General features: G+C 51.2%; 100 protein-coding genes, 1 tRNA gene and 5 pseudogenes. 76 read left to right on the top strand and 30 right to left on the bottom strand.

Annotated elements, in window-relative coordinates; translation table 11 throughout:
- Window positions 1–61: 61 nt before the first annotated feature.
- The 4 genes from EZ315_RS16435 to EZ315_RS15240 form a co-directional block, all read right to left on the bottom strand.
- On the bottom strand, window positions 62–238 hold the full coding sequence (locus tag EZ315_RS16435; RefSeq protein WP_170957573.1) for a hypothetical protein: 177 nt from the start codon (window positions 236–238) through the stop codon (window positions 62–64).
- A 12-nt stretch (window positions 239–250) separates the two neighbouring features.
- Window positions 251–739: a hypothetical protein gene (locus EZ315_RS15250; protein ID WP_135472807.1), complete on the bottom strand. Its 489-nt coding sequence runs from the start codon at window positions 737–739 to the stop codon at window positions 251–253.
- 223 nt (window positions 740–962) lie between these two features.
- Window positions 963–1,379, bottom strand: a complete 417-nt coding sequence (locus EZ315_RS15245; protein WP_135472806.1) for a hypothetical protein — start codon at window positions 1,377–1,379, stop codon at window positions 963–965.
- A 10-nt stretch (window positions 1,380–1,389) separates the two neighbouring features.
- Complete coding sequence (locus EZ315_RS15240; protein ID WP_135472805.1) at window positions 1,390–2,034, bottom strand: hypothetical protein; 645 nt, start codon at window positions 2,032–2,034, stop codon at window positions 1,390–1,392.
- A gap of 139 nt (window positions 2,035–2,173) precedes the next feature.
- On the opposite strand from EZ315_RS15240, the gene EZ315_RS15235 reads away from it, so the two are divergent.
- Window positions 2,174–2,467 (top strand): hypothetical protein, encoded by a 294-nt coding sequence (locus EZ315_RS15235; protein ID WP_135472804.1) that lies wholly within the window; start codon window positions 2,174–2,176, stop codon window positions 2,465–2,467.
- A 294-nt stretch (window positions 2,468–2,761) separates the two neighbouring features.
- Here EZ315_RS15235 and EZ315_RS15230 read toward each other — a convergent pair whose 3' ends face one another.
- The 7 genes from EZ315_RS15230 to EZ315_RS15200 are packed head-to-tail and all read right to left on the bottom strand — an operon-like array spanning window position 2,762 to window position 7,041.
- On the bottom strand, window positions 2,762–3,019 hold the full coding sequence (locus tag EZ315_RS15230; protein ID WP_135472803.1) for a hypothetical protein: 258 nt from the start codon (window positions 3,017–3,019) through the stop codon (window positions 2,762–2,764).
- The gene (locus EZ315_RS15225) at window positions 2,989–3,363 is read right to left on the bottom strand and encodes a hypothetical protein (RefSeq protein WP_135472802.1); all 375 of its coding nucleotides are present in this window, start codon (window positions 3,361–3,363) and stop codon (window positions 2,989–2,991) included. The genes EZ315_RS15230 and EZ315_RS15225 overlap by 31 nt, the downstream gene beginning before the upstream one ends.
- Before the next feature lie 10 nt (window positions 3,364–3,373).
- Window positions 3,374–4,330 carry a hypothetical protein gene (locus tag EZ315_RS15220; RefSeq protein WP_135469459.1) on the bottom strand — a complete coding sequence of 319 codons (957 nt, stop codon included), beginning with the start codon at window positions 4,328–4,330 and terminating at the stop codon, window positions 3,374–3,376.
- Between the two features lie 25 nt (window positions 4,331–4,355).
- The gene (locus EZ315_RS15215) at window positions 4,356–4,772 is read right to left on the bottom strand and encodes a phage protein Gp36 family protein (protein ID WP_135469456.1); all 417 of its coding nucleotides are present in this window, start codon (window positions 4,770–4,772) and stop codon (window positions 4,356–4,358) included.
- Window positions 4,763–5,020 carry a hypothetical protein gene (locus tag EZ315_RS15210; protein WP_135469453.1) on the bottom strand — a complete coding sequence of 86 codons (258 nt, stop codon included), beginning with the start codon at window positions 5,018–5,020 and terminating at the stop codon, window positions 4,763–4,765. The genes EZ315_RS15215 and EZ315_RS15210 overlap by 10 nt, the downstream gene beginning before the upstream one ends.
- Window positions 5,014–6,561 (bottom strand): hypothetical protein, encoded by a 1,548-nt coding sequence (locus EZ315_RS15205; RefSeq protein ID WP_135469450.1) that lies wholly within the window; start codon window positions 6,559–6,561, stop codon window positions 5,014–5,016. Before EZ315_RS15205 ends, EZ315_RS15210 begins: the two co-directional genes overlap by 7 nt.
- A gap of 3 nt (window positions 6,562–6,564) precedes the next feature.
- Entirely contained in the window at window positions 6,565–7,041 is a 477-nt protein-coding gene (locus tag EZ315_RS15200; protein WP_135469447.1) for a terminase gpP N-terminus-related DNA-binding protein, read from the bottom strand.
- A 275-nt stretch (window positions 7,042–7,316) separates the two neighbouring features.
- Here EZ315_RS15200 and EZ315_RS15195 point away from each other — a divergent pair.
- The 26 genes and pseudogenes from EZ315_RS15195 to EZ315_RS15075 all read left to right on the top strand — a co-directional run bounded on the left by EZ315_RS15195 (window position 7,317) and on the right by EZ315_RS15075 (window position 24,968).
- Window positions 7,317–7,392 (top strand) — tRNA-Met (locus tag EZ315_RS15195).
- Window positions 7,393–7,547: 155 nt separating this feature from the next.
- Window positions 7,548–8,099 carry a hypothetical protein gene (locus EZ315_RS16775; protein WP_242452625.1) on the top strand — a complete coding sequence of 184 codons (552 nt, stop codon included), beginning with the start codon at window positions 7,548–7,550 and terminating at the stop codon, window positions 8,097–8,099.
- Window positions 8,100–8,110: 11 nt separating this feature from the next.
- Window positions 8,111–8,557 carry a phage protease gene (locus EZ315_RS16770; protein ID WP_242452624.1) on the top strand — a complete coding sequence of 149 codons (447 nt, stop codon included), beginning with the start codon at window positions 8,111–8,113 and terminating at the stop codon, window positions 8,555–8,557.
- Between the two features lie 31 nt (window positions 8,558–8,588).
- Window positions 8,589–9,671 carry a hypothetical protein gene (locus tag EZ315_RS15180; protein ID WP_135469442.1) on the top strand — a complete coding sequence of 361 codons (1,083 nt, stop codon included), beginning with the start codon at window positions 8,589–8,591 and terminating at the stop codon, window positions 9,669–9,671.
- Window positions 9,672–9,678: 7 nt separating this feature from the next.
- Entirely contained in the window at window positions 9,679–10,308 is a 630-nt protein-coding gene (locus EZ315_RS15175) for a peptidoglycan recognition protein family protein (RefSeq protein WP_135471546.1), read from the top strand.
- Window positions 10,309–10,393: 85 nt separating this feature from the next.
- Complete coding sequence (locus tag EZ315_RS15170; RefSeq protein ID WP_175577975.1) at window positions 10,394–10,879, top strand: hypothetical protein; 486 nt, start codon at window positions 10,394–10,396, stop codon at window positions 10,877–10,879.
- Window positions 10,806–11,192 (top strand): hypothetical protein, encoded by a 387-nt coding sequence (locus EZ315_RS15165; protein ID WP_135469439.1) that lies wholly within the window; start codon window positions 10,806–10,808, stop codon window positions 11,190–11,192. The genes EZ315_RS15170 and EZ315_RS15165 overlap by 74 nt, the downstream gene beginning before the upstream one ends.
- A complete protein-coding gene (locus tag EZ315_RS15160; protein WP_135469437.1) occupies window positions 11,189–11,566 on the top strand; it encodes a hypothetical protein in 378 nt (125 codons plus the stop codon). Before EZ315_RS15165 ends, EZ315_RS15160 begins: the two co-directional genes overlap by 4 nt.
- Window positions 11,566–12,744, top strand: a complete 1,179-nt coding sequence (locus EZ315_RS15155) for a DUF2586 family protein (RefSeq protein WP_135469434.1) — start codon at window positions 11,566–11,568, stop codon at window positions 12,742–12,744. The genes EZ315_RS15160 and EZ315_RS15155 overlap by 1 nt, the downstream gene beginning before the upstream one ends.
- A 23-nt stretch (window positions 12,745–12,767) precedes the next feature.
- Window positions 12,768–13,214 (top strand): hypothetical protein, encoded by a 447-nt coding sequence (locus EZ315_RS15150; RefSeq protein ID WP_135469431.1) that lies wholly within the window; start codon window positions 12,768–12,770, stop codon window positions 13,212–13,214.
- Between the two features lie 141 nt (window positions 13,215–13,355).
- Window positions 13,356–13,694, top strand: a complete 339-nt coding sequence (locus EZ315_RS15145; RefSeq protein ID WP_135469428.1) for a hypothetical protein — start codon at window positions 13,356–13,358, stop codon at window positions 13,692–13,694.
- A gap of 398 nt (window positions 13,695–14,092) precedes the next feature.
- Window positions 14,093–16,261: a phage tail tape measure protein gene (locus EZ315_RS15140; RefSeq protein ID WP_135469425.1), complete on the top strand. Its 2,169-nt coding sequence runs from the start codon at window positions 14,093–14,095 to the stop codon at window positions 16,259–16,261.
- Window positions 16,258–16,893: a DUF6046 domain-containing protein gene (locus EZ315_RS15135; RefSeq protein ID WP_135469422.1), complete on the top strand. Its 636-nt coding sequence runs from the start codon at window positions 16,258–16,260 to the stop codon at window positions 16,891–16,893. The genes EZ315_RS15140 and EZ315_RS15135 overlap by 4 nt, the downstream gene beginning before the upstream one ends.
- An 8-nt stretch (window positions 16,894–16,901) precedes the next feature.
- Entirely contained in the window at window positions 16,902–17,183 is a 282-nt protein-coding gene (locus EZ315_RS15130; RefSeq protein ID WP_135469420.1) for a hypothetical protein, read from the top strand.
- Window positions 17,180–17,479, top strand: a complete 300-nt coding sequence (locus EZ315_RS15125; RefSeq protein ID WP_135469417.1) for a LysM peptidoglycan-binding domain-containing protein — start codon at window positions 17,180–17,182, stop codon at window positions 17,477–17,479. The genes EZ315_RS15130 and EZ315_RS15125 overlap by 4 nt, the downstream gene beginning before the upstream one ends.
- Before the next feature lie 66 nt (window positions 17,480–17,545).
- A complete protein-coding gene (locus EZ315_RS15120; RefSeq protein ID WP_135471863.1) occupies window positions 17,546–18,394 on the top strand; it encodes a hypothetical protein in 849 nt (282 codons plus the stop codon).
- Window positions 18,378–18,887 (top strand): hypothetical protein, encoded by a 510-nt coding sequence (locus tag EZ315_RS15115; protein WP_135469414.1) that lies wholly within the window; start codon window positions 18,378–18,380, stop codon window positions 18,885–18,887. Before EZ315_RS15120 ends, EZ315_RS15115 begins: the two co-directional genes overlap by 17 nt.
- 2 nt (window positions 18,888–18,889) lie before the next feature.
- Window positions 18,890–19,609 carry a tail fiber protein gene (locus tag EZ315_RS15110; protein WP_242452623.1) on the top strand — a complete coding sequence of 240 codons (720 nt, stop codon included), beginning with the start codon at window positions 18,890–18,892 and terminating at the stop codon, window positions 19,607–19,609.
- A gap of 5 nt (window positions 19,610–19,614) precedes the next feature.
- A complete protein-coding gene (locus EZ315_RS16765; RefSeq protein WP_242452622.1) occupies window positions 19,615–19,839 on the top strand; it encodes a hypothetical protein in 225 nt (74 codons plus the stop codon).
- A gap of 22 nt (window positions 19,840–19,861) precedes the next feature.
- Window positions 19,862–21,592 carry a gp53-like domain-containing protein gene (locus EZ315_RS15105; RefSeq protein ID WP_135472801.1) on the top strand — a complete coding sequence of 577 codons (1,731 nt, stop codon included), beginning with the start codon at window positions 19,862–19,864 and terminating at the stop codon, window positions 21,590–21,592.
- A 36-nt stretch (window positions 21,593–21,628) separates the two neighbouring features.
- A complete protein-coding gene (locus EZ315_RS15100) occupies window positions 21,629–22,171 on the top strand; it encodes a DUF4376 domain-containing protein (protein WP_242452621.1) in 543 nt (180 codons plus the stop codon).
- A 30-nt stretch (window positions 22,172–22,201) separates the two neighbouring features.
- Window positions 22,202–23,029: a DNA adenine methylase gene (locus EZ315_RS15095; protein ID WP_135472800.1), complete on the top strand. Its 828-nt coding sequence runs from the start codon at window positions 22,202–22,204 to the stop codon at window positions 23,027–23,029.
- A 174-nt stretch (window positions 23,030–23,203) separates the two neighbouring features.
- Window positions 23,204–23,497 (top strand): hypothetical protein, encoded by a 294-nt coding sequence (locus EZ315_RS15090; protein WP_175577978.1) that lies wholly within the window; start codon window positions 23,204–23,206, stop codon window positions 23,495–23,497.
- A pseudogene (locus EZ315_RS15085) lies at window positions 23,498–24,142 on the top strand (thymidylate synthase). It begins immediately after the preceding gene.
- Between the two features lie 506 nt (window positions 24,143–24,648).
- Window positions 24,649–24,729, top strand: a pseudogene (locus EZ315_RS15080).
- Between the two features lie 17 nt (window positions 24,730–24,746).
- Window positions 24,747–24,968, top strand: a complete 222-nt coding sequence (locus EZ315_RS15075; RefSeq protein WP_135472799.1) for a hypothetical protein — start codon at window positions 24,747–24,749, stop codon at window positions 24,966–24,968.
- A 56-nt stretch (window positions 24,969–25,024) separates the two neighbouring features.
- On the opposite strand, the gene EZ315_RS15070 is transcribed toward EZ315_RS15075, so the two are convergent.
- On the bottom strand, window positions 25,025–25,447 hold the full coding sequence (locus EZ315_RS15070; RefSeq protein WP_135472798.1) for a hypothetical protein: 423 nt from the start codon (window positions 25,445–25,447) through the stop codon (window positions 25,025–25,027).
- A 112-nt stretch (window positions 25,448–25,559) separates the two neighbouring features.
- On the opposite strand from EZ315_RS15070, the gene EZ315_RS15065 reads away from it, so the two are divergent.
- The 12 genes from EZ315_RS15065 (at window position 25,560) to EZ315_RS15015 (ending at window position 33,292) form a co-directional block, all read left to right on the top strand.
- Window positions 25,560–25,925, top strand: a complete 366-nt coding sequence (locus EZ315_RS15065; protein ID WP_135472797.1) for a hypothetical protein — start codon at window positions 25,560–25,562, stop codon at window positions 25,923–25,925.
- Window positions 25,926–25,929: 4 nt separating this feature from the next.
- Window positions 25,930–27,933 (top strand): hypothetical protein, encoded by a 2,004-nt coding sequence (locus EZ315_RS15060; RefSeq protein WP_175577982.1) that lies wholly within the window; start codon window positions 25,930–25,932, stop codon window positions 27,931–27,933.
- Window positions 27,934–27,958: 25 nt separating this feature from the next.
- Window positions 27,959–28,831, top strand: a complete 873-nt coding sequence (locus EZ315_RS15055; protein WP_135472796.1) for an ATP-binding protein — start codon at window positions 27,959–27,961, stop codon at window positions 28,829–28,831.
- Window position 28,832: 1 nt separating this feature from the next.
- On the top strand, window positions 28,833–28,994 hold the full coding sequence (locus EZ315_RS16430) for a hypothetical protein (protein ID WP_170957571.1): 162 nt from the start codon (window positions 28,833–28,835) through the stop codon (window positions 28,992–28,994).
- 43 nt (window positions 28,995–29,037) lie between these two features.
- Window positions 29,038–29,811, top strand: a complete 774-nt coding sequence (locus EZ315_RS15050) for an IS5 family transposase (protein ID WP_107035088.1) — start codon at window positions 29,038–29,040, stop codon at window positions 29,809–29,811.
- A gap of 162 nt (window positions 29,812–29,973) precedes the next feature.
- Entirely contained in the window at window positions 29,974–30,600 is a 627-nt protein-coding gene (locus tag EZ315_RS15045) for a P-loop NTPase family protein (protein WP_135472795.1), read from the top strand.
- 109 nt (window positions 30,601–30,709) lie between these two features.
- Window positions 30,710–31,321, top strand: coding sequence for a hypothetical protein (locus EZ315_RS15040; RefSeq protein WP_135472794.1), 612 nt, complete (start codon window positions 30,710–30,712; stop codon window positions 31,319–31,321).
- On the top strand, window positions 31,311–31,532 hold the full coding sequence (locus tag EZ315_RS15035; protein ID WP_135472793.1) for a hypothetical protein: 222 nt from the start codon (window positions 31,311–31,313) through the stop codon (window positions 31,530–31,532). The genes EZ315_RS15040 and EZ315_RS15035 overlap by 11 nt, the downstream gene beginning before the upstream one ends.
- 11 nt (window positions 31,533–31,543) lie before the next feature.
- A complete protein-coding gene (locus EZ315_RS15030; protein WP_135472792.1) occupies window positions 31,544–31,756 on the top strand; it encodes an Acb2/Tad1 domain-containing protein in 213 nt (70 codons plus the stop codon).
- 136 nt (window positions 31,757–31,892) lie between these two features.
- Window positions 31,893–32,237: a hypothetical protein gene (locus EZ315_RS16530; protein WP_175577981.1), complete on the top strand. Its 345-nt coding sequence runs from the start codon at window positions 31,893–31,895 to the stop codon at window positions 32,235–32,237.
- 1 nt (window position 32,238) lies between these two features.
- Window positions 32,239–32,895 (top strand): DUF3164 family protein, encoded by a 657-nt coding sequence (locus EZ315_RS15020; protein WP_135472791.1) that lies wholly within the window; start codon window positions 32,239–32,241, stop codon window positions 32,893–32,895.
- Window positions 32,896–33,022: 127 nt separating this feature from the next.
- Entirely contained in the window at window positions 33,023–33,292 is a 270-nt protein-coding gene (locus tag EZ315_RS15015; protein WP_135472790.1) for a transposase, read from the top strand.
- Between the two features lie 68 nt (window positions 33,293–33,360).
- Here EZ315_RS15015 and EZ315_RS15010 read toward each other — a convergent pair whose 3' ends face one another.
- A complete protein-coding gene (locus tag EZ315_RS15010; protein WP_135472789.1) occupies window positions 33,361–33,798 on the bottom strand; it encodes a hypothetical protein in 438 nt (145 codons plus the stop codon).
- 4 nt (window positions 33,799–33,802) lie between these two features.
- Window positions 33,803–34,417, bottom strand: coding sequence for a hypothetical protein (locus tag EZ315_RS15005; RefSeq protein ID WP_135472788.1), 615 nt, complete (start codon window positions 34,415–34,417; stop codon window positions 33,803–33,805).
- A gap of 55 nt (window positions 34,418–34,472) precedes the next feature.
- Here EZ315_RS15005 and EZ315_RS15000 point away from each other — a divergent pair, with 55 nt between their 5' ends.
- A complete protein-coding gene (locus EZ315_RS15000) occupies window positions 34,473–34,712 on the top strand; it encodes a hypothetical protein (RefSeq protein WP_135472787.1) in 240 nt (79 codons plus the stop codon).
- Here the strand turns inward: EZ315_RS15000 and EZ315_RS14995 are convergent.
- The 5 genes from EZ315_RS14995 to EZ315_RS14975 form a co-directional block, all read right to left on the bottom strand.
- A complete protein-coding gene (locus EZ315_RS14995; protein ID WP_135472786.1) occupies window positions 34,683–36,233 on the bottom strand; it encodes a toxin glutamine deamidase domain-containing protein in 1,551 nt (516 codons plus the stop codon). The genes EZ315_RS15000 and EZ315_RS14995 overlap by 30 nt on opposite strands.
- Window positions 36,227–37,651 (bottom strand): phage portal protein family protein, encoded by a 1,425-nt coding sequence (locus EZ315_RS14990; RefSeq protein ID WP_135472785.1) that lies wholly within the window; start codon window positions 37,649–37,651, stop codon window positions 36,227–36,229. The genes EZ315_RS14995 and EZ315_RS14990 overlap by 7 nt, the downstream gene beginning before the upstream one ends.
- A gap of 11 nt (window positions 37,652–37,662) precedes the next feature.
- Window positions 37,663–38,088, bottom strand: coding sequence for a phage protein Gp36 family protein (locus EZ315_RS14985; RefSeq protein ID WP_135472784.1), 426 nt, complete (start codon window positions 38,086–38,088; stop codon window positions 37,663–37,665).
- 92 nt (window positions 38,089–38,180) lie between these two features.
- Entirely contained in the window at window positions 38,181–39,713 is a 1,533-nt protein-coding gene (locus EZ315_RS14980; protein ID WP_135472783.1) for a hypothetical protein, read from the bottom strand.
- Window positions 39,710–40,153 carry a helix-turn-helix domain-containing protein gene (locus EZ315_RS14975; RefSeq protein WP_135472782.1) on the bottom strand — a complete coding sequence of 148 codons (444 nt, stop codon included), beginning with the start codon at window positions 40,151–40,153 and terminating at the stop codon, window positions 39,710–39,712. The genes EZ315_RS14980 and EZ315_RS14975 overlap by 4 nt, the downstream gene beginning before the upstream one ends.
- Before the next feature lie 190 nt (window positions 40,154–40,343).
- Between EZ315_RS14975 and EZ315_RS14970 the strand changes: the two are divergent.
- The 8 genes and pseudogenes from EZ315_RS14970 to EZ315_RS14935 all read left to right on the top strand — a co-directional run bounded on the left by EZ315_RS14970 (window position 40,344) and on the right by EZ315_RS14935 (window position 44,880).
- Window positions 40,344–41,377, top strand: a pseudogene (locus tag EZ315_RS14970) (head maturation protease, ClpP-related).
- Between the two features lie 23 nt (window positions 41,378–41,400).
- Window positions 41,401–42,447: a hypothetical protein gene (locus EZ315_RS14965; RefSeq protein WP_135472781.1), complete on the top strand. Its 1,047-nt coding sequence runs from the start codon at window positions 41,401–41,403 to the stop codon at window positions 42,445–42,447.
- Complete coding sequence (locus EZ315_RS14960; RefSeq protein ID WP_135472780.1) at window positions 42,431–42,895, top strand: N-acetylmuramoyl-L-alanine amidase; 465 nt, start codon at window positions 42,431–42,433, stop codon at window positions 42,893–42,895. Before EZ315_RS14965 ends, EZ315_RS14960 begins: the two co-directional genes overlap by 17 nt.
- Window positions 42,896–42,920: 25 nt before the next feature.
- On the top strand, window positions 42,921–43,421 hold the full coding sequence (locus tag EZ315_RS14955; RefSeq protein WP_135472779.1) for a hypothetical protein: 501 nt from the start codon (window positions 42,921–42,923) through the stop codon (window positions 43,419–43,421).
- A complete protein-coding gene (locus EZ315_RS14950; protein ID WP_135472778.1) occupies window positions 43,405–43,713 on the top strand; it encodes a hypothetical protein in 309 nt (102 codons plus the stop codon). The genes EZ315_RS14955 and EZ315_RS14950 overlap by 17 nt, the downstream gene beginning before the upstream one ends.
- Before the next feature lie 8 nt (window positions 43,714–43,721).
- Window positions 43,722–44,210: a phage tail tube protein gene (locus EZ315_RS14945; RefSeq protein WP_135472777.1), complete on the top strand. Its 489-nt coding sequence runs from the start codon at window positions 43,722–43,724 to the stop codon at window positions 44,208–44,210.
- 11 nt (window positions 44,211–44,221) lie between these two features.
- Window positions 44,222–44,557: a hypothetical protein gene (locus EZ315_RS14940; protein WP_135472776.1), complete on the top strand. Its 336-nt coding sequence runs from the start codon at window positions 44,222–44,224 to the stop codon at window positions 44,555–44,557.
- 20 nt (window positions 44,558–44,577) lie between these two features.
- Window positions 44,578–44,880 (top strand): hypothetical protein, encoded by a 303-nt coding sequence (locus EZ315_RS14935; RefSeq protein WP_135472775.1) that lies wholly within the window; start codon window positions 44,578–44,580, stop codon window positions 44,878–44,880.
- Here EZ315_RS14935 and EZ315_RS16425 read toward each other — a convergent pair whose 3' ends face one another.
- Window positions 44,881–45,045, bottom strand: a complete 165-nt coding sequence (locus EZ315_RS16425; protein ID WP_170957569.1) for a hypothetical protein — start codon at window positions 45,043–45,045, stop codon at window positions 44,881–44,883.
- Between the two features lie 39 nt (window positions 45,046–45,084).
- On the opposite strand from EZ315_RS16425, the gene EZ315_RS14930 reads away from it, so the two are divergent.
- The 9 genes from EZ315_RS14930 to EZ315_RS14890 all read left to right on the top strand — a co-directional run bounded on the left by EZ315_RS14930 (window position 45,085) and on the right by EZ315_RS14890 (window position 57,746).
- On the top strand, window positions 45,085–48,360 hold the full coding sequence (locus EZ315_RS14930) for a phage tail tape measure protein (RefSeq protein WP_135472774.1): 3,276 nt from the start codon (window positions 45,085–45,087) through the stop codon (window positions 48,358–48,360).
- Between the two features lie 11 nt (window positions 48,361–48,371).
- Window positions 48,372–50,663: a hypothetical protein gene (locus EZ315_RS14925; protein ID WP_135472773.1), complete on the top strand. Its 2,292-nt coding sequence runs from the start codon at window positions 48,372–48,374 to the stop codon at window positions 50,661–50,663.
- 7 nt (window positions 50,664–50,670) lie between these two features.
- Window positions 50,671–53,235 (top strand): shufflon system plasmid conjugative transfer pilus tip adhesin PilV, encoded by a 2,565-nt coding sequence (pilV, locus tag EZ315_RS16565; protein WP_197731921.1) that lies wholly within the window; start codon window positions 50,671–50,673, stop codon window positions 53,233–53,235.
- 11 nt (window positions 53,236–53,246) lie between these two features.
- On the top strand, window positions 53,247–54,824 hold the full coding sequence (locus EZ315_RS14915) for a hypothetical protein (RefSeq protein WP_135472772.1): 1,578 nt from the start codon (window positions 53,247–53,249) through the stop codon (window positions 54,822–54,824).
- A 35-nt stretch (window positions 54,825–54,859) separates the two neighbouring features.
- Window positions 54,860–55,201, top strand: coding sequence for a hypothetical protein (locus tag EZ315_RS14910; protein WP_135472771.1), 342 nt, complete (start codon window positions 54,860–54,862; stop codon window positions 55,199–55,201).
- 34 nt (window positions 55,202–55,235) lie between these two features.
- Window positions 55,236–55,664 carry a hypothetical protein gene (locus EZ315_RS14905; protein ID WP_135472770.1) on the top strand — a complete coding sequence of 143 codons (429 nt, stop codon included), beginning with the start codon at window positions 55,236–55,238 and terminating at the stop codon, window positions 55,662–55,664.
- A 200-nt stretch (window positions 55,665–55,864) separates the two neighbouring features.
- Entirely contained in the window at window positions 55,865–56,107 is a 243-nt protein-coding gene (locus EZ315_RS14900) for a hypothetical protein (protein ID WP_135472769.1), read from the top strand.
- A gap of 63 nt (window positions 56,108–56,170) precedes the next feature.
- The gene (locus EZ315_RS14895; RefSeq protein WP_135472768.1) at window positions 56,171–56,809 is read left to right on the top strand and encodes a thymidylate synthase; all 639 of its coding nucleotides are present in this window, start codon (window positions 56,171–56,173) and stop codon (window positions 56,807–56,809) included.
- A 109-nt stretch (window positions 56,810–56,918) separates the two neighbouring features.
- Window positions 56,919–57,746 carry a DNA adenine methylase gene (locus tag EZ315_RS14890; RefSeq protein WP_135472767.1) on the top strand — a complete coding sequence of 276 codons (828 nt, stop codon included), beginning with the start codon at window positions 56,919–56,921 and terminating at the stop codon, window positions 57,744–57,746.
- Between the two features lie 254 nt (window positions 57,747–58,000).
- Here the strand turns inward: EZ315_RS14890 and EZ315_RS14885 are convergent, their stop codons facing one another.
- The gene (locus EZ315_RS14885) at window positions 58,001–59,512 is read right to left on the bottom strand and encodes an RNA-binding domain-containing protein (protein ID WP_128703012.1); all 1,512 of its coding nucleotides are present in this window, start codon (window positions 59,510–59,512) and stop codon (window positions 58,001–58,003) included.
- Window positions 59,513–59,865: 353 nt separating this feature from the next.
- On the opposite strand from EZ315_RS14885, the gene EZ315_RS14880 reads away from it, so the two are divergent.
- The 7 genes from EZ315_RS14880 (at window position 59,866) to EZ315_RS14850 (ending at window position 66,059) form a co-directional block, all read left to right on the top strand.
- Window positions 59,866–60,588, top strand: coding sequence for a hypothetical protein (locus EZ315_RS14880; RefSeq protein ID WP_128703014.1), 723 nt, complete (start codon window positions 59,866–59,868; stop codon window positions 60,586–60,588).
- Window positions 60,585–61,031 (top strand): hypothetical protein, encoded by a 447-nt coding sequence (locus tag EZ315_RS14875; protein WP_135472766.1) that lies wholly within the window; start codon window positions 60,585–60,587, stop codon window positions 61,029–61,031. Before EZ315_RS14880 ends, EZ315_RS14875 begins: the two co-directional genes overlap by 4 nt.
- A 63-nt stretch (window positions 61,032–61,094) precedes the next feature.
- The gene (locus tag EZ315_RS14870; RefSeq protein ID WP_164913236.1) at window positions 61,095–61,700 is read left to right on the top strand and encodes a carboxypeptidase regulatory-like domain-containing protein; all 606 of its coding nucleotides are present in this window, start codon (window positions 61,095–61,097) and stop codon (window positions 61,698–61,700) included.
- Between the two features lie 112 nt (window positions 61,701–61,812).
- The gene (locus tag EZ315_RS14865) at window positions 61,813–63,624 is read left to right on the top strand and encodes a hypothetical protein (protein ID WP_135472765.1); all 1,812 of its coding nucleotides are present in this window, start codon (window positions 61,813–61,815) and stop codon (window positions 63,622–63,624) included.
- Entirely contained in the window at window positions 63,621–64,478 is an 858-nt protein-coding gene (locus tag EZ315_RS14860) for a GLPGLI family protein (RefSeq protein WP_135472764.1), read from the top strand. The genes EZ315_RS14865 and EZ315_RS14860 overlap by 4 nt, the downstream gene beginning before the upstream one ends.
- Complete coding sequence (locus EZ315_RS14855; RefSeq protein WP_135472763.1) at window positions 64,475–65,302, top strand: GLPGLI family protein; 828 nt, start codon at window positions 64,475–64,477, stop codon at window positions 65,300–65,302. Before EZ315_RS14860 ends, EZ315_RS14855 begins: the two co-directional genes overlap by 4 nt.
- 31 nt (window positions 65,303–65,333) lie before the next feature.
- Window positions 65,334–66,059 carry a formylglycine-generating enzyme family protein gene (locus tag EZ315_RS14850; protein ID WP_242452620.1) on the top strand — a complete coding sequence of 242 codons (726 nt, stop codon included), beginning with the start codon at window positions 65,334–65,336 and terminating at the stop codon, window positions 66,057–66,059.
- Window positions 66,060–66,125: 66 nt separating this feature from the next.
- On the opposite strand, the gene EZ315_RS14845 is transcribed toward EZ315_RS14850, so the two are convergent.
- The 7 genes and pseudogenes from EZ315_RS14845 to EZ315_RS14815 all read right to left on the bottom strand — a co-directional run bounded on the left by EZ315_RS14845 (window position 66,126) and on the right by EZ315_RS14815 (window position 72,190).
- Window positions 66,126–67,277 (bottom strand): site-specific integrase, encoded by a 1,152-nt coding sequence (locus EZ315_RS14845; RefSeq protein ID WP_128703026.1) that lies wholly within the window; start codon window positions 67,275–67,277, stop codon window positions 66,126–66,128.
- A 12-nt stretch (window positions 67,278–67,289) separates the two neighbouring features.
- Window positions 67,290–68,414, bottom strand: a complete 1,125-nt coding sequence (locus tag EZ315_RS14840; protein ID WP_128703028.1) for a site-specific integrase — start codon at window positions 68,412–68,414, stop codon at window positions 67,290–67,292.
- Window positions 68,415–68,621: 207 nt separating this feature from the next.
- Window positions 68,622–68,873, bottom strand: a pseudogene (locus EZ315_RS14835) (conjugative transposon protein TraK); the annotation flags it as partial.
- Between the two features lie 19 nt (window positions 68,874–68,892).
- Window positions 68,893–70,038, bottom strand: a complete 1,146-nt coding sequence (locus tag EZ315_RS14830) for a hypothetical protein (RefSeq protein ID WP_123397257.1) — start codon at window positions 70,036–70,038, stop codon at window positions 68,893–68,895.
- A gap of 26 nt (window positions 70,039–70,064) precedes the next feature.
- A complete protein-coding gene (locus EZ315_RS14825; RefSeq protein WP_123397258.1) occupies window positions 70,065–70,754 on the bottom strand; it encodes a DUF5045 domain-containing protein in 690 nt (229 codons plus the stop codon).
- A gap of 13 nt (window positions 70,755–70,767) precedes the next feature.
- Window positions 70,768–71,442, bottom strand: a complete 675-nt coding sequence (locus EZ315_RS14820) for a hypothetical protein (RefSeq protein ID WP_135472850.1) — start codon at window positions 71,440–71,442, stop codon at window positions 70,768–70,770.
- A gap of 10 nt (window positions 71,443–71,452) precedes the next feature.
- Window positions 71,453–72,190: a hypothetical protein gene (locus tag EZ315_RS14815; protein WP_135472761.1), complete on the bottom strand. Its 738-nt coding sequence runs from the start codon at window positions 72,188–72,190 to the stop codon at window positions 71,453–71,455.
- A gap of 54 nt (window positions 72,191–72,244) precedes the next feature.
- Between EZ315_RS14815 and EZ315_RS14810 the strand changes: the two genes are divergently transcribed.
- Together EZ315_RS14810 and EZ315_RS14805 are read left to right on the top strand one after the other, a co-directional pair.
- Complete coding sequence (locus EZ315_RS14810; RefSeq protein WP_135472760.1) at window positions 72,245–72,427, top strand: hypothetical protein; 183 nt, start codon at window positions 72,245–72,247, stop codon at window positions 72,425–72,427.
- A complete protein-coding gene (locus EZ315_RS14805; RefSeq protein ID WP_242452619.1) occupies window positions 72,409–73,023 on the top strand; it encodes a GNAT family N-acetyltransferase in 615 nt (204 codons plus the stop codon). Before EZ315_RS14810 ends, EZ315_RS14805 begins: the two co-directional genes overlap by 19 nt.
- 5 nt (window positions 73,024–73,028) lie before the next feature.
- Here EZ315_RS14805 and EZ315_RS14800 read toward each other — a convergent pair.
- A pseudogene (locus EZ315_RS14800) lies at window positions 73,029–74,582 on the bottom strand (TraG family conjugative transposon ATPase); the annotation flags it as partial.
- Between the two features lie 591 nt (window positions 74,583–75,173).
- Between EZ315_RS14800 and EZ315_RS14790 the strand changes: the two are divergent.
- The 4 genes from EZ315_RS14790 to EZ315_RS14775 all read left to right on the top strand — a co-directional run bounded on the left by EZ315_RS14790 (window position 75,174) and on the right by EZ315_RS14775 (window position 77,900).
- Window positions 75,174–75,911: an IS5 family transposase gene (locus tag EZ315_RS14790; RefSeq protein WP_135472759.1), complete on the top strand. Its 738-nt coding sequence runs from the start codon at window positions 75,174–75,176 to the stop codon at window positions 75,909–75,911.
- 86 nt (window positions 75,912–75,997) lie between these two features.
- The gene (locus tag EZ315_RS14785; RefSeq protein ID WP_068960208.1) at window positions 75,998–76,555 is read left to right on the top strand and encodes a DUF4840 domain-containing protein; all 558 of its coding nucleotides are present in this window, start codon (window positions 75,998–76,000) and stop codon (window positions 76,553–76,555) included.
- The gene (locus tag EZ315_RS14780) at window positions 76,548–77,453 is read left to right on the top strand and encodes a DUF4377 domain-containing protein (protein WP_242452618.1); all 906 of its coding nucleotides are present in this window, start codon (window positions 76,548–76,550) and stop codon (window positions 77,451–77,453) included. Before EZ315_RS14785 ends, EZ315_RS14780 begins: the two co-directional genes overlap by 8 nt.
- A gap of 21 nt (window positions 77,454–77,474) precedes the next feature.
- Window positions 77,475–77,900 carry a DUF2867 domain-containing protein gene (locus EZ315_RS14775; RefSeq protein ID WP_135472758.1) on the top strand — a complete coding sequence of 142 codons (426 nt, stop codon included), beginning with the start codon at window positions 77,475–77,477 and terminating at the stop codon, window positions 77,898–77,900.
- Here the strand turns inward: EZ315_RS14775 and EZ315_RS14770 are convergent.
- Window positions 77,895–79,442, bottom strand: coding sequence for a mobilization protein (locus tag EZ315_RS14770; RefSeq protein ID WP_135472757.1), 1,548 nt, complete (start codon window positions 79,440–79,442; stop codon window positions 77,895–77,897). The genes EZ315_RS14775 and EZ315_RS14770 overlap by 6 nt on opposite strands.
- 624 nt (window positions 79,443–80,066) lie before the next feature.
- On the opposite strand from EZ315_RS14770, the gene EZ315_RS14765 reads away from it, so the two are divergent.
- Genes EZ315_RS14765 through EZ315_RS14745 form a run of 6 tightly spaced genes read left to right on the top strand, consistent with a single transcriptional unit; the run spans window position 80,067 to window position 83,987 of the window.
- Window positions 80,067–80,687, top strand: a complete 621-nt coding sequence (locus tag EZ315_RS14765) for a radical SAM protein (protein WP_135472756.1) — start codon at window positions 80,067–80,069, stop codon at window positions 80,685–80,687.
- A 2-nt stretch (window positions 80,688–80,689) separates the two neighbouring features.
- Window positions 80,690–81,472 (top strand): energy transducer TonB, encoded by a 783-nt coding sequence (locus EZ315_RS14760; protein WP_135472755.1) that lies wholly within the window; start codon window positions 80,690–80,692, stop codon window positions 81,470–81,472.
- 2 nt (window positions 81,473–81,474) lie between these two features.
- Complete coding sequence (locus EZ315_RS16760; RefSeq protein WP_238337159.1) at window positions 81,475–82,422, top strand: hypothetical protein; 948 nt, start codon at window positions 81,475–81,477, stop codon at window positions 82,420–82,422.
- 41 nt (window positions 82,423–82,463) lie between these two features.
- Complete coding sequence (locus EZ315_RS14750; RefSeq protein WP_135472754.1) at window positions 82,464–83,285, top strand: hypothetical protein; 822 nt, start codon at window positions 82,464–82,466, stop codon at window positions 83,283–83,285.
- Window positions 83,285–83,461 carry a hypothetical protein gene (locus EZ315_RS16420; protein ID WP_168184342.1) on the top strand — a complete coding sequence of 59 codons (177 nt, stop codon included), beginning with the start codon at window positions 83,285–83,287 and terminating at the stop codon, window positions 83,459–83,461. Before EZ315_RS14750 ends, EZ315_RS16420 begins: the two co-directional genes overlap by 1 nt.
- A 49-nt stretch (window positions 83,462–83,510) precedes the next feature.
- On the top strand, window positions 83,511–83,987 hold the full coding sequence (locus EZ315_RS14745; RefSeq protein WP_135472753.1) for a hypothetical protein: 477 nt from the start codon (window positions 83,511–83,513) through the stop codon (window positions 83,985–83,987).
- Window positions 83,988–84,098: the final 111 nt, after the last annotated feature.

Raw genomic sequence — 84,098 nt, 5'->3', positions numbered from 1 at the left:
ATCGGCGTAAATATCATAAAGGCGGCAACGGTTTGGGTTTTCGTAGTCGATAGCCATTTGGTTAGCGGCTCGCCAGTCGGCAATGTCCTTTTGTCAGGGTCGCGAGTCGGACTGCTGCTGGAGCATTGCCGAAATCTGCACCCCCTTTTTGGAGGCGACGGCGGCGCGCCAGCGTCTGAAGCTGGGAGCGTGTGGGGCGGCTGAAATAGTCGCGGATGTTATCTAAAAAATTAGCCATTGCGGTGAAATGTCAAGTTAAACGAATATTGCCGGCAGAGTCGAGGCGGAGCGCGCCCGGGGGCCGACGCAGACGCAGGGAGGGAGCGACAACGCGCAGCTCAACAGTCTGGTAAAAGCGAGTGCCGAGCGTGGGGATAACATGCACCTGGGCGACACCCGGGCGGAATGGCAGCACACGCCCGTCGGGCTCCACTCCGGCAGCTCCGCCGAAAGCCTGAAAAATTACATTTTGAAGCGCACCGGCGGGAAGCACCCGGGCGCGGATATATTGGGGCACGTCGTTGCCAAGAGTGACAACGCCCGGGCTGATGACGCGCAGCCCGTCGGGAATTGGCGCGGCTACCTGTTCGGCACGGTCGGGCACGGCTTCGAGGCGTTGGCGGCTCTGTTCTGTAAGCTCACGCTCGGCATTGGTTGCCGTGGCAGCGTTGCGGGCGTTCTCTGTGGCTGTTTCTGCGGCCCTGTGGCGGCTTTTGAGGCTTGGGTGGCAGCATTGCAAGTCTTGACCGCTTCGGACGATGTGTCGGCAAGTTTTTGCGCCTGTTCGCGCACCTCATTTGCGGCGGTGTCTGCTTTTTTGGCTGCTGTGTTGGCGAGGTCGGCGGCTTCGGTCGCCGGCTTTTTCAGGATCTCAATCTGTGTGGGGGTAAAGTCGGCCCATGTGAACGGGTCGCCCTTGTCGCCTTTGAGGGCGGCCAACTGCTCCGGCGTGCGTGAAATCCTCATAAGTGAACGGCAGGCCGCGCGGGTGTATGCCGCCAACAGGTCGCACTCCACGACGCCGGGGAGTCGGTGGCGAACTGCCAGAGCTCTACGCCGGGGTCGGCGGGGTAATATACATTTTGCAGGCCGTCGGGCATAAGGTCGTTAATTAGCTGCAAATGCAGTTCACGGCGCAGCGTGCCCTCACATAAGCCGTGATCCTTGAAAATGACAAGCAGGGCGTCACCGTCGGGCAGGCAATTTTTATAAGCGTCACCGGAGCGCGAGGCCGTGAAAGTATGGCCGTGCTTAACTGTATATGTCAGCACAAAGTCCACCCCGTCGGGGAGTGGCACGATTTTGCCGGCAGCGTCGCGGAAGCGCTCACGGAGGACAAAGTCGCTTTTGTAGTTTATATGTCGTGTTTCGGTTGCCATTATGTGAGTCTTAAATTACCTTTGCCGTCGAGACGTAGCGCGCCGGAGGCCGTGAGACGGCAACGCGGTGGCACAACATCGATGCAAAGTGTTTTGTAAACCGATGTGTCGGAGGTAGCCACGGCATTGACATAAGAGCGGCCGAGACGCAGCGGGGTGATGAAGCCGTCGGGCGAAACGTCGAGGGCTTGGTGGTCGCCCATGCAGAGGACAGAGCCGAGGCCGAAGCTGGGAACAGGCGGGCGCGTATCTGCTGGCGCACGGGATTGGCGAGCGTTACAGTACGGGGCGCGCTGATGATGTCAACACGGAGCGGAGCCGCGAGGCTCTGGCCGGATAGCTGGGAGATGAGCGAGTCGATACGGGCGCGGGCGGCTTCGGACTTTTGGAGCTCCGCGCGTGTGTCGGCTGCGGCAGTGTCAGCCCCGGCGAGCCGTTTGTCGATGTCGGCCAAAATCTCCGGGAGGTTGACCGATAAAAAGAGGCTGACGGCAGCGTTGATGTCGTCGCAGGCTTCAATGAGGCCGCAGAACAGCTCGCCAACCTGACGGGCCGACACGGTTTTAGCGGCCACCGCGTCGCGTATGGCCTGAGCTTGAAGCAGCAGCGCGGCCGTGTCAAGCTGCTTGAGGTCGTTTTGGGTGAGTGGTTCCATTTTGAGGGATTAAAAGAGTTAAGAGAACACCTCGTCGAAAGGGTCCTGAAAAATTCGTGTAAGTTCGTTTTTGCTCTGAATGTTGAGCGGTCGGCCGGCGTTAAGGTCGGCGATCACTTCGTCGATTTTGTCAACCACAATGCCGACGTTATCGGGGTCGAACTTCTGGGCGACAGGCGGGCGCGCGTGTTCCGGTCTGGTAGAGCAACTCCAGATAATCGGCGCGGGGTATGTCGGTGGCAGGGCTGATGTGTTGCACGGCATAGGCCGAGCGGACAGCCGGGGCCACAACGTCCTCGAGCTCAAAGATGAGCGGGAGGCCGTCGGCGAGTGTGGCCGTTATACTGATGTCGTTGCGCTGAGCGAGGGCGAACACACCGGCGACCGAGCCAAGCGCGATAACTGCGGCGTCGAGGAGTGTTTGACGGTCTGAAACAATAAACTGCATAGGCTAAGAGATTATAACCACCCCGTCGGGGGATAGTGTGAGGTTAGAGACAGGGAGGCCGCAGGCTTGCAGCATTTTTTTAGTGTTGCCCGGCCAGAACGGGTCGGGAGTGCCGGCGAGCATTAGGGGCGCTTCTGCACCGAGGAGGGGGTGTTCCTTGATGTCGCCGCGGAGGGAGCGGGATGACAAATTCAGCAATGAAAGAGTCAGCCGGGGCGATGAGCGCGCCGGAGGGTGCGACAAGGAGGTCGCCGGTTGTTGTGTCTATTTGCAGTCCGTTCATTGCTTAATTTTTTCGTTTTCGTAATCACTGCGCTTTGTCAGCAAAAGGGTGTCGGCGCTCCAGTCGGCAGCGGCAGTTTTAAGAGCTGCGCCGCCGTCCTGAGCAACAGGGACCCAACCGGCCATAATACCCTTTAACTTGTTAATCTCGTTTTCGATTGTGTTAAGCCGCTTTGTGAGGTCGTCGATTTTAACAAGGCCGTTGAGTTTGCCACCGTTAAAAATTATATTGTCGGCGTTGATGTTGGCGGACATATTGGCGGTTTAATACGGCAGCCGTCAGCGTCCATGACGGCGGAGGTGTCACCGATGACGACTTCGGCCTGTTTTATTTTCTCAGTGCTCAGAACCACCCCGGCGGCACCGTCTGCGACGAAGCCGACAATAACAAAACTGCCAACTTCCGGATAAAGCCAAAAGCCGTAATTCGCGCCCTGATTTGCTTGTAGATTGACACCGAGCAACGGGGCGCCCTCATTAAGCGGGGTGCAGTCGATTGTGCGGGCTTTTTCGTCCACGGCGTCCACGGTGCAGACCAGCGCGACAGTCTCGCCGTCGGTCTTTGCCAGTTCTCTGATGATATTTCGTAAATCTGCCATAACTGTTTATTTAGTCGCCGACACGCAGCCCGAGCGTTATTTCCTGACGGTAGCCGGACGTGCCGTATTTAATTACATTCTTTTTGACCTGATAGACTCCGGCTTTTTTGCCGTCGATAATTAGCCCGATAGCGTCGAGGCAGTCAACAAGCGAAGCCCCGAAAGTCGTAAAAGAGCCGGTGAGGCCGTCGCGTTTAAGGCGTTTAATTTCCTGTTCGGCCCACGCCTTTAACTCGCTTTCGGTTTTGTTGTAGGTGTGGAGCGTGCGGTGTTCGCCGTCGGCGTCGCCGACCTCAACTTTGATTTTTTTATTATCCGGCATAAGGCTGACCGCCTTAACGCGCAGGCGCATATTTTCAGCCTTTTGCTGCTGGAGGCTCTGGTCTGAAATGATGTTAAGCCCGGAGCGGAACACTTGCGAGGGAGTACTGTCGCGGTCAAAGAGCACGCCACAGTAAAGAACCGGCTCGCCGTTCTCATATCGGAAAAATGAGCGGATGCCCTGTTCTGATAATCTTCCGAGCAAAGCGGCCACAGTGTCAGCGGTGACACGATAAGCACCGAGCGACTGTTCGCCCATAACATTGAGCCGGTAAGTTATGCCCTGATCCTTAAGAAGCGTTTCAATAGTAACAGAGCGGTAGGCTTTTTTCTGTGCCGGCATTTGTTTGAGTTTGAACATATCATCCTCGCAGGTAATGACAACCGGAGTTTTGAAGCCTACGTCACGGACATAACCCACAAAAGCAAGCTGTAAATTACCGTTATATCCCAGATAAATACGCACGGAGTCGCCACGATGCACAGGAATTTCAGCCGAGCCGTTCCACTTCATTTTTTTAGGGAGTGTTATTTTGGCTTCGGCTGTGAGCTTCTCAGTGTCGCGTACAATCTCCACCGCCGAGACAAAGCCGATGTCCCAGCAGCGCTCGCCGGTTATCTCAATTTTAGCACACAGCTTAAACATGGGTTAAACGGTATTTAACGGGTGTTTAATAGTCGTATCTGTTTGGTTTCATAGAGCCGTAGCGCACCGGGTTGCGTGCGTCGTCCCCGTCCTCACTCTCATAGAGAGGTAAGTCGGGGGAGGCTTTGCCGGCTTGAATATCGCGAAGCCATTTGATAGCGTCGTTATAGAGACATTCCCGGCGTTCGTGTCCCATATTCTGAGGGAGACGGTGAACCATTAGCCAAAGGGAAATATTTACGGCGCACTGTACGAGCATAGCGTTACGCTCTGAGCCCTCAGAAGCAAATACCCGGGTCATATCGTAGCGATAACGCAGATAAGAACCGATTTGCTCCAGGGCGGCGGCTTCGGCGGTCAGGCGTGTTTCTTCGTTCTGTGTTATCTGCTTGAGCTCGTATTCGTCGCACACGCCCCGGTAGTCGTCAAGAGTCAGGAACATAGGCCGGAAGTTTTGGGCATAGCTTCATAAATTGCAATTTCGCGGGCTTTTTCGGCAGTCAGGCCGGGGAGGCGCTTTTGCCGGATCATTTTTTTAACGCCCTGCATAGATACGCAGACCGGGCGCCCATGAAGCACAAGCACCAGGAATTTTTTACGGTGGAGGTCAGCGGAGCGCTGAGCTTCACGGATCGCGCGTTTTTTGCGCCAGTCGAACAGGAGGGCGCGGAAGTATTCAAATATTACCATGATACATTTTTTGCGTTAGGTCGCAACCCTATTGAAGTGGATGAAACAATTTTCTTTTGTCGGGTATCTCTCTGTAAAATCCATATAGCGCCCTCGTCGGCGTCCGGTGCGTCGTCGTGTCCGCGCATACCCTTTTCAAATGCGAGGGTCTGGTCGATGCCGGCGAGCATATCGGGGTCGTCTCGCTGGCTCTCGTCGTAATAGACGAACCCACGCTCCCACAGTGGCGAAACAGCTTCAACGCGCTGGAACTTGTCAGGCTTTTTGCGCTTGTCGCCGGTCATTGGGAGCTGGTAGCCGCGAAGTTCACCCTCTCGCATAAATTCATCGAGGATGGTGTCCTGCATAAAATTCGCCTCCATGTACCAGCGCACGGCGATACCCTGAGCGCGCGCCCATTCGTAAAGGTCGTAACACCAGCGTACCATTTCGGCAACGGAGCACTGACGGACAAAAGCACGGAGGTGCCAGAGCTGAGTCCCGGCTTTCCCCCAGAGTTTCGCCGCCTTAAAGTCATTTTTGTTTGAGCCTTTGAAACTGGGGTCGATATAAAGCACAATTTCCGAGAACTTAGACCAGGCAGGGCGCTTACCCCAGCGGATCCACTCGTTGCGGAACACTGCACCCTCAATTATCGGGTTATTCATGTATTCTTTTTGAAATGCACGATAACCGGCGACGTCGGCAATTGCCTGCACTTCCTCCGGGGTCCATTTGGCAGCCCAGGAAATATCGCCGTTTTTGTCGTAGATGTTTACACGGGTAACGTGTACGCTCTTAATATCGCACCACTTCGCCAGCACTGAATTTTTGGCAATCATATTACCGACCATAAAGAAGCGGCCGCGCCCACCGTCGAGAGTACCGAACAGAGCCGAGCGCACCCAGTCGAACAGCTTAGAGACACGCGCCGGACTTTCCACCAGTTCGTCGTCGTCGAGGTCGTCAATAACGATGTAATCCGGACGGTGTGAGCGGTAGCGCAGACCACGCGGAGACTGACCGCGACCACGGGCAAAAAATGCGACTTCCGTCTGCGTTACAAATTCTCCCTCCTCCCAGGATCCGGCGTTGTACTGTTCCCCGAAATCGGCAATATAACGCTGGTTGTACTGTAACTCCGCCTGAATGTCACCCAACAGAGTTTTAGCGTTATCCTCAGACTTGCCGACGATGACCATAACGTTAATTTCGCGGCGTTCCTGACACATTAGCCACATAGGGACAAATACGTCCATATTGGTAGACTTAGCCGCACCACGATGCCAGACAAAACCGGCTTTGAGGTTTCGGTTGGCTTTTATCTTATTGGCCGCGTCAATGTGGAATTTAGCGCAAGGGGTAGCTTTCCCGGTTTCGGGGTTAATAGTCCAGTGTGGGAAATAGTAATCAACGAAAGCGGTATAATCAGAGCGCAGCCGGGCAATGCGCGCGAGACGCTGTGCCGGCGATTCTATGATGTTAATGGAAGTGGCAGCCTGCACCGTTTCGCAGTGCTGTTTCCATTCCTCAATCGCTTTTTTTAATTCCGCTTTTGTCATACTTTAGAAAGACTCTTTTAATTTTTCAGAGATGAAAAGGTCGTGATAATGGTTAATGGTTTTGAGCAGTTCCGGGGTGACATTCGGGTCGAAGCTCATACGATATTGCAGCCATTTGCTGAAAGCCATAAATACCTCTATAATGTCAACCACGGAAGTTTTTTTGTCGAGGCGTTCAACAGTGGCGGCAAACTTCACAAGTTTGTCAGCGCTGGCGGCTGTTTTCTCCGGGCTGGGGTCATTTGCCAAATCCTCCAGTAACACATTTATGGAGTTAAAAATTTTATTAACCAGTTCCTGTCTCGTAATGTTGGCGGCGGCTCGTGCCTGTTCCCAGCCACCCTCCGCAACCCATTTTGTGACAGTCTGAGCAGATACGCCGACTTTTTCAGCAATAGACTTCTGAGGCTCCCCCTGCATATATAGGAGGCGCGCGTGTTCGCGTTGCTGTTCGCGTTCCTTTTTGGTTTTAGTTGCCATTCATAATAAACCGAGAATTTAAGTTAACACCCACACTGCGGGGGCGTTTTCGATATTTCGCATTATCGGCGGCACCTCAGCATAGCAGGAGTAAACTCCGCTCTGCGTTCGGTTTGCACGATAATTCACACTGCAAAGTTGGGGTAAAAAAGTGCTATGGTAAAAAAGAGTGTAAAACTTTTACACTCTTTTTGTTAGGGTTGTGAACAATGCTCAACTTTGCACCGCTGAACGACTTAAATACATTCTTTGCATAGCAAAGCGGCAAGCCGATTAGCGGAGTAGAGCAGCCGGTAGCTCATTGGGCTCATTCCCCAAAGGTCGCAGGTTCGAGTCCTGCCTCCGCCACCAAGGTAAAAAAGATTAGGACAACCGCCCCGGGCACAGGGGACACACCCACCACCTCCGGACCAAGCCCCTAAGTGCCCCGGGCATTTTCTTTGCGAGAGTTAATATTTTAAAATACAAAGCGTGGCAAGCACGATAAGTGAAACGAGACAACTACAATGAAAGAAGTAATAATCTCAACTGAGGCAGTAAACAGCTACGGCACGCGTGTGCTGACTTCGGGCATAGACCTGGAGCAGTTCAAGCGCAACCCGGTTTTGCTATGGATGCACCGCCGTGCTTTCGACGGTCAGTCAATGCCTATCGGCAAAATTGACAACCTCAGAGTTGAGGAGGGGAAGCTGATAGGCACCCCGATATTTGACCAAAACGATGAATTTGCCCGGAAGATAGAGAGCAAATGGGAAAGCGGATTTTTGCGCATGGCTTCGGCAGCCCTGGAGCCTACCGAAGTGAACCCAGACCCGGCTTTAGCATTGGAAGGGCAGACACGTGCAACGGTGACACGGTGCAAACTTATCGAGGTTAGCATTGTGGATATTGGCGGCAATGATGAAGCCCTGCAACTCTGTGGAGCAGACGGCAAGCAGTTGAAGCTCGCCGCCGGTGAGGATGCCCCGACACTTCCGCTCTTGAAACTGAACGAACCCAAGCCCGCGCCGGAGAATGAACCCGGCGAGGGGAGGAAATCAATAACAATAATAAAATAATAAAAACAGCGATGAACAAAGACCAGTTAATCCTCTTAGGACTTCCCGAGGATGCGTCCGACGAGCAGGTAACAGCCGCGCTCCAGCTGATGAAAACCAAGGCGGACAGCGCCGAAACTTTGCAGCTTGCGTCCGTAACTCAGTACGTGGATCAGGCTATTGCCGACAGAAAGATTTTAGCGGCGCAGCGTGAACATTACATTAAGCTCGGTAAAGCCGCCGGCGCAGAAATGCTCGCAGACACATTCAAGGCTATGCCCGGACAGCAGAAGCCCACCGACACACTGAACCTGAACAAACAGAGTGCCCCCGGTGCAGGTGAACAGCCTAAGAAATACACCAAGTTAAGCGAAGTGCCGCAGAGCGAACTCATTGCACTCCGCAAAGACCAGCCCGCGGAATATATGCGCCTGTATAAAGAAGAGTACGGCGTAGACTGCCCGCCCCTAAGCGAATAAATAAACCCTATAAACACAATCAACAACAGCAATGAAATCGAAAAGCAATTTTTTTAAGAAGCTGCTCGGCATAGTCAGCTGCATGATTATGGCCGTTGCGTTCAATGCCGCCGCCGGCGCTACCTGTGCTGTGGCAATCGGCTGCGCCCCTGAAACCGGAGCAATCGCCGGCAATGTTCTGGCACTTGCATTAGGTCAGGCAGCCCCCGCGGGTTCATTCCGTGCCGGTGTCCTCAAAGAGATATGGACCGGTGAGCAGATCAAACAGTTCCGCACCGCCCTGGAGTCGTGGGGCTGGCTTGCAAGAATCCGCAGTTATAACCAGTATGTAAATAACGACGTTATCCACTTCGTTGAAATCGGCGGTGACCCCACGGTGCTTGTAAATAATACCACCTACCCAATTCCTGTTACTGCTCTGGAGGATGCGGACAAGCCTGTGAGTCTTGACAAGTTCACAACCGAGGCAACCCCTGTGACCAATGATGAGCTGCACGCTATCAGTTACGACAAAATGGCAAGCGTTCAGGAACGCCACCGCGATGTATTGGTCGAGGCGTTCGGTCAGCGTGCAATACACGCCATTGCCCCGGATGAGAATAAAACCGGCGTGCCTGTGCTTTTCACTACCGGCGAAGCTGTAGAGGGTCGCAAGCTCATGACTTCGGCTGACCTTTTGGCAGTCAAAAGGAGCTTTGACAAAATGGGTATACCCAAGCAGGATCGCGTGCTGGTGCTCTGTTCCGACCATGTGAACGACCTGCTCCAGACAGAGCAGCGTTTCAAAGACCATTACAACATTAACCAGACCGAGGGCAAAATCGGCCGCCTGTATGGTTTTGACATTTACGAATATGACGGCACACCCTATTACAACTCGGCAGGTAAAAAACTTGCATGGGGTGCTGTTCCCGGTGCGACCGACTCGCAGAGCTCCGTTGCGTTCTATGCCGGCAGAATGATGAAAGCCGCAGGCTCAACAACATTCTACTGGAGTAAAGCCGAGAACGACCCTCAGAACCACCGCAACCTCGTTAACTTTGACCAGTACGGCATTTGTCTGCCTTTGTCTGAGACCAATTGTCGTATGGCAATAGTCAGCGCAAAAGCGTAAAAAACCTATGGCTACACTGAAACAAGGAAGCAGAGGCGCGGAGGTAAAAGCCCTGCAACAGCGGTTAAACCTCATACCTGACGGTATTTTCGGACCGTTGACCGAGGAAGCCGTCAAAGAGTTTCAGAAGCGTAAGGGGTTAACGGCTGACGGAATAGCCGGAGCGCAGACACTTGCAGCTATGGGCGCGACACCCGGAAAGCGCAAGGTCGATGAAATCATTCTGCACTATACGGCAACGCCGGAGGGTGAGGAGTTTTCAAATACCCGGATAAAAGCAAGCCATTTGGCGCGTGGCTTTTCTGATATAGGCTACCACTATGTTATCGGACTAAACGGGGAAATCCGCCCCGGGCGGTCCGAGGCAGTGGCCGGAGCGCATTGCACCGGACATAATACGCGGTCAATCGGTGTGTGTTACGTTGGCGGATGTCCGCCACGTAAGACCCCGAATTGGCAAAATATCGGGAAGGACACACGAACCCCGGCACAAGAGGCTACGCTTGTAAAGTTGGTTAAAGAACTTCTCAAGAAATACCCCGGCGCTACTGTTCACGGTCATAACGAATTTGCTAATAAACCGTGCCCCGGCTTCGATGTAAAAAAATGGCTCACAAAAGTGGGTATTAAACAGTAACAATATGAATTGTCGTGCCAGTGAGAGCAGAGCGGAGCTTGCTCCGGCTATGCCGAGCGCAGCCGACAAAGCATTGGAACAATGAATGAGCGGCGAAATAATAACAATCATAGTATCGGCGCTTGTTGCGGCGGTATCTGGTCCCGTAGGGGCATGGGTTGGCCGCAAACTGGAGCGCACTAAATACCGCATTGAACTTAAGACGCTGAGGGCTGAAATGAATAATAAGCTCGCAGAGGTCAAAAGCAATGAGCTTGAAAACGTGCGAAAGGCTGCGGACATACTGATGGAAAGTATTGTGCCGCCGCTCAAAGCCGAAATAACTAACTTACGCAAAGATGTGCAAAGACTCAACAACGCACTGGAGCGCATTTGGGGCTGTCGTCATATTGATAGCTGCCCTGTCAAATTCGAGCTGCTGCTCACACCGAAAGGTCGCGGAGCACACCAGGACGGAAACAACGGAGCATGTGACGACGAGCGCCAAAGGTTGCGAGGTGCACACCCAACACCAAGAGGCGACCCTGACGAGGGAGACCCAAACCCGGGGGCTGACGGTTACGGAGATTGAGGTCTACGACACTGAAAAGCAACCCGACCCGGACACCGGACAAAGACCGTTAAAAGCCAAGATCCGGCAGACCCACGGCGAGGAGCAGCAGAGTAATGAGGCGGCAGATATTACCGCCGAGGAGAAAGCCGAGACCGAAACCGAAGCGGTGCAGACCATTGACGGCGGCACGCTTGACGAAGTGACGGTAACAGCTACCAAAGCCCCGAGCCTGTGGGAACGGTTGAAAGTCGCCACCCTGATATTGGCTGCAGTTCTGATCCTGTCAGTAGCAGGGTGGAAAATATATAATCTAAAACGTAAAAAGATATGAGCAACGAAACAAAAGAAAAGACCACAGCCGAAATCGCAGCGGAAAATCTGGCAACGATTAATGAAGCCGGCGCCGTCACTGCGGAGGAGATGGCACACGTCGCGGCAACCTTAGAGACAGCTTCGGCGAAAAAGTCAGGCAAAGGCAAGAACCAGCCCGAGCCGGAACTGGTCGCAAAACTGAAAGCAGCCCGCGCCAAAGCAAAGGCGGAAACTGACGCCCTTACTGCTGTGGGTAAAGCAGCGTGCCGGCGTCACAGTCTCCCGGCAGTATGGGTGACAGCCGACGGCCAGTGTTTCAAACAGGAAACTGACGCCCGAAACCACGGCAAAAGTCTGGGATTTTCGGCAGTACCCTTAAAAGTGGAAGCGTAATGGCAACAAGTCTGAATATACAGAGACAGAACGGCAATGTCCCCAAGTCTCTGCCCGGTGAGGACCATATAACCGGTTTTGTGGTCTATCTTCCGGCGGCAGATATTCCGGCCGCGTTCAAAACCGACCACGTGCAGCCACTCAGCACCATTGACGCGGCGGAGGCTGCGGGTATTAAGGAGGATGCAGCAAGCTGGGGCGTGCGTGTGCTTCACTATCAGCTCAGCGAACTTTACCGAATTAACCCGGCTGTAAGCCTGTATGTGGCGATCTTCGAGAAGCCGCAGGGTGAGTCCCAGACATTCGCCGAGCTTAAGACAGTGCAGAACTTTGCGGCCGGCCGTATCCGTCAGATCGGCGTATGGTGTGGCGACCGCACCCTTAGCGGTGACGACCTCACGGCCCTGCAGGGTGTCGCGGACGCACTTGCCGGGGAGGAGGCGGAACTGTCTGTCGTGTACGCCCCGAAAGTGGGCACGCTCAACACAATGCCGGTTAACCTTGCGGGTGAGAATAAAAGCCGCGTCAGCGTGGTGATAGGTCAGGCAGGAAGCGGCAAAGGAGCAGACCTGTTTAACGACAAGACCAACACCGGGAAAGCAAGCGTCAGCGGTCTGGGTGTCGTTATGGGCTTGCTTAGCAGCGCAAAGGTTCACCAGTGTATTGCATGGATCAAAGAGTTCCCCACCGGTGTAAGTCTCCCGGCTTTCGGTGACGGTACACTGTTGCGCGATGTGGATAAAGCATTGCTCGAGACACTTGACACGGCGCGTTATCTGTTCTTTATCACTCATACCGGGCAAGCCGGAAGCTATATGAATGACAGCCACACAATGGACTCCGCAATCAGCGACTACGCAGCCATTGAGAGCGTGCGAACTATGGATAAGGCTGTGCGCGGCATACGCACATACGTAAAGCCGGAACTCGGCGGCAACGTATATGTTGACGCTTCCACCGGACAGTTGGCAAGCTATACCGTGGCGCATTTGGAAACTGTGGCAAACCAAGCCCTCGAGGCTATGGAACGAGCCGGGGAACTTAGCGGCTACAAAGTTGAGATAGACCCGGAGCAGGATGTCGCAAGCACCAGCCTGGTAGAGTTCGTAATCAAGAATGTTGCAGTCCCGGTTATGCGACATGTGAGAATTAAAATCGGGTTCGCTAAATCCGTATAACCTAAACACAAAAGGCAAAAGCAATGAACGTAAGCATTAAAAACGGCGTGCCTATGGTTAACGGCATGTTAGTTGCGTGGGCTGATATTGTCGTACTTGTCGGCGGTGTGCCTGTTACCGGCATTACAGGTGTGGAGTATGGCGATGAGCAGGAAATCGTTAACAAGTGGGGCGCAGGGCGTCACCCGGTGGGACGTGCAAAAGGACGTATAACCCCCTCCGCTAAAATTACCCTCTACCACGAGGAAGTTGTGGCGCTTCAATCCCAGAGCGTGAACGGACGACTGCAAGACCTCCCACCCATTGAAATACAGGTGAGTTATTTGCCTGAAAATGGGGTCGTGGTAACTGACAAGATCCGCAACTGCCATATTTCAAGCAATACTCGCAAGTGGAAAGAGGGAGACACCGGGCAGGAGGTAGAACTTCCGCTCGTTCCCTCACATATCGAATGGGGCAAAGCTGCATAATCCCCATTTCGCACCCTTTTAAGGCCGTTAAGGGCTGACCCCCTTAACGGTCACTAATAATCAAACTTAAACAGTTATTCTCTGCTTAGGCAGAGCGATTTAAAATCGATTAAAAAACCATTTAACCCCCGATTAAAAAGCATGGAAAAGGTTAACAACACCCCTAAAGTATTTAACGGCGATTTGACCGAAGCACAGGTTGACGCTTTCAAGGCTCAGCACCGCAAAAGTTTCGCAGTTGAAATTCAGGACGGCGACGAGGTGCATATCGGCTATTTCAAGCGTCCCACTCTGGAGACTCTCAAGGCTGTAACCAAGGTTGCAAAAAGCGACGAAGTGGAAGCCGGTAAAGTGATGTTCGACAACTGCTGGCTGGGCGGTAGTAAGGAACTGCGCACCGATGCGCTGCTCTTCATGGCTGTTCAAAAGAAGTTGGGTGAAGTGCTCAACGGCTTCCAGGGTCTAATAAAAAACTTGTAGAGGCGCACACACTGGCGGAGTCTGACGAGGAGGACGGCTTCGCCAAGGGGTGCGCCCTGATCCGGGCTAACCTGCACATTGATATTGAAAAGATTGAGACGGAGGAGGAATGGGCGCGGCTCTACTGCGAGGCACTATGGCTGGAGCGATGGAGGAACCGGAACCGGGCAGAACTTATCGCGTCATTGTTCGGAGAGAAGCCCTAAAGCCAGGGCAGCGAGCCAGGGCCGTCGCCCTTAACCATGCTCCGAAACCCGCGCCACAGCCAGATGAACAAGCCGATAAAGCCAAGGACTACGAAGAGTTTCCACAGCAGGGCCAAAACTGATATGATTATTTTGGTAAACATGGTCTTGTTACTTTGGTAAGGTGCTACAAATATAGCGAATAAAAACGACATGGCAAGCGTATTTGACTACATTTTTAGGATAGGCGGCAATTTTGTGGCGCAGATAAGCGGCATGAGCGCAGCGGCCGGCGAATTTTCCGCAAGGGCGGAGGTCGCCGAAAGTCGCGGGCGCAGTTTTGCTGCGTCGCTTGCCACGTTCTCATACGCTACGGACATGGCGCGGAACCTAAGCGAGGCAATAGGCGGTCTGAGCAGTGCGGGCATAAAGCTGGACAGCCAGATGCACGATTTAAGCGCTGTTGCTGGCGTTACGGGCGAGGGTCTGAAACAGATCGAGACATTCGCGCGGCAGAGCGCAAAGGCGTTCGGCACTGACGCCGCCGTGGCGGTTGAGGGTTACAAACTGCTGCTCTCGCAGCTGACGCCGGAGCTGGGCAAATACCCGGACGCGCTCAGGGAGATGGGCGACTGCATACAGACGACCAGCAAGCTGATGGGCGGGGACGGCGTGGCGGCGGCTCAGGTGCTTACCACGGCGATGAACCAGTACGGGGTGAGCATGGAGGACCCGACGGCGGCAGCCGGGGAAATGGCGCGCATGATGAACGTAATGGCGGCAGCCGGACAGGCAGGATCGGCGGAACTTCCGGCGATAAGCGCGGCGCTCCAGCAGTGCGGTATGGCTGCCAAGGCTGCAAATGTGAGCTTCGAGGAAACAAACGCCGCAATCCAGGTACTTGACAAGGCGGGCAAAAAAGCCAGCGAGGGAGGTGTCGCATTGCGAAACGTTCTGGGCCAGCTCAGCAAAGGCCGCTTCGTCGAGAAGCAGGCACGGGAGGAGCTTGAAAAGGCCGGCATTGATGTTGTGGCTCTGGGCGACAACTCCAAGAGCCTTAAAGAGCGCCTCGAGATGCTGAAACCGATGCTTAACGACTCCGCGCTGTTGTCAAAATTCTTTGGTGTGGAAAATGCCAACGCCGCCCGTGCCCTTATACAAGGCACCGAAAGCCTGCAAGACTTCACGACCGCCGTAACTGGAACCAACAGCGCGACCGAGCAGGCCGCTATTGTCATGGACAGCTATGCCGAGCGACAGGCACGAGTAAACCAACAATTTGAGGACTTCAAAATTACCATATTCCAAGCCACCGGCGATTTTTCGTTATGGTGCGGTGTCCTGACTTCTGCACTTGTGCCGATTGCTCAACTTGCCCCATTACTTACAGCAGGCTGGAGACTAATGCTGTTAATTAAAAATCTCAAATGGGCAAGTATGTGGAGCAGTGTTGTGGGTTGGGTTCGTGCAGCCGGCGTTAACTTCGCGCTGATGAACGGCACACTCTCAACTACCAACATGGTATCACTGGGCTTTATCGGTAATATGGGACGCGCAACAATAGGGTTAATTCGATTTGCCACCGTAGGAGTTTTTAACGCTCTGAAAGGTCTGGGCGCACTCATATTGTCACTTGTGACGAGTGGCACAGCGTCCGCCACATTCTCCGGCATTGCTTCAACAGCTTTCGGAACTTTTGCCACTACTGCCTCGGCAGCTTGTCGCGCCGTTTCGGTCGCAATTATGAGCATTCCGATTGTTGGCTGGATAGCTGCGGCCATTGCTGCATTGATAGCGATAGGTGCTTACTTCTGGAACACGTCGGCTAAATTCCGGGCAGTGCTCAAAGGGACATGGGCGGCGTTCAAGGCTTGTTTTACCGGTATCGGCGAACTTGCTAAAAACACTTTTGGAGCAATCGGCGACCTGATAAAAGCAGCGTTCAATTTATCCCCCTCCGGAATAGATGCAGCCCTGAAAAAGTTAAAAGCCGGTTTCAGTGACTACGGCAAACAGGTGGGTCAGGCGTTTAATGAGGCTTACAATGCCGAAATGGCAGAGTCCGCCCAAAAAGAGGGCAAAAAGAGTCCCAAAGGAAACAAGCCAACAACCAACGGAAGCGGTGCGACGGTTCCGGGGGTGACTGTTCCGGAAGTCAACCCCACCGGCAACACTCTGAGCGGTGCGAGTGGAACAGGCGGCAAAGGATCCGGCAGTGACGGAGGCGGAAAAATAAGAAACATAACTGTAAATATTGACAAACTTGTCGAGCGCTTCGAGATACACACCGCGACCGTCGGCGAAAGTACCGAAAAGGTCAAGGCTGTTATTTTGGAGACCCTTATGGGAGCGCTAAACGACACACAATTAGCAATGTCATGAGCCTAATTCCACAACCGAGCTTAGGAGGTAAAAAATTACCTGTCAGCATAGATCTTGCAGCTATGAGCTGGGGGCAGCACATGGCTAAAAAACTTATACGCTTCAAGGAACTGGGCGGAAGTCCTGAGCGTGACGGCATAACCGTGCACGAGATTGGGCAGCCTATCACCGACCCGGAATATTGGGAGGGGCGCTGGGTACTCTGCCCCCTCAGACTGGAGCGAGAAAACGGCGTGGGGCTGACATTTGCCGATGCAGTGGCAGCAGCCAGCCGAGAACATAGGATTATAAGCACGGCTCTGACCGGTAGAGACGGCACGGTGAAAGAGTATATAAACGCCGGCGATTGGGCGGTTAATATCGTGCTGGGCTTGCAATGTGTCGAGGGTGGAGAGATAGCCGATAAATGGCCGACCAATGAGGTGCGGGAAGTTCGCAAGCTGTTGGAAGCAAATGAGGCTCTGAGAGTTCACAGCGAATTTTTAGACGCTTTGAATATCGGGCGGCTTGTGATTAGAAGTTATTCCCTCAGCCAAATGACAGAAGCCAATTATCAGGTAGTTGAAATCAGCGCGGTCAGCGATGAAGATTACGAGATATTCAGCACCGATTATGAGCAACCGAAAAAATAACAACAGCGATGAAAGGCATGTTAATTGACAGTATCACCGGCGACCTGCTGACCGAACACGGCCGCATAGCGATTGGAGACACCGAGGGGCAAACCGCCGAGGCGGTTGTCACCACCATGCGCGGAGACATTAAGGAGCACCCCCTTTTAGGCGGTGAAGCCGGCAGACTTCGCGCCGGTCAGCCCGATGTAATGTGGCCCGGTGAGGTTCGCCAGATGTTACGCGGTTGCGGGGTCGATTGTGAGCGTGTAGTAATGGAGACTGACGGAACTATCAGCATAGAACGATGAGAACGACAGCGAAAGAGAGGCAAACACTGCTTGATATTGCCCTGCAAACGGGCGGACACATTGAAACGGTGCTCGCACTGGCAGAGGCTAACGGTATGAGCATAACCGACCGGCTGGAGGATGGGAGTGTGCTGATAGTTCCGGTACCGGTGGAGGGTGGAGACACCCGAACCGTTGAACTTTACAAGGCGCACAAGGTGGAGCCGGCAACCGAAATAAGCCCGGAAGATATGGCGGCTTGCCCTTACGGCGGTATTGGCTTTATGGGCATTGAAATAGATTTTATCGTGAGTTAAACAGCATTTCTCTGCTTAGGCAGAGCGATTAAAAATCGATTAAACAGCTATTAAATGAGTAGTAAAATGGCACGCAATATTAACGAAATTAAAACAGAGATCGCACGCGAGTTTATGCGCAATGAGTCTGCGGCGGAACTGTACGGGTTTACCCCGGGCTCAGAGTTCGGCGACATATTCGGTGCGGCAAGTGTTGAAAATATTTTGCTTTATGTCTGGGCGGTCTGTGCCTGGAGCGTCGAGCAGCTTGTAAGCAGGCACAAAGCGGAGGTAACGGCGGAACTGGAGGAACTTATAGCCCACCGCCCGAAATGGTACCGCGATAAGGTGCTCCGCTTCATGGCAGGCCACGAGCTTGAACAGGACAGCGACACATACGACACTACCGGAATGACTGAGGGGGATATAGCGGCGGCGTGTGTCGTAAAACATGCGGTCGCTATGGAGAGCAAGGATGCCAGTCTGCTGACAATAAAAGTAGCCGGAGAGAGTGGCGGAGTGCGCAAACCGATAACAGCGGAACAGGAAAAGCAGCTGAAAGCCTATATAAACGAGATTAAGGATGCCGGCGTGCGCACCGCACTTGTGAATATGGAGGCGGATACATTCGACTGTACTGTGGATATCTACTACAATGCTATGCTGGATCCTGCCGTTGTTCAAACCGCATGCCGTGATGTGATCTGCGATTATATTGAGAATTTGCCTTTTAACGGCGAATATACGAATATGGCCCTCGTTGACCGCCTGCAAGAGGTAGAGGGGGTGAAAATAGTGGAGTTGCGGGGTAGCACCGCGCAGGCCGTAAACGAGAGTACAACGACACAGATTAACGCGCGTCTGACCCCCGCAGCGGGCTATTTCAGACCAGGGGCGATAACTGTAAACATGAAAGCGTATGACGAACAAGGCTGACAGAACCTATAACGTAAATATCAAGCGGCTGGCGCTGCTGACATTGCCGACGTGGCTACGGCGCCCGCTTTCCGGGGCTCTGATATATGCCGGGGTCAGCCCGCTGGGGCGTTTGCTCCAGGAGCTGCGCGCATACAGGAGCGCAACAAGCTACCGGCTGAGACATAACGGGCAGGTGTGCAAGCTGTGCGGGGCACTTAATGATGAGTTTGACCCGGGACTGCGCCGCATAGAGATAGAGGACAGCGACAGTGTCGGAAACCGGGAAGCTGCGGCGGTATGGCTTCGCGATATGGACCGGTGGGTGATGGTGCCGCGGCGAGGCGCGGGCGCGGTGAGCATACACCGGGAGGGATTCAACGGCACGAGCGGTTATGACTTCTGGGTGACGGTGCCGGAGGAACTGTGGACGGCCGAGACGGAAACGAGACTACGGGCAATATTGAACATGTATAAACTGGCGGGCAAACGCTACGCTATAAACCATAAATGACAATGGACAAAATATTAGGTAATTTTCTGACACAGGCAAACAAAGATTTTCCTCTGGACTGCGAGACGCTGGACTATCTGCAAAAACTGGTGGCACTTGCAGCCATTGCCGGCAACATAGGAGGCGACCGTGTGGTTCTCTGGGGTTGCGAGCCCAACAGCGAGGGGACCCGCAGGGGGGCTGGCTATGTATTCGTAAGGACCAAGAACGCGCCGGAGGGTGAGGTTCTGCCCTGGGATGGCGGACCGACCACAAGCGGCATGTATGTGAAACAAGAAGCAATCCCGGTAAGTGCCAATAATACGGACTACCCGAAAGCCTACACGCGCCGGAGTCTTGCGCCCGGCATAGGAGAGGAAAACTACACCTGGGAGAGCTTCACAGACATTAAGAGCATAAAGGGACTGATGGACGAGAACCGGTCGCTCCGCAATGAGCTGGCGGCCGTTCAGCCGGCACCGTTGGGGATAGTCCAGATGTGGGCCGGTTCCCGGGTGCCACAAGGCTATGTGCTATGTGACGGACAGCCATTAAGGAAGTCCGATCATCCGGAGCTGTTCAATGCCATTGGCTCGACATTCAACACTGCGGTAAACGCGAACGGCGTAAGGTACACGACCCAGGATGGTTATTTCAGGGTACCTGACCTGAGGGGACGTTTCGTTGTCGGTCTCCATGACAGTGACCGGGACTATGAGAGCCCGGGACCGGCGGCGGACTGAAGAAAGTGACGCTCACGGAGGAGACAATACCCCGTCACAGCCATGAGGAGATGCTGTGGAAAGGGGGAAGCGGAGACTGGAAAGGGCACGGCAGCAATTCCTGGCCTAATGCCACAACAATATTCGAGTGTTCACCTCATGGGATAAACACACTGGACTATGGCAAGGGTGAAGCTCACGAGAACCGCCCCCCATATTATGTGCTGGCATACATAATGCGCGTTAAGTAGACATAAATAAATACCCGAGATTATGGCAATAAGGACAATAGCACAGCTAAAAGCGTGGTTCCGTCGTGGGAAGTACCCGACGGAGGAGCAGTTCGCCGACTGGCTCGATAGCTACGTGCACAAGGAGGAAAGCATTATCCCCGTAATACAGGTGGAGGGGCTAGCGGAGCAGCTCAACAGCAAGTATGTCGCTTCGGAAGGGCATGAGCTGGAACGGCAACACATTGAACTAAAGGGAGATTATGAGACGCACAAGAAGACATCGGATGAGCGTTTTGACAATATATCCGGGTGTATCGAGGATCTGGAGACCGAGAATGAGAGGCAACAAACGGAGATTGATTCACTGAATGCCGAAGTTGAGGTCATCCATACGAAGGACTCGTCACAGGACAAAGAGATCTCAGCACTGCATGATACGGACAGGGACCAGCAGATGAGCATTGACTCGCTCGATGGAAGGGCAGACACTTTGGAGCTGGGTATACGTATGCATGTCTCGGACACCGATAATCCACACCGTGTCAACAAATCGCAAGTCGGGCTCGGCAATGTCCCGAATGTTGCGACAAATGACCAGACACCCACCTACACGGTGGCACCGTCTCTGACAGACCTGTCAAGCGGAGAGAAGCTGTCATCTGCTTTCGGTAAACTCATGAAGGCGGTGTCATCGCTAATCTCACATATCAGCAGCAGGGACAATCCGCATCAGGTGACTGCCACACAGGTAGGAGCATCGCCATCTGGACATAACCATGACTCCACCTACCAGCCTAAAGGTAATTACGCGCCGGCAACACACACGCATACGGCGGCACAGGTGAATGAGGACGCGTCACACAGGTTTGTGACGGATGCCGAGAAGTCTGCATGGAACAGTAAGGCAGGTGGCAGCCACAACCATGACTCCACCTATCAGCCTAAAGGCAATTACGCGCCGGCAACGCACACGCATACGGCAGCACAGGTGACTGGGGACGCGTCACACAGGTTTGTGACGGATGCCGAGAAGTCTACATGGAACAGCAAGGCTGATGGCAGCCACAACCATGATTCCACCTATCAGCCTAAAGGTAATTACGCGCCGGCAACGCACACGCATACGGCAGCACAGGTGACTGGGGACGCGTCACACAGGTTTGTGACGGATGCCGAGAAGTCTACATGGAACAGCAAGGCTGATGGCAGCCACAACCATGATTCTGTCTATCAGCCTAAGGGGGACTATCTGCTCTCATCCCAGCTCCAGGACCTCAAAGGAGACAAGGGTGATAAAGGAGACAAGGGGGCTGTGTTCACACCTGTGGTGGACTCGTCCGGCAATCTGACATGGAGCAACAACGGTGGACTCACAAACCCCGCGGCTGTTAATATAAGGGGGCCCAAAGGTAGTGACGCCACAGTGACAAAGGCGGCAATTGAGGCGGTCCTGACGGGAGTGATAAACAGCCATAAACACGAGGCTCTATCAAAACAGCTTGTTGAAAACGGCTATTACAGATTTCATGACGGATTTTTAATACAGTGGGGGCACCCGTCTGATAATCAGGATGCCTATGGTGTACAGACCATATATTTCCCACACTCATTTGTCGACACCTCTTATTCAATACTGACCACTGCTGACAGTTCATATCAGACATATTATGTCGGCAGAACCATATGCAACAAATCAGCAGGCAGTTTTAAAGTGTCAGCCAACCAAAAAAACAAGGAAAGGTTCTTTTGGATAGCTGTCGGCAAAGGTTAATAACAGACATATTACAAAAAATGGAAGTTACAAAAAATGGAAGGCGACAATATGTATTGGAGGGATGGCTTCTATAGCAAACCGGTTGATGGAGGTGTAGAGATCTCCATGGAGTATTACAAAGAATTGTTGGAAGGGCAGGATGGAGGGCTGTTAATTTTGGAGGATGAGACAGGGATCCCTGTCCTCAGGATGTATGAGCCGTCTATCGAAGAACTCAGGATTATCAAACTCCAAGAGCTGGAGGAGTACGACCGCTCTTCGGCTGTAAACACGATCAGCATCGGAGGTGTCTCCGGATGGCTTGACAAGGCTACGCGTGTGGGGCTGATGAACTCCATATCGGTGGAGCAGGAAAGCGGCAGGACCGAGACGAGCATATGGCTCGGCGATCACCGTTTTATCATGCCGATTACAGAGGCTGTAGGAATCCTGAGACAGATTGAGATCTATACTGTAGACTGCAACAATGTCACACGTGAGCATGCAGCAGCGATAAGGGGGCTCCGGTCCAAGGAGGATATAGAGGCGTACGATTTCAAGACAGGCTATCCTGATAGGCCATGTTTCACTGTATGAAAACTTAATATGGTCAAACAGATTTTGTAAATGGATAGGATCTACAAATGCGCGCCGCTTCCCTTCATGGGGCAGAAGCGCTATTTCCTCCGGACCTTTATCGAGGTGCTGGAGCAGGCAGTAGGTGAGATTGATACGGTGGTGGACCTTTTCGGCGGCTCCGGGCTGCTGTCGCACACGGCAAAAAGGGTGCTCCCGGGGTGCCGGGTGGTGTACAACGACTTCGACCGCTATGTCGACAGACTGGTGGCCGTGGAGCAGACCAATGGAATTTTAAGGGCAATTAAAGAGTGTTTAACTGGTGTTGAACCCAACAAGCGCCTCTCAGACCGGCAGTGCGCCGACGTCCTGGATATAGTGCACGACCATGAGAAACAAAATGGCTATGCCGATATTCTTACAATAGGTCGCTCCTTGCTTTTCTCCGGCAAGTGGGCCAAGAGCCTGGACGAACTGCGCAGACACACGATGTATAACCGCGTCCACAGCGGTGACTACCGCACTGACGGCTATCTGGACGGACTGGAAGTCGTGCATCTTGATTACCAGGATCTGTTTGACCTGCACCGTGACAATCCACGTGTGTTGTTCCTCATGGACCCGCCGTATCTTACGACAGAGTGCGGAATGTATGAGAATTATTGGAAGCTGACCGACTATCTGAACGTGTTGCGGCTGCTTAAAGGTACGAAATACGTTTATTTCACAAGCGACAAGTCGCAGATTGTCGAGCTCTGCCAATGGCTCGCTGATGAGTACCGGGAAGCGGCACCAATGTGGGGCGCGGAAATACGCCAGCGCACAAACACGCTGAACTATCAAGCTAAATTTAACGATATGATGATAACGCGACTCTGACTCGCCTACAAAGCGGAGGCATAGAAAAAGCCCCCGGCTTAGTTTGCAGTATCCTACCACATACAAACACAATGCACCGAAGCACATAAGCCGGGGGCTAAAAGCCTTTGACTCGTGCTTCGGTGCTTCTGCTGATATGTGGTAGGAGTTGCAAAATTACGAAAAAAATGCTGAATGACAGTGTACGAAGCATTAAAATTATGCGGTGGAGTAATTGAAAAGCTGGAGGACGCCGGAGCAAAGCCGAGCGATCACAAATATGTAAGACTGTTTGAGGACTACCAGAATGCGCGGAAACGAGGCGAAAAGGTCAGTTATATTGTCGCAATCTTGGCCGAGCGTTACAACGTCAGCGAGCGCAATATTTATGACATAGTGAAGCGTCTGGGGGCGACTGCAAAAGCGTTTCACTACGAACGGCCGAAGATATGCCACAGAACTCACAGAAATGGACTATATTCGCATTGAATGACACCAAACAAGTATTACGCCATGCTCGGCAAGATATTGCAGCACGGCAAACGACAGAGCAATAAAAAAGGTGACATAATGTATTTGCTCAATGAGCAGCTGCATTTAACGCCTTGTGACCTGCTGGAGATTTTCGAGGGACACAACATCGCGCGCAAGAAGCTGCGCAATGAATTAACCCTGTTTATGGCTGGATAAAGAGACCTGACCAAGTACAGAGAAGCCGGGATAAACTGGTGGGATTATTGCGGGCAAATCCTCATTAACAGTTATCCGACCTATTTTGAGAAACTGCCGGCTTTGATTGAGCAAATCAACTGGGAAAAACGGAGCAGCAAAAACTATGTGCTGTTCCTAGGAGCAACAGGAGCGGAAACCAACCAAGCTCCTTGCTTAAGCCTCATTCAATTCCAGCTCGATGATGGAGAACTCGTTTTGTCAGCCTATCAGAGAAGCAGTGACGCAAACTTAGGTTTGCCAGCTGACATTTACCATTTATATTTGATAGCGCGACAAATCGAAGCGCCGTTAAAGTCTATAACGCTGAATCTGGGAAATGTTCACATTTATGCCAACAACATAGAAAGAACGCGCGAACTCTTGGCCGGAAATGAAACTGCAAGGTTTGATCTGAACGTGTGAAAGCAAGTGCAAACGAGATCAATTTAACTACTTCAAAGTTACAAAAATCTGCTGACTTGACCAAATAAAAGGCATGAAAATAACGCTGATTTTAAGCCAATTTCAAAGGCTTTTAATCAGCGTTTAATTGGTGTTTAAGCGGTCGAATGAGTCAGAGAAAAAAGGAAGCGAAAAAAGAGAAGTTTTGCTCGTTTCGTTTTAGAAAGTTGCACGTTTCGTTTTGGCGATTATAAGAGCACGCAAGATTCCTCCTTGGGAAAGCTCATGCATACGCCGACACCGATTTCAGGCGCGAGGCTGTACGTCTCATCGGAGAGCGTGAGGCTGTCAGACTGACAATGGAAGAAGGCTACCCATTGTGGGACGAGGATCGTGCATTCATCCTAGCTATATTTGAAGATACCAAGGGTTAGACCCAAGAGAGGGCAATCCTCCGGCAAGAGAGCCGGTTAAAGCCGAAAGGCACAACACTACCCCCCGGCGTCGCCAAATGCGCCGGGGTATTCGGAAGGATAGTTCAGTTGGCAGAACAAACGGCGGTAACCAATCCGACTGTATCGTCCTCGGTTCGAGTCCGAGTCCTTCCACAAATTTCAGAAAAACTATGAAACGATATTCAGAGGAGAGAACCGAAGCCGCAGTCAGGCTGCTCATTGAGAACTTGACTCAGAACCTCAACCACTCAGGGATTATCCTCGATGAGTTCGAGGCGACCCATAACGACCGGGAGTGCGATGAATCCAAGCAGTACGCCGCCCTTGTTGCCGGGCACTTCGCTCTGAAAGATGCCGTTGACAAGATTAATAACGAACTAAATAAAAAGTGAGACTATGACTAAGAGATTTTATAGTCAGGAGAAAGAAGCCGAGTATTACAACAGCCTCAGCAAAAAGGAGAATCATACCCCTCAAACGGAAATTCTTTCAGGGGAGATCCGAGCAGAAGAGGTGCGAGACCGTTTGCGATCACTGAGTGAAAGCTACGGTAAGAGCCGAAGTCAACAATCCCCGCTATGCCGTCGATATCTAACTGGAATTGCACAGTTATCGCGGATATTTGCAATGCTGCAAACCGAAGAAGAAGCGCGTCAGGATGGGCGACCCATTTCTTTGCCTCACGCCTCGACGGAGGTAGAGCAATATATTTCAGAATGTCTGAGAGGTTTGTTGTCAGGAAGTCTCGGTACCAGTCAAATCCCTTCTCTTTTAAGAGCGTATGGAGTTGTGACACCTCTTCCTGACGGAAAGAACAGCGTATCTCCGTTTCAGATACATCTGATCTTACAAGATAGTTTTCAAGGCTCATGGCTTTGCGGTCTTTTTGATATGATGTTTGGATGTCGGCCGGACGTGGCATCCAAGTCGGTTATTTACTAACAGTCTACAAAGATAGCGATAAAACTCAATAAGCGAGAACAATGAAGAAAAATATTGCAGTTTCCAAGGAAGTGCGGGATAGGATCGCCAAGGTCTTCAAGGTGAGCGACCGCCATGTGTTCAACGCGCTCAACCTCGAATATCCCGAAACGGCTGTCGTCAAGCGTATCCGAATCGCTGCCAGGCAGAACGGAGGGGTGACAATGGCCACCGTACCCGCAGGAGAAGCCATCTTCTTCGCAGACGGCACCATGAGGGCCGACTTCGACAACGGGGCTATCTGCGAATTCTACCGCGCGGACGGTACAGGACACATCTTCTACAAAGGACAGGAGGTGGCAATCTATGATAATGTAACAGTCCCCATGATCTTTGAAATTAAGGAACAGGCAGCAGCCTTGAGATAATGGTATGGAATATTACAACGGCAGACTTTGCATATCGACCCGCGAGTTATTCGACGGCGGCATCGTTACGGAATCCAATTATCGAAATTGGACAAACCGCGACCGTGTCGAGGTTGTACGTCGCGGAGGCGGAGCAAGGGGAAGCTATGCTCTCATTGCCGTTGACAGCTTACCCCAACGCTACAAAGACAAGGTCGAGGAGACTTTCCCCGGCGGCGCACAGGCTCGTCTTGAGGGCTGGGTCAGGAGCAACTACGAGGTCGACCAACAGGCTGCGGTCTTCTTCTTCGCCAAAGAGAAGTGCGGCGTGGCACTCCCACGCGAGAAGGCACAGGAATATATCACCAATGCCTCGGTTCTCAATACCTGCATCAGGCTCTATGAGAGAGCGTCCACCGCTCAGAGACTGTTCGGAGGCAAGTATGACTGGGACATGATGGCGGCCACCATCGAGGTTCTGCGCAAGCATTTCGGCCATACCCTTCCGGCATCGACCCTGCGGTTCCGCAAGAAGGTGAACGAGTACAAGACCAACGGATATGCCTGTCTCATAAGCGGCAGGTTCGGCAATCAGTGCGCCCGGAAGGTTGATTACAAGACCGAGCGTCTGATCCTCGGCATCGCCATACAGCCAAACAAACCTTGGAACACCAACGTCCTCGAACTCTACAACTCCTTTGTAACAGGAGAATTTGATGTTTTTGACCCGGAAACGGGCGAACTCTTCAACCCGGACGATTTCACCGACAAGAACGGCGAGCCGATGGTACTGAGCGAGGCAACCATCTGCAACTACCTTAACAAGCCCAAAAACAAGATTCTTATTGACAAGGCATTAATGAGTTATACCGCATTCTCCCACGAGATCGCACCGCATATGCACCGTCATCACGGCGAGTTCTCATTGTCAAAAGTCTCGTTTGATGACCGAGACCTTCCGCGTAAGCTCAAGGACAGCAGGATTCGACCGAAGGCATATTACGCTTACGACGTGACAAGCGGCTGCTGTATCGGCTACGCCTACAACCGAGCCAAGAACATTGACCTCGTGGTGGATATGTTCCGGAATATGTTCAGGCTGCTTGACCGCCAAGGCTGGGGTTGCCCTGCCGAGGTCGAGGTCGAGAACCACCTTATGAGCCAATGGCGAGACTCCTTTCTCCGTGCCGGTGTCATGTTCCCTTTCGTAAGGTTCTGCGCTCCGATGAACTCTAAAGAAAAATATGCTGAAAGTGCCAACGGTGTTAAAAAACGTACTATCGAACATCGTAATCATATTGGAATTGGTAGGTTCTATGCAAAGAGAAGACAATATAGAACTGAAAGTATAAAAGTGTTCGACGAGTTCAACAACACTTATGAAGATAAGGAGTACTACACTTGGGATGAACTGATCGCTGACGATATGCGTGACATCTATGAATACAACCATGCCCTGCACCCCAATCAGAAAAAGTACAAGGGCATGACGAGATGGGACGTGCTTGTAGCCAACATCAACCCGACACTGCAGCCCCTCGACAAAGCGACCATCGCCCGGTATGTCGGCGAAAGAGTCAGCACCACAATCCGTCGAAACTCATACTGCAGGGTGACCGGAGTGGACTGGTGGCTGAGCAAGACGGAGGTCATCGAGCTGCTTGCCCCGAATGACTACAAGGTCGAGGCTTACTACCTAACCAACGAGGAGGGCAAGATCACCGACATGTTCATCTACCAAGGTGATATGTATATCGACCGGCTTGAGAATATCGGGACCTACAACACCGCTCGTGCCGAGCAGACCGAGGAGGACGAGAGAGTCTTCACAGAGCAGCGCAAAAAGATCAGCCACTTCAACAAATATGTCGAAGAGAACGCCATCGGGCGTGTGGGCGTAATAGAGCGCGACACACGGCCTCAGACAGTCGAGGTGGAGGAAGTTGTCGTCCCGGATCCGGAAACGCGAGAAACGCAAGAATACAGTCTCAGTGAAGACTACGCCGCACGAGCCTTGCAAGACTTATAGAACGAAATTATAATACTGTTAGAATATGATTACAACAGAAATAAAAAATAAAATTCTCGCCGCGATCAAGGCGAACCGCGCCAACTATCCGAGCGACGCGAAACACGCCGCATCCCTGGGCGTCACGACCTCGGTCTACAGCGCGGTCAAGAACGGCCAGACCGACCGGGTTCTGAGCGATGCCAACTGGATAAGCATCGCGCGTAAGCTCGGAGTCAGCCTACGAGGAGAAATCGAATGGAAGGCCGCCAAGACCCCGACCTTCATGTTCATCACGGCGCAGCTTGAGGCCTGTCAATCGAGCTGCATCAGCGCAATCCTCTGCGACCTGCCCAATATCGGCAAGACATTCACCGCCCGGCACTATGTCAAGACGCACCCCAATGTCATCTATATCGATTGCTCGCAGGTGAAGACCAAGCTCAAGCTTGTGCGAAAGATTGCCGCAGAGTTCGGCGTGGACAGCAAAGGCCGGTACTCGGATGTGTATGAAGACCTTGTTTACTACCTTGGCTCCATCGACAGCCCACTCATCATTCTCGACGAGGCCGGAGACCTTCAGTATGAAGCCTTCCTTGAGTTGAAAGCCCTATGGAACGCCACCGAGCGTTGCTGCGCTTGGTATATGATGGGGGCCGACGGTCTCAAGGAGAAGATCAACCGCTCCATCGAATGCAAGAAGGTGGGCTACACCGAGATGCTCAGTCGCTACGGTGACCGCTACAGCAAGGTTACGCCGGACGACAGCAAAGAGCGCACCAGGTTCCTCATCGAACAGGCGCGGATCGTTGCCAAGCTCAACGCGCCGGAAGGCATCGATGCCGGGGAGATTGCCCGGAAGACCGGCGGCGGACTTCGCCGAGTCTACACTGAAATCGAAAAACTTAAAAGGCAATGATATGGCAGGCAAGATAACAGTAGTATTTCAGAACGGTCGTCGCCGAGTGCTTAAAACCCCTGAAGAATTCTATAAAATAGATAAGAATCGTAAAGCCATGTTTGTAATGAACAATCTTAGAAACTGTTTAAAATTAGAATTGAAAAAATGTTATAGGGCATAACAAACCCTCAGCCAAAGTGTTGAAGGAGAAAATCATTGTTCATATGCATAGAATCAATCTCTATCAGACACTTTTGACCGAGGGTCAATGGTCTTATATAAACGAAGTATTCTTCGAAAATGATTGTCGCAAACGTAAAAATTCACTACGGAGCCTATTCGAAGCGGTATTATACCTACTGGTCACAGGATGTCAGTGGAGGATGCTTCCACACGATTATCCCAAGTGGCAATTGGTGTACTATTACTTCCGAAAGTGGTCCAAAGAAGGTAGAATCGAACATTTGCTCAACAAACTTGTACGAAAGGTGAGGAAGAAACGAAATCAATCAGAAAGTCCCTCTGTAGGAGCATTGGACGCACAAAGCGTTAAATGGGGCAACCGTAAGAGTGACAATGGATTTGACGCAAACAAGAAAGTCAAGGGCATCAAACGTAACATAGTGGTTGACCGCAATGGCTTTATTCTTGCCCGGACAGTATGCAGTGCATCGGTTCATGATTCCCATCAGGCTCACCCATTGTGTAATGCAGCAGACAGAGAGTGGGAACGGCTTGAAAAGGTTCTTGTTGACCGGGGTTACCGAGGGGAGATTGCTAAAGATATTGAAAAAGATTTTGCAATCAGCCTTGAGGTTTCCAATACTCCAAACGGGACTAAGGGATTCATACCGAAACCTCTCAGATGGGTGGTCGAGAGAACTTTCTCATGGCTTGATTGGTTCCGTCGCCTTTCACGCAATTATGAAGAATCAACAGAGGTCGCTGAAGAAATGATTGATTTGGCTGCCATAAAAATTTTATTGAATCAAATTTAAACAGTTTCTTAGAGTTTTTGAAGGCTATTCTGACGGAGAAGTAGATGAAGCCGGCGATTTCGGTATATTTGGAACAATACATGGCATAGCACTTCCCTTTGAAAGAATGTTGGGATGGTGTTATGAAAGCACTGGCAGTAAATCCAAAAAGAAAAAATAACTATGACCAAGCGAGCATACAGTCCGAAAGAGGTTCTTGCCAAGACCTACAAAACCTTGCCGTGGGGTGAGCGGTGGAGCCGACCTTTCGGCTTCCCGACTGTCAACGAGGCATGGTTCATCTGGGGAGACACCGGTTCCGGCAAGAGCAGCTTTGTGATGCAACTCGCAAAGGAACTCTGCAACTACGGCATGACACTCTACTGCTCCTATGAGGAAGGGGTGGGCCAATCGTTCAAGGAGCGCATCGAACGATTCAAGATGGGCGAAGTGCAAGGCCGGTTCCGGGTTGTAACGAGCGACGCCTACGATGAGCTTGTAGAGCGTCTCTCCAAGCCCAAGAGCCCGCACTTCGTAATTGTCGATAGCTTTCAAGTATCCGGATGGACTTACGAACAGGCAAAGCAGCTTATAGACCGCTTCCCGGCAAAGAGCTTCATCTTTATCTCACAGGAACATAAAGGTCAGCCGATGGGTAAACCAGCCATCAGACTCCGCTACATCGCCGGTATCAAAGTCCGGGTAGCAGGCTACAAGGCATTTTGCAAAGGACGCTTCACCGAAGATCCCGGCAGCTGCTATGTAGTGTGGGAAGAAGGTGTTTTAAGAACCTCAAACAATATCGGATAAATGAGCACGAAAAGAGGTTGCCTTTGTAATATGGAATGAAGGAGTGCTCAGGGCATCAAACGATAATATTCAGACAAATCATAGTGAAACCAATCAAACATCAACAGACATGAGATTAGTACAGAAAGGAAGTGAAGGCGGGGACTGCACCGCGCCTTATGTTGTCAAGCTCGACAGGGCATACACCGCAGGAGAGCTTATCGCGGAGATCCTGGCGACCCGTCCGGGGGAATGGGGCACCATCATAGTGTGGTGTGGATCCATGAAAGAGAGTGTGGACTACAGGGACGGCAAGACTGACGGGACCATACCGGAACTCCTGGGCTCAATGCCGGTCACTGGTGCCAGGGCGTCGGGCGGATGGTCAAGGATGGACTATGACATAGCCGTATCGGAGCCGGCTATTGACGGCGGTCTTGCCGCGGGTCACATCCTTCCGGCATTCAGGAGTGACGGGTCCGGCATCGTACGCCAGGGCGGCATAGACTGGGAGCAGCGCACATACGAGACAGCCAGCAGGATCATGGCTGCGATGGTATCCAGCACGGAGAGGAGCATGGGCTTCAGGGCGGTAGCCGAGATGGCGAAAGAAAAGGGATTCAAGACGGATGCCGGCTGTGATGTGACTGATATTGAGCTCATGGCGGCCTCGTCCATTGAGCATGCCAGGGCACTGATAGCCGTGCTGAGAAGTGAGGGCGCTGACAACGATGAGCCATGAGCGTCAGAAGACAGGTCATAGAGGTCTCGCCCGGGACCATGGTGAGCAGGGAGGCATTCGCGGTCGGACCGATGGAATGCCCCTGCTGCAAGGGGCGCGGAGGGTCAGGCAACCCCTTCAAGCCGGAGAGGGAATCCTGGGAGGAGTGCGGGCAATGCGCAGGGACCGGCGAGGTCATCGCCTTGGTGACGATAGATTGGAAACCGAATAAAGAATAAAAATATGGAAAATCTTAATGTGAAACAACTCGTCGAGCTGGAAGAAGTGGCTGCTGCTACTCAGGCCCAATTACAACAAGCTTCAAATACCATAGCCAAGGTCTATCCTAATAGGGAAGCCTCTCTGGTAAAAACAAAAATAGAAGAAGCCATGATGTGGCTGGATAAATATCAAGCCGGAGTGTGTATCGATTTGGCAAATAAAACTTGTCGATGACATGGCACAGCAGGTTACCAACTTCGGGCGGTTCTACTCCGCCTTCCGCAAGCTCATCATCCGCGGAGATCCGGAGGAGACGAGACGCGTGCTCGTGTCGCAGTACACCGGCGGCCGCACCGACTCCCTCAGGGGGATGACCCTGAAAGAATACACCGACCTCTGCACCGCCATCGAGGAGATGAACGGCACGAGGGATGAGCTCAGGCGTCGCCGGAGCACCGCCCTCAAGCTTATGCAGGAGCTCGGTGTCGACACAACTGACTGGGCACAGATAGATGACTTCTGCCGCCATCCGAGGATCGCCGGCAAACACTTCGGCAGGCTCTCCACCGATGAGCTCAAGGAGCTCGCCACCAGGCTCCGCACCATAAGGCGCAAGGGGTGGCAGCGAGCGGAGACCGGAGCCGGGGCGGATGAGACATCAAAACCAGGACTGTTATTATTAACCATGCCCGCAAAGGGCACAAAACCGAACTGACATGACAGAACAAGTTGAAATGACCGCAGAGGAGCGGAAAGATTATGAGGCCTTCAAGGCAGAACGGGAGAGGAGGCGCGCCGCCGAGCAACGCAAGGAGCAACGCAGGCAGTACGCCGACATGGTGGATGACGAGATCGCCACCACAATCCCTCAGCTCAGGTGTCTGAGCGAGCAGATCAAGCTGGTGAAGGAAACCATCTTCGGTAACTTCGAGGCCATCCTCAGGATGAAGACCGAGATCACAGGTGTGGCGCGCAATGACCAGAACAGCCACACGTTCACCAACTCCGACGGCACCCTGCGGGTCGTCCTCGGAGTGAACACCATCGACGGTTACCGTGACACGGTGGAGGACGGCATAGCCATGGTCAAGGGCTATATCGAGAGCCTTGCCAAGGATGACGCCACCAAAGCCCTCGTTAACGCTGTGCTCCGGCTGTTGAGCCGCGACGGCCAGGGGAACATCAAGGCGAGCCGTGTGCTCCAGCTGCGCAAGATGGCGGAGGACAGCGGCGACGAGCGGTTCCTTGAGGGCGTGAGGATCATCGAGGAGGCCTACCAGCCCACAGTCAGCAAGAAGTTCATCCGCGCCCAATATAAGGATGACAAGGGCGCATGGCGTTACATCCCCTTGGGGATGACTGATGTCGACTGAGATCCTGACCGGCAATGATGTGCCGGCAACTGGACTGAAGGGCCGCGAATGAAAATATTCGCGGCCCTTTGCTTGATAAATAACAGGAAAACAGCTACCTTTGCATAAGGTAGAAAAAGATTGTTTCATGGCAAGGGGGAGAGACAAGGAACTTATAAGGCTCCGTGACGAGGCGTTGTGCCGCCGTTACTATTACTGGACCGAGAGGCAGCGTCTGCGCTTCGATGACGCGCTGCGCATACTTTCGGAACGAGAGTTCTTCATATCGGAGGACCGCATAATGGCCATCATCCGACGGATGGTCAACGAGGGGAAGGACCGGGACCTGCGCCCGCTCCCCAAGGTCAGGATGCCGAGGCTGACCTCTGACCAGCTGTCGCTGTTTCCGGAGCTGTGAGAGTAGCCCAGGACACACGCATCCCCCGTGCCTACCAGGGCACGGGGGATGATATTTAATAGACAGGATCACCGTTTCTCCACGAGTCTGAATGAGAAGGTTGTCTCATATACCTTGATCAATCCGGGGATGGTGTATCCTGAACTCCTGATACGGGTCAGCGGAGTTGCATTACCCGAACATTTAAGCCCCTGCAAAGCCTCATAAACCCGCCCGGCCATTGCAAGACGGTCTCTGACCTTCACATACGATCCTGACGAGTAGTGGGTGTCATCGTAACAGTCCATAGCCAGCTTCACAGTCACTGATGAATTCCCTTTCTGATATGATGAGCCGACATCGCTCCATGCCGATTCTGTCTCCCCGATAAGGACACAGGGGTAGGTCACAGGGTAGCTGTCGTTCTCGGCTGCGGTCTCGAGCTGGCCGTAGTCCTCGTCTATGTATGACAGTTCCGGTATCAGCTCCGCGATCCTCTCCATAATTCCAATGAACACTTCTTCCATAACCTCATAAATTTAATATTTTTCTGATCTCTTCTTCTATCCTTGCCGATATATTGTCCGACAGTACCCTGCTCGGACCGATGAACTGTCTTTTAGGGATCCTGGCAGTCAGCTTTGCCTTCCTTGTCAGGGCCATCCGTTTCCAGAACATAGCGCGCGGGTTCTCGGATGGTGCTGCTGTGCGTCCACCACGTTTCCCTGCGGATGATCCTTTTCTTATACCGGCTTCCCGGTAGTACCTGTACCAGGCGTACCGTCGCATCTTAGGGGTAACCGTTGACACCCTGGTCCCGCCTTCGTTATGTATACGGGCATACGGACAATCGGTACGTACCACAGCCATGCCGGCACGCGGCATGCTCCGGATCGAGCTGAACAGCCTGTTATGTCCGGAGAGCAATGTGCCGTAATTTGATGCCGCACCATCCCCGGCTGATGACAGCCTTTTAGCCGGTTCCCATCTGTCCAGTCCGGTATCGATGAAGCCGCCCTGCCTGAACCCCTCCCGGAAATGGTCCACGGCCAGGCGTCCGGCGATCACGGGCAGACGTCGGGACACCAGCTCCCTGAACTCATTTTCCCTGCCCCTGACGAGAGAGGCGAAATCTTTTATATCCATAATTTTGATGACATTAGAAATATTGTTACATTTGCAGAAACAAATCTGTCGAGCAATGACGATCCCACAGAAAGTAATGGACGCCGCCGCCGAGCTCAGGGCCATGTATGGCGAGCATGTGGAGCATCTTGGTGAGTTCCAGGGTGCACAGGCATACTATTACCATTTCCCGGATGATGTCACAGTTGGTTTTCCCTGCGTATATCTTTTAAAAGAAGGCAAGTTGACGGAGATCGGTGGATTCTTTGCATTGGATATACTGGGCTCATTTTTCAAAGATGTCGAGGAAGTCTGAATTGAACAGCTTGTTGTCCACTCTCAATATCCCTCTTGTAGCTATCGGTTTTATAGCCCCGTTCTTGCATAATTCGTCAATGGATCTTTTGGCTCCAATCCTGTTGTCATACACCTGTGGCTCGATGTAGTTTAATGATCCATCATCGAATCTTTGCAGTATGGTCGCATGGCCTCCGCCATTTTTCCAACCAATAGTCAAGATATATACCCCAGGTTCCATGCATGTTTCCATGAAATATTCCTCATAACGTTTGGCTGACATTTGTTTATAGCCTTTGGCGTTCATCCAATCAGCTGTAAGAGCAGGTTTACAAGGGGTTCCATCTATGTTTCTCCAAGCTTCAAACGAATGTTGCCGTGAAAGATATTCCATTTTGGTGTCTGGTGTCCTGCCTTTTGCCGAGACATTGAACCCTCTTAACCTCAGGACATAGGCCGGTGCACAGGTCTGGCAGTTTATGCTGAACCGTTTATGTTCTGAAGCTTTATATTCCGGATTTAAGCTGTAGCGGTTACCTGTTTTGTCCATATAGTCACCTTTAGGGTCAAGGATATATTCCGGCACATAATTCGGGTTGGCGGACTGCTTGTCGGCATCCTCCACGGTCATAGGCTTGCCCTTGGTTGATTCGAGGGCTTTTTCGATCTCGAGATTGTTCCTGGCAATGGCTGTCTTTTCTTCCGGTGCCAAATGATCAGGCATTTCCTTTATCATTTCCTTCAGTCGTTTCAACAGCCTGTCGACAGCTTTTCGGGCTCCTGCATGGGTCTCCGTCCGATAGGGATGTTTATCAGAGAATAGCCTGGCATCCTTGCCCGGGTTGTTCTCAAGACCTTTCTGAGGACCGTCCTTGGCATCTGCGGGGCCTGTCGGGACAGATGTCGGAGGTTCATCGGTCGATGACAGCGTGCATTTGCAGTTCCACCGGTCCCCGGGGCGGTGCTCGTTCCAGAACCTGTCATCAACCGGCAGTACGGTGCCCCAGTACCGTTTATGGTCCTGCCCCGGCGTCACGGATGTCGAAGGCATCCATTTCAGGTTGGGCAGGACATCCTTCTCCCTCTCGAACTGTCTCCAGTCTGCGGCCTGCTGAGCCCTGAGCACAGCTGTGTCATATTCGGTCCTGAGCCATGTCCTGCACTGGTGATCAGCGATGGGCATAGCCTCCTTCGACCACTGTTCGAAAGGCTTCAGATTGCCGTCCGTACCCAACAAGAGCCGGGCCATGTCATTCTGTGCCCTATGCACTTTGAATGCAGAGAACACAGCATTGTTGAGCTGTAATTCCTTGAAGAACTCTGCGTCAGGGTCAGATGGTCCCATATTGCCGAATGCTCCTATCAAGGCTTTATCCATTGTGGCCCATATCTCATTAAAGAGAGTGACCTCTATTTCAGATGCCGGGTGGAAGCCTTTGGCATAAATGTTCAGCAAGGCACGATGCAGTAAACCATCGGGGAAATCAAAAGCAGACGAAATTCCGGCACTCCTGTCATAATACAGGTTATCGACTACCATCCTAAATCCGCCCCGGTGTCCCACGGGGCCCGGACGAAAAAACTCTTGAGCCAGTTCTTGAAGGTCTTTTTCTGTTTTTCGGTCGGCTCCGGCAGATCCTTGTTGTCGCCATTCTCCCCATTCTCCGGATTGTTGTCTTTGTCAGGATCATCATCCGTGTCACCGTCTTTCTGAGGAATCTGTCCGGCCTTCCGCTTTGCCACCTCGGTTTCCAGGGTGCGACGTTCCTCCTCTTCCCGCTTTATCCGTTCATATCCCGCCGGCTTGCTGACGCCGAACTCCTCATAGAGGTAATCATCATCCACAGGCAGGTTGAAGCCGTTGCGTAGCTGCGTCAGTATATTTATCTTGGATGTCGGGTCGAGATCCCTCTTCTCGGGATAGCAGAACTCGCCGCCGGCAGTGTCGATCCCCATCCGGGCGAATATCTCTGCAGCCTCGTAGTTGAGCACATCGAGGACATAGAGCCTGTCGGCACGGGCTATGGCGTCCTCCCCCTTCTTGTGCACGGTGCCGAGTGCCTGCGTGCCGTTGTCCGATGACTCGGTAGTGAGCGTGTTGCCAAGGAACAGCTTCGAGATCTCATTGTTGCAGCGTTCGCACAGACGCTCGTACACATCAGCGGAGCCGGTCTTGTTGCCGGCCTCTATGAGGTTGAGTGAAGTGTCCTTGCCGTGCACGAACGTTGCGAGGCTCCCGACATTCGCGGCATCGGATATGGCGCGCTCCCGGCTCCCGTCGTCATCGGTGTCATATGTGTATTCCTGGATAGGCATTCCGAATATCTCCGAGAACTGTGACCAGTCCCCGGTGGTGTTGCGCTTATATATCACCCATGGGGCCGCCTTGGCGAGCAGCCCGAGGTCGTCGGGACGCCCTACGAAAAGCAGGTCGGGATATTCGTCCCACGCGATGCCGGTGATGTCGGTCTGGTGGCGCAGTATGATCCTGCGCACAGGGTCGGCGTGCTTGCGTGGCACCAGGGTGTAGTCTATCCATTCGCCGTCCTTGAAGAACTGGCAGAGCGTGAATCCCCAGAACCTGGCATCTATAATGTCGCTCACGAGCCTTGAGAACCAAGGTGAGCGTATCTGCTCGTTCATCCTGTCGTCCGGCTTGCCGTCACGCCTGAACTCGATGTCGGAGCACAGCACGGCATTGCGGCGTTTCTCTATGACACATGACAGGTGCGAGTCCATGAGTATGTCGGAGTACATGTCATACAGTCTGTAACGGCTGGGGAGGTCCACATTTTCGGCGGACCTGATCGCCGCCATGTAGTCCGCTATGTCTATGCCGAACCGTCTTGGCTGTGTAAGCGTAATGACGTTCGGGCGTGACTGCCCCGGACGCGGCATGTTGCCTCCGGAGGTGATCATTCCCGGGCGGTCCCCCGGGTTCCTTTTTCGCTTGCTCATAATTGTGGTGATTACATGTGGCAGACTCGTTTGTGGTTGCTGCGGATGCGGAATGACGCGCCGGAGCTCCGCTCCTCCTCCGGCAGCATCGGCGCGCCCTCTATCGAGATGTCCTCGCGGGACACCGCCCTCATCCATTCCACCGCCCGCTCGTAGCGGTCCTTGCGGACCTGTGACAGCTTCTGCGGGTTGTGTATGCAGAATATATGGTACACGGCGATATCAAGGACCATCATCAGTATAAGCTGGTGCCGGTCGTCGCCGGCGGCGGAGAAGATGCGGTCGCAGTCATAGCGTTTCGACAGGTGGCAGCGCATCTCGGCTATCGCCCTGTCCTCGCATATCTCCACCACGGTGTCATCGTCACGCGTCAGCGCATCGAGTATCTCACGGTGTATGGACGCATCATAGTCTGAAAGCTGAACAAATTGGCTCATATATGGAATTTATATTTTAAATACTCACTGAAAAGTGTGCCACCCGAGTGGGCGACCGACCCATTTTTGAATGAGCGTTTACAATTTATATGTTATAATCTTCGTCTGTTGCGCCGGCTTATCTCCGACCTGGATCGTGTAACTGGCGTCTCCACCTTACGCATGGTCTCGTCCAGTATGCGGTTGCCGCCCTCCACGGCATCGGGACCGTCGGCCGGATAGCGCAATGCCAGGGTGAATAGCCGGAACTGGTCCTCAAGCTCCTTCATGTGCGGGTTGTCGCGTTCAGCCTCGTTCAGTATCAGGTTCCCTTCTCGGTTCATAGGCTCAAGGTTCGCCTCTATACGCGTGGCCTTGTCCGTCTTTTTGCGCTCGTCCGGCCGTATATACAGCTGTATGCCCCTCTCTTTGCGGACCTTGGCGACAAGGGGGCGGAACACCTGCTGGAAAAACGGGTCCTGAAGCTTGTTGTTCTCCATGTAGCAGTAGACCGGGGCCTTGTCCCCTACGTGCTCAAGCATCTGCACATACCAGTCTATGAACTCGGCGTTGAGTGATTTCGCGAGTCGTGACCTTATCACATACAGCCTGCCGTCGAGTTTCCCAAGCAGCATGACCGCCTTGAATGACTTGCCCCTCTTTGCCTTGCTCTCACCGGGAGAGGGGTCGCCGTATGCAACGAGGAACCTGAACTTCTTAAGCGGCGGCACCTTGCCGTAAGTGACCGTCTCGAACACCTCCCCGGCGGATATCGGGTTGTTGAAATACTCACCCTGCGCCGCCTTGGTTGAGATCTTTGCCAGCACCCGGTCGATATGTGCCTCGGAATTCTTCTCGGGCCACGTTGAATTGCCCTCCCTGTCGCGTATGTTCACAATGTCCCAGTGGTCCGCCATGGCACCGGCACGGACCACGCAGCAGTCCTTGGCGATTATGTTCCCACAGAAGACAACCAGTGTCGGCGTGGATATTGAGCGTGTCGGATAGAGGGCCTTCTCCCACCATTCCCACCGCTTCTGTATGATGTCAGGGTTCTTACAGTCCTCGTCGGTGTCGAAGTCATCCACGAGCAGCACATCCGGCCTTATCGCCTCATTTCGGGAGCCACGTGGCGACTGCCCGGCTCCGAGGGCGCGGAAGGCCACGCCCCCTTTCGTCAGGAACTCGTCTTCAGTCCATGCCCCCGGAGTCATCTGCGCACCGTAATACGCGATAATGCGTCCGTTGGCTTCGAGCATGGCACGGTATGGAGCAAGCAGTCTGGCCGCATTGTCCTTGGAGCAGGAAGTCAGGATGACGTTATGCTTTCGTCCGGTCAGCACCAGGTACAGGATGATGCACATGGTCACGGTTGACTTCGCGAGCTCACGGCTCCATGACAGCACCTCGAACCATTCGTCATTGGCGATGATGCGTCTGATGGCACGCTTATGGAACCCGGCGAACTCGCTTTTCACATATGGGGCGCAGAAGAACCTGATCCATTCAATGGGGTGCCCCTCAAGGTATATGCGATGCTTCTCCCGCTCGGCATGTGTCATGGTCCTGTCAACCGGAGTCGAGCGCGCTATGTCCTCCTTGAACTTTTCCCAGTCCTGAAGAGCGATCCTGTCAGCATGTTTCATAATTTGTCTTTTATGTAGGCGTCTGCAATACGTGTTATCTCCTTCGCCTTTTCGATGTCATGGGGGCGCAGCCATTCGATAAGGCCGGTCAGCACACTGATAATGTCGGCTATGCCTGTTTCCTGTTCCATCTTTGAGATGGCCGCCGCGAGTTTGCCGAGGATGTCGGCCTCCTTTGAAGTTGCGAACCGATCACCCTCGGGTCGTCCGGCGATAGCCCGGTTTATCTCCGCCACCTGACGGTACAGGTTGCCGACCTGCTCCTGCCTGGTCAGGGTGATACCCACTTTCTGCTCCTCCCATTTACCGGCCCGCATCCAGTTCGACACGGTCACGCGGGAGCACCCTACCCGGTCGGCTATCTCCTGCTGGGTGAGGTTCTCACGGAGGTATAGGGTTTTTGCCCATTCCTTCTTCTGGGCGTTAGTCAAATCTGCCATGATCCTGATATTTATGATGCAAAATTGCTATAAAAAAGGGAGTTGGCGAAAGGGAGTCCGCATGATGCAGCCTTAAGGCGGCATCATGGAGCCGTAGCGCGTCATGATAAAACCACGGTTTTCACAGTCCGTTGTTTTGTGTCAATTTTGCATCGTGAACCGCGGGCATACCGCATCAAATCCGGTGATAATGAACAGATATTTGAATATACATACAGCCTCTGACGGCAGCGTGACAATTTTCCTTTATGGGGAGATCGGTGATTACGGTGATGTCAAAAGCGGCAATGTCGCGGCGGAGCTGAAAGCAGCCGAGAAATCCGGTGCCAGGATCGATGTGCGCATCAACTCCATCGGCGGCGACGTCTACAGCGGCATAGCCATATTCAATGCCCTTAAAGGGAGCATGGCTGACATACATGTGTACATTGACGGCGTGGCGGCGAGCATGGCGGCGGTCATAGCACTTTGCGGCAAGCCTGTCACCATGAGCAAGTATGCCCGATTGATGCTCCACAGCGTCAGCGGCGGATGCTACGGCAATAAGACGGAGCTGCGCCGGTGCATAGAGGAGATACAGTCCCTTGAGGACAGCCTTGCCGATATGCTGGCCGCGAAATTGAAAACAGGCAAGGAACATGTCAAGTCCACCTATTTTGACGACAACGACCATTGGCTGACCGCCGGGGAGGCCCTCGCACTCGGGCTTGTGGACGGTATCTATGATGCCGCTCCGGTACCGGACGACAGTACCCCGGAGCAGATATACAGCATATTCAATAACCGGCTTGAAAAGCCATCAAACGACGATCAGATGAATTTAGAAGAACTCAAAAAGCGTCCGCGCTTCAAGGATTGCGCGGATGACGCCGCGGTCCTCAGGGAGATCGACTCCCTTGAGAAGGCGGCATCAAAGGTGCCCGGACTGGAGAGCGAGAACAGTGATCTCAAGGCGAAGGTCAAGGGCTTCGAGGACAAGGCGGCTGAGGCGGAGGAAACGGAGCGCGCCTCACTTCTTGACGCGGCCGAGCAGGACGGCCGTATCAACGCCCGGACGCGCCCCACATTCGAGAACATACTGAAGCGTGATATGGAGGAAGGCAAGGCTGCTCTTGCGGCCCTCACCCCAAACGCAAGGTCATGGAGGACATACACCGTCCTACCGACAGCGAGGGTCCATGGGCGCGCCGCATGAAAGAGATAAAAGACAGTCTCAATAAGTAAATCACCTATAAAACAGAAACACTATGGCAATAGTAGTAAGAGGAACCAGTTACAGCGGCGAGGTGCTGGAAAACATCCTCACCGTCGCCACCACCGGCAATGAGCTTGTCTCCAAGGGACTGATCATGGTAATCCTGGGGGTGGAAAAGGCAATCAGCGTACCTCGTCTCAAATCCGGCAAGATGCTCCAGAAGCGTAAGGAGGATCCGCAGAAAGCGGATGCCAAGGGAGATTTCGAGTACTCTGAAAAGAAGCTCACCCCCAGGGATTTCATGGCCTTTACTGTGTTCAATCCGAGGACATTTGAAAATATCTGGCGTCCCTTCCAGCCTAAAGGGAACCTCGTTTTTTCCGAGCTTCCTCCTGAAGTGCAGAACAAGCTGCTTGATGTAATGTCAAAGCAGCTCCGGTTCGAACTTGGCTGGCACTATATAAACGGCACCTATGCCGAGGAGGGGGATGACAACCTCATGGACGGCATTATCACCCAAGCAGCCAAGGATAAGGACTGCATCATCGTCGAGTGCGAGTCAAAGAGCATGATAGACCGTCTCTATGCCGTGCTGGGCTCTATGCCCGAGGCTATACTGGAGCATCCCAATCTCCGCATCCTGATGTCGAAGAAGGATTTTCAGAAATACGATAAGGAGCTCACAGAGCGTGAACACAAGAACTCCGACGAGACGAAAATAAACGGAAAGTCGTTCAAGGGTGTAAAGATAGAGACTGTCGCCTCTTGGCCTTCCGATGTGCTCATGGCCACACTTTGCTCACCCGATGTGGACGGCAACCTTTTTGCCGCTGTGAACCTTCAGGATGACGAGAGTGTGATCCAGATTGACAAATTGTCAAATGCGAGCGAGCTCTACTTCTTCAAGTTATTGATGAAGGCCGACACCAATATCGGTTTCGGCGAGGAGATTGTGGTGCTTGACGGCCGCGAGGACCCGGCATTCAAAAATCCGGCCGGCGTGCCGGAGGGCACTTCGGAAAAAGTAGTGCCGGTACCGGAGGATGTGACGGACTTGTCGGATGATGAATTTCCGGAGGGCGATGGCGAGCAGGCTTAGATATCTCGTGCTCCATTGTACAGCGACACCCGAGGGTCGCGAGGTGACAGGCGATGACATACGTCGCATGCACCTGAGCCCGGTGTCGCAGGGCGGCAGAGGATGGAAACAGGTAGGCTATACTGACATCATCCACCTTGACGGCACGGTTGAGCGTCTGGTCGACAACAACGAGGACGCGAACGTGGACCCATGGGAGATCACCAATGGGGCCAAGGGCTATAATTCGGTAAGCCGTCATATAACCTATGCCGGCGGATGTGACAGATCCATGAATCCCAAGGACACCCGAACCCCTGCACAGCTCAAGGCTATGGAGGCTTATGTGAAGGACTTCCACCGCCGGTTCTCAGGCGTTAGGATCATAGGCCACAACGAGGTGGCCGCCAAAGCATGCCCGAGCTTCAACGTGCAGGAATGGCTCAGATCGATAGGCATAAACCAGTAGTCAACCAAATTAACGAATCATAGCGATGAGCTTCAGTGAAATCCTCAACATACTTCTCGGTGGCGGACTTGTCGCCCTCGTGGTGGCTGTGGCAACTATGAAAGCTACCGTGCGCAAGGCAAACGCCGAAGCTGAGGCCGTGCGTATCACCAATACCGAGAACGCGACACGGATTCTGGTGGAGAACATCGTGAAACCCCTAAAAGAAGAACTCAATGCAACCAGAGAGAAATTATCGGCTACCGAGGGACTCATGGCTGGGATCCAAAAAGAACTGGCCTCTACCAAGAGGGCACTCTCCCGCCTGTCCCGGGCTGTCGAGTCTGCTAATAATTGCCCTCATGCTGACGATTGCGTTGTCATGCGCAAGCTGCGCAGCAACAAAAGAGACGCAGACACAACAGACACAGACCTCTTCGATCTCCGGGAAGAGCGACACGACCTCGGTCGAGATAAAGTGTACCACAGCCGAGACGATCCCGGAGAGCCGGGTGAACCTGGCAGTATCAGTGGACAGCCTCCTTAAGCTACCAGAGGGAGCGGTCTACCGTGAGAGCAAAGACCGTGCGCACATTGAGGCGAAGCAGAAAGAGGGTGTGATCTATATCACCGGCACCTGCGACAGCCTCCAGCGGGAAGTGGAGCGTTACGAGGCTCTCTACCACACGGCACGTGACGCCCTCGAGTCCTATGCCTCGCATTCCGAAGAGGAGATGCTCAAACGATCCCCGTCACTATGTAGATACCTTGCGGTATTCATATCAGGTGTCCTGAGCGGGGCATTGATGATGATTGTAATAATTTATAAACCCAAATAGAGATAGAAATGGATAATACCAACGAAACCAATCACAGTGTGCTTGACGGCACGGACCTCATACTGTCAGTGGGCACAAAGGCCCTTGGGTTCTCAACCGGATGCAAGGTGAGCACCTCGGTGGAGACAGGCGAGAGGGTCACAAAAGAGGCCTCAAGCGGGAAATGGAAAGAGAAATATGTGAAGAGCTTCTCGGAGGAGATCTCCGCGGAAGGCATGGTGCTCACCGACGGGGATACCGACACCCCAACATACGATGAGCTCAAGGACATGCAGCTCAAGGGGGAACCGATAGAGGCGGCGTATGCCATCAGGGATGGTGACAAGCGCACAGGAAAGACCGATGGCGGCTACAAGGGCCGGTATATCATAACCTCGCTTGAACTTGACGGACAGGCAGGCGATGACTCGAAATACAGTGTCAAACTTGAGAACAGCGGGCCGGTGAGAAAGGTCGGGACCGGTCTGAACACCACGACAGAAACCGCAGGACAGTGAGAGCCATGAAAATGAAGAAGTGCACAAAGACGGCAGGGCAGCCTGCCACAATCAAAATAGGTGAAAGATCCCTTCCCTGCCGTGTGACCATGGGGGCCATGGTGCGTTACAAGAGACAGACCGGACGTGACATAAGCTCACTGGACACCTCCGACATAGAGGGGATGGTGCTGTTTCTGTGGTGCTGCGTGGTCTCGGCATGCCGCGCTGACGGGGTGGAATTCACTATGGATTTCGAGGAGTTCGGCGACCGTCTCGAGCCGGCGGACCTCACCGGCTTCTATGAGGGGATGCATAATGCCGTCCCAACAGAAGAAAAAAAAACGGTGGGGACACCTGCGATATAGGACAGCTACTCTCAATAGCCATGGGGTGCATCGGAATGAGCCGTAACGACTTTGAGGAGTGCACCCCGTCTGAATTCTCCGGTATATATGAGGCTTGGAGCCATAGGGAGGAGCGACTTGAGAGAGGCAGATGGGAGCGTACACGCATGGAGTGCCTGTGCCTGCTGCAGCCGTATTCCAAAAGGACACTGAAGCCTAAGGATGTCATGAATTTTCCATGGGACAATCCTAAGGATGATTCTGCAGCCGGGTCCGGGACTGATGAGACCCGTGAAGAGATCATGACCCGCTATAGGGAGGCAAAGCGCGCCTATGGACTGTGATCAACGCATTGATGATATTGACTTCATAGCCAACAGGAGAACTATAACCCAAATGACTACCAATATCATACCGCAATAGAAATGGAAGTCTACGGACTTTGAGAAACATGGTGCTATGAAACAGAAGGCCGCCACTGCTATCACGGCATTACGAAGCTTTTTCATTCAGAAATAATTTATCCGCCACAAATATAACCAAAGTTCATGGCAAAAGCTATAGAATTCGAGATAAAAATCAAAGGTGACTCGGGGGTTTTCAAGACCCTTTCCATTGAGGCCACCAATGCTGACGAGGCCATAGGCCGGATCGTGGAGAGCGCGACCCATGCCGGAGAGAGCATACGCCGTATGGCTGAACAATCTCTTGTTTTTGATACAGCCATACGCGCCATACAGGATCTGAATGGCCTGGTGAACGGTCTCGTGGCACCATTCAATAGCTTTGAAACGGCCATGCGCAAGGCCAACACTATGGCTCTTGAGTCAAAGGAGGGATATAAGCATCTTTCGGATCAGATAGTGGAGCTAAGCAGGAATGTGCCGCTACTGAGGGAGGAGATTGCAGAGGGGCTCTACCAGGTCATATCCAACGGGGTGCCCAAGGACAACTGGATATCTTTCCTCGAGGACTCGTCCAGGGCTGCTGTCGGTGGTGTCGCTGACCTCGGTCAGACCGTCACGGTCACATCCACACTCATAAAGAACTACGGTCTTGAATGGTCGGCAGCCGGAGCCATACAGGACAGGATACAGACCACGGCAAAGAACGGTGTCACCTCGTTCGAGCAGCTCGGGCAGGCCCTCCCTCGTGTGAGCGGGAGCGCGTCCCAGCTCGGTGTCTCGATGGATGAGCTCATGGCGGTCTTTGCCACTGCCACCGGTGTCACAGGCAACACCTCGGAGGTAAGCACACAGCTCGCAGCTGTCCTGAACTCACTGATAAAGCCATCGTCGGAGGCTTCCAGGGCAGCTTCCGCCATGGGGATACAGTTCGATGCCGCCAGCGTAAAGGCATGCGGCGGGTTCCGTAATTTCCTTGCGGAGCTCGATTCAAGCGTGGGGGCGTACTCCCAAAGCTCGGGGCAATTGAGCGAGACCATTTACGGGCAGCTGTTCGGCAGCGCGGAGGCACTGCGCCTGCTCGGGTCGTTGACAGGTGAGCAGAAGGACCGGTTCTCCGAGAACATCGGAGCCATGAGCGAGAGTGCCGGTGCGATAGAGCAGGCATTCGGACAGATGGCCTCCACAGGCGATTCGCTGTCGGTGATCCTGTCGAACCAGACCAATGCATGCCTTGACTGGATAGGCGCGCTGATCTCCTCCAAGGCTCCTATGATTGAGCTTCTTGCCAATCTCGGCACCTCATTGCTGAGCATGAACCAGGTGTGGAACATGCTCAAGAGCCTGCGTGCATCGGTCCTTATGCATACGGCAGCCATAAACGCCACTGCGGTTGCCCAAAAAGCTGCAGCCATTGCAGCCGGCATCTGGTCGGGGGCCCAGGCCGCGCTAAATGCCGTGCTGTCGCTTAACCCGGTCGGACTTGTGGTCATTGCCATAGGAGCACTGGTGGCTGCGGTGATGTACGCATACAACAACTGTGAGGGTTTCAGGCAGATATGTGACGAGCTGTGGTCCTCAGTCAAGGAGCTCTCGACAGCGGTATGGGCCTTTCTTGTAAAAGCGTTCGAACGGGCTTCAAAGGTCATCCGAACGGCATGGGAATGGGTGAGGGATTTCTTCGGGATCACCGACAGCAGCTCCGCTGACAAGGCTGCATCATCCATTGACAGGCAATCGGATGCCACAGGGTCTCTTGCGACGGCAAACGAGCGTCTCGCGGCATCAGGCTTGAAAGTCAGGGAAAGCGTGTCATGGCAGAAGATGAGCTACGAGCAGCTCGGGGCAGCTATCGAGGCTCAGAAAGCAAAAGTGGCGCAGCTCGCCGGCACCAATGCCGGTAATGCCGACGCTGAAGGGAAGAAACTCAGGCAGATGGAAGCCCGCTACAAGGCTCTCGGCAGCCGGTTCGGGCTGTCTGACAAATCCGGGGCGAACGAGTTCGACGGCAAACGACTGATCTCAAATGCGTCATCCTACAAGGAACTCGGCAACAACATCGCCTACTATCAGGCAGCCCTTGACAAGACAGCCTCTTCCGAGACCGGGGAGATAGCCAGGCTGTCGGCAGTGATAGCCGAGCTCCAAAGAAAGCAGGAATCCATAAGGCTTCTACAGGAGGCATATAGCCAACCTGAGGAGTTGAACACACTTTCAGACATCGAGAGGGCATTGCAGTATCAGCGGTCATTGCGGTCTGCAGCCACAGCCGAGCAGCTGGGAGGCATCGATTCCGAGATAGCGAGGCTCGAGGACCTCAGACTTGCGATGGAGGAGAATGCCCATATCCCTGTCGCAACTGATCAGATCAGATCATACCGGCAGCTTGAGGAGGAGATCTCGTTCTATGAGGGCAAGCTGAAGAGCTGCAATGTTGAGACCCGGGCACAGGTGCAGGCACAGCTCAATGAACTCAGGAAACTCAAGCAGGGATGGGATGACTCTCTGAACGATCTTGACGCCCCTGCCGACATATCCAGGCTGAACACCATCAGGGAACTCTCGGATGCCGAGTCCTATTACCGGGAACGCATGAAGCGGGCATCCGATGATGAGATCATTGAACTGGCCCGCCAGTGCGATGCCATCGAGCGCAAACGCAAGGCCAAGGAAGCGATCTCCGGTATCCCGGAAGTGGACAGGCTTGACGGCCTGTCAGAAGGACAGCTGAGGGTAGAGCTCAAGGCGATAGGGATCGACGGCATCAAGGAGAAGATCAGGGAGCTGCAGGCACTGCTCGATGACACAGAGAACCCGTTGAGCACCGGGACCGGGGCTGCCGCGAAAAATGCCTTGGAATCATGGAAAGATTACCTCCGCCAGGCTGAGGCCATGAGGGATGCAAGCAAGCAGGCTGAGATCTATGGGCAGACAATGGCACGCATAGGACGCACCATGGGGGCTCTGAAAGGTGTCGTCGGCGACAGTGCCGCAAGCTGGCTGGACTATGGCGCGAACCTCATGAACACCGTGGCTACCGCTGTCCCTGAGCTTATGAAGCTCTTTGCCGTAAATCAGGCATACTCATTCAGCGAGGCCATCAAGGGTGCTGCAGGCATCCCATTCCCGGCAAGCATAGCGGCGATCGCTGCGAACGTGGCTGCAGTGACAGTAGCGTTCGCCCAGATCCCCAAGTTCGCAAACGGAGGCATAGCCTACGGCCCTACCCTCGGTCTTTTCGGTGAATATGCCGGTGCATCCACCAACCCTGAGGTTGTGGCACCCCTGAACACCCTGAAAAAGCTGATCGGTCCTGAGGAATCCGGGGGCAGTGTCAGCCAGCGTGTGGAATGGGTCATAGACGGGTTCAAGCTGAGAGCAATGATTAACAAGATAGACCGGTTGTCGTCACGCAGATAAAACTGAGAACAATGGAGATGCACAAACGATACGAGAGGACAATGCCGGACCGCAATGACACGGAATGGAGGGTTGAGATATGGCAGATGTCTGACGCTCCTTTCCAGCCTGTGGGAAGGCTGGAGCTTGATGCCGATGATCCGTTGCTTATCGACTGGGAGGTGCGTAGCAAGGAGGAGGTCATATGCGGGAGCTCGGCGACGCTGCGCGTCATCAGCCCCGGTGACCGCACGTACCAGGACATGTACACCATAGAGCCGGGGAGCATCCGCATGGACGTTTACCGCGATGGCTCGCTGTACTGGAGCGGGACGCTTGACCCGGAGTTCTACGAGGAGCCTTACGAGCGCGCCTCTGACTACACGGTGTCGCTGACGTTCTCTGACTTCGGTGTCCTTGACCGCCTCAGCTACGGGCTGTCGGAAGTGCGCACCCTGCGTGAGCTTGTGGATCACTGTGTGGAGCGCAGCGGCATCAGCACATCGGGCATAGACTCGGACTTCCTCACGTCCACATGCTTCACCGACGGGACCAAGGCCTCGCTTGAGAGCCTCAGTGTCCGCTCTGACAACTTCTATGACGAGGACGGGGAGCCGATGTCGCTCAAGGAGGTGCTCGAGGGGATCCTCCAGCCGCTCGCCATGCGGATCGTTCAGAAGGCCGGGAGGGTATGGGTGTACGACCTGAATGCCCTGTACGGCTCCGCACCACGCCGGATAGAGTGGAGCGGGGACAGCAGCACCATGGGGACCGACAAGGTGGCCAACAGTGTGAAGGTGACATTCTCCCCGTATGCCGATGACGGGCCGATGCTGCCTGAGGTGACCTATCCCTATACCGTTCCTGATGCCGATGACCTGACAGGCACCAACGGCACAGGCCCGGACTATGCGTACTATTCCTACTGGCCCGATGTGTCGGACAGGCACCAGCACCAGGGGGAATGGGACCCGCATCTCACGTGGTTCTCGTTCGTGTACCCGGTGGGTGTCCTCGGCCAAAGGCTCCCCGATGCCCTGACTTATGTCAGCCCCTCCGCAAGGCTGTTCAGTATCGTGCCCGTGAACGGGAGCGTCACTGAGAGCGCAGGGATCGCCTGGACCATACAGGACAACCTTTTCGAGATGCCCACCCACGGCGACACCGTGTTCAACACCCCCTCCGAGCCTGACGGCACGGTGCTCATGCGCTCGAGGCGCGTGCACATACCCCGTCTGCCGGCCACAGAGGCGGGGCGTTTCTACCTCCGTGTGGGCCTTGAGGTGCAGATAGACCCCAGGTACAACCCCTACCAGGAGAAAGGGGACTACAATTCCGGGGCCAACTACGACACGGTGAATGAGTATGTCAGATGGGTGTTCCTCCCGTTCAGCCTCACACTCTATGACAGCTCCGGGATGGCGTTAGGCCATTATGACAACAGCGGGGTGTATGAGAACGCCGCGATAGGTAGCCTCAGCTATGCCAAGGGTGAATGGAAGCCCGGAGCAGGCGGCTATGGGTCAGCATGGCTCGCCTACTATGACACCAACGACCCGCTGCACAAGCCGGGCATCTTCGGATGGAAGACCAACCGCCACTGCATAGGGCGGTGCGACCTGGGGCATTTCAAGAAAGGGACGCCGTATGTCGGGCTCCACACCGAGCCGCACATATATGAGAGCTTCACCCGGCTTGATGACGGGGAGTATGTGCCTTACCCTGCGGAGGGTGGCTATGCCGAGATCACGGTGTATGCCGGCATCAATATGTACTCCGCCCAACTTTGGGGTGAGCTCGTGCCCCCCATCCAATACAAGGATGCCGTGGCGAGGGGGTGCCTCAGCCTGCTGAGATGGGTCCTTTACAAGGGGCCGTCGCTTGAGATAGTCGAGGACAGGCTCGGGTACCCTGCTGCGACGTTGGATGACATAGAGCACGTTGGCTACCTCCACCGCTCGGCACGCGATGAGATCAGCCTTGAGACGGTGTGCGGATCAGTGGACGGTCCCGCGCCGCTCGCCCGCGGGGTCTACACCCGGGTGTCTGACGGGAGCCAGGTGCGTGAGCTCATGAGAGGGGGCTTCACCGATTGTCCCGAGAGGCTGCTCATCGGGACGCTCCACAGCCAGTTCGCTGACCGCAAGACAACACTGTCGGGGGAATGCGTGCTGGACCCGGGCATCCCTGCACCCCTCACCGAGGATAACCAGGGTGACCGTCTCTTTATGGTGGCGGGCGAGGTCCAGGATGCCATAGCGGGCACGACAGATGCCACATATGTTGAATTCCGCCCGGATGAGTACCGGGCACAGACCGAATGACCGGAACATGGCGAAGAGATACACATCAAACACAGTCAAGAGGGATGCCCGCCCGCGCAGTGGGCGGCTCAGAGGGATTGCCGGCCCGGTGCGCACTGCGCAGTCATCAGGCGTTGCCTCCGCAGACTCGCATACCCATGCCAATAAGGCGGACCTCGATGCCTTCTCCACTGACAGTGAGGGTTACGGCCTCATATCGAGACAGGTGACGGTTCCCGGTGAGACAGAGGGGGAATGGAATGAGAGCACGGTCATAAGGAGGATCAATGCCGGATACGCCGACAGCGCATATGACCTTTCCCCTGACAGCCCGCTGCTTGCGGGGCTGCGATCTCTTATAGTCCCGGTCGACAGCTCCGGCAATGAGCTTGATTACACGCAGTCCGGTCGGGCAGTGGCACTCAAGGCTAAGCTCGGTCTGTTCTCCGATGGGGACATAGTTGCATTGGGTCCTGACGGCAGCGGAGGGAGCGGAGGCGGCGGGACATCCTACGACCGTCTTGATGCGTGGGCGGACTACTCGGCGTCCAAGTCCGGGTATGTGCTGTCGGCCATGCTGGGATACGACCTGCACACAAGGGTTAACGATGTGGCTTCCGGTGTGTCGTCGCTGGCAGCACGTGTAGCAATTCTTGAAGAGGGCGGAGGCTCTTTCGATGAGAGCGTGCTCTCGGACTACCTCAAGAAGTCTGATGCTCAGAGGCTATATCAGCCTAAGGGTGACTATCTGACGGAGCATCAGAGCCTTGCCGGCTATGTGACATTGGGCACTCCGCAGACCATCACAGGCATCAAGACGTTCAGCGGTGAGCACAGGTTCGCGGCGCACGGTGTCGCATATTCTGACCCATGGCCGTCTGTGGCATGTGCAGTCAAGGTCGCCGGCAAGGTGGGGGTCACTGACAGCGTGAGGGCCATGTCGTTCATAAAGTCCGGGGGGACCGCATTGCAGCTGCTGATGGCGGACGGTTCCGTGAGGTCACTGAAGACCCGCACCTCAGTCGGTCCGAGCGACTGGACTGACCAGGTATCGGCTGACGCACTGGTGCCCACCATGAGTGTCCTTGCCTTCTGGAACGGTCGTTACAATGCATCGTCCTCCAATCTCCAGTACTGTGACCGCGGGCGGTTCGGTGATATCGTCACCCAGTCTCTGTCATCTCTGGACTCGCGCTATGTGAACGCTTCGGGTGACACCATGACCGGGACTCTGTTCCTGGGTGGCAGGACAGGTCAGGTGGGTTCCGATTCGGCAAAGGCATGGCTCCAGTGGCAGGGGTCGGTGCTGTCCGTGAACGCCCAAGGCGCATGGTTCGGAGGCACCGGAAAGGTGTGGCATTCCGATAATGACGGAAGCGGGTCGGGACTGGATGCGGACATGCTTGACGGTGTGCATAAGAACGGTTTCTCATCCAGGAAATATCTCGGATTTAGCTCGGACAGCAAAGTGTGCTACATAATACTGACCCATGCATATAACGGATCTGTCATCGGGGGGAGCAGTTTCCATGGAATGGTTGCGATCAACCGTGGGAGTTCGAATAGCTGGAATGGAAAGACGGCTGTATACATAGCACTCGGCGGGCAGTACAACAGTAATGTGTCAAGTTACTTTAAATTGGGTTCCTCTGTGAATGTGTCAGGGATCTATCGCGTGATATACAATGGGACCGCTTATTTGGCGTTACGCATGGAGGCTGTATCCTCACAGGAGGTTGTGATCCATGGTGAGATATCCGATTATAGTGTGCCGTGCATAGTACAGGAGAGTCAGGTGAGCTCTCCCACACTTATCAATAATGCTCCGGGGCTTGATGCCAATGCGGTGTCAGCCACAAGGCTTGCCTCGTCACGCTCCATATGGGGGCAGGGTTTCGATGGCACTGGCAATGTGTCAGGGAACATGACCGGCGTAGGCAACATCAATACAGCGGCATCACCGGCAGGGACCATATATGTCAATAACTGGCTCCGCACCGTTGGCAACTGCGGATGGTACTCGGAGACCTACGGAGGCGGATGGTTCATGTCGGATTCGACTTGGATACGCAATCACAATAACAAGAGTCTCTATATGTCGACCGCCGTCATACGTACCGACGGTCAGATCCAGGTGGGGGGCAACGGAGACAAGTTCCTTGTAACGAGTGCCGGTGCTGTCACGGCTGCGTCGAGCATCGTGTCTAAGGCGGATGTCATAGGTCTCTCCACATCCGATGAACGCCTCAAGCATAACATATGTCCTGTCAGGGATGCTGTGGTCAGGCTCCGTGAGCTCGGAGGCTTCTTCTCGTTCGATTATAACCCAGATGCGAGCGAGAAGGACAAGGTTGGGCGCATAGGGCTGATATACCAGAGGGTGCACGGTCCGCTCGCAGGGCGCATGAGGCATCTGCGTGACGACGGTCACGGTGCGCTAAACTATATCCATCCCGACTATATAAACCTCATAGGTGCGGGAGTGCTTGAGGTGGCCCATGAGGTGGAGGACCTCAGGGCAGAGTTAAGCAGCCTGAAAAAACGTGTGCACCGTCTTGAGAACACATCATACATGGATCCGACATATTATTAAAAGATACAGCCATGCCATATGAAAACGGACTCATAAAGTCCCCCATAAGTTTGCCGGAATTGTACAGAGCGTTCGGCATAGGGGCATCCTCCGGATGCTCGCTTACTCATCTATGCTCCAATCAGCACGGCAGGATCAATCCCTGGTCGCGCTACCGGCCTGTGTGTCTCGGGCAGCCGCTCAATCCTGACAGCATCGACGGCAATGTGCCGGATAAATTTTGGCGTGAGGGGCCTGTCATTGATTCATCAAGGCCATGGTTTTGGGGCACACGTTCCCATCCAGCGTTCACCATCCCTGTAGTCTCGCAGCTGTCAGACTACCTTGACGCGGATGGCAATGTGCTGGAGTCTGCAAAATGGAAGCCAAATTTTCCCGGTCCCGGCATAGATTATTGCCGGTTGTCGGATTTTCTCGGCTACACACATGATGCAAAGCCGCCACTTTACGCTGTGGTGCATTGGAAAGACAAGGTGCGCCCAGATGGCAAAATAATTCTGAGTGTGCACAGAAACTCTGAATCATATAATGACCAGATAGCTAAACGAGAGGGGTACTGGAGCCCTAAATCTGTTTTGGGGATGCTTATGGATACAGGCAATGACTCTACAGGTGTCGCTCTTGGCGTCTGCATCCACAATCGCACGCAGGGGGTTGTGGTGACAGGAACAGTCGGCAGGGACCTTACATATTTGATCTCGCAGTCCACGGATCTTGTATTTCGCACTGAGCTGGACATGTCATACAGCGGTTCCCCTTCCGGCTCGGTCCCGGGCGTCGGTCACAGACCGAGAGTCGGTGATGTGCTCGATGTGTTCCTGTATCTATATAAGAAGACAAAGAATAGCAATGATAGCAATAGGCTATCCGGCAACACATACAGTTTCTACGTGTCTGACGAGCATCCCGCTCTGAGACGCCTGAATGTCGTGACCGAAGACAGGGAGATCATACGTCGCACATTAGGCTACATTTGGAATATAAATCAGGACTGCAGTTCTGAAGGATACTGGTCTATTGATGAGCCTGTGTACTACACCGACAATGGGTATGACATATATAAGGTGGATACGTTCTTTCTTAATTTCTATATGCCCACTATATATGTAAGTTTTGATTCCTCTTATCCTGATAATTCGTATGTGGAGCACAAACAGCATGAAATTAGAACATATGTTGTGTTCCCTATGACAATTTATGAGGAAGGTGAGAAGCCTAGGAGTGAGAACCTCACATTCTCTTATGCCAGGCAATCAACGATACCCGCGAGCTTCACTCCGCCATCAGGCAGCTATCAGGGACGGTTCTACAGGACGTTTGAGGATGCGTCTCTCAGAGAGGACCCGATTGACCCAGTGTCACTGATAGAGAATGCCCCTTTCTTAGTCAAGGACATCGTTCCAATGCCATATTCAAAGGTTAGATTGGATAACGACTATAACGAGATCGAGTCATGGGTGAGCACTGATACACCGCACCTGTCCTTGTCGGTCGGACCCACGGAGAGACGAGAGGAGACGGATACTATAATCTATGATTACAGCAGCGGTTCCATTAGGTACACCGGATCAGCTTCTCTTGATTTCTGATATGACAATAACCAACCATCAAAAATATAAGATTTATGGAAACAAAAGCAACAACAAGCAGTATCGAGGTCACACGCAACGTGTCGACCAACAATGAGATGCGCCTTACGGTAGGTGCACTCACTGTGAGCGCGAATGTGGAATCGTCAGCCGGGATAGTGCGCGGCATATCCGACGGCTCAGTGACCGGCGACCGGACGGATATGCACCAGGCTTCCTTCCGCTCTTATGGGGCCAGGGGGCTAACAGTGGACTTCCATGATATGGCGACACGCCAGGAGCGTGCGGTGGTATATTCCGCAGTAGAGGATTTCATCGAGGCGGCATCCGCAAAGGTCTCTGCCGACACGCAGCCCATAGGCAACAGCAATAATTGATCCACACAACAACCGAACAAAAACCAATGACGCAATGAAAAAGAGTCTGACTACAGAAAGCATAGTGATAGCCCACAACAGCCTCAAGGGAGCGAGGCTCACGAGGCTCGATACACAGGAGAAGTTCACTGTGATCAGGGCGATGCGTGCCCTGAGGCCTGTGGCATCATCTCTCCAGGAGTTCATCGAGGACGCCAGGGAGAAGCTCAGGCCCGAAGGTTGGGACAATATACAACACAAGGCAGAGAGGTTTGACACATTGACGGAGGAAGAGAAACGCGAGGTCAACGCCAACATGGAGGCATACAACGCCGATGTTGCACGATGTATCGGAGAGGAGGCATCCAGGGAGCAGGAACTGGAGTTCGAGCCACTCACAGAGGAGGCCTTCGGCCGCCTACTCGACTCCAACGACCTTGACATATCAACAATCATCGTCCTTCAGGACGTGCTGTGCGAATGAGCATGATCTGATCTAACCTTATCGACCTTATCCGGGGGCGGGCATAATAAAAGCCCCCGGCCTGTTAGTAGTATCTGACCACATACTAACGAGAATGCGCCACAACGCACAGCCGGGGGCAGGAAGCCCTTTGCTGCATTGTGGTGCATTCTCGTTTTACATGTGGTCAGATACCACAAAATTAGTAATTATTATTTGAAATGAAATTATTTGAGGCATTAAATTTCCACCGTGAACTGTTAAACCGGCTCCATGCTTCCGGTGCAAGGATAGATGATGTGTGTTATCTTGATCTTTATGAGGATTATTCCAGGATGGTCAAGAACGGTGATAAAGTGTCATACATCGTAGCCGTGCTCTCTGAGAGACATTCCATCTGTGTCCGCACAGTGTACTCACTGGTGAAACGTCTGAGTGCCGAGTGCATGCCTTGTACAGCATGATCCGGTCATATAGTGTTCAACAATAGGACTTAGCATATTCTCATAACCCTAACATCATCAGACATGAACAAATATCATCACATTTTGAACAGGATTCTGACTGAGGGCAGACACCAGAAGAACCGTAAGGGCTCCATAATCTATCTTCTCAACCAAAGCCTTGAGCTCTTTCCGGGAGACCTGCTCGATATATTCGAGGGGCACGGCATAGCCCGCAGGAAACTGAAAACGGAACTGTCGCTCTTCATGAGCGGCGAGCGGTCGGTGGAGCGTTACCGGGAGGCGGGCATAAACTGGTGGGACTATTGCGGTCAGACACTTGTCAACAGTTACCCCACTTATTTTGAGAAACTGCCCCCGCTTATCGCCAAGATCAACAGGGAGAAGCGCAGCAGCAAGAACTATGTGCTGTTCCTGGGCTCCACGGATGCCGAGAGCAATCAGGCTCCGTGCCTGAGTCTGGTGCAGTTCCAGATTGAGGACGGCAGTCTCGTCATGACAGCGTATCAGCGTAGCTCCGATGCAAACCTCGGACTGCCTGCGGACCTGTACCACCTGTACCTGATGTCTCGTCAGATCGATCTGCCCCTTAAGTCCATAACGCTCAACCTGGGCAACGTGCATATATACGAAAACAACGAGGAGCGCACCCGCCGTCTGCTCACCGGGGAAGATGGCGTAAGATTCGATCTGAACGTGTGACGAACGGCATTATGACACTGTTCCAATGCAGCGGATATGCAGTGCTGTCACTGCGGGTCCGCTGCTTTTTCATCCTGATTATCGCGACCTTTGTAACCAAAAAAACAGTATGGAAAAGCAATATCTATCTGCGCCCCTGCCTTTCGTCGGGCAGAAGCGCATGTTCGCCAAAGAATATATGAAGGTTCTTGGTATGGTTAAGGATGCAAAGGTGTTTGTGGACCTGTTCGGAGGCTCCGGGCTGCTGTCCCATATAACCAAGCGGCAACGTCCGGACGCCACCGTGGTGTATAATGATTTCGATAATTACCGACGCCGGATTGAGAACATCCCGCGCACCAATGCCATGATTGATCGGTTGCGTGACATTCTTGCTTCCGTGCCGAGGCTGAAGATTGTGCCTAAGCCAATCAGGGAACGTGTCCTCGGCATGATGGCGGAGGAAGAGGCGCAAACAGGCTTTGTGGATTATATCACACTGTCAACATCACTGCTGTTCTCGATGAAGTATGCCACGACACTGGAGGAGATGCGCAGGCATACCATGTATAACCGTGTCAGGCGTTCCGGTTATAATGCCGACGGTTATCTTGACGGCATCGTGGTTGAGAGCTGCGATTACCGCGAACTGTTCGAGAAGTACCGTGACCGGGATGATGTGGTGTTCCTTGTCGATCCTCCATATCTCAGCACGGAAGTCGGCACATACAGCATTCACTGGAAGCTGTCTGATTACCTTGATGTGCTCAAGGTCCTTACCGGGCACAGATATGTCTATTTCACTTCCAACAAATCGCAGATCATCGAGCTGTGCGACTGGATCGGCAAGAACAATTGGATCGGCAATCCATTCATCGGAGCCACACGAAAGGAGTTCAACGCATCAATGAACTATAGTTCCCATTACACAGACATAATGCTCCACAATATTGCGTGATTACAGGCAATTGCACAAAGTAGCCATATAATATGGTCCATAGTAAAACAGAATGGCTTTCGATTAGTCCTCGAAAGCCATTCTAATACCATGTGAACAAATGCTCATTGTTATATCAAAATCATGAACCGAAAAGTAGTCTCAGAGGACGTTTTGTTTTGTCTTTTTGCACGTTTCGTTTTGAGAACGCTGAACATTTCGTTTTGCGGATTACACGTGTTGTTATTTCCTTCATCATGCTTATCATAACCAAATTATTTCAACACTTTCCAGAGTCCTTTTCGATCGCTGCCGAGACGGATAATGATTTCTGCTTCTTTGAGGTGTTCGATATGCTTTTGAATGGCTGACGGGGATATACCTATTATATCGGCAAGCTCCCGACGCGAAATTTCAGGCTTTTTCCGCATCGCCTCAACAATCCTGGCTCTCGTTTCCTCTCCTTGGTTCTGACCACTGTTTCTGACCACCTCTTTCTGACCACCTTTACTATGTGTATTACATTGATTGTCAGCGGAAATATTTTCATTGTCTATGTTTATCTGACCACCTTTCTGACCACCTTTTTGTGATGGCAATGGGTAGGTGACAGTCGATGATGTTATATCGCTTTCAAAATCAACTTCAAGACCTGTGAGTTTTGTCCAACGCATTATCTTGTCAATACCATATCCGGCATTTTCGCCTTGTCTTGCGTAGCGGAAGAAGGCTATGATATTGGGATTGCGCGGCACCGATTTCACCTTACCGGGCTTGTCGGAGATACGCACGGCGAAGCGTCCGGGATTTTGGAATTCGATTCTGTCATTGAATACCCTTATGGTAGAGTGCATCGGGCTGAAATAGTCTGCATGAGCGAGAAGATTAACAAGCCCCTCCCTGAGACAATACAACTGGGAATTATCTTCCGGCGAAAAACCGTCCGGCCCCGCCATAAATGGATTGTCAACATACAGGCGCAGCCGTTGCAAGAGCACCTTGAAATATTCCCAGATATTTTCCTGCTCAGGCATACGGTATGTGTAACGACAGTCCGCATCAGAATATGTCGTGCCCGGGATCTCGATGTAATCAATCCAAAAATGAGGTATATATTCCTGCACGATCTCTCCTTTGCCAAGCATAAGCAAGCCACCGTAAGTCAGCTTCCCACGGCTGATTATTCCGGTCTTGATGCAGAACTGCTCGTCATCGAGATCATTGTAACGGAAATCGGGGTTGTAGTCCTTTATTCGGCGGCGGTATGTCTGGAGCGACTGCGTGTTGAGGTCTCCGAACCCCGTACCGTCAACCTCCATTTCAGATTTCATGCCGAATGTCTTTTCACGCATCAGTATGTCTATCTCAATGTCGGTAGCGCGTTGGTCGCCACTGCCGACTCGGACAAACGTATTATTCAGGTTGTTGCCGAAATAGACAGGCTTGTTGGCCGACGTTGGTATATAAAAGGCGAGAACGGCCTTTCCGTCAAAATCAAGGAGCTGTGCGGTGGCGAGAATAGGCACGTTGAACTTAGAGACGGAACGCAGGGTGCTTATGATGTCCTGTTCCATCTTCTCGGCCTTTTCAATGCCCGTTATCTCGTATGTTGACACGCTCTTGACCTTTGTCTCCTTTACACCGAGAATTATCCATCCTCCGGTCGTGTTGGAGAATGCCCCCACGGTCTCCCACATGGATTTGGGAATACCGCCGGACGCTTCCTTGACCTCAAAGTCGTCCCATTCTATATCATTGAGTCTGCCGAGCAGTTCTTCTTTTGTCATTTTTGCGTGTATTAGACTGCAAAGTTACTAATTTTTCGGCGATTATAGCTTAGGATTCAGATATTTTGGCTAAATTTGCAGTCGGAATGGCATCGCGTCGGAATGGCATCGCCTTTCCACGACATTTTGGAAAAAAAGAAGCGTTATGCTTATCTTGTAGTTTGTGAACGTAGGAAATTCAGAAACCGATGCAAGGGATAGCATAGTGGTTCTCACGCATATAGCGTGGGTCACTATTGTTACATCTGCATCAAAGGTTTCCTACGACCTACAAACTAAGACGTGGCATAGTTGGCTCACGTTTTCTTTAATTAATCTTTCCACCGAGTCAGTGGAATAATTGGCTATAGGTTATGAATAAACTGATTCTTACCTCCTTGATTGGCACAGCCCTCTTGATAACGGCGTGCAGTGATGACAACACAGTTTTCAACGAACCAACCCCTATAAGGGCTTATGAGACGGATGTCGAAGTCCTTTCGCAGTTTGTCGAGGTGAACAGTAGCACAGGGCTATTCTCCATCAATCCTGACAGGAAGGTTACGGCAACCGACTACGTTGTCAACCGCTCACGGGAACAACTGCTGGAGGTCAGCTCCATAAACCGGGTTCGGTTTGAGCGCGAAATGGAGCAGGCGAACAATCTTATAGAAGCATATAGAAATGCCGAGAATGTCAGTGTGATATACACAACCCGGACATCGGGATTGGTACGGAACAATGGCGGAGGGACAATGCGTCTGTCAAAAGTTCAGTCAGATAAGATGGGCGGAAAAACAGTGGCCCGGCTGTCGGTGTCAGGCGATGATATTTGCCGAACTGGCTTTTTCTCTATGGAAAATGACAAACGACTTACTGTAAGTTCCGGTAATACATCCACGTTTTATGTATCACAAATCTCTTTTGTGACATCTGACAAAGCTAACAAGGGTACAATCCTTATAGTCGGATTAGGTATGAATACACTGCCATACAATTATTCTATGGAATTGCCGGAGGCTGATGGTGAATATCTTAACATTCAGGGCAAGTCCCTAATTGGAAACGGCACTGTGACAATAGGAATATCCGAATGAAACATATACAGCTTCTCATAATCATATTATCCTGTGTGCTTCTTGCCTCGTGTGAGGAACGCACAGGTTATTATGACGCTGACCAGAAAGAGATAATCAATCTCCTTACCGGCGTAGAGTGGAAACAGACATACGAATATCGACCTGATTTCGAGCCAACTGAGTATAGAGAGGAAGGCCGGATCTATAAGTTCAACGTCAACGGTACCGGCTCATATAAATGGGCAAATTGGAACGACGAGACAATCAAGGGCGATCTGGTTTATTTCCGTTGGACTTTCACTACTGATAATTTCACTGTCATATATATTGACAAGTCAGAACAGTTTTGGCTAATAGACAAGCTCACACCCTCGGAATTATCCGTAACAAGTGCTTTTCAAGACCCTGTGCTTTATCCAAATACCGATAAAATTGTTTGTCGATTCACACCTCTAAGGTAACGTTAGTTTAAATTGTCTCGATTCATAACATATCTACTTTGTCTATTTGTTACAGCAATAGCCGTGGCGCAGGTCAATGTGTCGGGTACTGTGGTTGACAAGGATAGCAATGAGCCATTGACCGGGGCGTCTGTCATAGTAAAGGGCGCGGATGGCAAGATAAAGAAATATGCCACGTCGAAAGGCGATGGTGGCTTTGCTATGTCGTTGCCGTCGGTTGCCGGTTGTCGGTTGGAGGTGTCGATGATGAGCTTCGCCAAGCAATCGATACCGCTCGATAGCGTTTCTTTTCCGATAACCGTTCAGCTTGAACCGGGAACTACACTGCTTAAAGAGGTTACGGTCAAGGCTGACCGCATACATGAGCAGGGTGATACTATCACATATAATGTAGGAAGCTTCGCCCAGCAGCAGGACCGCTCAATCGGTGATGTGCTCAAACGTATGCCGGGAATCAACGTGGAGCAATCCGGCAAGATACAGTACCAGGGAGAGGACATCAACAAATTCTATATCGAAGGCTCCGACCTCCTCGGCGGCAAATACGGCATAGCAACAAACGGCATAAGCCATGAGGATGTGGGCGCGGTCGAGGTGATGGAGAACCATCAGCCGATGCAGGTGCTGTCGGGCATATCTTTCTCAGACAAGGCGGCTATCAACCTCTAAACTGAAAAACAAGGCAAAGGCAACGTGGAGTTTCCACGGCGATGCCGGAGGCGGCTACTCATGGCAGCCCGACGGTGCGATATGGGATGGTGAACTGTTCGCTATGGCGGTGATGCCAAATTTTCAGAACATAACCACATTCAAGACCAACAACATCGGCGAAGACCTGTCGGCACAGGCCACGGACTTTTTCGCTTCCCGCCGTGGAACTGACCTGAGCCGATATGTCGGTGTGTCGCTCCCCGGAGTACCTAATCTCAGCCGTAAACGCACACTGTTCAATCGCTCGGCACTTGTTTCGACCAATGCCCTTTGGAAACTCGGACGCGGAGAGTTCAAGACACAGATTGACTACTCATTCAACCGTATCACGGCAGAGGCGGCAAACGTAACGACCTACTTTCTCAACGATGGCAACCGTGTCGTTACTGAAGACCGCAACGGCGTTGACCGCTCACACTCGCTGTCGGGCAAATTTATCTATGAACTGAACCAGAAGACTGCATTCATCAACAACACCCTGAAAACCAATATCGACTGGGATGATGTGCGCCTGGGCGTCACCGGTTCACTGTCCAACAACCAGACGGCATCGCTTCCCGACTACTATGTCGGCAATGATTTCAAGCTTATAAAGAGATTCAACGGCAAGCACCTCGTCACTTTCATAAGCAAAAACGAATGGGAGTCACTGCCGCAGACGCTTTCCGTGTCGATAAATGACGGATTTATGCGTCAGCAGGTCAAAGACCATGCTTTCTATACCAACGAGAGTGCCGCATACGCTTTCTCCGTCAAGTGTATCACAATCAGTCTTGAAGGAGGTGTCAAAGGATATGTCAGAACTATGAGGTCAGAGTTACCGGACATGCCGGAGGAAATACCGGGCGAGACAACGAATGTGCTGAACACAAACTATTTCACGGTTTATGCTACCCCGAAATTCGAGTATTGGGTTAGACGTGTCAACTTCACTCTAAATGCTCCCGTCAGCTTTGCCCATTATACCTTTGACAAGGCTCTTGCCAACCGTAGCGAGGTTTATTTCTCGCCGTCATTGAGCATGAACTGGAAACCCAATAACCGCTTTGAGATGAGCGTGAGCGGTGGCACCGGACGTTCGCCGATGGATCTCAACATGATTCAGCCCGGATATGTGATGACAAACTACCGCTCGTTCCGTCGAGGTATCGATGACTTCTATAATTCGTCCTCCCAACGGGTATCCGGCAGACTATCCTACAAACACACCCGTCGCGGAATATTCGCAAACGCTATGGTGATGCAGTCATGGAGTCACAGACCCTACACTTTGGCACAGCAGCTTTATGGCGACTATGTGGTTTATTCCTACACCGATGCCGAAAGCGACGGACAGATGCTGATGGCAAGCGGCAACATAGGCAAGACACTTGACTTCATGCGAGGTAGCGCAAACATCAACGGTTCGTTCAGCCGCAATGAATCGCATCTGATTTCAGAGAATACCAATGTCAACTCGGTCGGCACTTCGTGGTCGGTAGGCGCAAAAATCAACGGAGCGCCGCTGCGCTGGTTCAGTTTCGACTACCGTTTCGAGTGGGCATCGAGCCGTATGTCCATGAACGGCACAAATGCCTCGTGGCTCGGAAATATGGAGAACGAGCTTCTGCTCAACATCATGCCCCACCGCAAATGGGAATGGCACATAAGCGGCGAACACTACCGCAACGAACTGACTGCTGATCAGTTCAAAAACGTGTTCCTTCTCGACACCAAGGTGATCTTCAAGCTCAACAAGCGACTTGAGCTGTCCGCCTCGTTGAGCAACATCTTCAATCAGCGCACATACAACTACACAACATACAATCAGCTCACCTCCTTCGAGAGCCAACGCTGGCTCCGAGGCCGCGAGCTGTTAATCTCAATATCTCTCAGAAAATGAACAAACTACTCACCTCAATCTTCATGTGCTTAGTGGCTATATCTGCAATGGCACAGAACAAAGCTGAAATCATTGTCAGCTATGATTCATCGTTCCCCAACAAATTCGGTAAAATCAACACCGGCAAAATGTCGCTTTTGGCTTCTACAACGGAAGCTAAGTATTTCAACGACCTAAGCCTTTGGGTGGATTCGTTGAAATCGACACCGGAGGGGAAGGCTCAATACATGGAGATAATCAAAAAGGCGTGTATGACTGTCGAGCCTGACGGTTCAGTCTCGTTTGACATGAGAAAAGGTCCAACCAAACCTACTAACAGCTATGTTTTCACTGACCTCGCACAGGACTGTCTGACGCATTACAATAAATTTGGTGAAGATAACGGATATTACACCGAGCCGCTTTCCGAAATGCAATGGACAATAGTGGAAGATTCTACCGCAACAGTCCTCGGTTACGAATGTATCATGGCTGAAAGCGATTATCATGGCCGCCATTGGAAAGCATGGTTTGCAACGGAACTGCCGATGCCATTCGGTCCGTGGAAACTTCACGGACTGCCCGGTCTAATCCTTAAAGCCGAAGCCAATGGTGGCTTCTCGTTTGTAGCTACGGGACTTGAACGTACCGACCGCATTATGACACCTATGTATATGCAAGGCGATTATTCGAAGGTTGACCGCAAGGAAGCTCTGAAAAATGCCGAATATTTTGCCAATAATGAAGAGAGCATTATGAATGCCCAAGGTCAGAATGTGAAAATATACTCCACCGACGACCAAGGCAACAAAATCGAGACCCCTAAATATGACGGCCTTAAACACAACATCGAACCTGACTACAAAATGAAATGAAAAAGATACTTACATCAATCATCGTGTGTTTTGTGGCGATAGCCGTGAGCGCGCAACAGAAGGCTGTCATTGAAGTCAGTTATTCAGAAATCTCTTTCTATGAGAACGGTGTGGAAAGAGGCAACAAATATCATCTTCTTGCAAATGCAGGGCAGTCAAAATTTTTTAATCCACGTTCCGAAGAGATAGATTCGCTGACATCAACCCCCGAAGGACTTGCCAACTTCAAAAAGACGCAGGAGGCAGCGTTTCAGGCCATGATAGCGCAGGGCGCGATAGACGTGACCAAACTGCCACGCAAAAAGGAGACTTTATATGTCGTGAAGTCAGCGGCCGATTCCACTATCACTGTCTATGATGTGATCGGCACTGACGAGCCTGTATATTACACGGAACCCTTCTCGGAAATGGTTTGGGAAATCGGTGACAGCACCAAGACCATACTCGATTACGAGTGCATACAGGCTGAAACTGATTATCATGGCCGTCATTGGACTGCATGGTTCACCCCCGAGATCCCTATTCAGGATGGACCATGGAAATTCCATGGACTCCCCGGCCTGATACTTGAGGCAAGAACTGGCGAAGGTAGGTATGGTTATGTCGCTGATGGGATTGAGAGATCCGACAAGATAATAAACGGAATATATGGAGCCGACACGTATGAGAAACGAGACCGAAAGGCAATATTACGGGCTATGAGAGCCATGCGCGACAATCCCATGGGGCATCTTAACGCCAAGGGAATTAAAGTGGAAATCTTACCGGAAACTTTGTCAAAGGAATCAAAGGGCGGAGATTTTATAGAAACGGATTATCGTTAATTTGATTGCTATGAGATTATTTTCTCTGATAATGCCTGCTATACTTGCAATAGTCTTTTCAATTGCCGTCAGCGCAAAAGAGCTGACAGTCATTCCGGAAATTGAAATGGTTGATGTGGAAGGTGGCACTTTCACAATGGGGCTTGATGAAAGCGAGGCTGAACACCTGTATGAGACCCCTAAACATGAGGTAATATTGTCCGATTTCCGTATAGGTAAATATGAAGTGACACAAGAATTGTGGGAAGCCTTTATGGGTGATAATCCGAGCATTTCCAAAGGAGATAAATTACCGGTAGAAAACATCTCATGGTATGACATACAGGTGTTCATAAAGAAACTCAACAAGCTGACAGGAAAAAAATATCGTCTGCCAACGGAAGCCGAATGGGAGTTTGCTGCAAGAGGTGGAAATAAGACCGCCGGATATTCTTTTATCGGTAGTGATAATCCAGACTCTACGGCATGGAGTTCCTACAATTCATGGATGCAGCCGCATCCAGTTGGTACAAAAATGCCAAACGAACTTGGTATATATGATATGGGCGGAAATGTGTCTGAATGGGTGCAGGACTGGTACGGAAATTATTCAGAGAAAAACCAAAGGAATCCCCATGGAGCTAAGAAGTCAGACATAGGAAAGATATTCCGTGGAGGTAGTTGGAATGTCATTCCGGATTATAACAACCCCGGTTGTCGGTTTGTAAGCAATCCGAATTTCAAATCTCCGTATATCGGTTTTAGATTGGCAGAATGAATACAGCTGAAAAAGACAACGACAGGCAACCCCAGCAGTGATGTCGGGGTTGTCTTTTTCTATTTATCACTTGAAAATTTCGTCCACGCGGTTGACGGCATCGTCTTTCTTCTGGTCGATGATTTTCGCGTATATCTGCGTTGTGGCAATATTCTTGTGGCCCAGCAGCTTGCTTGTTGTGTATAGGTCAACATCAAGAGTAAGCATGAGGGTAGCGAAGGTATGGCGGCTCACATGAAAAGTGATTTCCTTCTTCACCCCGGCAGCTTTCGCCCAGTTGCCGAGTATTATGCTGACACGACTTGTGGTCGGCAGGCTGAAAACCTTGTCATCATCGGAGGCATCGCCGCGTTCCGGCAGCCACCGCATTGCCTGTGACGAAAGGGGAAGATAAATCGGAGTGTCGGTTTTCTTCATCACTACCGACACTCGCCACTGTTCGCCGTCCTTGTGAATCTGCCCCCACCGCAAGGCGCGGATGTCGCTTGTGCGGAGTCCGCAGTAACATGAGAAAAGGAACGCCCGCTTCACATGCTCGCGTGTCGGACAGTCGGTGGCAATCAGTCGTTTCAGCTCGTCAATCTCCAGATAGTTGCGCTGGCTCTCGACATGATACACGCGGTCGTTAGACGATATACGGTCAAAGGGATTTTCCCTGAGATAGTCGTTTCGGACAGCCCAGTTGAATGTCGCGCTTAGAGAAGCCGTGAGTGAAGCAATGGAGTTGATTGCAAGCGGTCTCTTCGTGCGGGATTTATAATCATTGCGCAGGAAATGGGTAAACGCTATGCAGTAGTCCTTGTCGGCCTGTTTCAAGGTCACACCGTCACCCCGGAACTGTATCAGTGCCTTTTTCAGTCCGCTGAAAGCCGACGACCCCATAGACTTGCCGTTGTCATCAATCCATTTCTTGTAGAGGTCTATAAGGTCAAGCAGCCTCATGCGTGAGTGGAGCATGGAGTTGGTGACACCTTTCTCGTTGTTGGTAAGCTGAATAATGCGGTCAGCCTTAACCTTGTTGGCAAGGGCAAGGTTATGTTCGTTCAACGCCCGGCTCGCAGGGTCAAGCTCCGGGACTATGTAGAGTTTCAGGAACTCGTATGTGCGTTTGCCGTCGCGGTATATGTCAAGATAAATCGACTTGTTGCCGTTCTTCAGTTCCTTGAAGCGGATTCTTACAGGCTCTTTCGCCTTGACTGTTTTCTTTGGTCGTGCCATATTCAGAGAGATTTAATCGAGTTGTAATGCTTTAAGTTTTTCATCCATCGGGGCAATCTTGCGCTCGGTCATGGCGAGATAGCCTTTGGCATTTTTCGATGCGATTCCCATGAGTGAGCAGAATGTGGCGACATCAGCACCGGTGGATAATATAAGATAGGCGAATGTGTTTCGCGCCAGAGTGAAGTTGAGCCGTTTCTCAATCCCGGACTTGTTCTGCCACAGTTTCAATATGTTGTTTATCTCGGTATCTTTCGGCAAGCCTTTGAATATTAGCCCCCGATGGTTCGATGTTTCGGGAAGCCAGCGCAAGGCGTTTGACGAAAGGGGAATGAATATCTTTCGGGATTGACACCAGACCGACATCCTGCCGTCGTTATCGTTCTTTATGTCTTTCCATTTCAGGTTGACAATATCGAGAGCCGTCAGCCCGGTAAAAATGGAGAATAGATAAGCCTGTTTCACCTGTGGACGGGATATAACAGGGCACTGGGTATCCATGAGTAACTTGATTTCGCCAACCGACAGATGTAATTTCTTTGGCCGCTCACGGGTTATGCGGTCATGGATTTTAACAAAGAAAAGAGGATTGCGCCTCATCAGCCCGTTCTCGACGGCGAGATTTAACGCCGCGCTGAAAAGATAGATGTACGCCCTCGCGGTTGTCATCTTGAGTTTGCCGTGGACGCTGTGGTACTCATTGCGCAGGAAATCCACAAGACCGTCGCAATATTCCACATCAACAGACGACAACAAGACATTCTCGCCTCGAAAAGCCACAACCGCCCGATACATCCCCATGATATTGCCCGCTGTGGATTTATCCCCTCGCTCCAATATCAAAGTATGATAATCCTTGATTACCTTTGCAAGAGGAATGTCTGGCATTGCAGCATCAATCTCGATGCCATTCTCTCCGGCTGTCAGTTCTTCAATGCGGCTACGCCTGATATCTTCTGCCTTTCTCATAACCGCCTTGTTCCCGGCAGCGGTCTTACGGCTGGTCTCGGGTAACAGATACAGGCGCAGGCTCTCGCGGACGCGCTTTCCGTCCTTGTAGTAGTCAAGGTATATGGACTTGCGACCGCCGTCTATATCCTTGTATTTCAGGTTGATTCTTGATTTGGAGAGATTCATGCGACAGTTATTTGTTACTTATTAGTCATTTTACAGATACAAAATTACGAATTAATTTTATAAGTAACAAACAAGTTGCAATTAAAGTAACAAAATTATCCTCCTCGCGGAGAATAAAGGAATCACAAACTCAATGCGTATATTATTTATAGCATTGTATATCAATATACATATACTCCAATTCATTCTTATAAATTACACTATGTAGAGAATGTAAACAGTTTGGTGGAAGAGCTGGATATGCGCCTTCGCCTCCATGATGAAATTGGCTTCAAGTCCGGCACGCTCGGCAAGGAACGGTATGTCGCCGTCAAGAATATATATCTGCTTGCGCTCCTCGGTCACGAGCGACACGCAACGCCACACGGTGAACCCGCAGATGGCGGCGCAACCTATTATGGTTGCCATTACCGTCATCATTGCGAGCCGTGTTTTCTGTTCAAGGGATTTTATCAGCATGATAATCTTATTTGTCTGATTAAGAGGTGTGTTTCAGATTTCTCCCAGCCTGTGCGCCGATTGAACCGGCCACGTTCCGGGTCACGTTGGTGGCTTTGAGAGCCGCCGAACCGCCCATCATAGCCGCGCCCATAGCGACACTGCCTGAGGGGGAGGCGGCACCGCTGCTGACACCGCCGGGTATGAGCCATGAGGCGACTTCGGGAACGAAGCGTATGATATAGGCCCCGACAAGCATACCCATAGCGTACATACAGTTGGAGCCAATGCCCTGCAAACCGAGCGCGCCTATCTGCTCCCATGAGTTGACAGCCCCGTGCAACAAGTGGTTGTAGGCCACCAGGTCCTCCTGAAGATTATACATCAGTATGAAGTCTATGTAGTACAGGCACATATATGTCACGAAGCCCCATAACGTGAGGGAGAGGAATTTTGACATCCATTGGCTCCATGCCGAGTTCCACGGCGGAGCGAGTGACAGGGCGAACATTATGGGGCAGAACACAATCATTATCGCTATGAATATCCTCTGCGCCACAAGTATGCCGTAATATGACATCTGGAAAATCAGCTCACCGACAAAGCGTATCACGTCGTTTATCCATTCGCTTACCTTTGTCTCCGCGGCCACCGCCGCACGCTGGGCGTAGTTGTTGATGGTCTCGCCGAGGTTTTCCACGTTATACACGAGTTTGTCCCACCAGTTCGCGTCCTCGCCGATTGCGGCCACCTGTTTAGCAGTGGATATTGAATCCTGCACTGCCCGGAGGCGTTCAAGGTACTCGCCTTGCTTCTGGGCCACTTTCAGCTCCAGTGCCGCGACCTCTTTGTTCTTCGCCATAGCCATTGACTTAGTGGTGGCTTCCAAAGACTTGCCGGGCATCTGGAGAGCCGAGCATATCCATGAGGAAGATGATATGCACATTGATATGCCTATGATGCGGAGCAGCTTCATTATGTCCATTCCTCGCCGTCCGAGCATCATCATCCAGCACTCGTATGAGCCTACGCACAGGGCGAGCAGCAGTCCGAGCATACGGGCGAAGCTGATGGTGTCGCCTAAAATTGCCACATTCGGAAACGCCTCCATCGCCACAAGCAGCTTGTCGAGGCTCTGGTCGATGGCCGGAAGCCCCATTGTGCAGAGTATTGATAATAAAGTCATATAGTTTTCAATTAGTCAGGTTAATGTTAGTAATGGGTGGCGGCCACTGCCGCGAGGCGGGCGGTGCGCGACACCAGTTTTCCCATCTCGGCCTTTGCCTCCTCGTATGCTTGCTGACGCTTTGCGTTCTCCAGCCCGTAGCCGACCCCCTGTTTATGGATATAGGCGATATTGGCGCAGATGATCTCGTTCTGCCGTGACAGCTCGTCAACCTGATACTTCATCTTCCCCTTGCTCTTGTTAAGGCAGTAGAGAAGCCCGTCAGCGATACAGTCCTGCATACGGCTGAACTCGTCCTTGTAGATCGAATAGGTGACATCGACAGCCCGGTCAGCCTCGCGTGCCAGTTCCTCTTTGTAGAGCGATTCGACGTATGCACGCTCTTTCTCCACTTTCGAGAGTTTCTGCCGTTGGGTCTCTTCTGCCGTGACACGCACAGGCATGATGCGTTTGACATTTGATTTCTCCTCCTTGAAGCGGACGCGGTAGCCTGATTTGAAGCCGGCCCACTTCCAGTACATTTCCGCGCCGGAATAATTCTTGTGCAGGAAATAATAGTACCAGTCAGGAGCGAAGTCCCACGGCCCGTTCTCCATCGAGAGCCATTGTTTCTCCTTCTGGTCGTCATGGATTTTGGGCGTCTTGGCCGACACCGCCGCCGGGAGTGCCGCTATGAGCAGGGCGAGCGATAATGCGGTGATAGTTCTGAATTTCATGATCGGTATATGTTTATTTGTTCCACTTGTTGATTACCGCTCCAACAATCTCGTCCTTTACATCGGAGGTGAGTATCTCCCAGATGTAGTCAGGCTTCCAGCCGCAGTTTGTCATGAGATAGCACCACAGGTTGGCGTTGTCGATAATCCGCCGGGCGTTCTCTATGGTGTCCTTCAGCGACATGACAAGGTTCATCTTCTCGTCCATCGAGGCTTTCATGAGGTTTATGCCGGAGGCGGCCACGGTAGCGTATAGTTTCTGTGCGTGCTTTATCTCGCGTGCTATGGCAAGGTTGGCGTCGGCATAGTACCACGCGACAAAAGGCTTCTTGGTCACATACTTGTAGGTGTTTACCGTAAAGTCCTTGTATTCCTTTGTCAGCAGATAGAGCGAGCTGGCGGTCGAGGATATGGCAGCGGCGAGTACCACGTATGAGTATGCGTTGTTGAGCTTCGTGTCGAGCGTAGAGCGTACATCATTGAACTTCTCCGCCCCTTTGGTGACAAGAGATTGCTCCCCGAAGCTCGTGGCTATGCGTGCCAACGCCTGGTCTTCATCTTTCTTGACAGCCTTGTGCAGAGCCATAAGAGCCTCGAATGTCGGCAGGTCTTTCGGGAAGTCGAAGGCAAATGACTTCAAGGGAAGAAGCAGAGCCACCAGAGCTATGATTGTAAGTTTCCGTATCATCATGGCTCAGTCATTTTATAATCCGCAGTCCGTTCCAGTTGAGTATCAGCATACTGACCTGATTCTGCATGACTTTCATGTTGGCCCAGCCCTCCGGGTCTATTGCGAAAAACAGGTCTTCTTTTGTGGCGTACTGAGCCATAGCCATCATAGCCTGAACCTTGTAGCGGATTTCGAGAAGGTCGGTGTATATCCTGTTGGCTACCGTCAGGCGGTCATAGCGGTCAAGGAGATTGTATCCGTCGCTCTTGGTCTCGGCAGTAGCCTGGCCTTTGAGGGGATTCTGAACCTTGCCGTTGTTGACTATGTTGATGAAGTCGGCCACAAGCTGCTGTGTCTGGGCTGTGAGGTTGCCGAGTTCGTTAAGGCAGAGTGCCTTGTTGGTGAACTTGGCCTTGCTGACTGTCTTTATCAGTTCCGGCACGCTCTTGACTATGTCGAAGGCGCACAGTCCTATCTCCACATAATATTTACTCTCGGTGCCGAAGCCTGAGATATTCTCCATAGTCACCTTGTAGAGTTCGGTGATAGTAGCCATGCTCACGGTGTATTGCTCCAGCTTGTTCTGCTTTGCGGATATGGAGTCAAGTCTCCTGTTGTGCTGATCCTCTATGGCTTTCTGCGATGCGAGATTGGTGGTCACCGCTTTCAGGCAGTACGGGTCAATCACCACTTTCCATGCAAATAATTTTATAGGGGTGACTGAAAACGCAATAATCCAGATAAATATCTTGATGGTGTCAATCATAACCTTGTGTAATTTGTTTTATTTGTGTAACTTTGCACCGTTAAAGCGAGAAATATGGCAACACCAATAAAAGCGGTGCCTATTCTTACAGGTGAATTGGCTGAAGAATTTATCTTCCGTGCGGAAGAGAATGAGAGAAAGCCCAGAAGAGAAGTCTCACCTGAACGGCAGAAAGAAATCTCCGACTTTCTGAAACGATCAAAGGAATACGTACCATCATGGAGAAGGCGGCAGTGACCCCGATAATCAGTCTTGAAAAAGACTGCATTATGGTCAAGCTTACTAAGGATGTTCTGGAACATTGCCAGAAGTTCACTTGTGGCGAGGAGGATTTGGATGACTTCTTTGCCAATGACGCTATTGCCTATGCTAAAGACCTTATGGGCAAGACGTATTGCTGGCTTCTGAAGAATGATGATACAAAAATCGTAGCGATGGTGACACTGGCAAATGCTGGTATTCAGACAACCCATTTGCCCAACAACCCCAAAAGGAAACTTAACAAGCATATAGCCTATAATAAGCGTGGACGTACATATCCCGCTGTACTTATAGGAAGGCTTGGAGTTGCAACCGATTATCAGGGCAAGGATTATATGATAGGAGCCCAGCTTATGAACTTTGTCAAGCCGTGGTTCAGTGGAGAGGATAACAAGACCGGTTGCCGCTTTATTCTCGTAGATGCCGTAAACAAAGAACGTACAATCAAATACTACGAGCGAAATGGTTTCATCCCATTGTTCCCAAGAATAGAGGATGAAAAGATTTTTTATGATATTCCGATGGAGGAAGACCTCAGGACCAGAATGTTCTTCCACGATCTTATCGATTGATAAAATTAATTCCATAGCGACATTACTTTCTGTTGTTGGTTGACCTTACGGGCAAAATCAAGATATTTGGATATTCCGGCTCTCTTGCGGTCGGCCTCGATGTTGGTTATCGCCTCCTGCATGGTGCTGTAATGACGTAGATATATTTTCAGAGCCTCTTTCTCGGCTCGCTCGGTGGTGTAGGCCCAGTAACATTCCGGCGGCTCCTCGACGCCATACACATCGGAGTTCTGGCCACGGCATATCCACACCTCTTTGAAGTAGTTGCGTCCCTCCTTGTTATTGAGGGCGTTGACTGTGAATATCTGCTGTTTCTGAATGGGGGTCAGTCCGAGTATGGCCGCTATGTCGCTGTACCTGTCCTTGAACTTCGACTGGTCGAGCAATATCTTCACATCGGAGTTGTTGATTATCGCCTCTTTTACGATGGGAGAGTCTATCACATCGTTAAGCTCCTGTGTCACCACACCGGCTATGCCGTGGAACTTGCGGACGGTCTTATACAGGAACTTTATGTACTCCGCCATAGTGGGCGAGGCTATCGCTTTCCATGCCTCCTCGATTATCAGGGCCTTGCGACCTTTCTTGATACGCATTTTCTGGAGAAAAACGTCCATGATTATCAGCACAACGATAGGGAAAAGCACCGGGTCGTCTTTAATCTTGTCGATTTCAAAGACTATGAAACGCTCGTCGAAAAGAATGGTGTCGAGGTCGGAGTTGAGAGTGACCTCCAGTTCGCCGCCACGGTAGAACTGTTTGAGGATAGCGGCGAAGTCGCGTATGTCGAAATGTATCTTCTCCAGCGATGTGATTTGCGGTATTCGTTCAAGGGCGAACTCGTAATAGGTGTTGAAGGAGAGCGACGGCACTTTGAGGCGGCGTTTCTGCTCCTCCATGTGGTCTATCTGCCTGTCAATCTTCATAAGCATCGAGGTCTCGTGCAGTTCTTTCTTATACACCTCAATCTTTGAGGCCGCTTTCTCTTTCTCAGCCTCGGTAGTGGCACGGTCAACAATCATGGCCCGCAGTGCCCGGCACTGTCGGATTATCTTGTTGCGCCGTTCCTCCGATGGGAGTATGAGGGCGCGGACGGTTGTCTTTGTTTCCGGCTCAGGTGAGTTTATCTGTTCCTCGATGTCACGCATATCGGTGGCGAACTTCTCGTAGTCGTCCTCCATCTTGTATGCCACAAGAAGTTCCTGTCGAAGATTCTCACGTTCAGTATCCGTGAACTTGTCAAAGGGATGGAAATAGGCATCGTAATATTCCACAATAGTCTGGTTGACAATCATATCCTCAATCTTTGAGGGAAGCTCGTTTCCCTTGAAAATAAGGAATATCAAGGATTTGAGGAAGTTCTTTTTCTCACCGAAGTTAAGGTCATATTCCTCGCGTGTCACCTTGAAGGGATTCATAGAGATTGGTTTCTCCTTTGAATATGAAATATATGTGCCTTGAAAATAACCGCAGATGCCCTCATAGGAGTCACCGGTATCGACCATCACGACGTCGGTGTTCTGCTCCAGCAACTGTCTTACCACACTGTTCATGTGGAATTGATGTGAGAGGATTTTTATTGCTGAAAATCAACGATATAAGAAAATAAAGGTACAAAAATCCCGATAAGAAAAAAAGGAATATAAAAGCAGTTTTTGAGGTGGCAAAGCAATGAGAAAAGGTTTATGTTTAGGATGCAAAATTTAACACAATCTTAACATCTGATAGATATTTTTATATTTCACAGACAATAAAACAGAATGAGGTCAAAATAGCAAAGCACTTGTCAAGGAATTATTTTTACCACTAAAATACAGGCTCTTGAACGCTCTGAGAAGCAAATGAGGTACAAAAATGGGGAAAATGAGCTTTGAAATGCTGATTTTGTCTGTCATCGAGAGACTTTTATAGGATTTTTACTACCTTTGTAATTGGATTGAGGCAACTCTATCCAAGACATATGAAATAAAAAGAAGCGTTATGCTCATCTTGTAAGTGAAAACGTAGGAACTTTTCATTCGGTGCAAGAGATAGCATAGTGGTTCTCACGCATATAGCGTGGGCTGCTATTGTTACATCTGCACTAATGGTTTCCTACGACCTTCACTTAGAAACTGTTTAAAATTAGAATTGAAAAAATGTTATAGGGCATAACAAACCCTCAGCCAAAGTGTTATATAAACGAAGTATTCTTCGAAAATGATTGTCGCAAACGTAAAAATTCACTACGGAGCCTATTCGAAGCGGTATTATACCTACTGGTCACAGGATGTCAGTGGAGGATGCTTCCACACGATTATCCCAAGTGGCAATTGGTGTACTATTACTTCCGAAAGTGGTCCAAAGAAGGTAGAATCGAACATTTGCTCAACAAACTTGTACGAAAGGTGAGGAAGAAACGAAATCAATCAGAAAGTCCCTCTGTGGGAGCATTGGATGCCCAGAGCGTTAAATGGGGCAACCGTAAGAGTGACAATGGATTTGACGCAAACAAGAAGGTCAAGGGCATCAAACGTAACATCGTGGTTGACCGCAATGGCTTTATTCTTGCCCGGACAGTATGCAGTGCATCGGTTCATGATTCCCATCAGGCTCACCCATTGTGTAATGCAGCAGACAGAGAGTGGGAACGGCTTGAAAAGGTTCTTGGTTACCGTGGGGAGATTGCTAAAGATATTGAAAAAGATTTTGCAATCAGCCTTGAGGTTTCCAATACTCCAAACGGGACTAAGGGATTCATACCGAAACCTCTCAGATGGGTAGTCGAGAGAACTTTCTCATGGCTTGATTGGTTCCGTCGCCTTTCACGCAATTATGAAGAATCAACAGAGGTCGCTGAAGAAATGATTGATTTGGCTGCCATAAAAATTTTATTGAATCAAATTTAAACAGTTTCTTAGACGTGGCATAGTTGGCTCACGTTTCTGCATTATAAATTAATCTCTCTATTGAGCCATACGAGAAAGGAAAAAGTATGAAGCAAATAACTACAATTATTCTGTTCATTGCCTTGATGTTCTTTTCAAGTTGCAATAAGGATGAGCCAAAGTTTTCATCATCTGAAATTCAAAGAGCACTTTTTGAAATGAAAGGCACATATCATGGCGAAATGAGTGTTTCCTACTATCATGGGGAAACAATATCTGAAGGTAATGCGTGCAAAGCTGTTTCAAAGGATTCCTTGACAATCGACATGGATTTGTCTTTAATGGCACAGTCTATTACAGATGAAACGATTGCATCCCGACTTCGTGACATCGGAACAGTTCAGGTCAAAGCCGCTTATGAATTTTATCAAATGGACGAGCAAATGTATCATTTTGTGTTGCTCCCCAAGGATGTAATTTGTATTGGCGGATATGGTGCTCCCGAAACAGTTAGAATCGTTTTTGATCAAATTTTTGGCGGCAGTGCCGATTACTTTCATCATAGCATAATGTTCAACCTGTCTCCGAAAGAGCTATGGTTCGGAGATAAAAAATATGAACCATTCCAACAGCTCGTATATCATTTTGGAGGAAATTATGAATAACAAATACCATACCCATATGAAATCACACTTTCTTAAGATTCAATTCATCTTAATCGTCTCTCTCTTAATGTGTGCCTGCACTGACGATAATGAAGAAGGGAAAAAAGTAACTGATTATAGCGAATACACAATCACGGTAGCTTCTATGAAACTCCCAGGTGTTTTAACATCGAGTGGCAATAATATACTTGCTGATGTATATGCTGTAAAAGACGAGAACTCCACCGAGTGGGAGGCTCATGGCGAGATTGCCAAGTTTGAATACGAAGAAGGATATGAATACCAAATACGTATCAGTGAGACGAGCTACTTGGATTATCGCATGGGCGACCCGGCTTGGACTGAATACGAGCTATTGGAAGTTATATCGAAAGAACACAAGAACTCTGAGAATTTGCCTCCTCATTTCATCCCGAATTGGTATTTTGAAAAACATTGTTCGTATATTAATCCGGAATTTGCCTATGCCATTGACGCTGATAAAAAGGAGGACATTGAGAACGACCTTAAAACCGATGTCGCATATAAGTTTGGAGGTTCATGCTGTTATATGTGTAATGCCGACAAATGGTTTCTGTTGGATTCTGATATGCAGACAAAGGAGCATGGCATTGTGATTAGGAAAAGTAAGGATCCAACGGAATTCCCTGAATCATACAAACTCCTCATGCCGGAACAACAGATAGTTGCATTTGGTCAATATGATTTTGTGACTGTGCCGGAAGAACCCATTATGCAATATGATGTGATGATTAGCCGACAGTTTCCAACCAAATCCATTAGTCGAGAAACATATATACTATGGCTATATAAAGACATCACGGCTTACTATCAGAGCAAATATCCAGATTCCAACATAAATGCAGTCGTGATTCGCTATGTAGTGTCGAATCCATGATAATAAAGAATTTTACGCATCATGTGGCTAAACAAGCATTATTATACTGATAATTTCAGTGAGATAGTCCATAGCACACGACCGATAGGTGCAGAAGAATTGGCTGACAGATTCTTCCGCGCACCGCAGTGGATTATTACCTTAATGAAGTGCCGTAATACAATGGTAAAACCCTTTGGTCTTAAGGGAGAGAAGAAATTATCGGATTTAATCAAAATCGAATCCGAAAATGTGGCCTCACTAAATAAAATCGACAAACATCTTGATTACGAGGTTATGCTGATAACTGAAAATCTCGGAAACGGCAATCAACGCATATCGGTCAGTACAAAGGTCTGCCTGCATAACTGGCTGGGGAAATTATATTTCGCTGTAATAAAACCGTTTCATAGATTAATCTGTAAGACATTGATAAAACGAGTTCGTAGGAATTTAGAATTATCATAAAGCCTGTCCTCGCCCTCTCTCAATTTTCCAATCATACCGACCTTCCGCGACATCGCCAATCTCATTGAGTGTGTGGCGATGTTTTATTTCATCAAAGGGCTGTCGGTGTTCCGCATAGTCACAGAGCCATGCACCTATTGCTTTCTTCTGCTCGGTGGTCTCGCCGTAGCTCTGCATGACGCTCTTGATGTCGGCGGCTTCGGAGGGAGAAAAGAGTGATTTGTGCCGTTCCGTGGCGAAATGGATAATCGCATCAATGGCTCGTCTGAACACCTCGCTTGCCTTGTAGAGAATATTCGCAATAATATTCAGAATGTCCTGGCTCGATTTCAGCGCACTCTGTAACCGCTCTATTGTCTTGTCCTTCTCCGCCGTTGCCCGGCTCACCGCCATGCTGATGCGGTGCTGCTCTCCGGTCTTCTGCTCCCGAAGTTGCCGTAGTGCCGTGTCTCTCTCGGATTCAAAAATGTCAGCCATTGCCATAGCACTGTCACGTTCCAGTTCGACCGTCCGTTTCGCTTCGACCAATGAACTTGTACGCTTCTCCACCTCTTTTCTGACGGCATCGGGGAAAGATTCTTTGATATGCTCGTTCTCAGCTTTCAGTCTCGCGTTCTCCTGCTCGATGGCTGCATATTTGCCTTTGCCGAAAAGATTGGCTATGCCGGATTTGATGCTGTCCGTGTTCTCACGATCAACTTTCCGTGCGTGTTCCTCCTTGTCGGCAATCTCGCTGTCAAGTTCCATGCTGCGCCGTTGCTTCTCCATGTTCCCGACTTGGATTTTCTCATGTTCCATTTTGGCTATGTCTGCTTCACGGAGTGCCGCATCCCTTTCGGCTTCGGCTGCTACCTTTTCCGCCTTTACCTGTTCGGCTTCCTGCCGCTGCTTGGCAAGAATGAAATCCGCACGTTCCAGATGTTCCTTTCCCGTCTGCTCTTTTGAGCTGCCCCTTTCCATGTCAAGGCATTCAGCCAAAAGCGTCTGCATTTCGCTCATGGCTTTCTCGTCCAGTTTGCAGGATTTGCCTGTGTCGTGGTTCATCCAGTCCCATACTATATGGGCGTGAAGATTGGGCTTCCATGTGGCATTGTCACCGGGAATGCCGTAATGCCCCTCGTCACGGTGGATGAAGATTTGCAGTGCTGAGATTCCCCATCGCTCCTTACACACCTCGCAGAAATGCCGCAACTGCTCCAACGTGGTATCATCCTTGATTACCACGACACCCTCTTTGAGCGGAGTGCTGCCGCGCACGACGGTCACCTTTCCCGTCTTCTTGTTCACACGCTCCCGGTCTTTGGTCTGCATCGCCCGACCTGTCTTATCCTTTACCATCGCGGCTATCTGATTGTATCGGTCGGTCAGTGTCGAGTTCTCAAATTCAGGTGCTACCCATGTCTCGTTTGCCGCCATGAGGTCAGTGCGGACATAGAACTTTTCCTTGCCGATACGGGCGAGGTATTCTGTTGTCCGCCTGTTGTGTGCCTCGCTGCTTCCAATGTTGCAGGGCTTGATGTTGACTGATGTCTTCTGTGCCATAGGCATGATGATGTTTACAGATTTACAATAGGGAAAAGGGTTATTAGGGCGGAGCCTTAATCGGAGGGTGCAGGGAGAGGGTCACTTCCTGCTCGGGGTTCTCAGGGGTCGAGACCTCTGAGCGGAGATTCCAAAGAGAGGGTCACTCTTTGGTCAGGGGTGTTGGGGGCTGACAGCCTCCGACCGGGTTCTTAGGGCAGAGCCATAAGTGGGACGGGGCAAAGCCCGGCCACTCGGGAGAGCCCACAACTACGGAAGCGAAGCGTGTAGTTATAGTGGGCTACTAACCAATGTGCAATATTACATTATTGATTTATAGCTGTATAAACAGATTTGTATGTTGTTAAGCAACGAATAGGTAACAGAAATAATTTTTATCTGCGTATGCGTGACGTATAGAAGAATAGTGTGCTTTTCACTTACAAAAGTAGGGATAAAAAATGGAATTTGGAATAATTCCATGATGTATTTATAAACGGGTGCTTGCGTTCACAATGGACTGTTTTATAGTCTTACCCATAATCTAAATCATCAAATCGTTAGTTCTTAAATTATTTCCGTACCAAAATCGCAATTCTTTCAAGTAAAATGCGTAATTTTGTGTAACTTAAGGTAATTGGTTACATGAAACAACGGGTAAAAATAATCGGAATATCACGGCATCGCCTCTCAACTGATGGCGATGGTGTTACTACGCTTGTTGCCTTTCATGGCTGTCCTCTCAATTGTCGATATTGCCTGAACCCGCAGTCGCTGGGCGATGCTGGACATTTCCGCGAGTATTCGTCGGAGGAATTGTATGCCGAAACGAGCATTGACGAACTTTATTTCATCGCCACAAACGGAGGCGTGACTTTCGGAGGCGGCGAGCCATGTCTGCGTCCGCAGTTTATTCGTGAGTTCCGCGAACTGTGTGGTCCCTCATGGCAACTCAATCTGGAGACATCACTCAACGTGCCGTCTGCTAATGTCGAGGCTCTGCTCCCGGTGGTAAACACCCTGATTATCGACATCAAGGATATGAACCCCGCGATATACAACAGCTACACCGGACAATCAAACGACCTTGTTCTTGACAATCTCCGGCTGATAGCTGATTCGGGGAGACAAAAGGACTGCATAATCCGCTTACCGTTGATACCTGATTTCAACACAGAAACCGACCGCACGGCAAGCTGTTCCAGACTTGAGGCCCTCGGTTTCAACAACTTCGATTTATTCACCTACCAAATACGCAGACATTGACTATGGTACGAGGAAAACAGACTTGCAAAATCTTGAAAGAGATTCGCCGGCAGATTGCCGAGGCAAACGAGATTGAGTTAGTTACATCGGAATGTCGCTACAAAGGCGACTGTCTCGGTACGTGTCCCAAATGCGAAGCCGAAGTACGATATTTGGAGCAACATCTTCGTGTCCGCTCACTCGCCGGAAAAGCAGTTGCCCTTGCAGGAATCTCGGCTGGCATAATGCTTATGTCGGGATGTAACGGCAAATCATCGAATCTGTCAAACGAAACTTTGCAAGGTGAACCGGTGGCTCCCATTGAGCAAACAGAGGCAATGGATAGCATCGATGAAGAAGGTGAACAGCCGGAAGATACGATGTCTGTGTCACGGGATTTGTCTGTCATCAAAGAGGGCGAGATTGCCAGTGTTCCAATCCCAGGGGCAGTACCTGACTATCCCCCTGCAGATCCGGATGAGAAGGGTGTTTATAGCTGTGTTGAGCGAATGCCGGAATTTCCCGGAGGAAATGTTGAAATGTTGCATTTTATAAACCAACATCTGAAATATCCCGAAGAACAATTAAAAGAGGGGATTCAAGGTCGTGTGGTTGTAAAATTCTATGTAGATACATTGGGACGGGTTTGCGAGCCGGAGATTTTAAGAGGCAAGGATTCAGCTCTCGTCCGTGAGGCGTTGCGTGTAGTCCGGCTATTTCCGGATTTCACTCCAGGCACACTCAATGGCAAGAAAGTCAACACATACATGGTTCTTCCTATAACATTCAAATTACCTACAGATTGACTATGGCACGAGGAAAGCAGACCTGCAAGATTCTGAAAGAGATACGCCGACAGATAGCAGATGCCAACGGGATTGAGTTCGTGACATCGGAATGCCGCTATAAGGGCGACTGCCTCGGCACTTGCCCCAAATGTGAAGCAGAGGTGCGCTATTTGGAGCAACAGCTCCGCATCCGCTCCCTTGCCGGAAAAGCCATAGCCCTTGCCGGAATCTCGGCGACATTCCTCACCATGCTCATGCCGTCATCTATGCAGGCTCAGATACAATGTGATACACAATTCTCAACGGATAGTGTCTCAGTTCAATCGCGGATTGGAGCAGCATTAATAAAGGGTCGTGTTACTGGAATCTGGACAAAGCCGGGCGAGTCTAAAGGAGAACACGAGGTTTTGATAGGCACTGTCATCCAAAATATTAATACTAAGAAATCAATTAGCACTGACATTGATGGTAATTTTCAAATCGAGGCATGCTTGGGCGATTCGATAAAATTCTCATATATCGGATACAAACCACGTACTATATATGTGAATGACCTTGAAACTCCAATGAATGTTACGCTGGAGCAAGCAGATTATTTTATAGGTGAAATAGAAGGTGTTGTAGCCAAAGAACCGGCTAAGCCTGGGGGGATGCTTGATTTATATTTTGTCGATGAAAAGGGCAATGCGATTAATCCATCTGAAATAGATGTTTATAAAGTTTTTACTGATGAAAATGGTAGCGAAGATTATGAATCGCTATCATCCGATCATCAATATGATAATGACACTGCGATTAGAATAGAGTGGATTTATGATTGGGCACTTCAAGACAAAGACGGCAAGCCTCTTAAAGAAGCGACATTCCGCATAGAAGCCGAGGGTTACGACGACCCGGTGACAATCAAGGTCAAATATCCCCAACGCAACGCTAAGAAAACTATCAAGTTCAAAAATAAAAAGAAATAGCCGCTATGTCCGATTCTCTCCGATATAAGATAGTCCTGTGGATGATGTGGGTACAGATTGCGCTCCTGCCTATTATCGTAGTGATGATAAATGTGACAAATAGTGGCGTTATGTGGCGATGGAATTTGCTCAACTGGATGATGGTTGGAGGCTATATTCTTGGATTGCTCGCTCTCCCAGCCAGCCGAGGACTTGAAAAGCCGGGATTACTGAAATGGTGGTTGAGAATAGATTTCTGGTTCTCGCTCATTCCGGCTGTCATTGCACTGCCATTGCTCTTTTATGTCGGAAGGCATTATATAGATGCAGAGGATGGAGATTACGTTCTCTATCACACACGAGGTTTAATGATGGCCGCCCCGCACTATGGTTTAGGGAAAAAAGAGGGCCTATTTATTCGCCCCATGTCGAAATCCGTCCGGATTAATGATTATGATAATGTGAAAATTGAATGCTTTAAAGTCGACGCACAGAAAGGCTTCATGTATGGACTGGAGCGTGGGGTATCGCCTGCTACATGGGTTTTGCCGATTGATTCAGCCAAATACCATAATCATGCCAAGGAAATAACAGCACTAATAGACAGCTTATATCAATTACAGCCATTATTGATATCGCAATCTTGCGGAGCATTCGTTTTCCCTGACGATTTTGTCGAAATAAGCTACTTTGAAAAGCAAGTAACTTACGGAGGTTCTGCATCTTATGATATTGAAGATCAGGGTGATTGTATAGCTGTAAAGACTCCTGATGGCTATCTTATAGTACCACGATTGAAATTTACACAAGATTCTATCGGCGAATTATCACCTAAAGTGGTAAAAGCATTCATAAAAAGATTAGAAAATAGAAATAGCAAATAATGGATCAGATTGGTAAATTCATAGCCTCGGCGGTTGTCGTGTTCTTATTCATGTTCAGCCTTATATTCTGCTTCGACTCGCCCGACACGTTGACCAATATCTTATTGGTCAGTGCAAACGTGCTGTTTTGGGGCGGCATCCTTTGGCTTATCAACAGGAAAGGAGGCAAGCGATGAAACAAATCTGGTACAATCTCGAAGTAAGTAAAAGAAAGGAATCGCAAAAATGATGAGACAGCAGACTGATACAAATATATTCGCATGCTTCGTTTCCTACCCATCGCTGGTTGCAGATGTCTCGGAACAAATAAAAGACGAAGCAATTAAAAAAGGTGATATGTTTCGTTCCTATATTTGGGGCGAAGCGGGATTAGACCGTTATCTAAAGAATATCCAATATTCAGATTATGGACAAGATCTAAAACGGATTCTTTTCCAATTTTACGTTTTGCCCTGTGATTATGAACGAGTGCATATCAGAGATATTGAGAACTATCGCAAACGGGAAAAGGCCATTGGGATTTCAATAATCATTGAAAGTGATTTTTTTCAATATTCCGATGCCCAAAGAAAATGTATCTTAGTGTCATCTATCATTTCAAAAATCGAAGGACTAAAAGATGTCATCGAGAAGAATAGATTGGATACTAATATTGAACAACTTGTTTTAGACTTAAAGCAAGAATTAAGTAGTTATGTATAATTAACGAAAATGAGATGAAATAATGGAAACTTTAATGGAATTGATTGCTGAAATATTTATCCGTTCATGGTTCGGTTCGGCGATTCTTCATATCGGAGCCGGGCTTCGGTA

Source organism: Duncaniella freteri, from assembly GCF_004766125.1.
Lineage (GTDB): Bacteria > Bacteroidota > Bacteroidia > Bacteroidales > Muribaculaceae > Duncaniella > Duncaniella freteri.
This window is presented reverse-complemented; position numbering and strand designations above follow the sequence as displayed.

Coding starts and splice junctions, on each gene's coding strand:
- EZ315_RS15070 (WP_135472798.1), bottom strand. CDS start 25,447: ATGAGCCTTGAAAACTATCTTGTAAGATCAGATGTATCTGAAACGGAG.
- EZ315_RS14765 (WP_135472756.1), top strand. CDS start 80,067: ATGAAACAACGGGTAAAAATAATCGGAATATCACGGCATCGCCTCTCA.
- EZ315_RS15100 (WP_242452621.1), top strand. CDS start 21,629: ATGGAAGGCGACAATATGTATTGGAGGGATGGCTTCTATAGCAAACCG.
- EZ315_RS14885 (WP_128703012.1), bottom strand. CDS start 59,512: ATGACAAAAGAAGAACTGCTCGGCAGACTCAATGATATAGAATGGGAC.
- EZ315_RS16420 (WP_168184342.1), top strand. CDS start 83,285: ATGGATCAGATTGGTAAATTCATAGCCTCGGCGGTTGTCGTGTTCTTA.
- EZ315_RS14815 (WP_135472761.1), bottom strand. CDS start 72,190: ATGATTGACACCATCAAGATATTTATCTGGATTATTGCGTTTTCAGTC.
- EZ315_RS14915 (WP_135472772.1), top strand. CDS start 53,247: ATGCCATATGAAAACGGACTCATAAAGTCCCCCATAAGTTTGCCGGAA.
- EZ315_RS14840 (WP_128703028.1), bottom strand. CDS start 68,414: ATGAATCTCTCCAAATCAAGAATCAACCTGAAATACAAGGATATAGAC.
- EZ315_RS15005 (WP_135472788.1), bottom strand. CDS start 34,417: ATGGATATAAAAGATTTCGCCTCTCTCGTCAGGGGCAGGGAAAATGAG.
- EZ315_RS16770 (WP_242452624.1), top strand. CDS start 8,111: ATGAACAAAGACCAGTTAATCCTCTTAGGACTTCCCGAGGATGCGTCC.
- EZ315_RS15205 (WP_135469450.1), bottom strand. CDS start 6,561: ATGACAAAAGCGGAATTAAAAAAAGCGATTGAGGAATGGAAACAGCAC.
- EZ315_RS14845 (WP_128703026.1), bottom strand. CDS start 67,277: ATGGCACGACCAAAGAAAACAGTCAAGGCGAAAGAGCCTGTAAGAATC.
- EZ315_RS14980 (WP_135472783.1), bottom strand. CDS start 39,713: ATGAAACATGCTGACAGGATCGCTCTTCAGGACTGGGAAAAGTTCAAG.
- EZ315_RS14930 (WP_135472774.1), top strand. CDS start 45,085: ATGGCAAAAGCTATAGAATTCGAGATAAAAATCAAAGGTGACTCGGGG.
- EZ315_RS15225 (WP_135472802.1), bottom strand. CDS start 3,363: ATGGCAGATTTACGAAATATCATCAGAGAACTGGCAAAGACCGACGGC.
- EZ315_RS15065 (WP_135472797.1), top strand. CDS start 25,560: ATGAAGAAAAATATTGCAGTTTCCAAGGAAGTGCGGGATAGGATCGCC.
- EZ315_RS15220 (WP_135469459.1), bottom strand. CDS start 4,330: ATGTTTAAGCTGTGTGCTAAAATTGAGATAACCGGCGAGCGCTGCTGG.
- EZ315_RS15050 (WP_107035088.1), top strand. CDS start 29,038: ATGCATAGAATCAATCTCTATCAGACACTTTTGACCGAGGGTCAATGG.
- EZ315_RS15135 (WP_135469422.1), top strand. CDS start 16,258: ATGAGCCTAATTCCACAACCGAGCTTAGGAGGTAAAAAATTACCTGTC.
- EZ315_RS15110 (WP_242452623.1), top strand. CDS start 18,890: ATGGACAAAATATTAGGTAATTTTCTGACACAGGCAAACAAAGATTTT.
- EZ315_RS14750 (WP_135472754.1), top strand. CDS start 82,464: ATGATGTGGGTACAGATTGCGCTCCTGCCTATTATCGTAGTGATGATA.
- EZ315_RS15245 (WP_135472806.1), bottom strand. CDS start 1,379: ATGGCAACCGAAACACGACATATAAACTACAAAAGCGACTTTGTCCTC.
- EZ315_RS14900 (WP_135472769.1), top strand. CDS start 55,865: ATGAAATTATTTGAGGCATTAAATTTCCACCGTGAACTGTTAAACCGG.
- EZ315_RS15105 (WP_135472801.1), top strand. CDS start 19,862: ATGGCAATAAGGACAATAGCACAGCTAAAAGCGTGGTTCCGTCGTGGG.
- EZ315_RS14910 (WP_135472771.1), top strand. CDS start 54,860: ATGGAAACAAAAGCAACAACAAGCAGTATCGAGGTCACACGCAACGTG.
- EZ315_RS16435 (WP_170957573.1), bottom strand. CDS start 238: ATGGCTAATTTTTTAGATAACATCCGCGACTATTTCAGCCGCCCCACA.
- EZ315_RS15040 (WP_135472794.1), top strand. CDS start 30,710: ATGAGATTAGTACAGAAAGGAAGTGAAGGCGGGGACTGCACCGCGCCT.
- EZ315_RS15115 (WP_135469414.1), top strand. CDS start 18,378: ATGACGAACAAGGCTGACAGAACCTATAACGTAAATATCAAGCGGCTG.
- EZ315_RS14975 (WP_135472782.1), bottom strand. CDS start 40,153: ATGGCAGATTTGACTAACGCCCAGAAGAAGGAATGGGCAAAAACCCTA.
- EZ315_RS14810 (WP_135472760.1), top strand. CDS start 72,245: ATGGCAACACCAATAAAAGCGGTGCCTATTCTTACAGGTGAATTGGCT.
- EZ315_RS14830 (WP_123397257.1), bottom strand. CDS start 70,038: ATGACTTTATTATCAATACTCTGCACAATGGGGCTTCCGGCCATCGAC.
- EZ315_RS14785 (WP_068960208.1), top strand. CDS start 75,998: ATGAAGCAAATAACTACAATTATTCTGTTCATTGCCTTGATGTTCTTT.
- EZ315_RS14820 (WP_135472850.1), bottom strand. CDS start 71,442: ATGATACGGAAACTTACAATCATAGCTCTGGTGGCTCTGCTTCTTCCC.
- EZ315_RS16760 (WP_238337159.1), top strand. CDS start 81,475: ATGGCACGAGGAAAGCAGACCTGCAAGATTCTGAAAGAGATACGCCGA.
- EZ315_RS15030 (WP_135472792.1), top strand. CDS start 31,544: ATGGAAAATCTTAATGTGAAACAACTCGTCGAGCTGGAAGAAGTGGCT.
- EZ315_RS14780 (WP_242452618.1), top strand. CDS start 76,548: ATGAATAACAAATACCATACCCATATGAAATCACACTTTCTTAAGATT.
- EZ315_RS14940 (WP_135472776.1), top strand. CDS start 44,222: ATGAAGAAGTGCACAAAGACGGCAGGGCAGCCTGCCACAATCAAAATA.
- EZ315_RS14855 (WP_135472763.1), top strand. CDS start 64,475: ATGAAAAAGATACTTACATCAATCATCGTGTGTTTTGTGGCGATAGCC.
- EZ315_RS15145 (WP_135469428.1), top strand. CDS start 13,356: ATGGAAAAGGTTAACAACACCCCTAAAGTATTTAACGGCGATTTGACC.
- EZ315_RS16430 (WP_170957571.1), top strand. CDS start 28,833: ATGGCAGGCAAGATAACAGTAGTATTTCAGAACGGTCGTCGCCGAGTG.
- EZ315_RS16425 (WP_170957569.1), bottom strand. CDS start 45,045: ATGAAAAAGCTTCGTAATGCCGTGATAGCAGTGGCGGCCTTCTGTTTC.
- EZ315_RS14865 (WP_135472765.1), top strand. CDS start 61,813: ATGCCAAATTTTCAGAACATAACCACATTCAAGACCAACAACATCGGC.
- EZ315_RS15240 (WP_135472805.1), bottom strand. CDS start 2,034: ATGGAACCACTCACCCAAAACGACCTCAAGCAGCTTGACACGGCCGCG.
- EZ315_RS15230 (WP_135472803.1), bottom strand. CDS start 3,019: ATGTCCGCCAACATCAACGCCGACAATATAATTTTTAACGGTGGCAAA.
- EZ315_RS14880 (WP_128703014.1), top strand. CDS start 59,866: ATGAATAAACTGATTCTTACCTCCTTGATTGGCACAGCCCTCTTGATA.
- EZ315_RS15045 (WP_135472795.1), top strand. CDS start 29,974: ATGACCAAGCGAGCATACAGTCCGAAAGAGGTTCTTGCCAAGACCTAC.
- EZ315_RS15095 (WP_135472800.1), top strand. CDS start 22,202: ATGGATAGGATCTACAAATGCGCGCCGCTTCCCTTCATGGGGCAGAAG.
- EZ315_RS14945 (WP_135472777.1), top strand. CDS start 43,722: ATGGATAATACCAACGAAACCAATCACAGTGTGCTTGACGGCACGGAC.
- EZ315_RS14850 (WP_242452620.1), top strand. CDS start 65,334: ATGCCTGCTATACTTGCAATAGTCTTTTCAATTGCCGTCAGCGCAAAA.
- EZ315_RS15215 (WP_135469456.1), bottom strand. CDS start 4,772: ATGTTCCTGACTCTTGACGACTACCGGGGCGTGTGCGACGAATACGAG.
- EZ315_RS15130 (WP_135469420.1), top strand. CDS start 16,902: ATGAAAGGCATGTTAATTGACAGTATCACCGGCGACCTGCTGACCGAA.
- EZ315_RS15160 (WP_135469437.1), top strand. CDS start 11,189: ATGAGCAACGAAACAAAAGAAAAGACCACAGCCGAAATCGCAGCGGAA.
- EZ315_RS15000 (WP_135472787.1), top strand. CDS start 34,473: ATGACGATCCCACAGAAAGTAATGGACGCCGCCGCCGAGCTCAGGGCC.
- EZ315_RS15140 (WP_135469425.1), top strand. CDS start 14,093: ATGGCAAGCGTATTTGACTACATTTTTAGGATAGGCGGCAATTTTGTG.
- EZ315_RS14995 (WP_135472786.1), bottom strand. CDS start 36,233: ATGGTAGTCGATAACCTGTATTATGACAGGAGTGCCGGAATTTCGTCT.
- EZ315_RS14990 (WP_135472785.1), bottom strand. CDS start 37,651: ATGAGCAAGCGAAAAAGGAACCCGGGGGACCGCCCGGGAATGATCACC.
- EZ315_RS15035 (WP_135472793.1), top strand. CDS start 31,311: ATGAGCCATGAGCGTCAGAAGACAGGTCATAGAGGTCTCGCCCGGGAC.
- EZ315_RS14770 (WP_135472757.1), bottom strand. CDS start 79,442: ATGGCACAGAAGACATCAGTCAACATCAAGCCCTGCAACATTGGAAGC.
- EZ315_RS14965 (WP_135472781.1), top strand. CDS start 41,401: ATGGCAATAGTAGTAAGAGGAACCAGTTACAGCGGCGAGGTGCTGGAA.
- EZ315_RS14760 (WP_135472755.1), top strand. CDS start 80,690: ATGGTACGAGGAAAACAGACTTGCAAAATCTTGAAAGAGATTCGCCGG.
- EZ315_RS15075 (WP_135472799.1), top strand. CDS start 24,747: ATGAAACGATATTCAGAGGAGAGAACCGAAGCCGCAGTCAGGCTGCTC.
- EZ315_RS14805 (WP_242452619.1), top strand. CDS start 72,409: ATGGAGAAGGCGGCAGTGACCCCGATAATCAGTCTTGAAAAAGACTGC.
- EZ315_RS14860 (WP_135472764.1), top strand. CDS start 63,621: ATGAACAAACTACTCACCTCAATCTTCATGTGCTTAGTGGCTATATCT.
- EZ315_RS15015 (WP_135472790.1), top strand. CDS start 33,023: ATGGCAAGGGGGAGAGACAAGGAACTTATAAGGCTCCGTGACGAGGCG.
- EZ315_RS14925 (WP_135472773.1), top strand. CDS start 48,372: ATGGAGATGCACAAACGATACGAGAGGACAATGCCGGACCGCAATGAC.
- EZ315_RS15200 (WP_135469447.1), bottom strand. CDS start 7,041: ATGGCAACTAAAACCAAAAAGGAACGCGAACAGCAACGCGAACACGCG.
- EZ315_RS14825 (WP_123397258.1), bottom strand. CDS start 70,754: ATGAAATTCAGAACTATCACCGCATTATCGCTCGCCCTGCTCATAGCG.
- pilV (WP_197731921.1), top strand. CDS start 50,671: ATGGCGAAGAGATACACATCAAACACAGTCAAGAGGGATGCCCGCCCG.
- EZ315_RS14775 (WP_135472758.1), top strand. CDS start 77,475: ATGTGGCTAAACAAGCATTATTATACTGATAATTTCAGTGAGATAGTC.
- EZ315_RS15175 (WP_135471546.1), top strand. CDS start 9,679: ATGGCTACACTGAAACAAGGAAGCAGAGGCGCGGAGGTAAAAGCCCTG.
- EZ315_RS15020 (WP_135472791.1), top strand. CDS start 32,239: ATGACAGAACAAGTTGAAATGACCGCAGAGGAGCGGAAAGATTATGAG.
- EZ315_RS14955 (WP_135472779.1), top strand. CDS start 42,921: ATGAGCTTCAGTGAAATCCTCAACATACTTCTCGGTGGCGGACTTGTC.
- EZ315_RS15090 (WP_175577978.1), top strand. CDS start 23,204: ATGACAGTGTACGAAGCATTAAAATTATGCGGTGGAGTAATTGAAAAG.
- EZ315_RS15170 (WP_175577975.1), top strand. CDS start 10,394: ATGAGCGGCGAAATAATAACAATCATAGTATCGGCGCTTGTTGCGGCG.
- EZ315_RS14935 (WP_135472775.1), top strand. CDS start 44,578: ATGGGGTGCATCGGAATGAGCCGTAACGACTTTGAGGAGTGCACCCCG.
- EZ315_RS15055 (WP_135472796.1), top strand. CDS start 27,959: ATGATTACAACAGAAATAAAAAATAAAATTCTCGCCGCGATCAAGGCG.
- EZ315_RS14905 (WP_135472770.1), top strand. CDS start 55,236: ATGAAAAAGAGTCTGACTACAGAAAGCATAGTGATAGCCCACAACAGC.
- EZ315_RS14960 (WP_135472780.1), top strand. CDS start 42,431: ATGGCGAGCAGGCTTAGATATCTCGTGCTCCATTGTACAGCGACACCC.
- EZ315_RS14890 (WP_135472767.1), top strand. CDS start 56,919: ATGGAAAAGCAATATCTATCTGCGCCCCTGCCTTTCGTCGGGCAGAAG.
- EZ315_RS14745 (WP_135472753.1), top strand. CDS start 83,511: ATGATGAGACAGCAGACTGATACAAATATATTCGCATGCTTCGTTTCC.
- EZ315_RS15235 (WP_135472804.1), top strand. CDS start 2,174: ATGCCGACGTTATCGGGGTCGAACTTCTGGGCGACAGGCGGGCGCGCG.
- EZ315_RS15180 (WP_135469442.1), top strand. CDS start 8,589: ATGAAATCGAAAAGCAATTTTTTTAAGAAGCTGCTCGGCATAGTCAGC.
- EZ315_RS15120 (WP_135471863.1), top strand. CDS start 17,546: ATGGCACGCAATATTAACGAAATTAAAACAGAGATCGCACGCGAGTTT.
- EZ315_RS16775 (WP_242452625.1), top strand. CDS start 7,548: ATGAAAGAAGTAATAATCTCAACTGAGGCAGTAAACAGCTACGGCACG.
- EZ315_RS15010 (WP_135472789.1), bottom strand. CDS start 33,798: ATGGAAGAAGTGTTCATTGGAATTATGGAGAGGATCGCGGAGCTGATA.
- EZ315_RS15155 (WP_135469434.1), top strand. CDS start 11,566: ATGGCAACAAGTCTGAATATACAGAGACAGAACGGCAATGTCCCCAAG.
- EZ315_RS15125 (WP_135469417.1), top strand. CDS start 17,180: ATGAGAACGACAGCGAAAGAGAGGCAAACACTGCTTGATATTGCCCTG.
- EZ315_RS15210 (WP_135469453.1), bottom strand. CDS start 5,020: ATGGTAATATTTGAATACTTCCGCGCCCTCCTGTTCGACTGGCGCAAA.
- EZ315_RS14895 (WP_135472768.1), top strand. CDS start 56,171: ATGAACAAATATCATCACATTTTGAACAGGATTCTGACTGAGGGCAGA.
- EZ315_RS15060 (WP_175577982.1), top strand. CDS start 25,930: ATGGAATATTACAACGGCAGACTTTGCATATCGACCCGCGAGTTATTC.
- EZ315_RS14985 (WP_135472784.1), bottom strand. CDS start 38,088: ATGAGCCAATTTGTTCAGCTTTCAGACTATGATGCGTCCATACACCGT.
- EZ315_RS16530 (WP_175577981.1), top strand. CDS start 31,893: ATGACCCTGAAAGAATACACCGACCTCTGCACCGCCATCGAGGAGATG.
- EZ315_RS15150 (WP_135469431.1), top strand. CDS start 12,768: ATGAACGTAAGCATTAAAAACGGCGTGCCTATGGTTAACGGCATGTTA.
- EZ315_RS14875 (WP_135472766.1), top strand. CDS start 60,585: ATGAAACATATACAGCTTCTCATAATCATATTATCCTGTGTGCTTCTT.